This window comes from Vibrio algarum (assembly GCF_028204155.1).
Classification (GTDB): domain Bacteria; phylum Pseudomonadota; class Gammaproteobacteria; order Enterobacterales; family Vibrionaceae; genus Vibrio; species Vibrio algarum.
The window spans coordinates 173,015-288,357 of the sequence record NZ_JAQLOI010000003.1 but is presented as its reverse complement, the minus strand read 5'-3'; the positions used below and the strand labels follow the sequence as shown (position 1 = coordinate 288,357).

Here is a 115,343-nt window from a genome sequence, read left to right as displayed (position 1 = left end):
TAATTACCAGGAAAAATATAGAGAAGGCTTGGTAGATATCTCTGATTTGATTTCTGTTCAAACCAATGGGTTTGATGTTAAAGCGAACCTTACTCAAGTTATTTATAACCGTTTAGTAAACCGAATTGATTTAGGCCTAGCATTGGGCTTAGGAGTATCCTCATGAAACTTAAACCATTACCGATTCTTGTCACGCTAGTTTCTATCGCATGTTTAGGCAGTACCATTGCGTATACGGGGTCTCAACTCGCTGACAAAAAAGGTCCACCGTCACAAAATGCTCATCGCTCTTCTAATGTGCCGAAAGCGGTTCAAGAAGAGATGATAGCGGCAAGTGCACCGAGCGTCGTTGTACTCGAAGTCAAAGCCGATACGTATAAGGCATTAGTGAAAGGTTACGGTGAAGCATCTGCCCATTATGCTATTACCTATAGTGCAGAAGTGAGTGGCAGGGTTGAAAAGCTTATGCCTCGTTTCGAAACGGGTAAGTTAGTTAAAAAAGGTGATGTTTTAGCAACACTTGAAAATACCACCTATTTGCAGGCTGTTGCGGCCGCTAAATCCGATTTAGCTCAAGCTGAACTTGATTTGTTAGAAGAAGAAAGAACAGGAGAACAAGCGCGATTAGAATGGAAACGTTCAGGTATGACTGGAGAACCTAATTCCCCTTTAGTGTTAAGAGAACCTCAACTTGCGGCACAAATAGCAGTAGTAGAAAATGCCAAATATAGTCTAAAGAAAGCCCAGCAAGATTTGGCGAAAACGGTAATCAAGGCCCCATTTGATGCGTTGGTGGTTGAAAGAAACATTCAACCAGGTAGTTACGCACAAGTGGGTACATCAGTAGCAGAACTATACAGTACAGATTTGGTTGAAATTGAAATCCCATTATCAATGAAACAGTGGCAATCACTGCCAAAATTAACGAACAGCGATATCTCCAACAAAGATAATGCAAAATGGCCAGTTACTTTGTATAGCTCAGATGGTGAGAATAGCTGGCAAGGGTATGTTACTCGTGTTGAGCAGCATGTAGATGTAGCGTCTCGTCAACGATCATTGGTTATTGCCGTTGATAAGCCTTTCGAGCAAGACGTAGGTCTGTTCCCAGGAACGTTTGTTCAGGCACATATCGAAGGCGCAATATTAGACAATACATGGGAGTTACCAGCGTCGGCAATTTCACAGCAAGGTGATATCTGGTATTTAACGGAAGATAATCTGCTTAATAAGGTGCCAGCTAAAAAGGTATTTGAAAAATCAGGTTCTGTTTATGTGTCACCAATTGAAGATATCAGTTCGGCTCAAATCATTAAAAGACCATTAAGTAATTACGTCGTTGGTATGCTTATGACTCCTAAGCTTGAAGGGTAATCGACATGCAAAACTCTACCTCAAGTTACAGTGAAGGAATTATAGGTTGGTTCGCTCGCAATTCAGTGGCAGCAAATCTTCTTCTTATTGGCACTATTGTGATGGGTATTTTTTCTTTAAGTGAGATTCGTAAAGAAGCCTTTCCTAGTCTTGCACCCGATAGAGTAACCATATCGGTTACTTATGACAGTGGTGATCCTAATCAGGCAGAAGAAGGGATCGCCATTAAAATAGAAGAAGCGTTAGAAAGCGTAGCCGGTATTGATGCGATTACTTCAACATCGAATGCCAACGGTAGTCAGGTGGTGGTTGAAAAAAACAGTGACTACCCATTGGATACCCTTTTTACGGATATCAAAACCAAGGTTGATGCGATTAATGATTTTCCTTCGGACGCTGATAATCCAGTGATTGAAAAAGCCACTAGGCAAGATCACGCCATTTGGGTTCAACTTTATGGTGATGCTGACAGAGCGACATTTCAAGATCTTGCAGAGAAGCTAAAATCTGACTTATTAACACAACCGGCTATCCGTGATTTGGATATCAAAGCCACAGCCGACCCTATGATAGCAGTCGAGTTAGACGAAGCTAAATTGCAGGCGTACGGGCTAACATTATCTGATGTTTCGGATGCTATTAATGCTGAATCTTCTAGTGCCATCACTACTAGCCTTAGAAATAACGAGAAGGTGGTGAGATTAAAGGTGTCTGAACAGGCTTATGAGCAACAAGAGTTTGCCAATATACGTCTTCTTACCTTATCTGATGGAACCCATATCTACTTGGGAGATATTGCTAACGTAACAGAAACGTTTGAAGACGATACTTTTACATTGTCACGCTATAACCAACAAAGCGGTATGGCAATCGAGATTGTCATGGATGAGTATGGCGATATTACCAAAATTGTCGATCAGGCGAATCAGGTGGTAGATAAATGGAATACTTCTAATTATCTTCCTCAGGATGTGCAGCTGACTACTTGGTATGATTCGAGCACTATCATCAAAGATCGTCTAAGCCTGTTGGTAAAAAATGCGCTATCCGGTATCGCGTTAGTTTTTATTATTTTGGCTGTCTTTTTAAACTTGAGAGTCGCCTTTTGGGTGGCGGCAGGTTTGCCATTTGTCTTCTTCGGTACGTTATATTTCATGACGGACAATTTTACGGGCCTAACCATCAATGAGATGACCACTTTCGGGTTCATCATGGCCCTTGGTATTGTCGTCGATGACGCTGTAGTGGTCGGGGAGAGTATCTACACCACACGGCGAGAAGATGGAGATAGTATAGAAAGTACCGTGAGAGGTACCTTGAAAGTCGCGGTGCCGACTATTTTCGGGGTATTAACGACGGTAGCGGCGTTTATTGCTATAGCCAATGTAGAAGGGCGAATGGGTGAAATCTATGCCCAATTCGGTACGGTCGTCATGATTTGTCTGCTGCTATCCGTAGTGGAATCAAAACTCATACTGCCTTCTCATTTAGCACACTTAAACACACATCGAGCGGCAGGAAAGGGTATTTGGTCAAGAATTCAACATGGTGCGGATGCGGGACTTCAATGGTTTAGTCTTCATATTTACCGCAGAGCAATTGGTGTTGCACTTCAATATCGGTATGCCGTCATCGTTTTATTTCTCTCTCTTTTTGTACTGGTGGTTGGTTTGCCTGTGACTGGCAAAGTTCGAGTTTCTTTTTCCCTGACATTGCAGGCGATACGATACGTGGGGAGATCTCTATGTATGACGACGCGAGCTATGGTCAGACCCAAGCCAGTTTGTTGCAGCTAGAAAGTACCGTAATAGCGGCCGATGCAAAGCTTATCGACAAGTATGGTACGCAAGAGAGCGAAATACTTAACCTACAAGTTACGGCTGAGAATGATGATAGCGGCTCGGTCATCGTTGAAATTGATAGCAACAGTGTTTATGAGCCTACCGAGTTAATAAAGGAATGGAAAACGTTAGTCGGCAATCCGGAAGGTGTTAAAAAGCTCAGTATTGAATCCAAAAAATCGATGGGAGATACGTTTAAGGTCGAACTTAAAGCCTGGGATAGCGATACAGTTTTCGCTGCGGGTGCGGAAATGAAAGCGAAGCTCGAAAGTATAAAAGGCGTGAGCGGAATTGACGACAACATGAGTCCAGGAGAGCCACAATATCGATTTGAGCTAACAGAGCAAGGGCGATCACTTGGCCTTGATACGTCAAGCCTTTCTTCACAAATACTTCGTTCGTTCGGAGGGGCAACAGTTCAAAAATTCCAGAGAGATAGCGATGAAGTCAAGGTTAAGGTTCGCTACCCCGAAGAACAGAGACAGACACTCGCTGACATTATGGAGGCTCATATAAGGACAACAGATGGTACCGTGGTGCCATTAAGTACAGTGGCCAAGGTTTATACTGAATATCAGCAAACAGAGATCACTCGAATTGACAGTTTACGGGCTGTGTTCATTACTGCGAGCGTCGATAAACAGGTAATAGCATCGAATGAATTAGTACAGCAGATCAAATCTGAACTTGTACCACAATTGTTAGCTCAATATTCAGGACTATCGATTGATTTCGCAGGTGAAGCCGAACACCAAGCAGAAACGACGAGCTCTATGAGCAGCATGTTTGTAGTGGCACTTATTGCGATCTATGCCTTGCTTGCTATTCCGTTGAAGTCTTATGTTCAGCCGCTTCTTATTATGATGGCGATTCCGTTTGGTATTGTCGGTGCGATTCTTGGTCACGTAATGAATGATCTGACTATCAGTATACTGTCCTTAAACGGTGTTCTAGCACTGAGTGGTGTGGTGGTAAATGATAGTTTGCTACTCGTGTCTCGATTCAATACCTTGGTACGAGAAAAGAACATGGCGGTTAAAGAGGCGATATTTGAGGCTTGTACTGGCCGATTAAGAGCGGTACTTCTGACTTCTTTTACCACTTTTGCGGGCCTAGCGCCATTGCTTGGGGAAACATCCGTTCAGGCGCAATTTCTTATACCAGCCGCGGCTGCGCTCGGTTATGGGATCCTCTTTGCAACACTAATCACACTGGTGCTCATTCCATCTTTATTGCTGATCAATCATGAAATTAGTACGATGTGTGGTAAGTTAATGGACAGAGTTTCCCCTTCAAAAGGCGTGATAAACGAGTGTTGAACTTACTATTAGTCGAAGACGATATTGATCTCGCGACAGCCGTGATTGACTACCTTGAGCTTGAGGGGATTCAGTGTGATCACGGTGCAAATGGTGTAGTTGGCCTAAATTTAATCGAAAAGAACGATTACCACGCTATTATTCTTGATCTCAACCTGCCTCAAATGCACGGCCTCGCCGTGTGTGAGGCAATGAGAGCGAAAGGTAACGACACGCCTGTTTTAATGCTGACCGCTATGGATGCTTTGGATGACAAATTAAAGGGATTTGCTAAAGGTGCAGACGATTATTTAGTCAAACCTTTTGCAATGGAAGAATTGATCGTCCGCGTTAGGGCTTTAGCTCGTCGTCGCAGTGGTCAAGTGACTCTGCTGACGGTTGCTGGCGTTTCTCTTGATTTGGAAAAAAGATAGCATGTAGAAATGGACAGGACTTGAAGCTTTCACCAACGGCAATAAAAATCTTGGAATTGCTATTAAGGAATAGCCCCAACCCAGTGTCTAGAGCAACAATAACGCAGGCTATATGGGGCGATGATCAGCCAGAAAGTAACAGTTTAAAGGTTCACATCTTCAACCTGAGGAAACAATTGGATTCTGCTGGAGATAAACCTTTGCTTCACACTATTCCCGGATTTGGGTTCTCTATTGAAAATAACGAGAAGTAAATGAAGATAAGACCAAGCCTTAAAATTCGTTTTATTGTCAGTATGATTTTGCTTGCCTCAGCCGTGGCGATTTTCTTTTCTGTGTTAACTCTCGACTCTTTTTTTCAGGGTATGGATAGGGGACAAGCGCAGACAATGCGTGCATTTGCTGATGTGGAAGGTGTCGAAGATGGTCAACCCCTTGATGTAATGGGCTACCATATTTCAGAACGTTGGCAAGACATACCGCTGGAAGTGAAAGAAGCCTTTGATAATCGGCCGGTAAAAGACTTCAGGGTAGAAAAAAGTGATGTTGGAGGAGGGTGGTTTTCTCCTCCAGAAAAAGTCTACTTCGTCATGAAGACAATGAACAAAAACGGAGAAGTTCGGTATATTTCCAAATCGTTAGTTATGATCGATGGGTTTGACGGGAAACAAATTGGCAGACGTATGCAACACCTTTTCGCGGTCGCTATTGTTGCCGTTGGCGTTATTGCCGTTTTTACGTCGATTTTGTTTCTTCTAATAAAAAGGGTCGCGGGCCCCGTAGAATTGTTAAGAGACTGGGCTAAATCGTTAGATGAAGATAGCTTAAAGAATCCTGTCCCAGATTTTCAGTATGCAGAACTAAATACATTAGCGGAGATTATTAAAGGTAGTCTTGGTTCTGTTCAAGAAAGTGTAGAAAGAGAGCACCAGTTTTTAGCCCACGCGAGTCATGAGTTAAGAACGCCAATATCTGTGATCAGAGCGAACACAGAATTATTGGTTAAGTTATATGAAAAAGAACAGGGTACAAAGAAACAGTTTGAGGTTGTGGAGAGAATAGACCGTGCTGGACGAACCATGACTAACCTCACCGAAACACTATTGTGGTTAAGTCGAGACGACTCTAACTTACCTGTAAGCGGAAGAGTGAACCTGAAGCAGATGATAGATGAGCTGGTTGAGGAACTGGCATATTTATTGAAAAATAAGCCAGTGAAACTAGAAGTAATTACGACCGAACACTCTCTTCTTGTCGCGGAGATACCCTGTCGAATTGTCCTGGCCAACCTTATTCGTAATGCTTTCCAGCACACAGTTGATGGAAAGGTCACATTAACCCAACATGAAAACACAGTGTCTGTTATTAATTCAAGTTCATTTATTTCTGCCGAAAGTGCCAGTTTGGGATTTGGTCTAGGCTTGAGTCTCACTAAAAAATTGGCGAACAGGTACGGATGGCAATATTCAGATAGTTCTGATGAAACAAGCTATAAAGTTCTGATTGTTTTATGATGGCCTTTGCGAAGCGAACAAGGAGGCCTAGAGCGGCCTGTGCAAATTGAGTTTCTATTGACTGTGGCCATATCCGCTGGCTCAAACAAGGAAAAATAACGATGAAAAAGAGCTTATTACTATTATTTTCAATAATTCTTACAGGCTGTTTAGGCATGCCGGAGAACGTGCAGCCTGTCGAGAACTTTGATGTTCAGCAGTATATGGGAAAATGGTATGAGGTAGCGCGATTAGACCACAGCTTTGAGAGAGGGCTGAGCGAAGTTACTGCGGAATACAGCATTCAAAATAATGGAAAAGTGACGGTGATAAATCGTGGGTATTCTGCTTCGGAGAGTGAATGGAAACAAGCAGAAGGCAAAGCGTATTTTGTTAATACAAGTGACCAAGGTTACTTAAAAGTCTCCTTTTTTGGTCCTTTCTATGGCTCATATGTGGTGTTTGAACTCGGTGAAAATTATCAATATGCCTTCGTATCTGGTCCTGACAACGACTACTTGTGGTTGTTATCTCGAACTCCAGAGATTGATGAGGGAATAAAAGAGAAATTTACATCCATGTCTAATGCCCGAGGTTTTGATACAAAAAATCTTATCTGGGTCTCTCACAATCAATAGCGATATAGAGTGATGGCCGATGTGAGCGATACCATCGGCCTACTTGTTAGAACGAACAACAGACAAGACCAATCAATTGCTCCAGTTCGCCTTAATTTGTATTCATCAAAGTAAAGATCTAACGTTTAACCACTTAATTTATTACTGCATATTATTATTTCTTTACTTGGCTAAGCTCCTGTAAAAGGTTATTCCCAACGTCAGCAAAAATCAGCGTGAAACAGATCATGACAAAAGCAATAATCAACAGTTCTTTTAATTTTGAATCTTTTTGACGGGACGAACTTTTAGCCATACGTCTTTCCTCCAAGTATTAATAAGTTTTATAAAGGACTCTATTGGGTGGAGAGGACAAAGATACCGACACCATGGTCGATGGATGAGCGTGGATACGACCAAAACCAGTCCAAGTAAGAAAAACTGAGGAATATTACCTTCAAAACTAAACAAGGTTCCGAATACTTCGTAGCTTGATATTCCCGGATTGCGGTATATTAGGGCGATAACAATAGCCGTTAACGCAACTGCGCGTTGCAGCCATTTCAATTGGGATTGAAAACGACGGATAGGGTGGGCTTTTGCTCCCCCAATTTTCCCCATGCATTCTTGAACTGCGCCAAATGGACAGATCCATTCGCAATAGGCGTTTTTATCTAGCACTGTTAATGAGAATACGATCCCAAATATCAGAATGTACCAATAAAGGTGTGTGTGCCAGTCGGGCCAAAAACCTAGTAACATTTTGTTAAAAAGAGAAATGGTCATAGGGTTGGTATAGATGAAGCCAAGAACGACCATCCCGGTTAACATACTGAACCAACGCAGTTTCTTTGTGTGTGTCCCAGATATTTTTCGTCCAAGGGTACCAAGTAAAAACAGTGCAACCAGTGTTATTTCTGGCACACCAAATTCCACCTTGGCCGGTGCTCGTGGAGCAACGGCGATATTCAGTTCAGTTTTAGCAATACGCTGGCTTGCGTTTAAAACAGCATTTGCAATCCCTTGAGAAGTGTACGTAGCACCACTTACACCATCGACATCAACGTCTAAATTAAAGGCATCATTGTAACTTTTACCCATTAAGCGCAAAATCAGTCCGTTTTTGTCTACTTTATAGAAAAAGCTTGGTGTTTCTAGGTGACGAACAACAATAATGTTGGTTATTAGGCCTTCTATATCGGTGGCAACGGCCATTCGAATAGGCCCTCCATAACCGCTTGCGACACCAATAGAAATGTATCCAATCAGCTGCTCTTTATTATAGGCGGCATAGTTTCCATTGGTCGAGGGTTCGATCCGTTCTGCTTCGGGTATTGCTTGATGAAGATAGGGGCCAATGTCTGTATTTTCTCGATAACTTCCAATGAACCAAGCGACCATGATCAACAAAATAGACGCAACTGCAATGGCTCTGTCTTTGAATTTCTTGTTACTAGATCTTGGTTTTCTTTTCTTGTTAGGTTTAGCCTTTTGGAGATTCTGACATCCTTGGCATCCTGCTGGACGACTGGATTCTTCTTGCTTTTCTTTATTAAATTTAAGTTCAAATGCCATAGGTTTTCAACACAGTTTTAATGGTGACAACGACAATTTAACGGATTCTCCCAAGCGCGATAGCGCAAGGAAGAGCCCGTAGTCATTATGTTTAGGAGCTTAAGTTTGAAGATACCCTTCTAAGGAATGAGCGTGTAACGCTTAGGGTTATAATAACGACCGGTAGTCCCACAAAAACAATCGTGAGCCAAGCGGCACGTGATTCTCCCTCATTGAAGGATGCAATAACGGTTTGCGCCATTAACACAACGGTGATAAAGATGAATACCGTTGCAAATAGTTCGTACCATTTTAATTTAGCACTTTGTACCTTGAGATAGGCGTGAAGGTAAGCTGCTCCGCCACCAAGAATGAAGCCTACCACTACGTAGTAAAGCCAATCATAGTTAACTAACCGCATGTTATTCTCCTTACCTTATGAGCGTGACTTATCTAGTCCGAATAGAGGAATATCCATAGGATCGACATCCCAAGGCGATGTACTTCCGGATGGTTCGTTACCATAGCCAAACACATCATCTAGCTTTCTAATGGTATTGTTGAGTCCGGGTGTTTTAGCTATGGACATGCGAACTAAGTCATGCACGACTGCTTCATCAAATTTGGTAAACGGACAGACAGCCTGACAGCGGCTACAATCGGGATCTTCACCAAGCATATAGGAATAGCATTTTTTAGCATCTTGGTACCAACCCTTGTAACCTTTGGCTTGCCAAGGTTTTTCTCCCCCACCACGGCTCATCTGCAGTTGGTATCGCACCAGACGGGCACATTTCTGCACATTTTTTACAGGTTTTACAAAACTCTAGAATACCGGCATCGATAGGCTTGGTTTCTGCTAATGGCATATCAGTCACCGTTAGATGTACCGTTCGAATATTGGTACCCCACTGAGGGCTAACTAAAATTCCGGCACGACCATATTCACCCATTCCTGACATGATGCCAAAGCCAACACTACGGCCGATAGCTGCAGTACCGCCTCCGTAGAACTGGTAGCCAAGACCACGTAAGAAAACATTGATACGGTTAGAGTATATGTTGGCTCGTGAATAGGCCGCGGTATTGGCGGCAGCCCAACTCATGCGATCAGTGTGCTGTGCCATCCATAGACTTTGAGGAATTACCGCACATACAACCCAGAGGTCTTTGTCTGGTAAAACAAAAGTACCATCTTTGGGATCGTATCCTCGCTCAACATTTTCGAACCGAAGGTTGCCATAGAGAAGTTTTTTGGTTCTTTCGTCAAGTTTAACAAACCCCATATCCGCAGCACCGAGAACGCGCCCAGCGACTCGCAGCATGCGCGAGTTTTCTTCTGGGGTCCCTTTGTGGGCAGGGACACCGAAATCTTTCGGTGTATAAAACATGGTAGGGTGTTCCCAGTCAGGGTTCGCCTGCACATCGGGACCAGTCCACGATGGTTGCAGCGCCGTATTGGTTCCCCAACCCCAGCAATTCGCGTCTGCAAGAGCACGATCTCGAAGGGAATATCCTGGTTCATTGTTTCTTACCTTTTCCGTGGTTGAAGCAATGTTATTGTCTCGAATATCCATCCAGTCTTGAGGGTTTTCCCAACTCATTGGATTAAATAGGGTTTTATGTGGTCCAGGAAATACTTCCATATTATCCCAGTCAATTTCTATAGTGGGTTCATCGACCTCTTTTACCCACCAAGGGAGATTACGCTCTGCGTAGGGCGAATCCATCATCTCATCCAAATCCGCAAAAGCTTTTGTTGCTCCACCAAGCGTAGCCGCGCCGGCCGCCCCCATTCCCAACATCTTCATAAAATCCCGCCGACCCACTGTCGAATGGTATTTAGTCATAAATATATTCCCTTTCATTTTTTGGATTATTTGGACGATTAAAATTGGCCTATTAACCCACGTTTTATTATCTACTGGGGTGAATAGCGCTTCTCATAGGTCTCTAAATTGCAAGTGTCATACCATTATTATTAATAGGGTTTTTATGAGGTAGGTCTCGGTTATTGGGCCGATTTACTGATTAAATTCCGAAAATAGGAATTTCATTTCTGAAAATAAGAATTTGTTTGGAGCGCCATGAAAGTCGAAGAATTATTTCTTAACAGTTTACTCAGTCAATCCAATAAGGATGCGTCGGTGCACTTCATGCAACAGCGAGTGCTTATTTTAGATGCACTTGCACTTGGCTTATTGCGAAAAGAGTTAATTGATACTCTCGGTTATCACAAAGCCCGAAAAATCTTGACTCGGTTTGGTTTTGCCCACGGTTGGCGTACCGCGAAAATGATTGAAGAAGATTTTCCAGAAGTATTGTTTGATGGCCATGGTGGAGAGCACTTGCATCGTCTGTTTGGGTTGGTCAATACCACCAATAGGGTGGAAAGAAACGAAGAGGGTGGAGGGTTACTCATCCGGACAAAAATGGAGAATTCCTATGAGGCAGAGCAGCACCTTAATCTATTAGGCACCGCTGAAGAAGGGAGTTGCTGGACCTTAACGGGTTTCGCTAGTGGTTATGAAACCTATAAACGGGGCCGGGAAATGTTCTTTATCGAAACCAAATGCATTTCTAAAGGCGATCCTTATTGCCAAATGGAGGGCCGTTTTAAAGAGTGTTGGGACCACCGCCTTGACGATCATTTACCTTATTTTGAGATGGAAAGCATTAGTAAAACTCTCAAAGAGCAAGAACAGCAGATTCAACTATTAGAACAGCGTTTAGCGGCTCACAGCAAAGAACGGGAAATGCTTGAGAACCCCATCGATCCTATTCAAGGCTTTATTGCTCGTAGCCCTTTAATGATCAAGCTTATTAGCATTGCCAGAAGAGCGGCTCAAGTTGACTCCACTGTATTAGTGAGTGGTGGTAGTGGCGTTGGTAAAGAACACATTAGTCGTTACGTACACCAAGTCTCTTCTCGGGCTGACGGGCCGTTTATCCCGGTTAACTGTGGGGCTTTAAGCGAAAGTTTGCTCGAAGCCGAATTATTTGGCCACGCTAAAGGTGCTTTTACTGGGGCGGACAGGGCTCGTATGGGCTTATTCGAAGAAGCTAATGGTGGCACCATATTTCTAGATGAGATAGGTGAAACCAGTGCAAATATGCAGGTTAAATTACTGAGAGTTCTGCAAGAAAAAGAGATAAAACGTATTGGCGAAAATATAACCCGAAAGTTAGATGTCCGAATTATTGTCGCTACCAATCGCAATCTTAGTGAAGAGGTTCAAAAAGGAACGTTTAGACAAGATCTTTTTTATCGATTGCGGGTAATAGAGTTAACGATTCCAAATCTCGACCAACGCCGCGAAGATATCCTGCCCATCGCCAATCTGTTTTTGTACAAATTTAGTGTCAGTATGCACCGTAACGTCATTGGTCTATCTCGGGCAGCAGTTAAGCGCCTGATGGATCATAGCTGGCCGGGTAATGTTCGTGAGTTGGCTAATGCTATGGAGTACGCCGTCGCACTCTGTAGTGGAGAATGGGTAGAAGAAGATGATTTACCACCAGAGTTAATCACAAGTGACGAGCCACAGCTTGGCTTCAATCCATTAATGCCAATGGAAGCGGTTGAAAAAAAGCACATTTTAGCGGTTCTGGATTACCATCACGGAGACAAACGGGCCACTGCAGAAAGCCTAGGTATGGTACTGTCAACTTTGTATCGTAAGTTATCGCTCTATCGAATTTAGTGATGTTGTACCGTTACTCAAAGCCAGTTAACTTAAGCTGTTGGTGTAATGATGTTGAATTGTATTGCCTCGATAACATAAATAAGTCTGAAGTTGTTGTACAGAACTTAAACATGGGGTTAAAAATTATGACTAATATCAAAACTATCATTAAATGACGAAATGTATCCGTGTTGTGGCTAGATGTATCTTTAGGCAAGGATCGATTAGGTTATCCTATAAGTTGGTCGTATATGTATTAGTCAGAGATAAGTAGTGATTATGATAAGTAATATTCAATTCGACAATGATAGTTATCTACTCGGTATTACAGCAGATTCGATGAAGGATCTTGTCTCTCGCAGGGGAACTTCAGAGCTTACAAAACCGCATAGGGTAGAATTTTATGCGTTAATTTTGGTTACTGAAGGTAATGGTTATCACTATATAGATAACAAGTTATACCATTGCCGACCTGGTACGCTACTCGTTTTAAGCCCACTCCAGATACATTATTTTGATTCTCTTTTTCAGTGGGAAGGCTACGTTATTTCATTCCAAGACTCTGAGGTGTTTTCAGTTGATAATCTCTCGGCTAACTATGCAATTACCAAAGCTATCCGAAGCGTCGATATCATGGATGATTTGCTAGATTTGGTTGGAAGGGAATTTAACATGCTTTATGAAGAGTGCCATGCCCGTCAGGATCTAGTGAGTGGTAGTCTACAAAGAAATTTGCTGCAAAGTATTCTATATAAGATATTTTTTAGAAACAGTTATCGCAAACAAGAAATTTGCCGTAGTAAGGAGTTTTCTTGTTTTCAAGTGTTTAGTGATGAAGTAGAGAAGAATTATAGTCTTAGACATAATGTGAGTGACTATACCGATGACTTGAGGGTTTCTGTTAAGCGACTTAATACTGTTTGCAAAAAAGTTAAAGGAATGTCGGCCAAACAAGTTATTGATGCGCGGCTAATATTGGAAGCGAAGCGACTGATTGGTTACACCTCAACCCCTATCTCTGAGATTGCTTATAGTTTAGGCTTTAATGAACCGACCAACTTGGCGAAGTTTTTTAAAAGGCATACCGATATCTCTCCAACAGAATTTAGGAACATGTCGAAATTTTTCTCAGATAAAAAATAACTTCTTTGCGGTTTCAATTGTATTTTTGGCGCAAAGTGACCTATATCAAATTCTACCTGTTGTTTATATTACTCCTACACAACACAGGAGCTAGAATTATGAAACTTTCAACAGTTGCTATGGCAGTAACCTCTATAGCGGTAGGTAATTATGCTGTAGCCAACGAAAATCAAAACCCAGTTGAAGCGGCATTAAGCGCAGAAGGTGCTCAAGTAACCCTACCCGTAGAGGCTGCAAAACAACCATTCTCAAATGAATTTGTCGATGCGGCTCGCGCTGGGTTCAATAACTTTCATTGGCAGATGGGTGGTGACCACTCGTTTTACTACAATATGCACATGAGTGAATTCATGCCTACAGCAGTAGCTTCACCAAGTGAAAACTACAAACCCCTTGTTAAAAATATCCAACCCGAACTTGCTAAATTAAAAGTACAAACGGAAAGCAAGGGCGAAATGACAATGGAAGATTACCTAGCAGATCCGCAGTTTCGTACTCAAGGATTTATGCTCATTCACGAAGGTAAAATCGTATATGAAGCCTATCCAGGGTTGATGATATTTACAGTGCAGTAGAGAAATGCTTAATTAGCTCTAGTAACTATGACTTCAGGCTATCAATAGCCAAGAAGTTTTATGGATATTCTGATGAAAATAAAAAGGAAATGTATACAGTTATTGTTGAGTCTATAAAAAATGACATTCAAGTTTTAAAAAGTCTAGTGATGACATTGTAAAATACGCACATAAAATAAAAGGGTCAGCTAGCATGATTGGCAACAGTAAGATGGTGACTATTGCTAGTAATCTTCAAGATGAGCGAGATTCAGATAAAACGGTACTTTTAAAGAACGTTTTGATAAACGAATTGCATAAAACATTGGATGTTGTTAATGGTCTTCTAATGGAGATTGTTTATGAAGAGTAAAACCTTGATATCCAACAGAGTAAACGAATAATGCAAAGAAAAGGCTTTTTACTTCTGGATCAATATGGACATTTAATTGACCAATTAGCACTCCCATCAATAATGTACCAGCAACACTAGCAAAAGCAAAACGGCCAATAGTAATTTTGCCCACTAGATAACCCAATGACAAAGTAATAAATAGAGCAATGTAAGGTAAAATATTTAATAAGTGCTGAATGGTATTCATGTGGGTTTCGCTTATCAATTTTATTGATTTGGTCTGATAAATATTTGAAAAATAAGTAAATCCTGTTCGGTTTTATCTAATATTATTGTCGAAATTAGTTTTTAATAAAAAGTTAATCGATATTCGAATATTATAAAGTATGTCCATAGTAAGAGAAAAACCAACTACGCCATACTCTCATTTGAAGGGTTAAATCCTCACTTCAGTACCGTGTGGCACATCTGTGTCTTGTCGAGGTTGTTTTGTTATTTCTGTTGAGCCCGACTATAACGTTGCTATTGACGGTGAAATGCCCATTAATGTTGTGGTCACACCGAAAGCAAAAAATATCGTTCAAGTGGGTGCTGGTGTTGTATCAGATATTGGTTTAAGAGCTTCGCTCCGTTGGCTTTTGATGAAACACTTCACTTTGGCACTAAAACATCGGGTGTGTTTGGCATGCAGCAAGTTCAATTTCGTATCGCAAAAACACCATTAATGTTGGGTGTAAAACAGATCTTAGCAAAAACGTCGGTTGAATATGAAACGGGTATTAGTATTCCTCTCGTAGACATCGCGCTTGATCCATATTTAAATAAGTATCTTGGAAAAGATTCGATAACTTCTGGCCTTGGACTCTTGGCAGAATATGATACTCGAAATAACATGTTTTACCCAAGTAACGGCTATTTTGTTAGTGCTGAATACATGGTGTACGACGAAAAAATTGGCAGTGATTCGAATTACCAAAACTTGAATATTGACGCGGAAGTTTATATCCCCGTAGCGGATAAATGGACACTTGCTTTTGCTGGTAATTATCAAAATTTTAACACTGAAGACACCTATGTTTCTCCAACGTCACGTCCTTATGTCGGACTTCGCGGTGTTTCTTCATATCGCTATCAAGGTGATGAAGTGGGTACCGTACAATCTCAGGTGACGTATGCAATCGACAATCGTTGGAAGGTCTCTGCGTTCTATGGGATCGGAGTAACGAAAGACGAAAGCAGTATAAGCAATGACGAAACTGTGGATGCATATGGCGTAGGGTTTCGTTATCAGATAGCTCGTCGATATGGATTATTCTTAGGGGCAGACGTTGCATTTAGTGATGACGATAACGCGATTTACTTTTCAGTGGGTAGCGGCTTTTAGTTACTCTAGAAGCACTAACCGCTTAAGATTTATCCTCATCGGTTTCCGATGAGGATGTTTGGTTATTCTATCGTTTGACGTAGTTGAATTGTCGCTATTTAGTGGGATTATGGTTTAGTAGGGCTAAAGCTTCGGTAGAAAAATGAGTAAACCATAATCTGACCTGCAACGATGGAACAAAACATCAATAGTGCAGACATGGCGATATTAGGAATGGGCAAAATTGCAGTGGCAAAAAATGATTCACTGGCTCCTACAATAATCCTACTACCGGGAACTAAAATAATAATGCCTTGGATAATGTAAACTAGAGGTGGGATTTGGCGTATTTTTCCTGCGGCAAGACCATATAAAGTAATCAGTATTGTACTAATCCAAGTGCCAACAACCCAATCAGAGGTAAACCAGTGCGGCCCCCACATACCAATTGCGGTGGCTGGTAAGCCAATAATAATATCTTTCATACTGGCGTTAAATACAATACCGATAGCCACGGATATACCAATGAGCGCCAGTATATGCAAAAACAACGGAATTTCGTTAACAAACTCTACCGCTGCTGTATTGTGAGTGATTAAGCTAGATAAACTGAGCCCCAATACGATACCGATGAATATCTTGATGACGACAAGTGTGCTCTGTGCGAGCAATTCAATGCCGGACCGGAAGTCGTTAAGCGCTAAACTACCTAGTGCATTGGTTACAGTTAGCCCGGGGATAAAAAGCACAATAGATGAGATACACAATGCTAAAGTAGGTAATTCAGGGTATTGAGCTGCTAATATTCCAACAAAAAAACTAGCGATAAGAGCAACAAAAAACTCCACCAAAAGCGCTTTTTCTCCTTGGAGTGTCACTTGTGCAAGCCATGCAATCAAACCTAAAATCACTGAAATACCTACAGCAAAATAGGTGCTCCCTACTAACATTAAATAGCAGGGAGGCAGCAAGACATTAGCTAAACATAACATCCGATTTGAGTACTTTTCTGCCGGTTTGAATGTCGCTTTTGTTGAAAAAGCGTCTAATGTCGCGACTAAATTTCGCAGGTTAACAGAAGGTGGTTTTTTGGTCTCAATAACCACGTTTTGAACGGGTTTCTGAAAAACGGTGATGACTTTAGTCGGTGTTACGTCGATAGAAATATCCACATTACGATTTTGAGCATACAACTTGGTATATTCTGAGACAGAATATGGAGCACAACCAGACTGGTGCAATCTATCTGAAAACCCAAGTATTTCTTCATGGGTTTGTTCTATGTCTCTATTACTCATCGTTTTTAATTTCTCGTTTGGTATTTCATGCTGTATTAGACAGAATTAGCTTTGAATGCTATTTATCGTCGGTCCAATTATACTTACTCTCGTCAATACCATCTTTTGCTTCTTTAATTCGTTCACGCTTGTATCGTTCTTCATTCCGAGCGGCATCAATTTCTTGCATTATTATGGCAATGTCTGCTTCGGTATCAATTTGGGAAAACGTGCCAGTTAACTCACTCTCAGGTGTTAAATCACCTTTCTCATACAGGGCCCAAATTTCTTTGGCGTAATCGGTGGTCAGTAATTCCGGTGCGTATTGCCCGTAATATTCACGTATGTTGTTAACGTCACGCTCTAACATCCATTCTGCATTGTTATTAGCCGACGCGTCTACGGCTTGAGGTAAATCGATGATGACAGGACCATATTCATCAACCAGCACGTTAAATTCAGACAGGTCCCCGTGAATGATTCCCACACAGAGCATTTTAACCACGTAAGACATCATCACTAGATGATCTTCAATCGCTTGCTCAGCAGACATAGTGACATCGTTTAGCCTTGGAGCAACGTAACCTTCTTCATCGGTGACCAACTCCATAAGCAATACGCCATCAACGCAGCCATAAGGTTCAGGCACTCTAACGCCAGCAGCGGCCAATTTATACAAAGCATCTACTTCGGCACTTTGCCATACTTTTTCTTGCTGTTCGCGACCAAAACCTGAGCCTTTTTCCATGGCCCGAGCTCGACGACTATTACGCACTTTACGGCCTTCTCGGTACGAGACGGCTTGTTTGAAACTGCGTTGGCTTGCTTCTTTGTAAACCTTCGCGCAGCGAATCGATTCGCCACAGCGTACAACGTACACTGAAGCCTCTTTGCCACTCATTAATTGGCTCTTAACCTCGTCGACCAAACCGTCATCGACTAAAGGCTGTATTCTTTTTGGTATTTTCATAGGCACGTTATACCTTAGTTAGCCAACGGATGTAATATTAAGCTGATAAACAAAGCGATTTTATTAATATAATTGACTATTTCGACCAGGTATTGAAGTTGTGGATTTGATTGACTTGGTAAAATTATCTAGCAAAGTACAATTCTTCAGCAAAGTACATTTATCTAGCAAAGTACATGACAATGTTATCTCTTAACCCGTTAGTTTAGCTTTGACCTCTTAATCAGGTTATCTCGTTGGGCCAAATTGAGAATGACGGCACCAATGAAAATCGCTGTTGCAATAGAAATTAGACGCATTAATTCAGCAGAGAATGAGTCAGCGGCTTGATGCTTAATTATTTGGTAGGTGAGCACCGTGAAATTAGTAAATAGTAACTGGTAAATGCTCAACCGACATTGACGTCTAATGGCAAAACAGGCGAGTTGAATACCACAAAATATCGCTATCCCCATTACTACCCAAGTGGGAAGATTAAAGGTAAATGACAACATGACAGGAACGGTAAATAATATACCGATAGTTGTTGTCACAAGCCGGTTTTGGCTGAAGGTTTTGTGTTGATGCGGCATTGGTGCTTTTATCATACTGCTAATGGTCATCGCAATTAGCATCGACTGTGAAGTACCTGTACCGATTAACATCGCTAAGGCTAAACTCATTGCCGTTGCTTTAAAAGCAATCAGACCGATATGCACCATTGCTTCATCATTACTTTTATCGTCCGGCAAGATGTCTTGCTCATCACCGGGAAAGAGTAAAAAGCTTAGATAAGTGACGGCTAAAGCAATTATAAATCCTTCAAACATTAGCCAAGGTAAACCACTAATAGAGACACTCATTTGTTTCGTCATAATTGCCATAATAATCACAACGATAAGAGTCAATGTGGCTAAAATATCTTTAGGGTTACGGTGGCTACGATAATAGCTCCAAAACAGTAATGACCAGCAAAACAAAGCAAAGCCGCTAGGCGAATCAATTAACGTTTCTGCAAGAAAAACCACACCGAAGCTAACGAAAAATAAAATTAGAAGGATTTTTAGTAACATGCTCACTGGGGGTATTGAGGGCATGAGAGTCAAGAAAATCACCACAAACATCGGTGCTAAAATTGGCAAAGCTGCGCCGTTGCACTGTAAATAAAATAGTAACAATATCGGGGCAAAGACTAATCTAATAATTGGATTTGCGGCACTACGAAACATAAGTCCATATACTCACAATACGTATCCATATTCCTGCTAACCATTCCCCAAAACTACTTTGCTCAGTGAAGATAGCAACGGTAGCTTGTGAGCCATAGCGAATATTGAGTGGCACCTCGTTGTTTTCAAAAACGATGTTAATTGGGTAACGTTGCGCACTCAAAGAGCTTGAATCAGCAGTTATAAAGCCAGTGGTTTGATCGATATTATTGCTACCACCTGTACCCCAACCGATACTATCGACTTTGCCTAGTAATACACGGCCAGGTAACGCATCTAGAGCGATTTTGACGGTTTGACCAACACGTATATGTTCTATTGAATTTTCTCGTACTAGCGCCGAAATCCAAACTTCTCTTGGGTCAATAAAGGTTAACATCGGTGACCCGACAGTTGCTTTTTGTCCAACAGTAAGTTGAAGGTTAGTAACAATACCATTGGACGGTGCGGTCACTTCCGTACGTTGTAAATCCAGTTGAGCCTTTTCGAGGTTCGCCATTGCTGACAAAATCTGTGGGTTGTTGTTACCTTCAGGGCCTAAATTTTGTTTTGCTTGCAATAAGGATGCTTCTGCGGCTTCGAGAGAAGCTTGAGTTCGCTGGCGAGATTCTATGGCATTATCTAAATCAGATTTACTCAATACGCCTTTACTCGCCAATTCGGTAATTCGAGCCGTTTGTTCTTTCGCGTTGTCACGGGCGGCCAATGCGTCCACAACTTTTGCTTGTGCGACTTCAACAGCAGCCGTACTCGCGCCAATGCTTTGCCCCGCTAATGCCAAATTAGCTTTAGCGACTTTTAAGCTAATCTCATAGTTTCTAGGGTCAATTTTAAACAGAGGATCTCCCGCATTAACCACCTGATTGTTTTTTACCGTGACTTCAGTGACATTTCCTGCTACTTCTGGCGCAATACGTACTAAATAAGAGTGAATTCTGGCGGTTCCCGTCATAGGCGTAACGCGATCAGCCCATAGGCTATAGATCCAGATGGAGAAGATTAACCCTATGATATAGTAGCTTAATTTTTTTGAGGTTTTTTCAGCCGCAGACATGCTCTAGACTCATTTATAATTGAAGTTTGTATGTTAAGTGCGTAGAGCTGATGTTTCAAGTGCCGATATAAGATAGGTCAATATAGTGGCGCCGAATCATAACTACAAAGCATAGAAATCTTTTATGCCCAATAAAAGACTATTCGTTGCAACTGCTGCCAAAATTAGCCCCATAACGCGACTTATAATGGCTGGTCCCACATTACCCAGCACATTCTGTATTTTGGTTGCTATCAATAGTAGCAATAGCGTCAAAACTAAAATGGCCAACATAACTGCTGCGGTTATGCTTTGATCAATAAGGGCATAGCGATGATTATCGGTCAACATTACTACTGCCATCATTGCCCCAGGAGAAGCGATTGATGGAATGGCTAATGGATATACGGCAAGATCAGCGAGATGTGACTTGCTCATTTCTTCAGAGAGTTTGGTTTCCACATCAGGCTTACTTTCTCCAAAGATCATCGACAAAGCAAACAGCAGCAGGACTAACCCTCCAGCGGCTTGAAAAGCGGGAAGAGGTATCTGCATCGCTTCTAGTAAGAACTGCCCAGCGATGAGAAAGAAAAGTAATACTCCAGCCGCTATAGCGACGGCTTTTAACGCAACCAACCGTCGATGTTCAGCATTTAAATGCTGAGTTCTCGACAGGTATACTGGCACCGATCCAATAGGGTCAATAACGGCCCAAAGAACAACAAATTGAGTAATCAGTATACTTAGCAAGTGGAGCTCCCTCGATAAAGAAAAATGCCCTATACCAGAGGGCAAATTAGTTCGAGTATTATAGCAAAGCATTCGCCTTTAGTGTCAGTAGCATGCAAACTATCATTCAGATTTTCTTGGTATTTTATTATCTACACGCATGAAATTAGATGCGCTAAAAATAGCTGCCAAAATTCATTGAGGTTAGTTACCTTTAATTTAGAGTATATGCTCTTTCGATGCACTTTCACTGTTGCTACCGATATTTGCAGTTGTACAGCGATATCATTATTCGAAAGCCCTTGCACCATTAGCATGATGACTTCTTGTTCTCTTGTTGTTAGTACATCGGTTGCAAAAGTGGCTAAAGCTTGATGGACGCTTAGCGCATGAGACGATTCTTTTTCGTCTAAAGGTAACCAATTATTCTCTGGGTTGAATTGTAGACATTGCTCCTTTATATCGTTGTATCTACGAAAGACGAGCTGTTTTTGCTCCTCAGTAAAACCATCATTTGCCTCTTGTCTACCTAAGAAAATAGCAATTGATCGTGTATCGTCAATCCTCGCCATAAGGGCTAACTCATCTTCTCTTTTAATATTGTAATAAAACTGTTTACGGTAATTCTGGCATTCCCAATCATCAATAAGAATGTCATTTATATTGAATATCCCTTCAACTCCTTCTTTCATTATTTGACAGTAAAAAGGGTCATAAGTGAAGGAACTGGTTAAATAGCGTTGAAATAGCAAGTCTTTGCGAGTGTTAATCGAGTCGTAGAGATACACGGGCTTTTGGTTATCGTGATAACCAAGAATAACGACGGTATCAAAAGAAATTATTGATGTTAAAAAATGGACTAAATAATCAGTATTAATGTCATCGAGACTGCTTGCGTCTATATGACGGTCGTTGGGTACGAGTTGGGGGGTTGTAGTCATCATAATATTCGTTTCTTATCGATGGGGGTGATCTAAAGGTTTGTCTGTTTAGCTTGTTACTTAACTCTTTATATAATACTGACGTTACTTTAAGGGGAGAAGGTAGATAGTCTCTGATTATAGGTAGATATATTCTTAGGATGAAAATCTTATGAGGAACGATGGAAAAATATGGTAAGAACGTGCTCAATTTATAATAGTTCAGATCTCCGACAAGGCTACTTTGGTGACTCTCCGGCGATTTAACCTTTGTTGCTGAATTGAAGCATTGGGGGGTAGGTAACGATCTACCCCATTTAAGGCTGCATTATTTCATCGATTTAAGGTTGCTCGCCATTATGTCTGCCACTCGCTTAAACTCTGCGAGTTCTTGCGAAGTCAGGTTTTCTTCTATTTTGGTGTGTACCTTAGTTTGAGTGGCAGAGATTAACTCAGCAAGGTCTTTACCATTTTCCGTTAATGACAATAGTTGACTTCTTTTGTCTTCCGGATTGGCGGTTTTTTGAATCCAATCTTTATCTATCATCTCTTTGATCAATCGAGCAATTTGCGCTTTATCTCTTGAGAAAAAACGAACGATATCATTTGCAGTACAAACCTCTGTTCTTTCTATATAGGTTAAACATTTAACATGCATAGAGTGTAAGCCAATCTCATGGGCCTTGAGTGCTGAACGCATTGCTAATCGGTATAACTGAATAAAATTAAAAACGGTGTCAGTGGTAGAGGTAGTGTTCATCTATTAACCCTTGCTATGTAGTTGACAAAGTCAACCTATATGACTTATAGTAGACTTTATCAACTTATCTGCTGCAGTTCAAGTGTAAGAGGAAAATCAAATGAAACCAAAAAAACCAAATCTACGCCAAACACATGTATCTAAAATTATTGACCTCTCAGCACATTTGCGTCGCATTGTCGTGACAGGAGATAGCTTGGTTGGCTTCCCCGTGGGTATGGAAGGTTCTTATGTGAAGGTGGTTTTGCAACCTGACAGTGCCACCGAAAGGAAAATGCGTTCTTACACCATTCGCTATTTTAACCCTGAAACGAATGAACTAGCGCTCGACTTTGTTGTTAATCGCCATAGTGGTCCTGCAACCAATTGGGCGAGGGATGCTAAAGTGGGAGACAGTGTGACCATTGCTGGACCTGGGCCGTTAAAAATGACTAATTTTGAACACCATAGCTATCTTCTGGTAGGCGATATTACTTCTGTAAATGCAGTCAACGGCTATGTTCCAAGGTTTAACGAAAACGCTGACGTGAGAGCGGTTATCGCTGTCCCGACTCGTGCGGATATTATTGAGTTAGATTATGACGACTCTAAAAATACAGAATGGTTTGTTGAAGACGAAGCCACTTCTACTCTAGAAGAAAAGGTACTTGAAGTAGCGGCAGATATGGAAAAAGATACACATGTATTCTTGGGGCTTGAGGCTAGCAGTATCCGTGCACTGCGCCCAGTATTGCAAGAAGAGATTGGTTTTGATCGATTGAATCTATCTGCGGTAGGTTATTGGAAACAAGGCGTGGATGCTGATCGCTTTGGTGCCCAGAAGAAGATGAACCCAGTGTGAGGGTTCATCTTTAGGGTCATCTAATTTTCCCTGCTTAAATGTTATTTTGGTAGGGCTAAGCCTTATTTTTTAAAGCTGAAAAATACTCGTCCCAACTCTGATGTTCTCGCCCAGCGGCATTAGAAAAGTCGCTAGGGTTATCGCAAGCACCCTCTCGAATGCCTTGATAGATGCCCGCTATAATAGTTCCCATAAACTCACCAAGCTCACCTATTCGTTCTGCTCGGTATTCCTCTACTTCCATAGGTTCGTAGCTGAGTGTCGTGCGGAATGTATGGTTTAAGTGATCTGTGAGCTGGTATTGGGTTAGGGCTTCACCATGTAGATTGTAGGTTTGACCGTTATGTTTATCTTCCGTAAGCATGTGAGCGTAGGCATGTGCTAACTCTTGACGGCTAGCGTAGCCACATTTCCCATCTCCGGCACAGTTGGTGATTTTTCCAATGGTTTTATAATTTTCTATGTATTCGACATCCGGCTCAATATAAATGCCGTTGCGGCCGATGACCCATTCTAGGCCACACTCTCTAATATCTTGTTCCGTTTGGCGGTTACTTTGGATGACTGGGGAGAACGCGGTATTTTCTTCCGCACCTTGTACGCTAGTATAAACCACCTTTTTCACTCCCGCTTTTTTAGCCGCATGAATAACATTACGGTGCTGGGGAATACGTTTATCTGGAGCGATATTGCCCGATACAATAAGTAATACGTCGATGCCTTGTAGGGATAGTTCCAATGTTTCAAGATCATCGTAATCGCCAGGTCTTACTTCGACACCGAGATGTAATGCCTTTTCCGGTGTTCTAGCAAGGGCGACAACATCATCGTTGGAAAGCAGTTCAACCGTTGCTTTAACGATTTCTGCACCCAGTTGTCCACTGGCGGCGGTAACGGCTATTTTCATTCTTTATCCTCGGATTCGTTATTTTGATTAAAGCATAGATGTTTTTAGTAGACTCACCCAAGCTTCTACCCGGGCAGGAGTCATGTCTGCTTGTCTTTCCATATCGATGGCAAGTCCGATAAACTTACCATCGTTCTCTGCTCTTGAATCTTCGTGCTTATATCCTTCAGTAGACCATTGACCAATGATATTTGCACCTGCATCCGCACAGACCTCAGCAAGATCGGCCATACCATCGACAAAGGTGTCGGAGTATTCAATTTGATCACCAAGGCCAAAAATTGCGACTTTAGTTTCTGCTAGATTAAGGTCTTCAATATCGTCTAGGACATAATCCCAGTCAGACTGAATTTCGCCTTTGTTTACTGTGGGTGTTCCTAGAACAATGAGGTCATATTGTTCAAAATCTTCCACGTCAATGTCTGCGATGTCATAGCAATCGACATCGAGTTGTTGAGCGATAAGTGCAGCGACCTTTTTTGTGGATCCAGAGTCACTACCATAAATTACGGCGACATTTTCCATTGTTATTCTCTCTGTTATCTACTGATTATTTCCACTCAGCGAGAAGGCTAAGCAGTGACTGTTTATGTTCAACTTGAGATTGCAATGAAGCGATCCCGAGCTGATAGCTTTCGTTATCTCTTGTTGAAAGTTGGCTAAACCTATTTTGAAGTTCTACAAAGCGTTCTACGCTTTCTTTGGCTGGACGAGAATCTAGCTGAAGGGCTGCTTTGCCTTTTGCAATCCGTCTCGGATCAAATCGGTAGAGTGGCCACAACCCACTTTCGATTAATTGCTGTTGCTGCTCGATACCTTCGGACATGTTGATACCATGGGTTATGCAGGATGCATAAGCGATGATTAGAGATGGCCCAGGATAAGACTCGGCTTCTTGAATCGCTTTCAGGGTTTGATTCATGTTGGCACCGATAGCTACCGTCGCTACATAAGCATTGCCGTTCATCATTGTAGGCATACCGAGGTCTTTGCCAGCATTTTCCTTACCTTCACTGGCAAATTTAGCGATAGCACCTGTTGGTGTGGCTTTAGACTGTTGGCCACCAGTGTTGGCGTAAACTTGATTGTTTAGCACCATAATGTTGATGTTTTTATCACTTGCCAGGACATGATCGAGCCCGCCATAGCCGATATCAAACGCCCAACCATCACCACCAAGGATCCATACCGTTTTTGCTACCAGTGAATCTGCGTATTGAATCATGGGATGTTGAGAAGCGATCAGCTGTTTTAACTGCGCAACATTTTCACGTTGTTTTGTGATTCCTTTAGTCGATGAGTCGTTTATTAATGAAACGATATTTTCAAACAATGCTTCAGGAATAGAGTCTTTCAGCGAGTTGAGTGTCATCAGTGCAATATTTTGTTCGCTTTCGATGGCCATGCGCATACCTAGACCAAATTCAGCATTGTCTTCAAACAGTGAGTTAGCCCATGCAGGCCCTTGCCCTTGTCTATTCTGAGTGTATGGGGTGGTTGGCAAGTTGCCCCCATATATGGAAGAACAACCAGTCGCATTGGCGATAAGCATATGATCCCCGTATAGCTGGGTAAGTAGCTTAATGTAAGGCGTCTCTCCGCAACCAGAACAAGCACCTGAAAATTCTAACAAGGGTTCAAGAAGTTGGCTGCTTCGCGCATCGATTCGTTTAATATCGATGGGTTGAAGCTCAGGTAACTGGGTGAAGTATTCGAAGTTGTCGTTCTGTTCGTCTGATACAGATTCACGCGCCACCATTTGTAACGCTTTAATTTCTTCATGAGCTGCAGGGCACATTTCTACGCATAGTTGGCATCCTGTGCAGTCTTGTGGGGAGACTTGTAGAGTGTATTTTTGACCATGAAAATCGCGTAGTTTGTAGTCGGTGGTTTTGAACGAGCGAGGAGCGTCTTGTAATGACAGCTTACTATCGATTACTTTTACCCGAATGGCTGAATGAGGACAAACTAGGCTGCAAATATTACATTGGGTACAGCTTTCTGAGTCCCACTGTGGGACAAAGCTTGCGATATCTCGTTTTTCCCATTTACTAGTGGCTGTAGGCCATTGGCCATCGGACGGAAAAACACTAACAGGTAATTGGTCACCTTTATTTTGTAGCAGTTCCGCAGTTACCTTTTTGACAAAATCAGGTGCATGCTGCGCCACAACGGGTTGGGTTGTGGGTTCATTTAATGACGCTTCAACGGGCTGTACCTTAAATAATAACGCCTCGGTTTGTTCTACCGCAGCTATGTTGGCGTTTACTAATTTCTCACCTTTTCGCTGATAGGTTTTGGTAATGGCTTCTTTCTGTCGTTGAAGCGCATTCTCTGGCGTCATCAGATCGCTCAATAAAAAGAACGCCCGCTGCATAATATTATTAATACGACCTCGAATACCGCATTGGTTCGCTAGTGTGGTCGCGTCTATGGTATAGACCTGCAAATTCTTATTTAAGATGTGTTTCTGCTCGCGATAATTAAGTTGCTTCCATAACTCACGCGCGGAATAAACAGAATTAAATAGAACCGTCGCGCCTTGCCCTGTGTGCGCTAAAATATCGTTGTTTTTTAGTAAGCTAAATTGATGACAACCAAGGAAGTCTGCCTCATCAATAAGGTAAGGCGAATCAATGGGGAGGAATTGAATCGCAAGTGAGATGTTGTCATCCCACCAGACTTCTTGGAGTCATATACAAAATAACCTTGAGTAAACCAAGGGCTATCAGCGCCTACAATTTTTATGGTGTTTTTATTTGCACCCACGGTGCCATCTGAGCCCAAGCCATAAAAAAGCGCCCTTAATTTAGTGTCATCATATTTGAGGTTATCGTGGATTAATGGCAGAGACAGGTTGGTGACATCATCGGTGATACCGATGGTGAAATCATGGAAGATAGTGCCTAGTTCTAATGCAGTAAACACAGAAACGACGTGTCGAGGAGCAAATTCTTTAGAAGAAAGCCCATATCGACCACCAAATATTGTTGGTTGTGGAGTCGAATGATGGGTCTTCCAATTGCGAGCAATAGCGGAAGTAATGTCTAAATAAAGAGGTTCGCCAACTGCGCCAGGTTCTTTTGTTCTATCAAGCACCGCGATATTTTGTACGGTTGATGGCATGGCATTTAAACAATGTTTTACCGAGAAAGGGCGAAACAGATGAACGCACAATACACCGACTTTCCTGTTTTGTTTTAGTAGGCTGGCCACGGTTTGTTTTACTGTACTAACGGCAGAGCCCATAATCACGATAATATCAGTGGCTTTATCGTCACCAAAATAGACGAATGGTTTGTAGTGACGTTGAGTAAGTTCACCGAATTTATCCATCATATCGGCCACGATATCGGGACAACCATCATAATACTGGTTTACCGCTTCTCTTGCCTGAAAGTAGGTGTCAGGATTTTGCGAAGAGCCTCTAAGCGTTGGAGCATCGGGTGTTAATCGACGTTGGAAGTTTTGAACAACCGCGTTTGTTTCAAGCATCTCGGCAATAACGTTATCGTGTATATATTGGACGTGGTTTAATTCATGAGAGGTCCTAAATCCGTCAAAAAAGTGCACAAAAGGAATGCGACTTTTTAATGTTGCAGCGTGAGCAATTAAAGCAAAATCGTGTGCTTGTTGACAGTTATCGCTTGAGAGCATAGCAAACCCGGTTTGCCGTACTGCCATAACATCAGAGTGATCACCAAAAATGGAAAGGGCATGGGTTGCCACGGTTCTTGCTGCAACATGCAAAACAAACGAGGTCAGCTCACCTGCTATTTTATACATATTTGGGATCATTAAGAGCAATCCCTGAGACGAAGTGAACGAAGTAGCTAGTGACCCGGCCGTTAATGCACCGTGCACTAGCCCCGCAGCGCCAGCTTCCGATTGCATCTCGTAAATGCTGGGAATCGTCCCTCTAAAGTTTTTGATTTTTAGATTGGTCCACTCTTCACAATATTCAGACATGGCTGAAGAAGGGGTGATTGGATAGATGCCGATAACATCGGTACATCGATAAGCAACAGAAGCCGCGGCTTCGTTGCCGTCCATAATTCTGATATCCATCTCTTGTTTCTCGGTGAGAGAACCCACCTTATTATTTGCGTTCATTCTCGACCTTACTCGTACTTGCTTTTGCTGTCAGGATCGTAGCCTTGTGCCCATTGAAGAATAATTTTCATATCTTCTTGTTGGCGTGTTTCAGCATTGTCATTTGATGGTTGGGTAAATACGTATTGTGGCTCTGTAGAGCTGGTGGTTCGTCGAATCATATTAAAATCTTGATTTAACGCTAACAGGATGAATACGCTAGTTACTGCATAAAACAGATATAAAAAATTCTTTCTCATGGTAGTTACTCCGCAACCTTGACAGGGATTGGTTGCTCGTTAAGCGGGCGTTTACTCACTGCTTTTTTAGCTGTGGTTTTGCGTGGCTTATCCATTCGATTCTTGTTTCGTTTTTTAGCCTTGGTTGTTTGCTTATACCAGTCCTTAAAAAACAACAAATAGTCGGTCATCGCGTTAATAGGGCAAAGCGTTTTACACCACGGGCGGTGTACAAAGAGTGAAGTAATCAATAGTAAAATAGTAGGAATAAACAGATAGATGGATCCAACCATGCCAAACATAATGCCAAAGGGTTCAAAGGTGAACGCGGCTGGGTTTCTGAAATATAAGCCGCAGCTTAATGCGACTAACAGAATAACTCGCGGGAACCAACTCAAGGCTTTATGTTTTAGGGTAAAGGATTTCGCACTAGTGAGTTTAGACAGACACTGTTGAGTCGTCCCCATAGGACAGATCATTTGACAATAGATATTCTTGTTAAACAGTAAAATGTACCCAATAGTCAGTATTAAAAGGATGATAGCGGTATAGTTACCCAGACCTGAGGACCAAGATCCTGAAATGAGAATTCCCATAGTGGAAGAGGAGATAAGCGCAGCGGAGTAAAAGCCGAATATCACCAGAGATGCAAGCATTAGTGTCCACTGCATCTTATTTTTATGAATGCTAGTCGAACGGCTGATATATATAGCCAGCATGAAGAACAGTACTGCAAGTCCGTCAAGAAAACTAACCGTATCAAAGGGACTAGAACGCTCTAGTAGTCGGTAGCCAAATATTTGTTCTCGAATAGGGTCAATGGCGCTACTCGTAGCGTGAATAATTCCGTTTGAGGTTAACGTTGCACCGCTGACTGCATCGACGTCGATACGCCCTTTCGTCAAGGAGCCGAGAAAAGAATTCATCAGTCCATATTCAATGACTTTAGTAACGTAAGATGAGGTGTCCTTTATTGAAAGAATACTGGTTTGTTCAACCTTGCCTTCTAAATCCATACGAACAGCAATATTTACCTCGCCACCGTAACCGACACCAGAGCCTACGGCTAACCATGCCTTCTGTTCGTTGTTTTCAACAATCTGATAAATATCTTTATCGAACCGGACAAGTTGTTGATTTTCCTCTGTCAGTGAATCCAGCATGGTTATCTGACGTTGAGATATTTCTGCACCGCCAAACCACCACGCTGCAATAAGTAATATGAGAGAACCAATAGCGGAGAACTTCTCAACCAGTTGATTTGATTTTTTTAGATCTTCGAGCCATGACCTACCTACTAAGACGGTATAAAAGCGATTATTTTTGCTAATGTTATCGCTAAGTCAGTTGGTATAAAGGTAGATATCAACCCATTTCAGATACATCGAGTCCAATATTAAATAAGGTTGATATTTATCAATCATGATTCATTTTTAGGTGATTTTTATAAAATTGATTTTAATCAAAGTTAATTCTAACGGACGATTTATATCCATCACCTTGCTATTTCTACCTTTAGACCTCAGCGCAATTCTATAACCTACTTAATATAAGGTTTTATGGGGTCGTAAATTAATGAATAGTAATAATGTTGGCTGGGTAGAAGAGCTATTTCTTATCTTAGATATTGATGCAACAAAAGAAGAGTGGCAAGCCAAATATGAAGAAGCTATGCATTCATTAAAGAATGAAGTGCAGTTCATGGTATCAACGCTAAATAATAATGAACAACAACTTGTACAAGAAGCACAAAAGCGAGTAACGAGTTTTTATATTAATGGTTCAAGAAGTAAATTGAACATGGATATAAAAGTAATAGCCAGTGAAATATTATTGCGTAATCAACAGCCAGAACTAGCTCTTACGGTGTTACAGCCTATTGAAATGGATGCGAGCGCGGATTACTTTATTAATTTTGGCCGCGCTCTGATGCAGATTGGTATTCTCGATCAAGCTAAACATTGCTTTATCAATGCTTGTGAAAAAAGCCCAGACTCTGCTGAGCCCCTTTTCCATTTGGGGTTTTGTGCAGGCATTAGCGGTGAAGCCAAAGCGTCCGCTAGCTTTTACAAAGAGAGCCTAGAAAAAGACCCAAAACATATTGGTAGTTTATTAAACCTTGCTTATCTCAATTATCAACTTGAACAGTTTGATACTGCTATTGAATATTCTAAACAAGTTATCGATATAGATAAAAAAGTTATTGGCGGTTATCTCACGATTTGTGCTTGTCTTAACGCTACCAAAGAGTTTTCTAAAAGTTCTGAATATATTAAAAAAGCGAGAGCATTATTTGGAAACGATGTACTAGAACTCGATGAAGTTGAGAGTGTTGTTTGCTTTGAGCTTAAAGAATATAAAAAGGTGATTGAACTCGTTACTCGCTACTTAATAACGCACCCTAAAGCGGTTGATTTACGTTATATCCGAGGGAACTCTAATATTCACCTTGAAAACTGGAATGAAGCCTTGGTCGATATTAATGAATTGCTCTCTTTAGAGCCATTTGACACCCAAAATCTTGAAATGAAATTTAACGTTCTTTACTGGGCTAAACGCTGGGAAGAAGCAGAGATAGCTTACATTAAGCTCCTAGAAAATGCCCCGCAACTGCGAATTAAATATACGCAGGAATATACAGATATCAGGAAGAATTTAGCAATTGTTATTGGGTAATTCACAGATTTACCCGAACTTTAAGGAAGCAATGTAATGAAAGAAGAAGAAAAGGCTCCGAATGAGGGCCGCCGTAATTTCCTGAAATTAGGAGGTGCGACCGCCGCAGTAGCCACCGTTGGAGTTGGTGCGGCTACGGGCTTTGTACTCGGAAGGGAACCAGACCAAGATACTGGTTGGGGTAGAACGGCTGCTGGTAAGGATATGTTCTTTGATCGAGAACCTTTCCAAGTAGACTGGGCTCCGACGTTAATTAAGGTAGGTAAGACTGAGCGTCCTGATCGTGAAGATTTCCTATTCTGGCGCTTGGACATGATTGGAAAGGCGATTCACGGAGGTTGGGATCCTAGCTTGGGGCCTAAGACCTGTCCAGATGAGCGCGTTGTCCGTTATTATTCTAAATGGCCGGAGCGTTGGCCTGAAATGATGGAAGCGTTTAAACAACGAGCAATCTCTGGTCAGATGCAACATAAATATCTTGATCGTTTCCTCATTTCGCATGCTTATGACCATGCTAACCATGCTTCAATGTATGGCGAAAATGGCGTGTCGGTTAATTGGCCACTCCCTCCAGAAGGTGACCCGTCAATCGCTGATTATAAAAGTATTTATGATGATCAGTATGGCGACCCCTCTTCAGGTGGCGCAACAATTAGTACCGATTCTGCTTCAGACGGAAAAGAGGCCAATAAGAACCGACCTATTGTTAAGAAACGCGAATTCAAAACCCCTGCTCATGCAACAAAATTGATTAAGAAAGTAGCCAACCAAATGGGCTGTAGCTTTGTTGGTATCACAAAAGTTGATCCGGATTTTGTGTTTAAAAATATCATGCGAGGTATGGAAGGCGGCGGCGAACATTGGGGCGATAAAATCCCCGATCACTGGAAGTCCGTTATTGTGCTAGGTGTACCAATGAGTTGGGATGGTATGTATGCCGCTCCAGGATACGGCACATCTTATGAAGCATACAGTGTGGTACGTTTTGCGGCCGGTAAGCTAGAAGTCTTCTTAAACCGTTTAGGCTGGGCTGGTCGTGCAATGGTTCCCGGTGGTGATTATGAAATGACACTGCCACCATTAGCTGTAAAAGCGGGTTTAGGAGAATCATCACGGAACGGCAGTTTGATTACACCAGAAGTAGGGCCGAACATTCGCCTTGCGTGTGTCGTAACGGATCTAGAGTTTGAATACGACAAGCCTATCGATATTGGCGTACGAGATTTTTGTAACGAATGTAAGATCTGTGCAACTTCTTGCCCAAGTGGTTCTATTAGCATGGCTGATGAACCCGATATTGTGCAGCGAGGTTATAAGATTTTTGAGTTTAATCAGGATAGCTGCTTCCGTTTCTGGTCATCGTTACCATCTGATGGTCAGCAAGGGTGTCGTGTTTGTATTGCCGTATGTCCTTACACTCGCAGAAATAACTGGATACACGCACTGGTGAAAGAAGCGGATCCAAGAGACCCAACCGGTATAACACGAAAAGCGCTGCTCGCGATGCAGCACAACTTTTTCTACTACCCAGACGCAGAAGCCTACGCCGCACCGCACAATGGTGGCCGTTTAGCGAACTACCACCAACCACCAGAATGGTTGCGTTCAGAAGAGTTCTTTAAAGGTATTAATAAAGACTGGGATTACGACGGCAACTGGGAGGGATTCTAATGTTTCCACAATCAACGGTTTTAGACCCGATTTTTTGGATGGTACTTGGTGCCGCTCAAATGTTTATTTATCAATCAGCAAAGCTTTGGGCGCAAGACTATGGCCTTAATATGAATTGGTGGAAATGGACGTTAACAATGGGCTGGTGGTTCTCTTTAATTTTGACCATCGCAGGGGCATTTACTCTGCTAGGTGAGAATGAAGGGAACGCAGGTTGGTATTTCCTCGGCTTTGTAGGAACCGCCATTATAATCGGTGGTGCTATCTTGTTAAAAGTATTACTTATTTTGAGTGACAAGCAAAAAACGATAGCTTAATCAATCATTCCTGTAGGTTCGCCTGCGGGAATGTATTTGGCGAATAAATGATTAATGTCAATTTTGTCATTAAAGGCGGAAATGTATCGGTTATGGTGTTGATTGTATCTTTAGGCAAGGCTGAATCTGGTTATTCTATAAGTAGTAATCTATTGAGAAGCCAGAGATAAATAACAATTATGATCAGCAATATTCGATTTGATAATGACAGCTACCTTTTAGGTATCACGGCTGATTCGGTCAAGGATTTAATCTATCGCCGAGGGAAAGTCGAGATAACCCAGCCCCATCGCGTCGATTTTTATGTATTGATTTTAATAACAGAAGGGAATGGTTACCACTACATCGATAATAAATTGTTCCATTGTCGACCTGGTACGTTGCTCGTTCTGAGCCCATTACAGGTCCATTACTTTGATTCTAATTTTCATTGGGACGGATACATAATTACCTTTCAAGATTCAGAAATCTTCCCTGTAGATAACCTCTCAGCTAATCACGCGGTTACTAAAGCGATTCGAAGCGTCGATATCATGGATGGTTTGTTGGATTTAGTAGGACGTGAATTCAATATGCTGTACGAAGAATGTCACTCACACCAAGATATGGTCAGTGGCAGCCTACAAAGAAACTTGCTGCAAAGCATTTTGTACAAAATATTTTTTAGAAACAGTTACACCAAACAAGATGTTTATCGAAGCAAAGAGTTTAGATGTTTTCAAATCTTTAGTGATCAAATAGAGAAGTCATTCAATCAACGACATAACGTGAGTGATTACACTGAAGATTTAAGGGTGTCTGTTAAGCGACTCAACTCGGTATGTAAAAAAGTTAAGGGTATGTCAGCTAAACAGGTAATAGATGCAAGATTACTATTAGAAGCAAAACGATTGATTGGGTATACCTCTGCACCAATTTCAGAAATCGCTTTTAGTCTGGGATTTAATGAACCCACAAATTTAGCAAAATTTTTTAAAAGGCATACTGATATTTCCCCAACAGAATTTCGAAATATGTCTCAGTTTTTCTCAGACAACAAATAGCATCAAATAGGTGTGAAAAATATCTGCATATTGGCCTACATTCATACATAGTTTGGTACCCGCAATGAAACAACTGGTTAACTTAAATCTAGACATTAAACAAAGTGGCATGTTTCAAAGTGAAGATTCGTTAATACTATTTGCTAAGCAGAATGGCTTAGATGGTTTAGAAGGTAACCTATATGCATTGTCAACCAATACAGAAAAGGTAAAGCCACATACAGTTGGACTTCATCTTCCGTTTCATCCCTATTTCCATTTACTGCTTGGAAGTAAAAAAGACCTACTCGATTACTGTGAAAATTGGCGAACCGTAGAACAACTTTTTGGCGTTACGAGCTACGAAGATCTAGTTGCGGTGTATAGTCAGTATTTCAATTTGGCCGAACAACTCGATGTTGAATACGTGGTTTTTCATCCTGTTATTTGCGATCAGAAAGGTATTTATACTCAACGTTTTCCTTGGTCACTTCAATATTCATTAGATTTGTGCGCCAGTTTGCTCAATCAGGCATTAGCAGCAAGTTCATTCTCAAAAAAACTGCTTTTTGAGAACCTTTGGTGGAAGAAAAGCTTTACGTTAGAATCTCGCCACGAGTATGACTATCTGCGCTCGCGCGTTGATTACGATAACTGTGGCATTTGTTTAGATACAGGCCACATGATGGCAACCAATCCAAACTTGTCTTCACAACATTCGGCAATAGATTGGCTCGAAAAGCGAATTCATCATCTCGATATCTCCGACGAGGTCTATACCATGCATCTAAATGCGAGCTTAGGTGGCGCATACTTAGAGCAGGTTAGCCAAACGAGGAAAGTCGTAAAAGACAGCGAATTTTGGCATCAGTTTGGGCATGATCTTAAGCATATTTCAGTCGTCGATCCGCATTTACCTTTTTATACTCCGCAAGCACATCGCTTACTAGATATTGTCAGGCCTAATAATTTGGTCCATGAACTGAGACAAGATTCGTTTGAACAGTGGCAGCGATATTTAAACATTCAACAAGACGCGATTTCAACCACGATAATGCAGGCTGCATCATAAAATCAAAGGGTAGTCGCGGGGAAAGTTATTCTAAATACCTAAGCGATGAGTGCTCCATGATTTGTTGATAGCCATGACCTATCAGTGCATCCACTTGATCTCGCTCTAATTTAAAATCTGTTGGAATTGCGTTCATAGAACTGACGTCGACGGAGTTATTTAGATTTATATCGATAAAATGCGTCGTTCGTTCCGCACTTTCTCGCTCCCACTGTGTTAGCTTTTCGATGATTAAATGTTTAGACATATCATTGTATCGGTGCAGTTGAATATCGGTTACCGCATTGATAGTACTTGCCGTTGAAGGAGGTTCAATTGTGCTATCTATGCTTGTTTTTGGCTGTGTTGATGCATCTACGGCAATGATGACAACGGTGTCGATATTGTTAGACAGTCTATTGAAGAAAGAGAGGTTACTCTGCGTGATGTCGTAAAAGGCCAAAAGTCCAAGGTTGTCAGTAATACCACCATCGACTAAATGTACGTAAGGGCGTTCCTTTTTGTTTGCATAACTGTCTAAGCCTTTTAAAGTGCTTTTCACATGAGGAGAGCTCTGAACATTCTCGCTGTAAAAAGATCGGCTTTCACATTGGTCGAAGTTTCTTAGCGCAACAGGTTCAAAAATTATCGGTACCGCTGAAGAAGCCGTGACCGCGTCTGAAACCGAGTATTGAAGGATATCCGAACAAAGTAAGTCAAAATACTCTTGTAAAAAGGAAAAACGGACTCCGCCACCTAAGTCACTCGCATTAATAATGATGAGGGGTCCATCTTCTCGCATGTCTGCGAAGGTTTGATCTTTAAATAGGGACTCGTTGTAGAAATTAGCGGCGGCTGTGGTGCGAGTTTGATTAGAAAAAACATACTTAGGACTAATTAACATATCTAACAACCCACGGGAAACATCACGATACAGAAAATCTTGTTCAAAGCGCTCGAATACTTGTTCACCGTATAGGCCGTAATAGGCCGCAGTAAAACTTCCTCCTGAAACAGAGCTAATAGCCATCACTTGATCGAGCAAACTGGATTCTTCTTGAAGGGAATTGTAGTTGATTTCGTTAAGTCCCTTTAGAACACCATACGAAAGAGCGGCCGCACGCGTCCCTCCTCCTGAAAAGGTTAATAATACTGCCGTAGTCGAGTGTTGCTGGCGTGATGTCTCTGAAAGCGAGTAAGATGATTTCTGAGTGGGTTGTATGGATTGATTGCTGGTTGTACCTTTGGAACTGCATCCAGCAATAGATACTAAGGTAAAAAGAAGGATGGAAATTGATCTCATGAGACTTGCCATTAAAGGTGACTTAACCAGCGTTGATTTTACTATTGAAGTACGATTCAGTAACCCTTTAGAACAAAGATTCACTGTTCTATAAATTGAGACAATAAGAGCATGTTGTCGCTTGAAGGTTTGATCGAATAGTGAATGATGAGAGACGCGTTAACCAGTATTACGAGTTGTTAAAGCCGTACTCGTATTACGATGGTGAAGGCGATATCAGTACTGTTATCCATGTTTCTAACATTTTCAGTCATAAATGCCTCCACAGCAGTATTTGACTGGCGGTAGCGATAGCCCAGCAATACTTCATTCGATGGTTCTGCAAAGGTTGTATTGGAGGTTGCCCACCCCTTGTAGTTATGAGATTCAACTAGAAGGCTATGAACATTATTAAAATCATATTGATACCCAACAGAAACAAAGCCGGCAGAATCTACCAACACAGTTTCAGATACATCGCTGTTACGGTGTACCAACCCAAGCGAAGAGTAGAGATGGTAGACACTGGCAGAATAGCGAGTATTTAGTTGTATGCCTTGTTCAAAACTGGTTCGTGCGAATGGACCGTCGTGGACATCGTTATAATAAAGCGTAGCGCCTGCTGATATTGATAGTGGGTTACTCTGGTACAGACTTAACTCATTATATGAGGAAATCGACCTCGTTAGGGTTTCACCTTTAAAGTCACTGATTTCGATACTCTCATTTGGGATAGATAAATAAAACCGATCTTGTGGAACTTCATCCCGACCGTTGTGCCCGATACCAAACAGGTCATGGAAGTTTTTCGTCAGTTCATCTAACCCATTATCTTTTGCTTTGATTCGTTTGAATGCAACCTCAGATTTCCAAATAGTATTTACTTGATAAGAGAGCGCTAAATCCACGCTGTTTTGATAGTAGTCAAACATAAACTCATTGGTTTCGGCCCAAATACTTGCTTGAGTGTAAGCTGTTTTTAGTTCGAACGACCCAATGGGTTGTGGGTTAGCATCACGTAACTGGAGTGATAATACGTTCGAATGAAGAGGCGATTGTGCGTAGGAATATAGTGGCTGGTTAGCGTAAGCGTTAAAGCATGCAACGACAATCAATGTTAGTAAGAGCTTATTCACGATGTTACCTTTTGGGCGACGAGAGATGATCTTATCTATTTTGCGCTGCAGCATAAACCGTAAGTATGGAGATTCTCTGTTACACAAAATGTGACAATTGGTTACGAATTTCTACTTGTTGTTCTAGAAGCGTATTGTGGTGGTTTATATATTATTACTAGGCGACAATAGCGATTGTCAGTAATATTAAATGTAAGGTTTGTAATTGGATGGAGAGCAACTGTTGAAGGTTAGTGATTTAAAACTGTTTATTAAGGTAGTCGAGTTAGGCAGTTTTACTGCAGCGGCTAATGCACTTGATTTACCCAGAGCAAATGTGAGTCGCCGTATTAATGATTTAGAAAGCACATTACGTACGCCACTTTTCCACCGTACAACGCGAAGCTTGTCATTAACCAATCAAGGTGAGTCCTATTATCTTGATTTGCTCAAAGCGGTTGAGATGATTGATTCTGCTAATCAAGCCTTGATACATAATGCAGACACCATAAAAGGCAAGGTGAAGCTGGGTCTTGTCTCAGAAACCCATGATATTCTTCAACCAATTCTATTTAGTTTTCTTGATCGCTATCCTGATGTTGAGCTTGATGTTCGGGTGATAAGTAACGGCTTTATTGATATGCACAACCAGGGTTTGGATATCTCTTTTCATGGTGGTGAGCTTATCGATTCAGACTTGGTTGCTCGTAAGCTTATACAGCTCGACCGATGTTTGGTTACTTCGCAGAGTTATATTGACAAATTCGGTCAGCCTTCTTGTGTTGAGGAGCTAACGAATCATCATGCTATATGTCTGCGATGGCCAACGGGTGAAGTCGATAAACGGTGGCATTTCGAGCATACTAGCATTACCGTTAATTCAAAGTTGGTCTCTAACAGTGTTGCGTTTTTGAAAAGTGCGACTATTTCAGGTAGAGGAATTGCGTTTTTACCTAAAATTTTGGTTGCAGATGAAATAGCTGATGGCAGGTTAGTGCAAATATTGAGTCAATCATCTGTGATAGAAGAGCACGGTTACATACTCTATAACCAGCCTAAGACACTTAATCTAGCAACGAAAACTCTTATCGATTATCTATTGGAAGAAGTACCTAAAAACTATTAGAACAAGTGCCTAAATACACTCAATTGTCTCAATAAACGTGACAGTAAGACTTGCAGATGAAGGATTATCCATAATTGATTAGTGATTAGAATAGCTCGCAACTAAAGGAGCTATTTTATGAACAAGTTATCCCATTTAATTATTTGCTCGGTCAGCGCTGTATCGCTTATTGGTTGCAATCAAGCGCAAGTGACCGCCAACAACGCCCCTGAATACCGGACCCTGCAAGTTGTCCAACTTCAAAACCCTAACGCATTAATGACGAAAACCTTCAACGGTACAGTTTACTCTCATGAGCAGGCTGGATTGGCTTTTCGTGTCCCGGGAACAATAGATCAAATATTGGTAAAAACGGGGCAAGAAGTCGTAAAAGGTCAGTTAATCGCTCGTCTAGACCCGCATGATTATCAAGTGACTTTAGAAGAGTTACAGGCGAGAAAGTTAGAAGCTCTGTCGGCGCATAAATTAGCAAATTCAGAGCTAAGACGAGTAAAGCAAGCGACGAAAGATGATGCTATTGCTAGCGTTAATCTCGACCGAGCAATCAGTGGATACGAGCGTTCTTTGTCCGCAATAAAAGTCGTGGATAAAAATATTCAACGAGCGAATGACATGCTCAAATACACAGAGCTTCGGGCTGCTTTTGATGGCGTGGTTGCCAGCATAGAGTTTGAACAATATGAGCAAGCACTCCCTGGCATTCCAGTTATAACACTGCAAGACAATAAACAATTAGAAGTTGAAGTAGATGTACCCGAAAATCTGATTGAGTTATTCAAAATAGGTCAACATGGCTCAGTATCTTGGTATGACTCGAGTGAATTTCTCGATGCACGCGTGATTGAAATTTCCCCAATGCCACACCTAATAAAACAAACTTATGCAGTGACGTATGCACTTGATTACCAGAATGAGTCGGTATTTCCCGGAAAATCAGTGACGGTGAGAACCCAGAACGGCGATTCTGATGCCTCATATTGCGTACCTTATTCCGCCATTGTTGGGCAAAAAGAGACCATGTTCGTCAACCTAGTAAGAGAGGAAAAAGTGGCCCAAATACCCGTAGAGCTTACTTCGTTGGATGCTTATCAAGCCTGTATCACTGGAGCGATGAACAGTGGTGATTATGTGGTGGTAAGTGGTTCAAACTACCTTCGTGACGGTGACAGTGCCAGCAAGCTAACCATAAGAAATCAATAAGGAAAAACCATGTTCAATCTAGCTGAGTTTGCGATTCGTCAGCGAACGTTTGTGCTGATCTTTACCGTGATAAGTATCGTTGCAGGTATATACTCTTACTTTGATTTAGGTAAGCTCGAAGATCCAAGCTTTACGGTAAAAACTGCCGTCGTTGTGACACTTTATCCAGGTGCTTCCGCTCAAGAAGTGGAAGCGCAAGTTACCGACACTATAGAGACCAAGCTCCAGGAAATGGGTGAATTGAACCGCTTACGTTCGTTATCCAGACCGGGTATGTCTATGGTATTTGTCGATATTAAAGAGAGCCTTAATTCGAAAGAGTTGCCACAACAGTGGGATCTGTTACGTCGCAAAGTTGAAGACGTTAAGCTGACGCTACCAAGTACGGCGCAGATTAGCATTGTTCAAGATGAATTTTCAGAAGTCTATGGGATGCTTTTTGCCATTCATAGCCATGACGCTAAGCCTGAAGAGTTACGTGAATACGGCGAAGAACTTCAACGTCAAATCAAAAGCGTAACTGGGATTAAAAAAGTCGAGTTACATGGTGTTCAACCAAGAACCGTTTATATCGATATGCCAGATGAGCGACTTTCGCAGTATGGTCTATCTCTCGCTCAAGTTTGGAGTCAACTGAATAGTCAAAATATGACGTTCGAAGCAGGAAAGTTTGATGTTGGGACTGAGCGAATTCGAGTTAATCAAAGTAGTGAGTTCCAATCGCTGGAAGATATCCGAAATTTAGTGATTAAAGGGGGAGTGAGTAACTTTGGTTCTTCAATCATCCGTTTAGGTGATATCGCGGACGTTACTATGGGTTACAAAACACCAGCGTTAGTAGAAAACCGCTTTAATGGTGTGCCTTCAGTAACGCTTGCGGTAAGTCCTGGTCAAGGGATTAATGTCGTATCTTTAGGCGATACGATCACCACAATTATTGATACTTATCAAGCAAGTTTACCGCTAGGTGTTGAGATTACCAAAGTGGCTTTTCAGCCAGAAGAAGTACAGAAATCGATAGATAATTTCGTCGGAAATCTTCTCGAAAGCGTTGGGATCGTCTTTATCGTGCTGTTGATATTCATGGGCTTTAAGAGTGCTGCAATTGTTGGAGGGAGCTTGCTTCTGACCATTTTGCTTACGCTCATTTATATGAACGTTGTCGACATATCTTTGCATCGTGTTTCATTAGGTACCTTTATCCTTGCGTTGGGTATGTTGGTGGATAACGCGATTGTGGTTACTGATATGATCATAGCGAAGTTAAATAAGGGATTAGAGAGAACGCAGGCCGCAATTGAGGCCGTTAAAGAAACCGCAACGCCACTGCTAGGTGCGACGATTATAGCCATTATGGGTGCGAGTCCGGTGCTGTTTTCTAAAACAGATGCCGCTGAATTCGCAGGTTCGGTATTTTACATTATTGCTTCGTCATTATTGTTGTCGTGGTTGGTTGCGGTGACCTTTACGGCGCTGATGTGTTGGATATTCATCAAGCCGAGTAAGCAAACATCTTCAAACAAAAGCAGTCTTTACAAAAAATGGATAAGTTGGACCGTTGATCACCCGGTGAAAGCACTGAGTGCTTTAATACCACTCATAGCGGTGACTGCGATAGCAGTACCGTCAGTAGCGATTAACTTTATCCCTCAGTCTGATCGCCCGATCGTGTTTTTAGACTATTGGCTACCAAATGGCGCGAAGATTGAACAAACGTCGAGCGATATGAAGAAAATTGAGGAATGGCTATTGGAACAGCCAGAGGTTGAGAGTATTTCATCCTCTATAGGCGCTAGTGTGCCAAGGTTTTCTGTAACGGTAGAACCTGAACCACTCGATACGGCTTACGGCCAAGTTCTAATAAATGTACAAAATTATCATGCCATTTCTACTCTTGTAGAGCGTGGTGATAAATGGCTTTCCGAGCAGTTTTCAGATGCTGAACCACGCTTTAGAGGACTTAAGTTAGCGACATCGGACAAATATTCTGTAGAAGCACGGTTCTCCGGTCCAGATGTGAATGTTCTACACGACTTGGCGGACCAAGCAAAAGCGATCATGGCGACAGATCCCGGTTCTAAATATGTGAGAGATGATTGGCGTCAACAAAGTAAAGTCATTAAGCCTCTTGTTAACCAAGAAAAGGCGCGTCGAGCAGGTATCAACCGAGCGGATATTGCGTTTGCAATGAAGAGAGCATCCAATGGCATGCCGCTAGGGCAGATGAACCTAAATGACGAGTTGATACCTATTCAATTAAGATCTTCAGATCAATCTATGTCTTCTCTTGAAACACTACCGGTTAAGTCTCTACTTGGTTTGCATACGGTTCCACTTGGGCAGGTTGTTGATGGATTTGAGTTAAGTACCGAAGAGACTATGATCTGGCGTCGCGATCGAGTAAAAACCATAACGGCTCAAGCCGGCGTCGATCGTTCAACAACACCTGCAAACGTGCGCAATGCAGTGCTTGAACAGATTGAAGCGATAGAATTGCCACCGGGTTATAGCATGGAGTGGGGTGGTGAATACTATGACGAATATAAAGCCGTCTCTGACATCATGAACCAATTACCAAAAGCGTTGTTAATCATGGTCGTTATTCTGGTTTATATGTTTAATGGCTTTAAGCAGCCGGTCATTATTCTTGCGACCATACCATTGGCAGCAACAGGTGCGACGTTTGCCTTACTGGGCTTTAGTAAGCCATTTGGCTTTATGGCACTGATTGGCGCGATCACTTTGATGGGGATGATTATTAAAAACGGCATCGTGTTAATTGATCAAATCGAACTTGAAAGAGCCAACGGAAAATCGTTATCAGAGGCAATTAAAGAAGCAACAATAAACCGTACATTAGCAATATCCATGGGGGCTTTGACGACAGCCTTTGGCATGATCCCACTACTGAGTGATCTTCTTTTCGATCAGATGGCAGCAACCATTATTGGTGGTTTGGCTGCTGCGACGGTGTTATCTCTGTTTGTAATGCCTGCATTTTATAAATTGGCTTATAAAGAAAAGGCGGCTGACCCCGATAGTCAGGCTCGTGAATCATCTGTTCCAGAAACACAGCAAGTGTAGGAGAAATACAATGAAATCTTTTCAATCTTGTCGCAATAAAACGCTAAGGTTAGCTCCTATTGCACTCGCTGTTCTGTTGTCTGGCTGTGCGGTCGGTCCTGAATATAACGAGCCAACCATTTCGATGGCAGAGAGTTACCTATATTCGGATACCCATTTGTATGCAGAAAACAGCTCGGTAAAAAAAGAGCATGTCAGTCTTCAGAGTCGTTATTGGTGGAATCAGTTCAATGATTTAACCTTGAATACACTTGTTGCCGACGTACAAAAGCAAAACGTGCCAATAAAAATGGCGGCCCAACGTATTAAAATGGCGAATAGTTACAAATCGATTGTTGAATCTTTTAAGGTACCAACCATCAATGTTGGTGCTGGTTATTACAATTATCAGTTAAGCAAGAATGACTCATTGATGGGGCCAGCACTCTCGCCATTAAGTGAAACTACCAGCGCCTTACCAGCACAATTGGGTAGCACGACGTTGTTGGACAATCAGCACGATGGTGGTTTTTTGGGCGCAAGCATTACCTGGGAACTCGACATTTTGGGACGTATCGATCATCAATCGAATGCTACCGAAATCAGGGTAGAACAAGCAAGTTTATACGCTGATGGACTAACAACACTGATCACCGCCGACTTAGTGCATAACTATTTACAGTACCAAGGAGCACAAGAGCGCATCCGCCTTGCTGAATTGAATATTGAAGATCAGAAGAAAAGCCTAAACCTTATCGAAAAAGTAGTAAGTAATGGCTACGGTTCAGATCTTGATTTGGTTCAAGCGAAAGCGTCGTTAGCCGCGATGGAATCGATCATTCCACAATTAGAGATCGCTCAACAAGTCCATAAAAGACGCATTGCCACTTTATTGGGTGAGCCTTTATCTCGTGTTGATATTAGATTAGCAGGGAGTGATGAATTACCCGAATTGGATGGGTTAATTCCTATTGGGTTACCTTCAGACCTACTTCAACGACGCCCTGATATCAGAATGGCAGAACGTGAAATGGCCGCGATCAATGAGGAAGTAGCTGCCAGTATCGCCAATCGTTATCCCAAATTTTTCTTAACGGGAGCGCCTGGTGTTTCAGCCAGTAGTTTTGACGACTTATTCAGCGGCGATTCTGTAGGTTGGGTGGGTGCTGCAGGCGTGAGTTGGAATGTGTTTGATGGTGGACGAGGTGCTGCCATGGTTGAACTAAACGAAGCACGATTCGAAGCTGCGGTCTTAGGGTATGAGCATGCGGTTGATTCAGCTATCACAGAGGTTGACTCGATGTTATTTGCTTATGGACGAAGCCAAGAAAACGAAAACAGAATTGATCAAGCACTAGAGGCATCTGAGAAAGCGGTCAGTAAAGCAGTTTCTCTCTATAATGCGGGTCTAATCGACCACCTGTCAGTACTTGATGCTCAGAGACAGAAGCGTCTCATTGAAGACAGGCAAATTGCCGCTCGGTTACAAGTAGCACAAGTTACCGTTGGTGTGTATAAAGCATTGGGAGGGGATTGGGAGATAGATGCCGACACAGTGTTACAGTAATTGATTGTTATCAATCACAAACGTAACGCTGATATCGTGTTCTCGAATATCTAAATAAATACCTCAACAGCGCCTCTCAATTTGGGAGGCGTTTTTTATTATCGGGATAGTTAGTGATTAACCTCATAGAGCGGCCTATTTACCTGATGTCGATGCCAAAAAATAATCCCGAGCATGAAAGGAATTTGTATCACAAAGAACACTGCGGCAAAAACGACGTATTCTCCATTATTAAATATGTTAATCGCAATCGTGGCGACCAAAGCAAGGTTTCGCACCGGACATTAGGTAGACAGCAACATTGATTGGACCCATTTATAAAAATCAAGTTATTCAATCGTCAATATTCATAATAAAGCGCTACTAGAACTTATCAAATTGTGGACATAGAATATATAACCCACCTAAAGAAGATACATTTCTGCCATGCAGCGGACCATTTAAAAAAGTAGTAAATAAACCAAATTAATAATCTGCTACGTGAGTTAGTTTATTAATAATTGTTTCGAATTTTAAGGCGTTAATATAGGCCAATATTGATTTTAAACAAATAATCGGGGTCTAACTTATGTATGATGATCGTTCCGATAGGTGAGAGTTTATTTTATATACTCTTTAAAAGGGAACCAAGTAGAAGCTTGGGCTGTACCCGCAACTGTAATTGGTGAGTTGATAGCGATAGACCACTGGAGAGATCTGGGAAGGTGCTACTCAATGGAGAACCATAAGCCAGGATACCTGCCTATAGGAACAAGAAAGCAAGCGAGCGGGTGTCTCGACGTTTATTCGTTATTCTCAAAATAACCAATTCTCACGATCCCCCCTCTGCTGCTAATTTAATGTTCAGGTCTTTTTATATATTTGCATTTTTTCAATATATATAAATTATACGACCGATATATATATGCCGGGGAGTGGATATATTATGGTTTTAAGGTTTAAATTTAAGTCAGTGCCAAAAGTGGTACTGCAACTGGTTATTTTAGTGTTAACTAGTTTCTCTTTATCGGCTAATGAAGGACAAGATAAAACCGAAAAATCAGCGATTGTTTTAGCTGCGTTTGGTACAACCTATAATAGCGCCATAGGTGCGTTGATCGATATTAAAACTGAAATGGAAAATGCGTATCCTGATACGCCGGTACGTTTCGCTTTCACCTCAAACTTCATTCGTAAAAAATGGCATTCCAGACAAAATGATCAGGAATACCGACTCGCCCATCCGGAAGTTCCTGAAAATTTCTATCAAGTAAAAAACGTACTTGGCACCATGGCCGATTTTCAAAACGAGGGATACAAGAATATTGTTGTACAGACCACGCTATTAACCCATGGTGAAGAATTTATCGACCTGAGGGCTTATGTCGAGGCGCTGGCTTCTATCAATACGGTTAAAGAGAAATGGAAACCCTTTAATAAGATTGCTCTTGGACGTCCATTAATGGGGACTTGGGGCACGACATTTGAGTACCGTACAGACTTACAAATCCTAGCGGATGCGTTAAAAGCCGATATTGAATTGGCGAAAAAGAACAAAACGGCGTTGGTTTATATGGGGCACGGAAACGACCATTTATCTACCGGACTTTATTATGAGCTTGGCGAACTTCTAAACGAAACCTATCCAGAAGTGAAGAGTTACGTTGGGCTGGTCGAAGGCCACCCAAGTTTCGATACCATTCTAAAAAAGATGAAAGCGGATGGTGTTACGCAAGTCACTGTCAAACCTCTAATGGTGGTTGCAGGCGACCATGCTACCAATGACATGGCAAGTGATGAGGAAGATTCATGGAAAGTGATGCTGACAAACGCGGGAATTAAGGCAACCCCTATTCTTGAAGGGCTGGGAAGCAGCGACGCAATTCAAAAAATATTTCTACGTCACTTGGCTGATGCGGCAGAAGAAGCGGGTATCGAACTCAACTAGTTAGTTTCTATAGGGCGCGAGTTTTCGTGCCCTCAGAAAAAATAAACAATAGGCTTTTAAGTGGAATCAATAAATAGTCAATCGTCAGAAAGTAACGTGCTTATCGATATCAAAGGGCTTTCACGATCGTTTGGAAAAACTAAAGCGGTCGATGACGTTAGTTTTACTATCAATCGAGGGGATATTTGTGCGTTTCTTGGTCCTAATGGCGCAGGAAAAACCACCATCATAAAAATAATGACAGGGCTATTGGAACCTACTTCAGGTGAAATTTTGTATGAAGGTGAGGCGTATAACCCGAACCGTTTAAGCCTAAAAAGAATGATTGGCGTGGTTCCTCAGCACAACAATATAGATAAAGAATTAACATTGCGTGAGAACCTACATGTGCACGGACTTCTGTACAAAATGCGCGGTGAAACGTTAAAAAACGCCATCGATAAAAGCTTGGAATTTGCAGGCTTGCTGGAACACAAAGATAAACCTTCAGGAAAATTGTCCGGTGGCATGAAACGTAAGCTAGTTATTGCAAGGGCGCTAATGCATGAACCGAAAATACTCTTCTTAGATGAGCCAACGGTAGGGCTAGACCCATTGGCTAGGCGCAATATGCTCGCCTTTCTCTCCAAGATAAACCGAGAGCGAGACTGCACCATCTTTTTGACGACTCATTATATTGAAGAGGCGGAAAAACTCGCTGAAAAAGTCATTTTTATCGATAACGGAAATATTATCACTCAGGGCACCAGTGAAAGTTTGAAGCAGCATATCGGACAATTTGTGTTGGACATCGGTGATGAAGAATTACAACAAGAATTCTTCGCCGAGCGCGCACAAGCACTGTCTAGATTAGGGTCGCTAGAAGGGGAGCCCGTTAGCATAAGAGAAACCACGTTAGAGGATGTCTTTCTTTACTTCACTGGAACAAGGTTAACTAAGCATGCTTGATGGTGTAACGGGAATTTATTACCGAGAAGTAACGGTACTGAAGAAAAAAATAGTGCGCATATTGTTGGCGGCGGCGGTTCCTCCATTTCTCTATCTGATGGCGTTTGGTTTTGGTGTGGGTAAAGGAACCACAGTAGACGGTATTGATTATCTAACCTTTTTGCTGCCGGGCTTACTTGCCATGTCGAGCATGAATTACAGTTATAATATTGCGTCAGAAATTAATATCAGTCGCTTCTATCTCAAGATATTTGAAGAGTACCTATTGGCCCCTAATCAACGTTGGCAGATTATTGTCGGTGAGGTGCTGTACGGTATGACCAAAGGGATGATTCCGGTGCTTATTGTGGCTATTTATAGTCTGGCTTGTGGTATCTCTCTTCACTTTTCCATATTTTTTGTTTTGGCTCTATTTCTTCATCTTATCGCGTTTGCATTGATCGGTCTGATTGTGGCACTTAAGATGAAAAACCACCGTGACCAAGCCACAATGAACGCCTTTATTATCACGCCAATGATGTTTCTTTCTGGCACCTTTTTCCCTGTTGATCAAATGCCGTTCATTATTCAGGCGGTTGCGGCGATTTCCCCACTGACTTACAGCGCCGATTTAATACGTTCTTCTTTACTAGATACAGGCACGTTTAGCTTTATGTCTCTGGCTATACTTGTTTGTTTAAATGTTGTTCTCGTGTTGATTGCCAACCGTATTGTGCAGAGGGTAGAAACATGAAACGTTGGCTAATTGTTATATTCATACTCTCGTTATTTATATCTATGCTCATCGGTCCCCATTGGATCAACCCTCTCGATATGTCAAAAATTGAGCACAGTATCCTGACTGAGTTGCGTTTACCAAGAGTACTTTTTTCTGCGGTAATTGGCGCGATGTTAGGGCTTAGCGGTAGCATTTATCAGCTCACCTTAAAGAATCCGCTAGCAGACAGTTTCACAACGGGTGCCGCATCGTCATCTGCTTTGGGCGCGGTATTGGCCATCTCATTAGGTGTGCCTGTTCAGTTTATCTCTGTATTTGCATTTGTTACCGGGCTGACAGGGTTAATGATGGTTTACCGAATGTCGTTAACCGGTGGTCGAATTAATCCTATTACGATGATACTTGCTGGTGTTGTGATGAACATTATCGCGTCTGCGATTATCAGTTTCTCTAAGTACTATTTTGAAGATTCATTGAATTCCATTGTGTATTGGTTAATGGGTGGCATTTTCATGGTGACATGGGGTCGGTTGTTCACCTGCGTAGCCCTATTTGGATTGGTTTATCTATACCTGAAAAGAAACGCGACGAAGTTAAATGTGTTAGCGCTAGATGAACATTCAGCTCAAAGCCTAGGCATTAATGTCCATCAGATGCGAACATTGATCTTCGTTATGTCTACACTGCTCGTCTCTGTTGCTGTTAGCTTTTCAGGCATCATCGGCTTTGTTGGCTTAATCGTACCTCATATTTCACGTAGCCTATTTGGCAGTGATATGAAAAACAACATCTTCTATTCAAGCTTGTTCGGTGCTTTTCTACTTATGGCTTCGGACACCCTTTCAAGAGTCATAATACCCGGTGGAGCAGAGTTACCTGTTGGCATCTTAACCGCCATTTTCGGCGGTCTGTTTTTCTTCTATTTACTCAAACATCGTAGAGAGCATTTTTGGAATGGCTAGTATCAACATAAAAAATCTCTGCTACAACAGAGGCGAATTCTCCCTAACTATACCGTCACTGACTATCGGTGACGGTGAAAAAGTAGCGCTGATGGGAGAAAACGGATGTGGAAAAAGCACGCTTATAAATTTACTCGCAGGTCTCATAGAGCCAAATAAAGCGTCCGTTCATTATCAAAATGAGCCTTTGGAATCTATCCCGCACTATAAACGTGCTCGTCTGTTTTCTGTGTTGCCGCAGTTCTCTGATATTTCGTTTCCGTTCACGGTTTTTGAGGTGGCGTTGTTAGGAAGATTTGTACATATGACAGGGTCGGAATACCAACAAGAAGACAAAGATAAGACGATGCATTTATTGGATTTGCTCGACATTTCCAAATATAAGGATCGAAGTTATGCAGAATTGTCCGGCGGTGAAAAACGCAGAGTCATGATCGCAAGGGTTCTTAATCAAGAAGCGCCAATTGTGTTTCTAGATGAGCCCAATTCTAGCCTTGATGTACGCCATACACTGGAGATATTCAGCCATCTTCAACAGTTGTCTCAGACAGTGGTTACGTCTGTTCATGACGTTAACCTGGCGGCTCGTTATTTTGATCGTTTTCTATTTTTTAAAAATGGTGAGCTTATTTTTGATGTGTTGAGGAACGAAGTGACCACTCAACTGCTTTCGGAGGTTTACGATGTATCGGTATCTACTGACACTACTAGTTTTAGCTTTGGTTCCTAGCGCACACGCCTATGAAAGATTGGTGCTGCTAGCACCAGCAGCAGGCGATATTGTGTCGAAGCTAGGTGCAGAAAACAAAGTCGTTGGAGTGACCAGAAGCAACCATGACTTTCCCGATGCATTGCAAATTGGTTCTCATATCAAACCAAATGTTGAACTGATTAAAGGGTTAGAACCTGACTTGCTTATTATCAGCTCCAATCGTTTCTTTTCCGATCAACTTGCTGCTCAGGTCAGTGCCGATGTCATTAAATATGATCCAACTAACCTAGATGGCGTGCTTTCTGAAATAGCAAAGCTTGGTGATGTCTTGGATAAGCAAGTTGAGGCGGCTGCGCTTGTACAGGAAATGAAATCAATAAGGGACCAAATTAAGCCACTAAGTGAGCAAAAAAGCGTGGTGTTTGAGGTGACACAAAGTCCATTCATGATCGCCGGTCAGCGCAGTATTGTGAACGGGATTGTCACCGCAGCGGGCGGGCGATTGATTGCGCCAGAAGAGAGAAAGATAGCCAAGTTCAATGTAGAAAGCGTGTTAATCCAAAGCCCAGATTACTACATATATCAAGTAGGCCCGATGAACAAAAACCCAACTCCGCCAACGGATAGGGCCAACTATCAGATGATGGAAAGTGAGGTGATTAAAGTGGATCAGCTCGATTTCTCAAGAGCAAACACACGATCATTTTCTCTGGCTTTGGAACTGAATAAAAGGTTTCTTCAATGATGCCTATTAAGAGCACCAGCAATCGTAAGGGAATATCTCGTGGGTAAGTTAAAGCGCTCCACGAAAAAAAGTGATCTGCGTTGGGGGTTTACCACAGGCGCATGTGCCGCTGCCGCAGCAAGAGCAGCCGTAAGAATGCTGATCACACAGAAGCCGTTCACAGATATTGAAATAACCCTACCAAATAAAGACAGCGCGAGGTTTGTTCTTGAACGTTTGGAGGGAACGGGGCCCGTCCTCGCTGGCGTGATTAAAGATGCAGGTGACGACCCAGATTGTACACATGGGTTAGAGATCCAGTGCAGTGCGCAATGGTCAAATGAGAACGGTATTAAGTTGATCGGTGGTAAAGGCGTTGCTCAAGTTACCTTGCCAGGGTTAGAGCTAGAAGTCGGTGAACCGGCTATCAACCCTGTACCGCGAGCAAATATTACAGCGATGGTTTTGTTGGAACTGGCTCAAATAGAGCCCCAATACCGGATAGGTAAAGGAGTAGAGCTGACGTTTATTGTTCCAAAAGGTGAAGAAGCGGCGAAAGAGACAACCAGTGAAAGGTTAGGTTTGATTGGTGGGATCTCTATTTTAGGCACCAGAGGCACAGTTAAGCCTTACTCAACCTCAGCTTACGCGGCTTCAGTAACACAAAGCTGCCAGATAGCCTCAGCCAACGGGGTAGATCATGTCGTGCTGTCCACGGGCACACGTTCGGAAAAAGCGGGAATGGTTCTGCTTCCTGAATTGAATGAGCTGGCCTTTATTCAAGCTGGCGATTTTATGGGTATAGGTCTTAGGGCGGCTAAACGCTACCAGATTCAGAAAGCGACCATGGTGGTGATGATTGGCAAAATGGGCAAGTTGGTATCCGGCAGAATGATGACCCATGTTTCTGGTCATGCCGTTCGATTTGATTTTTTGAGTCAACTGGCAAAAGAAGAAGGCCTAACAGAAAAGGTATACGCTGATATTGCCAGTGCGAACACAGGGCGACACGTTCTGCAGCTTATTCAGAAAGAAAACAGTAAACAAAAATTCCTAAATCGCTTGTGTGAAGAAACCTTTAACCAAGCACACCACTATGTGAAACAAGCGCTAGATATAGAGGTTTTACTTATCGATTTTAATGGGGCATTGCTTGCGAGCTTCCCCGTTAAAGAGGAAAAAATCATGCAAAACATTGACCAGAAGGCGAATTGAAAATGGAAAAAATGAAGCAAATGACCCGTGATGGTCAAGCAATCGAAAACGGTTCTTTTTCAATTATCGACCAAGAGATAGAGCAATTTCATGGTGGTCATCAATTTACTGACCAACAGTGGCAAGTTGTGAGACGCGCTATCCATACTACTGGCGATTTTGAATTCGCCTCGCTGTTTCGGTTTAGTGAAGGAGCCGTAACAAAGGGTATTGAAGCGCTTAAAAAAGGGTGTCCAATAATTAGTGACGTTACCATGATTACTAGCGGCCTCAGCGCGCAACGTCTTTCTGTTTATGGCAACAAAACACACTGTTTTATTAGTGACGAAGATGTCATCGCCACAGCAAAAGAGCATGGAGAAACGCGCGCTATCTGGTCGATGCGAAAGGCGAGGATCTTGGTCTATTAGACGGTGCGATTGTCGGTATAGGCAACGCACCAACAGCACTTTATGAAGTGTTAAGAATGGTAGAAGGGGGAGAAGCGACCCCCGCGTTGATCATTGGCATTCCGGTTGGTTTTGTTAAGGCGGTTGAATCTAAACAGGCTCTTCTTGAGCAAGATAAAGTGCCAACAATTGCCAGTATTGGCCGAAAAGGTGGTAGCCCCATTGTCGTGTCATCTATTCATGCACTTTTTTATCAAACGGTGTAACGCATTATGGTTAGGATTACAGTGGTCGGCGTACCAGAAGATGGGTGTCTTAGTTTAACCAGTCGAGCGGTCAATGCCGTATCTAAAGCTCGAGTAGTGGCGGGTCATCCTAGGCATCTTGAATGGTTTCCTCAGTTTAAAGGGACTTTTCTTGATATGACGACAGGCTTTGCTCAATGGATGAGCCAGGTTATCGACGAGAGTGAAGAGGGTGATGTGGTTGTGCTCGCCTCAGGTGACCCTTTATTTTTTGGAATCGGAACGACGTTGCTTAAAAAAATGCCTGCGGAAGAGTTGAATTTCATCGCGACGCTTAGCTCTGCGCAACTTGCTTTTTCACGCCTTGGTCTACCATGGAATGAGGCTCGTTTTCTTTCCTGTCATGGGCGAAGTCTGCAAGGTCTTACAAGCCAAATGCAGCAAGGTGATCTGTACGCTTTCCTTACCGACTATAAAAATACACCTCAAGTACTGGCGCAACATTTGTCTGCTTTTTCTGAAACTAATTGGACACTGGCTGTTTGTGAGCAGCTTGGTGGACCCGGTGAAAGTATTCGTCGATATAGCGTAGACGAGCTTGCAGCAGAGAATAGTGAATTCGATAAGCTCAATGTTGTCGTTGCCCAGAGAAAATCAAAAGACCTTTGGGGTGGAAACGGTCAGTTTTCTAGTGATGCGAGTTTCTTTAAACGGCTGCCTCAAAAGGGGTTAATTACCAAGCAATCGGTTCGTAATCTTGTTTTAACCACGCTAAGAGTACAACCAGACAGTGTTGTTTGGGATATCGGTGCGGGTTCAGGCTCTGTCGCTATTGAGTCGGCAAAACTTTGTTGGAAAGGACGGGTATTTGCAGTTGAGTGCAATGAAGCGTGTTTTGAAAGTATCCAAGAAAATATTTACGCCCACGGGACAGACAACGTCACTTTAATAAAAGCCAAAGCCCCAGAAGGGTTGGATGAACTCTCAAGGCCTGATGCGGTATTTGTCGGTGGAAGTCGCGGACAGATGGACGACATTCTATTAACCGCATGGCAAAGCTTAAACGCTGGCGGTCGTCTTGTCGTTTCTGCTGTCACTATTGATACGGTGTCAGAAGTGTACCAATGGGCGAAACAGAACCAAATTCATCTCGATACTCAGGTTATCAATATCTCACAAACTCAACCCTTAGCGCACTACCAGCGCTATCAGGCTGAAAATCCAATTCATTTATTTTCAATGATTAAAACAGCGTAGGAGCAATAATCATGAGCAACAATCAACTAGGTCAGCTATACGCAGTAGGCATTGGAACAGGAGACAGTGAACTGTTAACCCTCAAGGCAGTTCGCCTTATACAGGAAGCGGATGTGTTGGCCATTCCTGAAAAAACGAAGGGTAAAGCAGATTCGTTTGCGTGGGAAATAGTAACCGGTGCGGTTAAAGAAGAAGACATTTCAGCAGAGCGTTGTTTTTTGCATTTTCCTATGACGCGTGATGCTTCGATTAATGTCCCTGCGTGGCGATGTGCGGCTCAAACCATTCTCGATCGCCTAGAGCAGGGTAAATCTGTGGTATTTGTCACCGAAGGCGACCCTTCTGTATTCAGCACGTGGGCGTATATCCAAGAAGAGCTAACAGAAATAGCACCGCATGTTGTCCCTACTATTGTTCCCGGAGTGACCTCTATTACTGCTGTTCCTGCGGCGACGAAGATTCCACTGGCTGATGGAAAAGAGCGTTTTTGCGTTGTCCCAGCCACCTACGGAATTGAATGTCTCGAATCATTAGTGAAAGATTTCGATACCATTATGCTAATTAAAGCTGGGCGGATGATCCCTCAGCTCTCAGAAAAACTGAAAAACTTGGGACTGGAACACACCGCTACGTATGTCTCTTATGCAAGTACAGATAAGCAAGAGATCTACACCAATTTGGATGATGTTCCCGAAGAGCACCGATATTTCTCTATGGTGCAGTTGTCTATTCGTTCTCGTAAAGGTGTGCTTCGTGGCACCTTGTCTGCGGCTTAATCAGAGAGCGTGACAATGAAATTAGCGATATACGCCATCACAGTAAACGGAGCTAAACAGGGCAGACGGTTGAAACAATCATTGCCATTTGCCGATCTGTTTGTTGCCAAGGTGGCTATTGATGATACCCCAGAGGCTGAATTGCTCTCTTATCCGTTAGCGGGATTTGTAGCGGATACATTCTCGAAATACGACGGGCATATCTTCATCTGTGCCAGTGGCATTGTCACTCGAATGATCAGCCCATTAATAAAAGACAAAAGGATTGATCCTGCGGTTATTTGTTTGGATGAACAAGCGAGATTTGTTATCTCCATGCTTTCTGGTCATCGAGGTGGGGCAAATGAGCTGACAGAGCGTGTTGCTCATATTGTCAAAGCAACCCCTGTGATTACGACCGCTTCAGACACATCAGAAACTGTCTCTGCGGATATGTTTGGCGCGCCTTTTGGTTGGTCACTTGACCCAGTCTCAGAACCATCGATTACTTCTGTCTCGGCGGCGATTGTGAACGACCAGCCTGTTGCCATTGTGCAGCAATCAGGGGAGAAAAAGTGGTGGAAATACGACAAGCGAATGCCAACAAATATCGTTACTCATACCGACCTTGCGGATATAGACCCGGTACAGTTTAGTGGGTTGCTGCTAGTTAGTGACGTTAAAGACCCCGGTATTTCCCAGTGGGATAACCGCGTTGTGCTTTGGCGACCAAAGTCGCTGGTACTTGGTATTGGCTGCGATAGAAACACACCGCTTTCAGTGTTGAAAGCAGGAATAAAAGCTTTTAGCCAAGAAAAGAACCTCTCGTTGGATACTATTCACTCACTATCCAGTATCGACTTAAAAAAGGATGAAGTTGGCATTCTTGAGTTATCCGCAGAAAAACAGTGGCCCTTCATCACTTTTTCATCGGAAGAACTCGACGGTATCGAGGGCATTGAAAATCCATCTGAGTATGTAAAAAAAGTGACGGGAAGCAACTCGGTTGCGGAAGCTGCTGCATTAAAACAGAGCGATACAAAAAGACTTGTCGAACCGAAATGGGTGTTTAAGCAAGACGGTTACAACATGACGGTTGCGTGCTGCAGAAAAGAATTTACGGAATCACTCGTTCAACACAAACGAAAAAACTGGTTTGGTCAGAAAAAACACGGCAGCGAAGAGCGGCACGGTTTGAACACCGCCGAGCAGATTGAAGTGAAGACGAACGCCCACGGCAGTGAAGTGGTGGAAGGCTTCCAATGTAAACCTAAGCATGTGGATTTAGATAGACCGATGCTTTTCCACCGTCACCATATTCTGCTTTGTGAAGGTAAACGTTGTGCAAAAACAGGCACGAAAAATCTAGCACATGATCTGAGAAACATGCTTAAAGAAATGGGGCTAGCAAGCGGAAATAAGCGAATAAAAATCAGTCGAACCATGTGTGCCGGAGCGTGCCGAAATCGGTCTACGCTCGTGGTTTACGAACGGGTTCAAAATGATCGTGCATCAAAAAATAACGCACAGTGGTTGAGAAACGTAGAAGACTTATCAGAACACCAATGGCGTGAACTGTTTCAAGCTCTCTCGGAAAACAGACCCCTAACAGACGTAATAGATAAACACTATTTTGCAGCGGTAGAAGACGCTGACAAGGAGAATAATTGTGGCTAAATTGTCATTGGTTGGGTTGGGCCCCGGCAGCCTAGAAATGATGTCCATCAAAGCTCAGGAAGTGGTAAAAAAAGCCGATGCTATTGTAGGATACGCGCCCTATGTGAAGATGGTCGCATCGCTAATTAAAAGCCAGACCATCGTTAAAACAGGCATGACCAAAGAGTGGCAACGAGCCGATTCTGCCATTCAGATGGTACAAGAAGGGAAGAACGTAGCATTAGTCTGTTCTGGTGATGCGGGTATGTACGCCATGGCTCCGTTAATTTTTGAAATGCTTACAGATGGCGGGGTTCCTATTGAGGTAGAAACGATTCCGGGCATCACTGCAGCCAATGCATGTGCTTCATTAGTAGGTGCGCCTTTAGGGCATGACAGTTGTACTATCTCACTTTCGGATCTGCTTACGCCGTGGCACATCATTACAAAGCGTATTGAAGCAGCAGCGAGCGCAGATTTTGCCATCACTTTTTATAATCCACGTTCAAAGAAACGCCAGAATCATATTCTTGAAGCTCAACAAATTTTATTAAAGCATCGCAATCCACAAACCCCAGTGGCGGTGGTCAATGCCGCTTATCGAGATGAACAGTCGGTACAGCTTTCAACCTTGGACAGCTTTACTGAACTCAACTTTGGAATGAATGCGGCGGTCATTGTTGGTAACAACAGCAGCTATCGTTTTGAAGATTGGATAGTGACACCGCGTGGTTACAAAAACAAATACACATTGGACGATGGAGAGACCAGAGAAGGTCAAACACCCGGCCGTTCGCTCATACAGAATACAGAAAAGAATGAGGTTTCAGCATGACAGTCTATTTTATCGGAGCAGGACCCGGAGACCCGGATTTGATCACCGTTAAAGGTGCAAAATTGGTTGAGACCTGCCCTGTTATTTTATATGCAGGAAGTTTGGTTCCCAAAGCGGTAATTGAACGTGCTAGCCCAGATGCACAAGTGTTTAATTCTGCCAGCATGGATCTCGATGAGATAACCAAGGTTTATACAGATGCCTTTGCAAACGGGCAGGATGTTGCTCGGGTTCAAACCGGTGATCTTTCTATCTACTCTTCTTTAGCAGAGCAGTCTCGTCGGTTGAATGAACTTGGTATTGATTGGCAGGTTGTTCCTGGTGTTTCGTCATTTCAGGCGTCTGCTGCGGCACTTGGCCAAGAGCTTACGTTACCAGAAGAGTGTCAAACCATCATTCTTTCTCGCGCTTCAGGCCGAACGCCGGTACCGGAAAAAGAGAACCTTAAGGCGTTGGCGTCTCACGAGGCGACCCTTTGTCTGTTTTTGAGTGCCACCCTGATTCGAAAAGTCGTTAGAGAGTTAAGTGATGTGTACCCGCAAAACTGGCCTGTTTGTGTGGTAGAAAAAGCATCTCACCCAGAACAGAGAATAATTCGCGGCACATTGGCTGACATAGCGGACAAAATGCACGAAGCGAACATTCGTTCTACTGCCATGATTATCGTAAGCAAGGTGTTTGCCATCGACGATTTTGTAGATTCTAAGCTATACGACCCAACGTTTTCACATGCCTGTCGTAAAGCAAAAGTGGTAGAAACCTCAGATAAGGAGATGGCAAATGACTAATCACAATACAACCTGTGGAAAGGTTTATCTTATTGGTTCCGGCCCTGGTGATCCCGGTCTACTTACCTGCCGAGCAAAGCAGCTTTTAAGCGAATGTGATGTTGTCTGCTATGACAAACTGGTTGCGCCAGCGATTCTCGCCACCATACCGTGCCATGTGCAGTTGCATCAGGTTGGTTACCGAGGTTATCAAGGGGGGCACATTAATTATGATATGCATCCGGACGTTTTAGAGTTCGCTTTGGCGGGTAAAAGTGTCGCGCGTCTTAAGTCTGGTGATCCTTGTATATTTGGACGCACAACAGAAGAGTGTCGAGACCTGAAATCCCACGATATTCCTTACGAAATAGTACCCGGAATTACAGCCGCTCTTGGCGCTGCAGCGTACTCGGGCTTTCCTTTGACGAGCGCAGGTGTGGCATCCAGTGTGACCTTTGTTAGCGGCCATGAACATTCGAAAACCATAGCGTCGTGGGGTGAATTAGGGCGTTCAGGTGGAACCCTTGTGCTGTATATGGGCGCAAAAAAACTGGCCGCTCATGCGACCAACTTAATTGAGAATGGTAGAAATCCAACCACACCGATAGCGTTAATTAGCTCTGCTACTCGTGCAGACCATGTTTGTTTAATCGCGACATTAGAAACCATTGGTGAAAAGCTAAAAACATGCGAAATTACGGGGCCAGCATTAACGATTATCGGTGAAGTAGTGGCTCAGAGCAGTGAAATGGATTGGCGAAATAGTCTGCCATTAACAGGCGTACGTTTTATGGTTGCGGGTCAATACAGTTGTTCTCGGTTATTGAAAGAGCAAGGAGGAGAGGTGATATCCATACCTGAGCTCTCGAATGAGTCATTACTGGATAAAGAAGATCTTGAATATCTTTCCAATCAAAATGAGCTTGCCTTTTCTGATCTCACTTCATTCAATACGTGGATGAAAGCACTGAAAGAATATAGTTATGATATTCGCAAGTTCGCTATGCCTTTAGGTAGTACGAGCGCAGTGGTACGTGAAGCGATGCAAGATATAGGTATTACTCCTCAAAATCTCGCGACGACAGCATTAACATTAACGGTCGATGAAGCAAAGGCTTTCGGTGATAAATCGCACTTTTACTTAGTTGGTAGGCTAACCAATGAACCTCTCGGTTATTCGCTGCCAGAGACACAATGGTTACTGGTTGATGACGTAGTTATCGCTCAGTACCTTCTTCAATATCAACCAGAACTTGCCGACGGATTAAAGATTGTACCTTTAAATGATCAAGCCAAAGAGTGGGCGTTAGAAAAAGGATTGATCGTTAACGGCGAAGAGACACCAGAATTTATAGATACGGCAGAGTTATCCGATTCTTATGCGTGCTCTTATGTGGCCTAGTATGGATTTCTCTACCGGACAAACGCTATTAACCGGTGCACTGGTGCTGGTTGCTGCGTTATGGGTAGATAAATTGCTTGGTGAGCCGACTAGGTTCCACCCATTGGTAGGATTTGGTCGATTCGCGAATTGGGTAGAAAAGCGCTGCCGCTGCTTGGCTTTTTTAACTGAAAGGCAGCAAGGTATCTTGGCGTGGTGTCTTTCGGTTCTGCCACCCACATTGCTTAGTACGTGGTTAGTGACCTTGTTGGCGCAGTTTTCCTTGGTTGGATTTTTCTTGTTCAATACGCTGATTTTGTATCTAACCATCGGCGGCAAAAGCCTCATTGAACACGCCAACAATATCTATCTACCGTTAAAATCCGCTGATATCGAAGAAGCGCGTTTTCAAGTGTCGATGATAGTGAGTCGAAACACAGAGAAAATGGAAGAAAAAGAGATCACATCGTCTGCAATTGAATCGGTATTGGAAAATGGCAATGACGCTGTTATCGCCCCGATGTTCTGGTTTATTGTATTGGGCGTGCCCGGTGCAGTGCTATTTCGTTTAGCGAATACGTTGGATGCGATGTGGGGATATAAGAATGAACGTTATCTCGATTTTGGCCGGTTTACAGCAAAGACCGATGATGTTTTAGGCTGGGCGCCAGCAAAAATAACGGCTCTTCTTTATGCGTTACAAGGTAACTTTTCAGGGGCTATTTTTTGTTGGCGAACACAGGCGAAAGAATGCAGTAGCCCCAATGGCGGTGTTGTAATGACAGCCGGTGCAGGAGCTTTGAACGTTACGATAGGTGGACCAACGTACTATCATGGCGTTCTTCACGATAAAAAATCGATGGGAACGGGCCGTATTGCCACGTGGGAAACCATCCCCTTAGCTAATCAACTGGTATCAAGAGGGAGCTTAGCATTAAGTTATCTCTGGTTGGTTACGGTATTAGTAGGAGTCAGTTAATGGTCATTAAACACGGTGGAAATCTTTTACAGATTGCCAATCGATATGAGTCGGATGTAAAGGATTGGCTAGATTTGTCTACTGGCGTAAGCCCTTTTACTTACCCCATAGGCGAGATACCAAATCATGTTTGGAATCAACTGCCACAGACGAATGATGGCTTAGAAGCCGCTGCCAAAATTTACTACAACGCCCCGAATGAACCGGTTGCCGTTGCAGGTTCTCAGGCGGCAATCATGTTGTTGCCTCGTGTTTTGATGAGCTATCAAAAGAGTGAAAGGTGTGTGGTCGCTTTGCCAAGAGTCGGTTACAAAGAGCACGAACATGCATGGCGTACTTTTGAGCAAAATAATTCACATTGGCAGGTATTATTATACGAAGAGTTTCCTACTAGTGAACAGGTCGAACGCAGTGACGTGGTGTTGGTGATCAATCCTAACAATCCTAGTGGGCAGAAATTTTCTAGCGCTTATTTGAAGCAGTTACATCAATCGTTACAACAAAGGAACAAGGCGTTAATCGTCGACGAGGCGTTTGCTGATATTCCATCCGAACAGAGTATGTTGACCCCTGATACCGATATGGATAATTTGATTGTGCTACGGTCGGTGGGTAAGTTTTTCGGTTTAGCTGGCGCTAGAGTCGGGTTTGTATTTGCAAATACTGCGATTAAACAACAGATTGAGGAGCTAATGGGACCATGGACAGTTACCGGGCCTAGTCGTTGGGTAATGAAACAAGCATTGCTAGATTCCAAGTGGCAATCCAGGGTAACAAAACGTATTCAGCAAGCGTCTGAAAGATTAAATCAATTATTAGATAATACGCTCTCTTTCCCCCGCGCTGGGACTGATCTTTTTACAACCGTCTATACAGACGATGCCATACATCTTCATGATCAATTATGCCGACTCAATATACTCGTTAGACTTTGCGATGAGAAGAATGCGCTTCGTTTTGGTCTTCCGGAAAACGAGTTTCAGTGGCAGAAATTAGAGCGTGCTTTGCTGGAATTAAAGCAAAAAATAGGAGCTTCTCAATGAGTACAAAAAAAGGGGCTGTTGAGCTTGTTATCGGTGGTGCTCGGTCAGGTAAAAGCAGCTATGCCGAACAGGTAGCAAAAGAGTCGGGTAAAGCGGTTATCTATGTGGCGACATCTGAAGTTCGTGATAATGAAATGGCAAAGCGTGTTGAATTACATAAAGCACAAAGGCCAGCGCATTGGCGTGTTGTAGAAGAACCTTTTGCGCTTTCTAAAGTATTGCGTGAACAGAGCAAAGAAGACAACTGTATTCTTGTTGACTGCTTAACGCTTTGGCTGAGTAATTGTCTGTTTGGAGAGACAGATATGGAATGGTCAGAGGTCAAATCAGAGTTATTAGATACCTTAGAACAATTGCCTGGACAGGTGATTATGGTGACCAACGAAGTTGGTTGCGGCATTGTTCCAATGGGTGAGATGAGTCGAAAATATGTCGATGAGGCTGGATGGCTACATCAAGCCATTGCTGCTCGAGTAGCTAAAGTGACATTAGTGACTGCGGGCTTACCTATGCACCTAAAAGATCAATAATGGAGCTAGAAAATTATGTGCTGGCTTAACTTTATTACCTTAAATTCAGTCGCTCCAATTAAAAACCTTCACCAGATAAGCGACGCAGGTGCAGGTAAAGGGCTTATGCAGCTTCATCCAACTAGAGACACGGAACTTATTGTTTGCGGAATGGCGAATACTTTGCTCGAAGGGAAGGCTTTTCCATCTCCTGTTTTGAGTAATGGCTCTGTTACGCCTGCTATTCTTGTTCACGGTATATTTAAAGCCTTGCGAGAACAAGGTCATAAAATTCGATTGCACTGTTATCAATTAGGGTTGGACTCCGTACCTGACTTTCATGGTTGTGAACTCGATGAGGTCATTACGCATTATTGTAAGGTAGGCGAGGAAGCCGAGTTGGTAGAGCAGACTTTGATCCCAGAATTGCGTCGTCAGCAATTGAACGGTGAAGAGCACTTGATAGCCGAATCTGGTATTGGCGGGACAACATTTGCAACCTTGTGGTTGCAGCGTTGGATAGACAACAACCTGTGGTTTGCAGGGAGTACTAAAGATAAAAAGAAACTGGCGTTAAAACGTGCAGCGATTAATGAGTTGCTAGAAAAAACAGAACATTTACCGCTTGAAGCAAACGCCTATACAGACAATACCGAGTATTCCGATCCGGTTCAAAGAGCCTGCTGTGCTTTGCTAGAAAGTGATCTTGATAAGGTCAACTTTGCTGGTGGGGCAATGATATTTGCGCCCATTATCGCAATGCAAAAAACAACAAGAGTGAAAGAAGTGTCCGTTGCGACAACGCGATGGGTGCTAGATGCTGAGGATTCAAAAACAGTCGCCAAGGCTTTGCCAGACAACTGTGAACTGCGGATCCCAAAAGTAAAGTTTCATCAGTCTGATTTCCACGCGATTCGAATGTATGAAGATGGCTATGTCGTTGAAGGGTGTGGTTTAGGAGCCTGTCTAGAGTTTGCTGAACGACACGGGCTTCAAGATAGTGATCTGGTTGCCAGTTTGGATAAAGCTGTCGCCCCTTGGTATGAAAAGAAAAACGAGTGTAACGAGAACCACCAATACGAATCGCTTTAATATTGTAGTTAAATGAATTGGAAAGAATTATGCAATCTTGTTCAAAAGCATTAATGGTTCAGGGAACCACGTCTGACGCAGGTAAAAGCGTTCTTGCTGCGGGTTTATGCCGAGTACTGGCAAGAAAAAACGTCAAAGTTGCGCCATTTAAGTCGCAAAATATGGCACTTAATAGTGCCGTAACTGCCGATGGTGGCGAAATAGGTCGAGCGCAAGCGGTACAAGCTTATGCCTGTTATCTGGAGCCTACGACTGACATGAATCCGGTATTATTGAAGCCAAATACTGATACTGGTGCGCAGATTATCGTACAGGGCAAAGTATTAACTGATATGGACGCTAAGGGTTATCACAACTATAAACCCAACATGATGCCTTATGTGATGGAGTCTTTCGAAAGGCTACAAAACAAATTTGATAGCGTCATTATCGAAGGCGCAGGTAGCCCAGCTGAGATAAACCTACGTGATCACGATATTGCCAATATGGGCTTTGCAGAAGAAGCCGACATTCCTGTAATTATTGTAGCGGATATCGATAGAGGCGGTGTATTCGCCCACCTTTATGGCACGTTAGCGCTGTTAAGTGAAAGCGAGCAGAACCGAGTGGTTGGGTTTGTTATCAATCGCTTTCGCGGTGATATTGCTCTGCTACAAAATGGTCTTGATTGGTTAGAAGAGAAGACAGGTAAGCCAGTTATTGGGGTATTGCCGTATTTACATGGCTTGATGTTAGAGGCTGAAGATGCCATCAATGTCAGTCAATTAAGTAACGATGAACCTAAATTGACGGTTGTTGTTCCTGTATTACAGCGTATCAGCAACCATACGGATTTTGACCCTCTGCGCATGCACCCAAATGTAGACCTACAGTTTGTCGGAAAGAACCAACGCATGCCTGCTGCCGATCTTATTATTTTGCCGGGCTCCAAAAGTGTACGATCCGATCTTGAATTTTTACGCAGTCAGGGCTGGGATGAACAGATTGAACGACACCTTCGCTTTGGTGGCAAAGTGATGGGTATTTGTGGTGGTTATCAGATGCTTGGGGAATTGATTTCAGACCCGCTTGGTATCGAAGGGCCAAGTGGGGAAACTAACGGGTTAGGCTACTTGGCTTTGCAAACTGAGTTGCGTAAAAACAAACAACTCAAACAGAGTAAAGGCTCCCTTACCTTACCGGGGCAAGAAACGGTAGACGTATTTGGATATGAGATCCATGCGGGGGTAACAAAAGGGGCTACTGAATCAGCGCCATTAGAACTTAAAGACGGTAAAGACGGTGCGGTTGGCATGGATAATCAGGTATTTGGCAGTTATTTGCACGGCATTTTTGAATCACCTGACGCGTGTGGCGCTATTCTTTGTTGGGCTGGTTTGCAAGAGGCGCAAGGATGTGACTTTGCTCAAATGCGTGAAGATGGTATCAATCGTGTCGCTGATACTATCGAAGAATATTTAGACCTGAAACGTTTGTGGCCGGATTTAAATTTGTGGGAGAAGTAAGCAATGAGTAAAACGGTAAGTTGTCCCGCATTGGTTGTTGTTGCCCCTAGTTCTGGGAGCGGAAAAACCACCGTTGTGGCGGCTATTGCTCGATACTTTAGTAAACAGGGCAAAAAGGTACGCGTGTTTAAGACTGGCCCTGATTTTATCGACCCTAATTTTCTTGCTTTCGCGTCAGGCAATCCAGTGTATCAGCTCGATTTTTGGATGTGCGGAGAAGACCACTGTAAACAACTTGTCGCGCAGGCTGCCCAAGACGCCGACCTGATTTTAATAGAAGGCGTGATGGGCATGTTTGATGGGCAGTGTTCAAGTGCCGACATTGCTGCAACCCTTGGTATTCCGGTTATGGCCGTTATAGATGCTGGTGCTATGGCTCAAACCTTTGGGGCGATTGCTTACGGACTCGCAAATTTTCGAAATGATATTGAGATGTTCGGTGTGTTTGCTAATCGTCTCGGCTCGGCAGGACATGGAGAAATGCTAAAAGAAGCCTTGCCAGAGTCACTAGAATTTTGTGGATACTTACCTAAAAATAGCGGATTAACACTACCTGAACGGCATTTAGGCTTGGTTCAGGCACAGGAATTAGACGACTTAGATGAGAAGTTAAATCTTGCTGCCGATTTGATTGCTCAAACGGGCGAGATCCCTATGCCACCTGTCGTAAATTTCACTTTAAACGCCGAGGTTACACCTAAGCCGTATTTGAAAAACACAACCATCGCCATTGCTAGCGATACAGCCTTCAGTTTTATCTATCAGGCGAATATTGATCTACTAGAGCAGTGTGGCGCTACACTGTGCCTATTTTCGCCTATTAATGGTGAAACTCTACCCGAGTGCGATGCCTTGTATTTGCCGGGTGGGTATCCAGAGCTATACCTCGAAACGCTGTCATCACACCTTGCATTAAAATCTCAAATTATTGAGCATGTTGAAGCGGATAAACCCGTAATCGCAGAATGCGGAGGTATGCTTTATCTGAATCAAACATTAGAAGATGTGAATGGTAAATCGGCTGAGATGTGTGGTGTACTCGATGCGCATTCACAAATGCAATCGTCGTTGGCCGCCCTTGGGTTAGTAGAAGGTGAACTTGCCAAAAACGAAACATTACGAGGACATACCTTTCATTACTCCAAGACAGAATCCCAGCAACCAGAACTGTGTTTGCCCGTTTCCCAACGGGGCAGAAAACTAGACCCTGTCTGGGTGCATAAAAAGGTGGTGGCTTCTTATATCCATTGGTACTTTCCCTATAACCCTAAGTTGGTTGCAAAGATATTCAAAGGCGAACTATCTAGAGGTGAGCAGGTGGGAGTTAAACAGTGAGGTTTATTCTTATCCGTCACGGGCAAACCGAGTGGAATCTTAAAGGACGAATTCAAGGTTGGCTTGATAGCAAGTTAACCAAAGACGCGGTTGTTGGCCTTAAAACAACCGACCTTCCTAAACTTTATAACCCAATTCTTTTTAGTAGTGATTTAGGCCGAGCTAACCAGTCTGGTGAAATTATTGCAAACAGGATTGGAACACATGTTATATCCGATTCTCGTTTACGCGAGCGCAGGCTTGGTGAACTAGAAGGAAAAATAGCCGATAAAGACCACCATTTACATGCCCATTGGCGCACGTATCAGAACCGTTACACTAAGCAGATTGGTAACGCGTTTGGTATCGAATCTGAACAGGATTTTGAAAAGCGTATTCGCTCATTTATGGCTTCGGTTAACGAACAGTCTTCAGAATCAGACATCGTTATTGTCTCTCACGGTGAATGGATACGAGCCTTCATTAATATCTTGGAAGGCATTCCTTCATGGCATAGTGGCTCGGGTATCCCAGACAATGGACGCGCTATTTTATTATCAGCGTGATATTTTTTTATCTTAGTTCCGTATTATTTTATCTTAGTTCCAGTATTATTTTATCTTAGTTCGAGTATTAATAGAGAACACGCAATGACAACGACCAAAATAGAGTTACTTAGACATGGTTTGCCAGAAGGGGACGACTGTTTTCGTGGGCATACTGATTTCCTACTGACGAATACTGGGATGGACCAGATGAACGCGTCAGTGGCTAACAGTGTGGTGCCCGATTTAGTGCTTTCTTCTCCGTTATTACGTTGTCGTGATTTTGCCGAACAATATGCCCAAAAGTATAAATTACCCGTGATTATTAAACAGGAATTCAAAGAAATTGATTTTGGGGATTGGGATGGGCATAAAAAACAGGCGGTTTGGGATAATGAACAAGAACAACTAACCAAATTTTGGGCGGACCCGTGGAATATGACGCCGCCGAATGGTGAAAGCCTGAAAGACTATGACAAGCGCATTGTACTAGCGTGGCAAAATATGCTGCAAGAATACAAAGGTAAGCGACTTCTGTTAGTGACCCATGGCGGTGTGATTAAGCAGATCATGCGTATATTGCTAGAGATGCCACGGACAAATACCTATTTACAGCGTATGAATATCCCGTACGCCGCAAAGGTTGAAATAAGCGTGTATCACGATGAAAACGGACAACTTTGGCCAGAGATTCACTGGCCAGTATCTTGAGAAGACACAATGAAAGATAAACTAATACGAGAGCTGCAAGTATTCTTGTTAGCCATATCCATATTCACCCGAATTCCCGTCTCTGCTTCTGTACCCTACAGTGAAGCGCGTAAAAACGAGTCATACAAATACGGTGGTTTGGTTGGCCTTGTCATTGGCGGGTTAACGGCTCTGGTTTATATGATTGCTGCTTCAATTTGGCCGACAGAAGTCGCGGTGGTTATTTCTATGGCTTTTAGTGTTTATGCGACAGGCGCATTTCATGAAGATGGCTTTGCTGATACCTGCGATGGTTTTGGTGGTGGTTTCACGCCGGAGCGTAAACTAGAAATAATGAAAGACTCTAGGGTAGGGGCGTATGCACTATTAGCGGTTGTTTTGATTTTATTGCTCAAATATACCACTCTAGTCTCGTTAGAACAGATCCCTTTAGCCCTTGTCATTGCACATGTTCTTAGCCGTTCTATGGCGATTAGTTTCATCTATACCCACGGTTACGTGCGCCAAACTGAGCAATCAAAACTAAAAATCGCTAAAAGCCCGAGCAGCAAATACGATTTTTTAACCATGATAATAATTGCTGGCTTGATGACGCTTTTCATCCCTACCTTTAAGTTGGCCTTTGTACTTATTGCAACGCTTTTGTTGGCACGAATCTGGTTTTCTAGATGGATGATTAAACAAGTGGGCGGTTATACCGGCGACGCTCTAGGCGCAATACAACAAATTTCTGAAGTGCTCTGTTACCTGGTGTTTCTTGCGGTTTAAGAGATGACTATTTCTCGTCCCTTATTATTTCCATAAAATCACGGGCATTTCCATGAAGCCCTGTGTTATCTCCACGAAAGTGGAGATCTAAATTCAACCAGATTTCCATTTTCACCGGTATGACTTCGAAAAAGTATCAAGTAACTGAACTTCTAGTAATCCCGTCCCACTTCCAAAGGCAAGCAGACTTTTGGTTGAAGAGAAGTTTACCTCTTTGATTTTTTAGCGATAGCTTCAGCTCTTATCACTTTGTCAGGGTCACTGTCCCATGTGTTGGCCAAAGTATCAAAATAGTTAGTCAAATGTCTCTCCATGATTTACAAACGGTGTTTGGTAGTGAAGTATACTGATTATTGAACTGCACCAACTAAACTGATAGGCCCTACAACACACGCACCACCTCCTCACATACCTAATCTAAGTTTATATAGCTTTGTAACATGTTGGAAATCACTAGTAGGTAAGTGTCGAACCGAATCAACCAATAACACCCAGTACATTTCAGCATGATAACGCTATTTTGCAGTGTGTTAGTTGTTCCAGTAACAATGGGGACGGCAACAATGAGCGTATTTTTGGAGACCGTACTTTTTAATCTCCGCTGTCTTTGGAGGTTGGTTAATCACAAAAACACCTAAAAGCCCTAAAGATAAGTGAGTTAGTATAAGGGCTTAAGAGTGAATAGCCCTGTATTGTAGTAGCATTGGCTAAGTCATTTTGGGTAGCAAACAATGTTTTGGAAAGTGGTTATTTCTGTAATAGCAGCATATCCATGAGGTTGGTCACTGAAAAATCGAATACAGTCCCCTGTATTCAAATGGTGCCATTTATTGTCAAAAAAGACGTTTAACTGCCCAACGGTAACAACAACATGTTCGATAATTCCTGCACTATGTGGAGATGACATCTGTTGATGATGATCCGTTAAAGTGATTTCAAACATTTCCATCCTAGAGTCAGCCATATATGGAAACAGAGTATTTACTTTCATTTTAGAATCATCAGGAAAAGCCCGTTCAGCAGAGTATAGGACGGGATCGCCTGCAAAAAAACCAGAAAACGACGTACCTAATCCGCTGGCAATCTTCCATAAGGTAGAGATAGTAGGGCTGGATTCTTCTCTTTCTATCTGTCCTAACATCGCTTTAGAGACGCCTGTTAACTTAGATGTGGCGTCCAAACTAAGCCCATTTTTTTCTCTCTGATTTTAAACGGTTAGCTATTTCAGTTTTAAATATTGAATTTTTCATAATGCAGCTTCTTGTTGTGCGTTATAGCGCACAGTGGTATCTTCGACTTCGTGCGCTATTGCGCACAAAAGATGTTATCACAGAACAAGGAAAAACAAAGGATGAAAAAGCTATTCAATCTAAGTCACCTTACTGCGGGATTTACCGCTGTATTGGTTGGTTATACAAGTTCAGTAGTGATTATCATCCAAGCTGCAACAACGGCTGGTGCTACACCAGTACAAATTGAAAGCTGGCTTCTTGCTTTAGGTATATCCATGGGAATCACGTCCGCTGTTTACTCGTGGTTTTACAAAACTCCAATTTTAACAGCGTGGTCAACTCCCGGTGCAGCGATGCTAGTGAGTTCTGTAGGCCAATATGAACTCAATGTAGTAATAGGAGCATTCGTTGTTACAGGACTGCTCATATTTCTGACGGGTTTAATTACGCCTCTTAGCAAGATGCTGGAACGAATACCTCCGCAGCTAGGTACGGCTATGTTGGGGGCTATTTTACTTCCTATTTGCCTTAAGGGGCTTGAAACAGTTACTAATACACCAATGATATTTCTGCTTATGTTCGCAGGGTTCTTACTGGCAAAGAACTATATTCCCAAATATGTGATGCTTGTTCTGCTGATTATTGGTGTTATGTGTGCTGTCGTCTTCGGTAATTCTGACTTGAGCACAGTAAAGCTCTCGCTAGCGGAACCGATATGGATCACACCTGATTTTGACATCTCAGCAGTACTTAATCTCTCCGTTCCGTTATATCTGATTACTATGCTTTCTCAGAATTTACCCGGTGTAGCGATGATGAAAAGCTACCAGTATAATCCCCCTGTTAAATCGTTACTTTTAGGTACAGGAATCACCAATATTCTGTTCGCTCCTTTTGGTGGCTTTAGCGTCAACCTCGCCGCTATTTCGGCTGCAATATGCATGACACCAGACGTTGATTCTGACAAAACACAACGCTATCGGGCTGTGCTATGGGCTGGTTTGTTTTATGTCCTTGCTGGAATATTTGCCACAACGGTTGTAACCATCTTTTTATCACTACCGCAGGAGATCACCGAAATTTTAGCGGGATTTGCGTTACTGGGAACATTGCTAATGTGTTTGCATACGGCTTTCAAAGACGAGGTATACAGAGAACCCGCTTTATTTACCTTTCTTATAACGTTTTCTGGGATCAGTTTTTTAGGATTGAGTTCCACCCTTTGGGGGTTAATTGTAGGGTTGCTTTATCTACGAATTAATATTTCCAGATGAACAGAGAAGTTGACTCTAGCCATCTGTAAAATTGTATTCGACGAAATCATAAATGCTCCATTTACAGCGACATTTTCAGACGCATTTGCAGGTATAACTCGACTAATATTGGCTAATGAAGGTTCAGCAAAAGCCAATATTATAAAGTTTCTTGAGAAGCTATCCGAGTTGAATATTGCCAATTCAGATATAGCGCTAATTACTAAGTAATCTAAAACTTAGTGGCAGATCGTACCACTAAGTTAAACGGCTCAAAGATGAGAGAGTTTCGGAGTGCTACTGATAGTTGATGGTTATATTGGTATATTCAGAACCGCCAGCATTTGAATAAAGTGTGGCCAGGACATTCATCGCGGTATCACTCCATAAACCGAAGTAGTCATCAAGGTGGTCAAACATACCCATTGTATGCGCTGTCTCATGCATAACCATTTCGTAGCCCCAATCACATTGACCGTTACCCATATTCACCCAAAGTACCGCATTGCTCGCATACAAACTGGTATTGGGATCAATACTTATTGTTAGACCACCATCATAGGGTGCAGATGCAGCATTAGCACACATATTTTGCGGGTCATCCGAATATTCACTTGAGTAATACGCCGTCCCTTCAGAAATGATTAATCCAGAAGTAACACCATATGTTGAATTAAATGTACTCGCATCAAAAGTACCATTTCCACGGTTTTCATTAGAGTAGCTTGTGTCTCTGTAAACAGATAAATCGGCTGTAATTACGGTAATATCAGTGAAGATATCGCCTAGTCGATCTTCAAGATTAGAAAACCCAGTAATAATACTATCTGGTGCTGAACTGCCATCAGAGGACACATAATAAAGGGGGATTTGAGCTGTCGTATCAAACCGAACAATTCCTGTCTGGTTAAAGGTACTCAGTGTATTGCTATCCGTTAAAGTAGTGGCCGATGGAGTGTAGTTTGTTGCTTCGACTAATGATGCTATCTCTGATTCAGATGCTTTACTAATAGAGTTTGAACTAGAACTGCTGTCATCATCACACCCAGAGATAAGTAAGCCTGTGATTAATGCCAATAGAGTTTTTTTCATTTTTTGCCAACCATTTTGTTATTAGAAATGAGACACTAATGTCATATTCAAATAAAGCACTTGATATTCATCAAGAAAATATTAAAACCAAGCCTATTCATAATCTAAATGGTTAAATTGTCAGCACTGATGTCAATTTTTTAAAGGGAAATGTCTTGAGATAGGGCAAGCCAGGCATTCGTTCAAATGATTTTTTATCTAATGGATTGTTAGTTTTTTTCACGTAACAAAACCTGTAACTACTATCGATGAGGTATGTAGTGGCTCTAATTATTGTAAGCAAAAAGCAATAACTGACCTCGCGAATCTTCTTCAGGCTTATATATTCGGAATATGTTGGTTTAGAAAGTCCATCAACACTCGAATTTTTTTATTGTGCTGCACATCTCGGTGACACACTAAATACATAGGCAGTTTCGGTAGTTCTTTTTCCAGTTTTATCTCGGTGAGGCCTAAATCAATACAAAGGCGTTTATGACTAGCAACAATACCACCGTGATGGCGAGCAAGCTCGAGATGCATTGGCATAAAATCTGTTCGTATTAAAAATTGTTCATTTTTAATGTACAAACCCATTTCGTGACCACCTTTTTCAAACTGTCGATCACGGTCAAAGCCAATTATTCGATGACAAAATAACTCTTTTGCGGTTCTCGGTGTTCCTCTTTTATCGAGATATTCAGAACTGGCATAAAAGCCTAACGGAATATCTAAAATTCTTCGGCAGATTAAGTCCAATTGGGTTGGTTCAAACATACGAACTGCAACATCTGCATCACGCTTATCAAGGTTACTTGCTTGATTGCTGACGACTACCTCGATAGATACTTCAGGGTAAGTATCCATAAATAAAGGTAAGATCTTAGGTAAATAATAGTGCGCAATTAATTCATTAGCAGTTAAGCGAACACGGCCCGATAAAGAAGAGACTTGACCTGCTGCTAAACGCTCAAGGCGATCGGCGATAATCTGCATTTGCGTGCTGTCTTCGAGTAAATTTTCACCAAAAGCTGTCAACGTTAAGCCTTGAGTACTGCGATCAAAAAGTGGTTGACCGAGTTTATTTTCCATTGATTGCAACTGCCTGCTCAACGTTGGCTGAGATACCCTTAAGGTGTTTGAGGCTTGGCTTAAACTGCCATGCTCTGCAATAGCTAGAAAGTACTTCCACCACTGCCAATTATTGCTATTCATAATTGAATATCCATTAGTAAATGTTGGTCATTCTCTATGTTATTTTAAATAGTAGAATATCTTTATCAAATGGAGGAAACAAGATGAAAACAGCACTCATTTTAGGTATTACGGGAAATTTTGGCTCACAGATGGCAAAAGCGTTGGCAAATGTGGGGTGGAATGTTCGCGCTTTGGTTCGAGAAGAAGCTAAAGCACCAACTTGGCTGTCATCTGACGATATTTGGGTTGGGGATGTACACAATGGAGCCCTTATAGAGAGGGCTGCCTTAGGGGTAGAACTCATCGTTTACGCAATTAATCCTGCCTATCATCGCTGGGAGAGTGAGGCCATGGATCTAATGGAACCAACCGTTAGGGTAGCAGAGAAATTAAAGAGTCGAATTCTTTTTCCAGGCAATGTGTACAACTTCGCCCCACTTAACCGTCCCATTTCTGAAGACTCTCCGATGGAGGCTGTTTCGGAAAAAGGTGCCATTCGAATAAGAATGGAGCATAGACTTCATCAAGCGAGTCAACAAGGGGCAAACATTACTATTGTAAGAGCTGGCGATTTTATCGGCCCAGATACGCACTTCACCTGGCTAGATGTGATCTTAAAACAGACGAGTAGTCACGCAAAAATGAGGTTGCCTCATGATGAAAGCCATGTCCATTTTTGGTCATTTTTACCTGATCTATGTGCCAATACCGCTTTGCTTATGTCTAAGCCTCAATCGTCTTATGAAATATGGCACGATGAAGGTTTAAAGCTCGGTCTAAATGATTGGAAAAAGGCATTTCTAGAAAACGGTAAGAATTTGAATGTAGGTAAGTTTCCATGGTGGGTGTTTAAGCTCATATCGCCACTAACACCTCTAGTTAGAGAGGTGGTAAAGATGCAGTACCTATGGCAGCAACCCGTTCTATTAGATGGCAATAAAATGAAGCAAGCGCTTCAAAGCCAATATCAAGCGACATCATTAGCAAACATTTTACCTCTGCTCGTCAAAAAATAAAATAACACCTCCAATTGTGGAAAGGCTATTTGGAATGATCGCTGGATGACTAAAATGGCCACAGACACGAAGCTAAAAAAATAGGGTAGGAGAGAAGCAATTTAGAGGTTAGATATGCGCGTATGCTCTCAGTCTAGAGACGCTTTACGAGCGAACTAATCCACTACTGCAAAGCATAGCAAGCGGGGCACTCTTCGAGAGCATATCGTTTATTTCCTCTCAAGTTTGCTAGGTGCTCAGCCCCGGCATTAATGCCCATTTGATAGCCTGACTCTAATACATCACGTTGACGAGATAGGCGCTTAACGGGAAAGTCTTGTGGTGGAGCAATAACCCGTACTTTGGCATCATTTGGTGGGAAGCGAATGAAATCAAGGGCTTGATTGTATCGATTTGCTCTAGTTTTCAGTGTATCGGCAACGACTGGGTTGTCTGACAACAATCGTTTCATTAGCCAGTGGCTATTTGATTTAGGCATTGTGTAGCTAAGTGGATGAGACAAAATCACAGTGATGTCACGCGCGCCACGTCTATATGCTTCCTTTACAGGTATTGAGTCGGCTACAGCACCATCAGTAAAACAGCTACCTGAAAAGCAAGGTGTCTCTCTATAGGCGATAGGTAATGCTGTAGTGGCTTCCATGACATTTAGTAGGTTGTCTTTTGTCACTTTAAAGTAATTGGCAACACCAGTGTTAATATCGGTAGTGGCAGCATACAATGGGATGTTACTGAGTAACTCATCTAGCTGCAGTGGATATTGCTGCAATGACGTTTCGCTCAGCCATTTTACATCAGTTAAGTGCCCACCTTTCACGAATCGAGCAGGATTGTAGAAGTTTTTGGATGTGCCAAGGTCGGTTATTATTTGATAGCTGCGCTTTGGTTGTTTTGCCAAATAACCAAGCAAATTGGACGCACCTGCAGAAGCTCCGATTGTAAATTGAAAAGGGTTATATTCCTCTTGTAGAAAAGAATCCAAAACACCGGCTGCAAAAATACCGCGCATTGCGCCACCTTCAACTACTAATGCTTTCTTGCTCATCACACATACCTGCTTAAATCTAAGAAAATAAATTGTATTCAAAAAATCAAAATTGTTGAAATCAATCATCCTTATCAATTTGATAGCTAATTCCTATGGGAGGGGTATTTTTAGTCGCTCTAGAAATTTAGGACGCGGTCAGGTTGCATCATATGATTAGCCGTAAAACCATAGGTAATCATTCTTGTTGTCACTTAAAAGTATCCTTTTAAGAGTTTGCGCAATAAGTCGCTATTCATTTTAACTAGTAACTTGTTAGGCTCAATTTAAGCCAGCACAGATAAACCAACTAAAGTTCGCTCCTGCCTTTTTTCAATGCAACGTTGATTATTCTGGCGTTGTTCAACGATATAAAATGCATTACTACATAAAAAGCCATTTTCAAAATGGTATATACACCAAGAATTGCCCAGCCTTTACCAGCAAATTGTTCTCCACCTGGTGTAAATTTAATCAGTAGAGTTATTAACGTAATATCGGCCAAAACTGAACTGATAAAATAGTTAATGCTCATTGAACGCTCATCCAACTTGTGAAAATTAATAAATGATTCAAACCTGAAGCCAACGGCACCAGCTAAAAGCGCAAGTGTCCATACGGATTCAAGTGTCACGGTTGTAGAGCCACTGAATTGCTGAACTGTTACCATAGCGAACACCATAACGCCAAACAGCATCATAAGTTCCAATAGTACTTTCCAATAATGATTTATTAATAACATGTCCAATTCTCCTTTATAGGCCTAATTTTTTTCAAGATAGGTACATATTTACGTGAGATATAGACCGATTCACCATTTATTAAGTTGGCTTCAAACCTTCCGTCAAATAATGGCTTAACCGATTTAATCTTTTCGATATTGAGAATAAGTGATTTGGAAGCACGAAAAAATGAGTAACATTCTAGCTCTTGTTCTAGTTCATAGAGACGTTTTGAGCTTTGGTAACAATCCGTTTCACCATAAATAAATATTTCATTGTGGAAGCTTTCTATGTAGAAGATTTTATCTCGATCCAGAATGTATAGTTCTTTATTAACCTTCCCAAAAAGATCTTTGTCAGACTTTTTAAGATAATTAATTAAGTCATCTATTTCTTTATTCATCGACAGGTATTGGATTATCACTTGGCTTTCTATTATATCCGACATCTGTTTAAGAACGACTTTCATAGCCACACCTCATGCTTTTCTTCAATTGTAAAACAGTATGTTCAGTAATCAATTGAATTGTCTTAAGGTGCTGAAATCTTGGTTCAAGATGCAGGTTTGAACATTCAATTACCTCTACTTATCTATCTTTACCTATTTCTCAGATGAAATGAGATTGTAACGGAGATATTTCTGCCCTTGGCGACCTAGCAAATTTTTTGCGATTTGTTTGGTTCTACCTGGCTTCAATTTAACCGGAAATTATTTTTCTAGAGGTTATTATTGGAATTTTTATAAGCGAGTAGGCTTAGTGAGATTGGCGACGATATTAAGCGTTTGCCACACTTTAATGCACTAAGAACATAGCCTAGTTATTAAACTAGGCCTTTTTATTATGATGCTTAAACGAAAAGTTTAAGACATGAATTGACCACCATTAACATGTAGAATCTGCCCAGTGACATAACCGGACATAAGATGAGAGGCAAGATATGCAAATGTGGGAGCCATCTCATCTGATGTGCCTAGCCGTCCCATGGGAATGCCCTTACTCATTCTCGCCTTCGCTTCTTCGTTTTTGTCTGCGTGGAATGCCGTATCAACAGTACCGGGAGCAATAACATTAAACCTAATGTTATCGGTAGCATGATTCTTTGCCCATGAACGGTTAATCGTGTGTAACCATGCTTTAGATGCGGCATACAGGGAAGCTCCTGGACCACCGCCGGAATATGCGGCAATAGAACCCACACTGATGACGGAAGCCGACCAGTTGTTCTGCTTTGCTGACTCCTTGAGATAAGGCAAACATAATCTCACCATTGTATGCGCAGATCGCATATTAAGATAAGCGACATTATCAAATAGTTCTGCATCTATCTCTTCTGTCTGTCTTCTTTCTACGAGTCCACCTACATTGTTAACGAGTACATCTATGCCACCGCGCTCACGAACAAAATCTTCAACAAACGTTTCACAAGCTTCATCGTTACAAAAATCCACCTGATGAAAACTGGCAGAACCTCCGAGGTTATTTATGGTCTCAATAGTTTCAGCAATCTCTTCGTGGTGACGATACGACGTTAGTGAGACGTGCGCTCCGCTAGATGCCAAGAATTTTGCAGCTGATAAGCCGATACCACTGGTCGAACCGGTTATCAGGATATTCCTATTTTTTAGATCGTTAAACAATTGCTCATCTCCAATAGTACTTTAATCTTGGATTTACTATATACGAAATGACTATGCAAATAAATTGAAACAATGGTTTACAAAGCTTAATGTGTCGATTGAGTGATGTTTTAAGTCAAAGGTATTGCCTTTGTTGGTCAAACCTTACGGCTATTTAATCCATGATTAATGAGTTAGGGAGGTGGGAGGTCTTCGCAAAAAGGTTTAACAGACAAGAACTGCTTCAATTATGTTTAAATTCAGACTTGCTACAAAGGATGCAACATTCTGAAATAGAAACGAGGTTACATGAGTTTGATACTATTACCGGTGCTTACTCTACTTTCGGCCTGTTTGAGTAGAATGTGACTTGCGAAACTCAGTGGGAGTCATACCCGTTTCCTTTTTAAACACTTTATAGAAAGACGAACGCGCATTGAAACCAACTTCTAGGGCGATGTTTAACACGGTATCTTCATTAGCAATTAATTTTGGTTTGGCCGATTCGATTCGCCATTTATTTACATAGTCGAAAAAGTTTGTTTCCATAGTTTCGTTTAGTGTTTGGGATATATAGTTCGGGGAGATAGCGATATGCTGTGCAAGCTTATGTAACGATAGACTTGAATCTAAGTGCAGTTGTTCTTTCGCCATAGTCGCATTAATTTTATCTGCAATTCGCAGAGCCTGATCTTTATTAAGAGCAGAGCGCTCATATTTTTTATCCACGACGGGACCTGAGCTTGTGACTGCTGATTTAACTGATTTATCATTTATATAGCGCCCTTCAAATCCCGGTTTTTGTCGTAACCCCCAATAGGCCAAAGTCCACACCAGAATCAACAACATTGTGAAACCATATCTATACCCAAACAGCGTGTTGTTTTGTATTAATGTTGACATTAAGTTTGCAAAGGAAAAGGACCAAGTGCCTGCGATAATTAATAGTAGCCAACTCAACCAACCTAGTTCGCGCTGTTCGTTACTAGCGAACAAGTCCTTCAGTTGCTTCCTGTATCTAGATAGACGAATAATTATCCGAATAACATAATACGCACTCTGCAAAGCCCAAAGCATCATTGCTAGAAACATACTTATGATCACGACAAGTGGAAATCCGGAATTAACATCCGTTTCATTGCCAAAAATAACCTGACGCATTTCCAGCGGTAAACTAATAATTAATCCGGCGACAATTAGTCCATAGATAAAAGGGATGAGCTGTATAGCGTGTTTAGGTTGCATTCGCCATGGTGAGTCTGATGTAAGCCCCTCTACATATAACCAAAATGAAGGGCCAAGAAGAAGCCAAGCCGGAAATATTAAAGCGATGCAAATCGTTTTCCATGCTGGAACTAAAGAAAATACTGCGGGCCCTGATGCAATGACAGCGTTGGCAAAGAAGAACATCGCTAAAGGGAAATAGGTTTGAGTATGCAATGAGCGTAATAGGAATTGAGGTAGACAAAATCCTATCTGTCCTACTGTCATCATTGCTATTGCAAGCACTACAAGATCTTCCAAGACCACCGCCTTTCATTAAAAATTTTGTTCGTGGGATAAAGTGAAATAATTGTACTGTCTCTTGTTTGATTAAAATACAAAAAAGTGTCCGGCCTTATAGTCTCGGACGACTTAAGCGCCCATAACAAGGACAATTAGGCCCACACGTTGGAGAGTTACAACGGCAAAACAAAACAAGTTAAGGGACGTTCGAATAAGGCAACAGCGGTTCTTGGTGATCATGTTGATTATGAGGGCTCCACAGTATAAGGAGAATTTTTAGTGATTAATCTTCAGAAATTAGGTGGCATCGCAGCACTTTTAGAGGCGATTCTCTACATGTCGGCTTTCGTTTTTTTGGGTTTTTTTGGGACTTTCCTTCGGATGCCGGTGTTGTAATAAAACTGGTTTTCCTGAAGGAAAATCAATCGGCCTTAGCTATCGTGAATCTTTTAATGTATGTAGTATTTGGCATTATTTTAGCCGTGTTAGTGCTGGCGCTCCATGAGCGTTTGAAAGGCAATGCGGCGGCCCTTTCACAAACCGCATCCATTTTTGGTTTAATATGGGTGGGCCTGGTAATTGCTTGTGGAATGATCTCAAATATAGGACTAAGAAGCGTTATTGAACTCTCAGGAAAAGAGCCAGAGCAAGCTAGGTCAGTCTGGTTAGCAATTGACTCTGTAACCGAAGGGATCGGAGGTGGAAACGAGATAGTTGGCGGTCTATGGGTTTTATTGTTAAGTATTGCCGCTTTAAAAAGTAATGCTTTTTGTAAAAAGCTCAACTATTTAGGTTTATTTGTTGGAGTAGCCGGAATTTTTACGGTTTATCCTGCTGATATACTGACCGAAATATTTGGTCTAAGTCAGATCATTTGGTTTTCATGGTTGGGATACATAATGTTGGTAGAGTCTTCGTAACTGTAATCAGGTTGTTACTCCCAAGCTAGTTATTTTTCGCTACACTTTCTATATCTCTCTCATTTTCCTGCTCTATTGGATTGGTATTATTTCTGTATATATCACGAAATTTATCAATTCTATTAATAACAATGTGTTTAGCTGAGTTATAGGCACTTACAGCAGAGTTTTAATGAATTTATTAATGTTGTAGCTGATGAAGTGAGTTTTGACGTGCATGTTATTGATGCGCTTCATCACTAAGTTGTCTACTGATATGAACACAAATTCTACAAAAGCATTTGAATCATAAAACAATGTAGTTACTATCTAAAAAAGAGTTTTCACTAGAATAGGGATTTAGAGTGAATCATAAAACAGAACTGCTTGCAGGTGACTTGGCGGTAGATCATTTTAATAATGGATTACTGTGCGCAGAAAGCGTTCTAACTACACTTGCTCATGTCCAAGGTATAGAAAGTCAATATCTACCAAAAATCGCCACCGCTTTTTGTAGTGGTATGGCAAGGAGTTGTGGCACTTGTGGTGCTTTAACAGGAGCGATGATGGGCTTGAGTTTACATTTAGGTCGCTCAGACACGAGCCAGTCAGTTCAGTCTACTTATGAGGCTACTCAAAAGTTGATTTCCGAATTCGAAGGTGAGTTTGGTGCAAAAGATTGCCATATGTTGTTGGGGTGCGACATTGGCACCGAAGAAGGAATGGCTCAGTTCAAGGAACTCCAATTGATAAAGCAATGTAAGCAATACACACGCCGAGCAACTGAAATAGCGGCAACCATTATTGTTGAGAAAACCCCCAATAAAAACTATTATTATGCGTATTTTTCTGGGTAAGTTATCGTCAGCAACATGCATGAAATGTGCGTTAAATATGCAGCATCCCTCTTCAGCTACAAGGACCTAAGCGATAGTATTAGAAAATTCAAAGCGACTTGAGTTTCATTCGTTTGTTCGTCCAAATCATTGGTAAAGGACTATCTTTTGGCTAAAAGTTTTTTTAATAAGAAAAGTAATGTGATAAGCAATATAACGAAATATAGGGTGGTAAATCCACTTTTGGCTACAGTAAATAGGCTGGTCGTTCTTACTAGTTCTTCAGAAACTGTCGGATAATCATTCAGCATGGCGATAATACCAAAATTTTCCAAGTAGTCTGAAAGTCCAGCTAACACGGGGAAAAGTGTCAGTAAATACAACTTTGAATCTACGGGTAGGCACCGTTTAAAAAACCATACGAGCAATAATGTATATGAAACGGCGAACATGGCTGGATACACAAAGTCCAACGGAATCTGAATTGTTAAGTAAGCGTATCGACCTTCTGCTCCCAAAGATTCTAATAATTGGATTGCTTGGTCGTAACTATAACCAGTTGGAGACATATCAAACAATATTGAATCAGGGGAAAAACTTAAGACTAGGGGTATTGTATATCCTAATATAGCGCCATATACCAAGTTGGTCAGAATGAAAAAGCCAAATACCATTTTTCCACTCGATGAGTTTTGTAAAAAAGATCTTATTTTGTGCATCGTTAGGGTGGACTCCGTGTTATAACTTGATACAGATCAATAACTATATCACATCAAATTCACTTCTATATATCAACTTAAACGGCATTAATGCGGCAAAAATACGACCTAACAGGATTGACTGTCAGTTGCGAGAGCTTTATGTCTAGATAAATAAGCCTTATTTTTTACTAAGTGGTGCTACGTTATCGTAACTTGGAAAAGTCCAGAGACTCCCCCACATTTTAAGCTAATAGTCTAACTATGAATTTTGATATCAATACATTGAAACACCACCAACTGTGTGTATGTTTTGGCTTACTAGATCAACGATTCCATCCTGTTTGTATCGATTTGCCCACTTTCGCAATATTGGCCTAGAAATCTCGTAACGACGATATACGAAGTCTTCATCACCAGATTCGTCATACATCTTTACCCACTGTAGTCATTATTGCATATCTCTTTCCATAGACATCAGTATAGTCGAAAGGATGTCTATGAATCACACAACTTAACCTATCGTTTTCTTCCGATAACGCCTTTCCGGCCGTCCAATTTTTCCATGGTTGATCTCGGCTTGTAGATAACCAGACATAGCACAGTAATCTAGGTAACGACGTGCGGTTGTCTTACTAATGTCTGTTACTTCCAGAAGAGAGTCAGCTGTATGGGTAACTGTTTCATCAAAGAATGCATCTCTTATTTTGTTCAACGTGAGTTCATCAATACCTGTTGGAAGATTATTTCTAGATTCGTCGAAGTTTGCTTGAAAGTTTAACATTTGATCTACATGCCTTTGGCTTACAAGTTCTCTGGATTCAAGTGTCCCCATATATTTCAGGAACCGCTCTATTGAGTCGCTTAACCGGTCATATGAGATTGGTTTAAGCAAATAATCAAACGCTCCGGCTCTTATAGCATTTCGCACCGTTTCCATATCACTTGCCGCCGTAACAAAAATAACATTTGGTGGGTTTTCTTTTCTGCTAAGTTCTTTCATCAGGTCGATTCCCTTACCATCTGGCAGATAGTTATCCATTATTACCAAATCTGGCTTCAGGATAGCAATCATACTTCTGGCTTCCTTAATATTACGTGCAATGCCAACAGGGCTCAACCTAGGTGTGCGGTGGAAAAACGTACTATGAAAATCAGCAATATTAGGCTCATCTTCAACAATTAAAATGTTAAATACCTTCATCTATCGTACCTTTTTGTAGGGATTCAGTTTCTTGTAGTATTTTTGGAATATATATAGAAAAAGTAGCGCCTTGAGGTTCAGATTCTTCCATCATTAATGTACCTCCCGCTTTTTTAACGTACTGATTTACCAAATGTAATCCAATACCATGGCCTTTTTCTGTTTTTGATGTCATTCCTCTTCGTAATAAATTTAAAGGATCGTTGTTACCAAACCCAGTACCGTTGTCGCTGACTACAACGATCAATTCACTTCCTATATCATTTATCAGGAGCGAAATAATTTTGTTGCTTTGAGTATTAAGTATTGTGGATTCAAATGCATTGTCTAGCAGGTTTCCTATCATGGTCGAAAGTTCTTCTTCATTGATCGGCCAGTTATCTCCAACTAACGCTGACATGGGGTCAAGCTCTAACTTCAAATCCAATTCTTCCGCTCGGCTGATTTTTCCAAGTAGAAGTCCCGCGATAACTCTGGATTTAATCGCATTTGTTACTGAATCGATGATCGCTTGTTGCTTACTATGTGTATTTTCTAATATTTGGAGCGCTTTATCGTATGCTCCAATCTGCAATAATCCACAAAGTGTTGATAGCTTGTTGTCGTGCTCGTGGCGGATAACACGTAAATTGTCCAGATAATGTTGAGCTTGTGCTAGTTGTGTTGTGAGTGTTGTAATGTCATCCTGTCGCCGCAGACTAACTACTGAACCCATTATCTCGTCGTTATTAGTCATTTTTACCCGCGTTGCAATAAAATTTTCGCCGTTGCAGGTAATAATCTCGTCGGCTACATCCTGAACTGCCTCTACTTTCTTGCTGGATAAAAAGAATGTTGCAGGTGTAACAAACTCCTGAATCGACCTACCTTTTAATTCTTCCTGTGATTTAGCGATACCCAACATCTTTAAAGCGGACTTGTTAATACTCAAAACTGTCCCATCTCGGGTTGTGGCTATGAGCCCTTCATACATAGATTGCATTACACTTTTCTTAATCTGTAATGTTTGCGCTATCTCCTGAGGTTCCATATTAAACATTTGACTCTTTATATGAGCAGAGAAAATAGCAGCCCCGATAAAAGCCAATATGATTGCCAGCACAACAACACCAAAGATAGGTAGTGCATAGTAGCGTATTCGATCAGACAGCTTTTCGATTAAATAACCTACTGATATTACTCCAACAATCTTTCCTTCCGGAGTTATTATCGGTGCTTTTCCCCGGATTGATAGGCCAGATTCACCAACTCGTTTTGAAACATAGCTTTTGCCATTAACTAATGCGTTATGATTATCCTTGCTGTTAATTTTTTTATTTATATGAGCGGGATTTGGGTGGTAGAGGCGGATCTCTTGCAAGTCGGCAATTACAATGTAGTCGGCATCGCTCAGTTGGTTTAACCGCTGAAATATGAAAGCGATCTTATCGTTTTCGCCATTCTCCATGTTTACTATAACTTCAGGAGTTGACGCTATGGTTTGTGCTTGGATTAGTGCTTTTGAGCCCACTTGGTTGAGAATAGTCTTCTCAAAAATATGAAAAAACAGGCTACTCTGAAATCCAATCAGCGCTAAAAAAAGACAGATAGCAGTAAGCCTACTCTTGTTCTAAATCTTAACTTATGGAGTAACTTACTGATCATAAAAGTGCTCTTTGCTGTGTGCTAGAAAGCCATTAGCCATAGCTTGCCAATATTGATAGTAGTGTAAGTATTGATTTTCAGTATAGATCTATGCCAAAGATGGTGAAGTTAATTAGTTAAAATATTTCCGTGGTTTTAATGGCGTAAAGGATTTTAAGAGCAGTGAGTTGGTGTTTATGGGATTAAACCAGAGGAGAATCCATGCTGTTATCGCAGGAACGGTGGAGGACAGCATGGAATTTGTTAACTGGCTAAAATGCTAATTCAGTGGCCTACCTCCAGTTGAGCGGTTTTCGAATACTCTGCCATAGTATCAAAGTTCAGGTATCGATAGATATCACTATGATTTTCTTTGATAGGGTATGTCATTTCTAGATACTCTTCTGGAGAAGGTAACCTACCCAGAATCGCTGTAACAGTAGCCAATTCCGCCGACCCCAGATACACGTGGGTACCTCTCCCAAGTCTATTTGGGAAGTTACGGGTGGAGGTTGAAACCGCTGTTGAGTTTTCAGCAATTTGTGCCTGATTTCCCATACACAGTGAGCAGCCCGGCATCTCAATTCTCACACCTCGCCGGGCAAAAACGTTGTAGATGCCTTCATTTCTAAGCTGAACATCATCCATCTTAGTCGGAGGAGCAATCCACATTTTGCTTTGGATTACACAATCACTTTGCTCTAGGATTTTACCCGCAGCTCTAAAGTGAGCGATGTTGGTCATACAAGAACCAACAAACACTTCATCAATTGGTGTTTGAGCGATTTCAGATAAGGGTTTCACATCGTCGGGATCATTTGGGCAGCAAAGTAAAGGTTCGGTGATTTCTTCGATGTCAATTTCCAACACTTCTGCATAACGAGCATCGCTGTCCGCTTTCAATAATACCGGATTGTTCAACCAGTTTTGCATCTCTACGATTCGTTTTTCCAAAGTCTCTTTGTTTTCGTAACCTTGGCTAAGCATCCATTTTAGGAGAGTAATATTTGATCTTAGATAAATTGCTACACTTTCCTGCGCCAGATCCACTGTACAACCCGAGGCTGAACGCTCAGCGGTAGCATCAGCTAGCTCAAACGCCTGTTCAACGGTAAGGTTTGGCAGACCTTCAATTTCAATAACCTTACCGGAAAAAATATTTTTCTTGTTTGATTTCTCTACTGTTAATAGAGCTGCCTTACGCGCAAAATAGGGTATTGCGTGTACAAGATCTCGTAACGTGATGCCTTGTTTCATAGTCCCTTTGAAACGTACCAGTACCGATTCAGGCATATCCAGAGGCATTATTCCTGTTGCTGCAGCAAAGGCTACAAGCCCTGAGCCTGCGGGGAAAGATATGCCCATAGGAAAACGTGTGTGTGAATCGCCACCCGTTCCGACTGTATCCGGCATTATCATACGGTTTAACCAAGAGTGGATGACTCCGTCACCCGGTTTGATTGCTACACCACCACGCGATTCAAAAAATTTCGGCATAGTTTTGTGGTTCTCTGAGTCAATTTTTCGTGGATATGGTGCGGTATGACAGAAAGTCTGTAGTACAAAATCGGCAGAAAACTTCAGACAAGCCAGATCCTTGATCTCATCACGCGTCATAGGGCCAGTCGTATCTTGAGAACCTACGGAACTAACCTTTGGCTGGCAATACTGCCCTGGATATACCCCCCTCAGGCCACATGCCTTGCCCACAATCTTTTGCGCGAGCGTGTAACCACCTTCGGCCTCGACCTTTTTTGGGCGAACAAAAAGTTCGCTCTGATTTAGTCCTAAAATCGCTCTGCTATCGTCGGTTAGTTGACGGCCAAGAATCAGTGAAATTCGCCCGCCAGCACGGATGCTATCCAGCAACATATCGGATTTTATCTCGAACTGACTCAGTAACTCTCGAGTCGCTTTATCTCGAATTTCTCCACGGAAAGGATAGATTTCTATAACTTGTCCTGTTTCTAACTTACTAACGTCTGCTTCAATTGGAAGTGCACCAGCATCTTCTAGTGTGTTATAAAAAATTGGTGCAATGCTATTACCAATAACCACACCACCAGCACGCTTATTTGGAACATAAGAGATATTTTGACCAATATGCCAAATTACAGAGTTTGCCGCTGACTTACGTGATGATCCCGTCCCAATAACATCACCAACAAAAGCAACTGGATATCCAGCCCGCTTTAGTTGGGAGATTCTTGTTAATGAATTATCCGGCATCCCTTCCCTTGGCATTTTTAACATGGCTTCTGCATGTAACGGGATATCTGGCCGTGACCAAGCGTCCTGAGCTGGAGACAAATCATCGGTATTGATCTCTCCTGGCACCTTAAATACAGTAACGGTGATTTTCTTCTCAACGTTTGCGCGGGATGTAAACCAGCAAGCTTCTGCCCAGTTGCGAAGCACACTCTTTGCTGCATCATTGCCTTGCTTAGCCAGCGCTGCAATCTCTGAAAACGCGTCATATACAAGTACAGTATATTTAAAGGCCCGAACTGAGTTGGGAGCCAGCTCCGGATGGCTAAGTAGGTCAATCAGTGGCGCTATGTTGTATCCACCTTGCATCGTACCTAACAGGTATACGGCTTCTACCGGTGTAATTGCCTCCGATTTGGCTTCACCGAATGCTAGTTTCTGTAAGAAATCGGCCTTAACTTTGGCTGCGTCGTCTACTCCAGATGGAACACGGTAAGTTAGCAGACATTTCAGCTCTTCTTGCTTTTCTATGTCTGTCTGGCGTTTTTGTAACTCATGGACTATCTCTTCGACATCACTTGCACTGAGCGGTTTTGGATAAATACCTTGCGCTTCACGAGATTGTTTCATCGCGTAATAACTGTCTAGCATGTTTTTTTCCTATTAAGAACTAAAACGAAGACCGACCAATGGAATAGTAGGTCTTCTGATACTTAAACTGATGTTGTCGCTGAAGATTTAGTTGCGCGCTTGGATAGAGCTCCAGTAATTTTCGAGCCAAACAGCGATAGCAATAGTAGAAACAGAATCAACATGGTGATTGGGCGTTCAAACAGGTAGCTGAATTCTCCGCCGCTAATTTGGTAGGTATGCAGTAAGTGACTCTCTGCCATTCCTCCCAACAGAATGCCAATGACTGCCGCTGGCACCGAGTAGTTCAGTCGACTGAATATCCAACCAACAATGGAAAACGCAAGTACTGTAACAGGGCCTGAGATATTTCCGGTCAAACCAAATGAGCCGAATACGGCCATGGACAATACTGACGGTATCAGAATGTTCATTGGTACCTTAACGACGTTAGCCAAAATAGGAATGAAGATCAGACCTAGGCCAATAAGTAGGAATACCTGAACAAAGTTACCCATAATGATCGCGTATACAATATCCGTTTGTTCTCGGATGAACTGTGGGCCACCAGTGATATTATGCATTGCAAATGCTGCTAGCATCACGGCTGTTGCTCCACCACCAGGGATGCCCAGGGCAAGTAGTGTTGCCATAGATCCTGCTTCAGAAGTTGAGTTTGCTGACTCTGCTGCGATTACACCTTTTGGATTACCCTGACCAAAGCTATCTGGATTTTTGTCACCACGTTTCGTTTCTACATAAGACAACAGGTTAGATACAGATGACCCAACACCAGGAACTGCGCCAACAAAGACACCGATCAAGCTGCCACGAATAAGTACTTTAGGGTGTGTGAATGAGTATTTGAAACCAGAAAGAATTTCAGTGATACTTACTTTTCGTGCTGATTCATCTGCAACAAGATAGTTTGTGTTTGCCAGTTTGAATAACTCGGAAGCTGCAAACATACCCATCATTGCAGGAATTACTGGAACACCATCTAAAAGATATTCATTTCCCATTGTACCTCGTGCCACACCAGCTTCACTGTACCCGATTGTACCAACAAGCAGACCGACGAAGCCGGAAAGCAACCCTTTAAGCATATAGTCGCCCTTGAGGCTTGCAATCAGTGTCATGCCCCAAAGGATAACGAAGAACATCTCAGATGGCCCTAGCTTTAGTACCATCGACGAAATTGGCTGAATAAGCATGAACAAAATTATATAGCCAAAAATCGCACCAAAACATGATGCACCCAATGCAACGCCCAAAGCTTTGTTGTGTTCACCTTTTTTTGCCATAGGATAACCATCAAATGCAGTTGCAATTGCAGAAGATGTCCCCGGTATATTCATTAATATAGCAGGGATGCCACTACCAAATGATCCACCTGTAAATATGGCTGTCAGGAAAATCATAGCTTCCAGGAAGTTCATATAAAGCGTGGCTGGCAAGAAAATCGCCATCGCCATGGAAATTTGGAGTCCTGGGATTGCACCGAATACCAATCCGATAACCATACCTGGTACAACATATAGCCAGGGGCCAATAGAGGACAATAGTAGTTCGCCACCGGCTAGTATTGCTGAAAGATCTAACATAGTTTTTCCTTAGTATTCAGTTGGTAGCAATGACATTGGCATTGGATAAGGGAGCATTTGGGCAAAGAAAACCGACATTATCAGACCGAATACAACGCTATAACCAATTAACCATACTAGACGGCGTTCTTTTTGATACCAAAGGAACGCGGCAACAAAAAGCGTTGTAGCAACGTCAAAGCCAATTGTTTCAAGAGACATCACATACACGGTAAACAGACCAATAATTGGTAACACAGTAAATACAGAGTCTTTTTCCTCTGTGTTCTCAACACTAATATCAGTGGCGTTGCGTCGAATTTGTTGAATTATTTCACCAACAGTAAGCACAAGAGCAATGGCAGCTATCGGCACAATTAGAATCATATTTTCGACTGTTGATGACGTTTGCCAGGCTGACCACGCATACCAACATATAAAGAGAGCTAAAATACTGACAACTACAAAATCAGCGGTCTTAAGATTGAAAATCTTCATAAATCCTCACGTCAGGGAGATTAATAGCTGCCCGAAACGAGCAGCTATAGTTGCATCAATCCAGTAGATTACTGTATTGCTTAAAGGTGTTGTAATTCTGGCTCATTAATCCAGATGAATGTTCTGGACCTACCCAGTCACCACCTATATCACTTGCTTTTAGGAACTTCTGAACGTCTTTACGTGCCAAAGACTTTTGGATTGCGAGTGCAAGTTTTTCGTAACGCTGTGGGAATTTTTCCTTAAACTCTTTTGTTACCGCGAAACCACGCATCGAGCCTGTCAGTACTGGTACTTCGGTATTTAGAGGTTTGAGTGCTTCGTTTACGGCCGGTGCATTCCAATGATCACTTCTCTTATCACTTACTACAGCAAGTGGGTGCAGGAACTCGCGAATACCTTCACTACCCTGAGCACTAATAATAATGAAATCTACCTGACCTCCAGCAACTGCAGAACGGGCTTTACCACCGCTACTGAAAGTAACAAGATTGAGGTTCTCTTGTGGAATACCGTTTTTATCAAGAAGCAACTTTGCCATCAGGTGTCCGCCCGACCCCTGAACCACCGCAGCTTTTACCGACTTTGGTTTCTCTTTGATTGCAGTAATAAGTGAAGCCAAGTCTTTGTATGGAGTGTCTTTGTTTGCTGCAATTAGCTCTTGGTCGAACCACTGGAAGTTTATATAAGAAAAATCGTCAACTGCGTACTTCGCACCACCTTTAAGAATTGTGTTTGATAAATATGGCGCAAAAGTAGATGCATATACGGTATAACCATCATCAGGCCTTGCAAGTACATAGTTTGCTGAGATCTGCGTACCTGCACCTTTTTTATTGATTACCTTGATTGGCTGCCCAAGTTCTTCGGAGATAAAACCAGCCATAGAGCGGGTCATGCGGTCAGCGCTACCACCTACACCAAAGCCAACAACGAAGTTGATTGGTTTGTTAGGATAATTGTCTGCAACGGCTATTGAAGGGGCTAGAGCCGAAAATATAATTGCTGCTACAGTGGATACCTTTCCTACAGCTTTCACTATTTTTTTCATATTTATACCTTTTGTTCTATTAGGATTAAAGTTTGCTTATTGAACGCGTTTATTGTCCCGCTGATACCTTGCCGTTGGTGTGAGGTAATTCAATCCTGGCTAATGTTTAAAAGGCAGCTAGAGTTTTAATGGCATTAACCAATGGTGTACTTTCAAGTTAACCATCGGTATTGGAGCGATAAGCTTGGTCGTATTTATAGCAACCATCTGAAAAATAACGGGACGGGAAAGCGACAAAGCGCTTATTAAGGCATTATGGGAAATGGATAGTGGCTGAGAAGATAAGTCAGACGGGATTGATCTGCTCCAGTTAGACTGGACACCGCATTAAGCGACATATTGTTTTTCAAAGTTAACTGGGCTTAGATACCCAAGAGCACAGTGCCTCTTGTACGATTATAATCAACCTCGATATATTCAAAGAGTGCTTGGCGCATCTCTTCTCGTGTCATTATCGGCTCATATTGAACGGCTTCTACTTTCATTGAGTGGAAAAAGCTTTCAACACAAGCGTTATCCCAGCAATTCCCCTTCCTACTCATACTTTGTTTTAGATTATGGGCTTAGATTGAGTCTCTGTAGTCTTTTGAACAATATTGTCTACCTCTATCACTATGGATAATCACCCCTTCGGACATTCCTCTACGGAACAATGCCATTGATAGCGCATCACAGACCAGAGTCGCGGTCATTACCCAAACAAGGGGCGCAAATGGGTCGCACATAAGTATTTTCTGAACTTGTAAGGTCAATGGACTTTCCATGGCTGGTTCAAAAAGGCAGGAAAGTATGGCGTGATTAGACTGTTTGATATCGCTAAGGTGCCAATTAAGCGACATGTAAAAATCATGAGACTGGTGAATCCGTTTGATCCTTTTTGGGAAGGTTTTCTCAATGAACGTAAGGTGAAAAACACAGGTCGTAACTCATGCTTTGACCCTGTTGTCACTGCTTTGTGAGTTGCTGGGCTACACACTAACGCTTTAGTGGAGGTTGAGCTGAATGCAGTGAAAGTTGCACGTACGGTTCTCAGGAGGGCGGTATCGGGTAACAGGTGTCGCCTATCCGACATAGACGAGTTGTATGGGAAGTATACGGCTAAGTGCAACTTGTTCCTGTCAAAAGACGAATTGATACCACCGGTAATTTTTAGCTAGAAAATACGTCTTTTTTTTAACTAGAACAGTCAATAATGAGGGGTTAGTAGCTTCATAGTTTTTGTTTCCTATAATGAACGCACTGTTTTTTTAATGATTCTGAGACTAAATATACTTAGTTTGTTTATTAGATATTTATAGGCAAATTTTGAGTTTGGATATAGATTCATTGTCATTGCTGTGTGCTCACCTAATAATCTTGATTGTCCAGGTACGCTGTTTCCTATAGGAAACTTTTCTATTGATCGTCATATGCCAGATAAGTATAGTGAAGAAAAGTTAACCCCCTGTATATTGAGATAAGGATAATTAGAAATGGAATATTCGTATAATAGTTATGACCTGCAGGCTTTTTTTACTGCAAATTTAGAAAACACTGATGGTGTAGTATTTTCAGCAGTTGATTCCGAGTTAAAGCGTCAAAACCAACAGATTGAACTGATAGCTTCTGAAAATATTGTTTCTAAAGCAGTGATGCAAGCACAGGGGTCCTGCTTAACTAATAAGTACGCGGAAGGCTATCCAAGTAGACGTTACTATGGAGGCTGTGTAAACGTGGATGCAGTGGAGCAGGTTGCTATTGAAAGAGCAAAACAGCTATTTCGTTGTGAGTACGTTAATGTTCAGCCTCACTCTGGCGCACAGGCAAATGCTGCGGTAATGTTCGCATTGCTGGAACCAGGAGATACTATTCTTGGCATGTCTTTGGCTGCGGGAGGGCACTTAACACATGGCGCTAGTCCGGCTATGTCCGGTAAATGGTTCGATGCAGTGCAGTATGGTGTAAAGCCAGACACTTATGACATTGATTATGAGCAAGTTCGTGAACTAGCGCGAAAACATAAACCAAAGATGATCATTGCTGGTGGCTCTGCCATACCACGCCAGATAGACTTTGCTCGTTTTCGCCAGATTGCCGACGAAGTCGATGCGCTGCTAATGGTTGATATGGCACATATTGCTGGTTTGGTTGTTGCCGGTGAACACCCAAGCCCAATCCCTTTTGCCGATGTGGTCACTACGACGACACATAAAACACTGCGTGGGCCGCGAGGTGGTATGACAATGACCAATGATGTGGCTACCCACAAAAAAATCAATTCAGCGGTATTCCCTGGTCTGCAAGGTGGGCCTCTAATGCATGTTATTGCAAGTAAAGCGGTCGCACTGGGTGAAGCATTAGAGCCCGACTTTACTGTCTATATAAGAAAGGTCATAAATAATGCCAAAATCCTTGCTGAGGTTTTGCAAACTAGAGGCTGCAACATTATCACTGGAGGAACCGATACTCATTTAATGTTGGTTGATCTAAGACCAAAAGGACTGAAAGGTAATGAGGTAGAGCAAGCACTAGAACGAGCGGGTATTACTTGTAACAAAAATGGCATACCGTTTGATTCAGAAAAGCCGATGGTGACTTCAGGGATACGTTTGGGTACACCAGCGGGTACTAGTCGCGGCTTTGGAGCTGAAGAGTTTCAGCAGATTGGTGAGTGGATAGGCGATGTGATAGATGCGCTGGCATCTGATCAAAAAGACTCTGGTATGGTTGAGCAACAGATAAAGTTGCAGGTTCAGAAACTGTGCTGTCGTTTTCCTCTGTACTGCTAACATTTAACCACCTTTATAGCCACGACTTATAAAGATAATTTGAGAAGTCAACTAGTGAGAAACCGTTTAGAGTTTATACAGAGTCATAGTGTAATAGGGAAAGTTAATGAAAGAAAATATCAATGTTGATGTAGCCGTTCTCGGTGGAGGCCCTGGCGGTTACACAGCGGCATTTCGTGCTGCAGATTTAGGTTTGTCAGTTTGCCTTATTGAGCGTCTCAGTACACTGGGTGGGGTTTGTGTTAATGTCGGGTGCATCCCTTCAAAGACTCTTTTGCATGGGGCGGCGATACTTGAAGAAGCCAAAGAATCGGCCACAATGGGAATCTGTTTTACGCAACCGAATGTTGATCTGGAAAAATTGCGTGACCATAAAGGTAGTATTATTAGAAATATGACCAATGGCTTGGACAGTTTATGTAAAGCGCGAAAGATTATTAGAGTGAGCGGCCGCGGTTTTTTCCAAGATAGCAATAACCTTAGAATCGAAGACGCGGATGGGCAACTGGTTACCTTTAAACATGCGATTATTGCCACCGGATCTCGGCCTATTGCTTTGCCAATAGCCCCGGATGATCATCGGATCTGGAATTCAACGGATGCACTTGCGCTTAATAGTGTACCCAAAAAGTTGTTGATAGTTGGCGGTGGGATTATCGGGTTGGAGATGGCTCAAGTTTATTCTTCGTTGGGTTCAGAGATAACTCTTGTCGAGGCTCTGGATCAGATTATTCCATCTGCGGATAAGGATGTGGTTCAACCACTGTTAAGAAAGCTGAAAAAACAGTACCGCATTTTTACCAAAACTTGTGTAACTGAGATAACTTCGTTGAAAGAGGGTATTCAGGTGGCGATGGAAGGCACTAAGGTGCCTGAGCGTGAAGTCTATGATGCCGTGTTGATAGCGGTTGGTCGTAAGCCTAACACTATAGAGATTGGTCTAGAAGAGCTGGGCATAGACGTTGATGAACACGGATTAATCTTGGTAAATGAGCAGATGCAGACTCAGATCCCGCATATATATGCAATCGGAGACGTCGTTAGTGGTCCTATGCTGGCTCACAAAGCTAGTCATGAAGCAAAAATAGTGGCTGAGGCTGTATGTGGGCACCAAGGTTCCCTTGCTCAAGCAGTGATTCCATCGGTTGCGTATACTAGCCCAGAGGTAGCTTGGGTAGGTCTAACGGAGAAAGAGGCGAAGGAAAATGGTTCTGATTATTCTATCGGCAAAGTGCCTTGGATCGTGAGCGGGAGAGCCCAGAGCGCTGGTGCAGAAAATGGTATGACTAAGCTGCTGTTTGATAAAGTTTCGGGAAAGATACTGGGTGCTGGTATCTGTGGAGCCAATGCTGGTGAATTGATCCATGAGGTAGCGGTAGCAATTAAGATGGAAGCCACGGCAAAAGACCTTGCCAACACAGTTCATGCTCATCCGACCTTAGCAGAGACGGTTGTCTTTGGTGCTGAATTGGTAGAAGGATCGATTACTGATATGCTGCAGCAGCGTCGAAGGTAAGCGTTTCTGTATTTATTTAGGTGTTTCGCGACACGGTCTTCGAACTCGATGACAAACCGACTCATCGCCTGAAGCCAGTTTTGAATGGGCATCGTTCATTTCTTACTGGCATCTTTGATTGTTATTATCGATTCCGCAGACATTATTGACTGTCTCTGCAAGGCTTTCTAGTGGAAATTTGTCGAAAACTGAACGTCTAGGGGGTACGCACTTTTGACTGTGATTATACACAGCTCCAATATTTCTAAAGCTGCTGTTGTCAAAACGGTCTACAATATTTAAACACTAATTATTTATGAAACTAAAAGTAGTCGAAAAGTTCAAGATAGAGCATGAACAGACTGGCGGTTTTGCGCTAGATCACACTTTCTGTGATAGAAAATGTGCTCATTGAATGGGATAGGAAGTACGTGCTTCCTACATAGCGTTATGTTGCTAGGATGGTTTGTGCAAGAATCTGGTTCTCGGGTATGTTAATTACAGCAGTTATCGGCCAAAAGCTGATGATCGGAAAATTAAACGCAGACACTCTTCGCATATTGTATGGATAATGTGAACCAGATTGCGTATTTATCTGACTTCTGGACATGATTTGTACACCAAGAGAGTAGTTATAACCTAAGGTGCTGCTTCATCGGTTTACCTATTATCCGACTAAATAATTATACGGGGAGAATTTTAATGTACAAAGTTGCAAAAATCATTGGTCTAACAGTATTGCTTTCGAGCGTAGCTATGGCGGATAACGTTGAGGTGTACGTTATTGATTTACTTGATAACACCCAAAATGGGTATTGTCTGGACATTGCGAAAGGTAAAGGCGCGGATGCCAACCCCGCAGATGGTATGCAAGCGCATACATGTTATAGCCCGTTAGGTGAAGTTTTAGTTGATCAGGCATTTGATCCAGCCAAATTCGCAGAAGGCGTCTTGTATATGCCAGAGTTCGATGTTTGTATGCAAGTCTCGTCGATCGAAACAGGCGCATCACCTGAGTTAACGACTTGCGATGGCTCAGAAGCACAGAGTTGGGTGTTTGATGGTGAAGGTACAATCGCGCCAGCAGCTGCCCCTGAAATGTGTCTGACGTTAACAGGAGATACGCGCACTGGGAGAAGTGACGAAAATCAAATGAAGGCTATGACTTTAGTAGCTTGTTCTGATGACTTGGCATCTGTTCAGACGTGGTCCAATAGAACTGCCGATTGATCTGGACCTCTGCATCGAATGTGGTACCTTACACGTTAAGAGGCCATTCACCATTTCGCTAAATTCCCACAATGGATGTTTCAAAGCAGCGGTCAAGTGGCCGCTGTGGGCACAAAGCGGTCATCGGTAGGGAAATTTAGGTATCTCGCGTAGCGAACATAACAATAAGCTGCAACGGACAAATTGACCAAGCCATGGAACGTGATGCCACCTCAACCCATGTTTTTGTAAACTAGCCGTTGAGCTGAGCGTAACTCTACTTCTTCCATACTTTCCGCTAATCCGAAACACATTTGACAAATGTGACTACCCAAACACGCTAATAAGATGGTACGCCCCACCCACACGCTAAACTTAACATTGTTAGGTTCAGTTAAATAAAGGTGACCATCATGACTACTATTCGCGTTATCGGCATCGATTTAGGAAAAAATACATTTCACCTTATCGGCCATGATTATTCAGGCAGAGAAGTCTTCAGGAAGAAGCTTAACAGACAAAAATTACTTCAATTATTATCCGTTCATGAGCCCGTTATTGTTGCGATGGAAGCTTGTGGTGGTGCTCATTGGTTGGCGAGACGGTGCGAGTCTTATGGGCATCAAGTTAAGTTGGTTCCTGCTCAGTATGTTAAACCTTACGTAAAAACAAACAAAAATGATTTCATTGATGCTGACGCAATTGCAGAAGCGTCAATGCGTCCAAATATGCGTTTTGTTTCTCCAAAAAGCGAATTAGCACAAGTGTGTACTGTTGTTCGTAAAATCAGAGCAGGTTATATCAAGGAAAGAACAGCATGCATGAATAGGATAGGTTCAATTCTTCTGGAGTTTGGAATAAGTTTTCCGAGAGGGCATCACAACATGAAGAACCTATTTCAGTATCTAGCCGACAATAAAGAACCCGTTCCACCAATGTTAGTTTTGGAGCTTAGAGATCAGTTAGATCATTACAATCAGTTGAATACATGGATTAAAGAGCAGGAAAAGAAATTAGAAAACTTGCTGAAAGATGATGAATTGTTATCTCTTTTACAAAGTGTTCCAGGAGTTGGGCCAATGACCGCATCTTGTTGTTTGTCAGCGGTTGTGAACCCTCACGATTTTGCTAATGGTCGTAATTTTGCCGCTTGGATTGGTTTAACCCCGCATCAATATTCTACTGGTGGTAAATCAAGAATGCTTGGGATATCCAAACGAGGAAACAAAGAGCTCAGAGAATTATTTGTCCATGCAGCTAGAGCTGTTATCTGGAGGGATGGGACGGCGGAACGTAACTTTGGCTCTTGGCTCATTGATCTGAAGCAACGCAAGCCATTCAATGTTGCACTTGTAGCTTTAGCAAACAAATTAGCTCGGATAGCATGGTCAGTAATGGTTACCCATAAAGCTTTTGAAGTAAGAGTTTAAATCAGATTTGCAGATGATATATAAAGATGACAAAACGGTTAGACCACCAGATTGAAGACCTGATGGACAGAACAGCAACATAGAATGCTTTCACGCTTTTGAGGACAATCTGGCGCGGATCTCATCGTGGAGCTGGGGCTAAAGAAAAAGTCTCAATTAGACTCCGAATACATTAGCGCAAACCAGCTCCGTTATTTTTGATTTATCATTTGCAAAAACGGGGCGTACCATACATTTTGTCCAGAAATGATGTTAAAGATGTTTGATAGCATCAGCCGAACGGCTAACAAACTTCATGTCCAAAAATGAGTTGAAGGGACAAATTGTGTCTTTCCAAAATAGGTTCGACTAACCATTTTGTTGTTGATAAGGGGGAGTCCATATAAGTTGATAGATAGTACCGTTTCCAATAAATAAATATGACTAGCCTTATGATTTAGAGTGGTTAATCTCTTCATCTACCCATTTTAATAACTGCTTCATAGCCGTCGATAGAACTTGATTTTGCCTTACCACGTACCCCAAACTTGTTGATGAAAAGTCGGGTAATAATGTTATTTCAGATTTCAGATAGGGCTTAGTTGATATAGCAAATTCAGGAATGATCGCGACACCAAAACCCGCCTCTGCCCAATCAATTTGTGCATCAACGCTACCCACTTCCATAACCCTATAATTAGGAAGTTGAAGTTGAGGTAACCCCTCATCAATAAGTTCTCTTGTTCTAGTATCATGTCCAAGCAAAACTAAAGTGAGTTCATCATTCTGTTTATGATTCTGTTTTATCTTCAAATGGAAATCGTTGCCGAGTGCACACCAGGACACTTTTTGTAGTTTAGTAAAATGAAGAGGCTGGCTCTGTTTCTGAGAAATAACAAACCCAAGATCCGCTTCCGCACTTTTTACCAGTTCAGACGCTTGCGAAGAAGTAGTATTGAGAAGAATAAAGTCGATTCCCGGATATTGAGCCTTAAATTTCTGAAAAGGTTTAATAAGCAAAGCCCGAGAAATGATATCACTTACTGCAATTGTTAAGGTGCCTCGGCCAAGTTCGTTAAACGCATTGAGATCCGCTTGGCATACTTTGAGTTCCAACAATGTTCGTTCGCTGCTCTCTAGCAACCGTAAACCAGCCTGCGTCAACCGAAACGGGCTCCTTTCGACGAGCTTTACTTTGGTAGCACGTTCAAGCTGTTTTATTTGAAGACTTACATTAGGCTGTGTCATATGTAGTGCATTGGCAGTCTTCCCAAAATGCTTAAACCTTGCAAGCGTGACAAACGTTTTTAACCAATGGATATCTAACATAACTACGAAACCTCTTAATGTCATCATATGATATTTTTATCAAGGTGATAATTATAATTAATTTCTCTTATCTGGTCGATAGGACTAGCATGACCTCTTAATCAATGAGGAGAAAATTTATGCCATCTATTGTTGTTGTTGGAGCCAATTGGGGTGATGAAGGTAAAGGCCGTATCGTCGATTTTTTAGCTGCTGATGCGTCTGCAAGTATTCGCTTTCAAGGTGGTAACAACGCTGGTCATACTGTCGTTAACGATATGGGAACGTTTAAGTTACATCAGCTGCCAAGTGGTATTTTTAATCCCGATTGTATTGCAGTACTTGGCCCTGGAATGGTTATCAGCCCTGAAGCCCTTAGCCAAGAGATAGCAGAAGTTAAAGAAGCAGGTATGGAAGTTAAACTGTCAATTTCAGACCGTGCGACACTATGCTTACCATTACATGCACTTGAGGATACCTTGGAAGAGCAGCGATTAGGTGATGCGGCCTACGGTTCGACTCGTCAAGGTATCGCACCAGCATACGGCGATCGAGTAATGAAAAAGGGCATACTTGTAGGTTGGTTAAATCAGCCTGAGGTGTTAGAGCAACGCATTCAGTTTATGCTCGATTGGAAAATGCCACAACTCAAAGCGCTTTATCCCGAATGCAATTTTACACAAACTGCCGCAGAAATGACTCAGTGGTTGTTAAACGTGACAGAAGTTTGGCGTCCGTTTATCTGCAATGTAACTTTACCGCTGAAAGCCCTACAGAAAGAAAATGCGAACTTATTATTTGAAGCTCAATTGGGCGCTGGACGTGATCTTGTTTATGGAGAGTATCCTTGGACAACATCTTCGAATGTAACCGCAGCGTATGCAGGAATAGGAAGCGGCTTACCTACTCTTCACCCAGAGCGCGTTATTGCTGTTGCAAAATCATTCAGTTCATCAGTAGGGACAGGTACGCTTGTTACTGCAATGGAAGAACAAGATAATTTTCGTGAAAGCGCAAATGAATATGGTGCAACGACTGGTCGTCCACGTGACATGGGTTATTTTGATGCTGTTGCTACTCGCAATGGTGTGGAACTACAAGGCGCAACGGAAATTGCTCTAACTAAAATTGATTGTCTATCCGGTCTATCTGAACTAAAAATTTGTGTCGCTTACGCGGGAGAACATAGCGAAAACCCTATTTGGCCACAAACCGAAGAACTAAAACCTGTCTACGAAGAGATGACGAGTTGGGAAGAAGACATAACAGGTTGTCGCACATTTGATAGTTTACCTCAAGCGGCTCAAGACTACGTCACTCGCATTGAAGAGCTTATGGGTGTGCCTGTGGGAATGGTCTCTGTAGGTCCAGAACGTGATCAGATGATTATTCGAAATTAGTTAACAAGCTAATTATTTTATGTTTTTTCCGTTAAAAGTAAGGTAGAAGATAAAGTAGGTCTGTTTGTAATGAGCTTCACAAATGGAGAAGTGCCAGACGTGAAGAACATTCTCCATTGTGAAGTAGCTTATTTCGTTGTAACTTAATTACTGATTACATTCAATTTTGGCTTATTGAGGAGAATTTCGACTTAATACAAATGTGTATTGACCATTCGCATTTACGTGCAGCTCTCCGTACGTACCTTTTATGACTTCAGGTATAAAGTTGATGGGTAAAGCGTGGGTCGTAGGCGACTTCGAATGAGTCGGCTGGCCGCTACTTCCTGTAGAGAAAATCGGCATTGATACCGAAGGAATGTAATGGACTTGCGGGTGGGAAAACGTCGACAAATGATGAGAAGGGACCAAGTTAGAGCCATGGGGAGCATGGTTTGCACTTAAAGTCGAGTTTACGTTGCTTTCACTCGTTTGAGTCCCTTGATGAATAACTGCTGGTGAGCCCGTTTTGTCATGGTCTTCGGTGACGTCTTTTTCTGTCCCACTATTTCCCGTAGCTCGATTGCCTTCATCGTTCGTACTGTTCATACCCTCGGCAGTGGCGTGTTTAGCCAATGACGGCAATATCATCATGAGTGATTGAAACAGAGGGATATTAACCTTTAGGTGTGAATGCAGTCTGATCTTTTTTTGGGGTTTCCGTGTCTTTTTTCTAGCTCGTTACTATTCTTGCTTTTTACTTCTGTATTCTTTTTGTTTGTTTCGACGTGTTTTTTGTTAGCCATTTTTCTCATCCGTGAATCGTGGTGCACTATTTTAAGTAAAATACACAGATAGAGGTTTCGCTAGCTAATAAGATAATTTTTAAAGAAAAAAACGGTAATTGGGACGGTTCTCCGTTTTAGGCATCAAAGTACCCAATTAAATGACTAACAACTATATGTATGAACATACTAATCAGGATTTAATTGACATGCTAAACATGTCTCGCTATTTAGGAAGTAGGTAACGAGTACTACGCCCAGCACCAGATTTCATTAAACAACTTTGCTCTACTAATGCCGCTAAATGTCGAGTCGCTGTTGGTTTACTGACTTTCGCAGCCTTGTGATATTGCGATGTGTTAATCCCATCAGCAAATTCTCCGTTCAGCATTCGATTAAGCACTTTTACCTGCTCTTTAACTAATGTAGTTTGGTCAACATGACGCCAAAAGTTCGTTTTGAGGACCGTCTGATCGATCTCCTTTAATGCCTCGGCAAAAGTCTCGTTCAAAGTGTCAAAAAACCAAACTAACCAGTCGGTGATATTCAAATCTCCTTTCTGGGTTCGTTCGAGGATCTCGTAGTAGCTCTTTCGATTCGCTAATATCCCTACAGACATCGCGTAAAAGCGGACAGATTGCTGTTCAGCTTGAGCCAAGGCCAAGTCAGTTAATAAGCGAGTGATTCGACCGTTACCATCATCTAGCGGATGTAACGTAACAAACCACAAATGAGTGACTGCTGCTCTAAGCAAGGGATCGATTGAAGTATCATCTTTAGAGGCGTTAAACCACAAGATAAACTTGTCTAGCTCTTCATCAAGGAGCTGACGCCCTGGAGCTTCAAAATGCACAACTGGTCTATCAATTCGACCCGAGACAACCTGCATCGGAGCATCACCTCGCAGTTGGCCACCGATGACAGGGTTAAACATCGTGTAACCTTCTGGAAATAAGCGATCATGCCAATGTAAGATTCGATCAAGCGTGAGAGGGGTGACTAGGTTATCAACAGCATCCACCATGATTTCGGCAAAGCCATCGGTTTGGTCCGTTGTCGGAAAAGGCCTCTCTTCAGACAAACCCAACCTACTGGCCAACGACGAGCGTACAGAGAAAGCATTTAGTTTCTCTCCTTCTATCGCACTGGAGTGAACGATATTAGCCAATAAAGTATCTAGCATACTTTCTTTTTCGCCTTGAGAGTGACTCAACATTTTGCCCAATAAGATCCCTTGGTTTAGACGAGTCTCCCTCACCAACGGCTCGATCACCGTCTTATCCCAGTAAAAGTTAGCCCAATCAGTCTGTTGCCAAATCCACATCATGGCTCCTTGATTTGAAAAATAGTTTAATCAAATCATATTGTGATTAGTAAATGGCAATAAATCAAATCATTGTTTGATTTTATTATCGGTGTAATCAAATCAATAAGGCGGTATTATTTGGATGTCGTGCTACCTTAAACACATGAGATAAATTGATATCAGCTGGCTTGCCCACAAAAAGAGGGGATGTTCAGGCAGAAATTGGCCATCCATAAACGCGGCTAAACAACAATCTTACATAGCGAAAATAGAAGGTTTAGCCTTAGCTAGAAACTCATTCAATTTTTGTCGGCTTAAAGGTCTATTGGTAAGTTGTAATGGTCCAATAACAGTGGATTGTTGAAGTATTCTATTTTTGGTAAAGCCTAAGTGATAGGATATTTATCTCTTTAGGACGTATTTTCTATCCGGATCGTTTAATGAAATTAAAAGCGCTAATGTTTATCACTTGCACATCACTTCTTATTGGGTGCTCTTCAACACTTCCACAACTTGGCTTAGTTGATGGAATGCTTATTTCCTGCCCTGATTCACCGAACTGCGTAAACAGTCAGATAAGCACGAATGACGACAGTAATATCGAACCAATCATGTTTGATGGCACTGTTGATAATGCTCAAGCCCGTATTTTGGAAGTGCTGAATTCCGAAGGTAAATCGAAAGTCATAGAAGTTAAAAGTAATTATGTTTATGCAGAATACATTTCTTCAGTTTTCAGGTTTGTTGATGATATTGAATTTTATATTTTAGAAGGGGGATCAGGACGCACTGTTATTCATGTTCGCTCAGCTTCTCGTACTGGCCGCTCGGACTTTGGCGTTAACAGAGATCGTGTAGAGCGCATTAGAGTTAAACTATCTCAACAGCCTAGATGAGTCGAAAGGTGGTTTGAGGGTAAACTCGCCTAACTTGCCTTTGCTCAAATGTATTTAGAGTCAGCAGTTTGTCTAACAAAATTCTGTCTAGAGACGTTATAGTTGGCGTTTTCTAAATCGAAAATGCACTTTTTAAACTGAGCATACTCGATTAGATGTCATTCATTACTGTATTTGCATTAGCTTTTTATGCTTAAAATGCCTTATGGTACATACGATAAATTAATATATACGGCGGTCTTTGCCACAGAGACTCCCCCACATTTTAAGCTAATAGACTAACTATGAATTTTGATATCAATACACTGAAACACCACCAACTGATAGAAGATGGCCAACTAGAAGGATGTTACATTCATCAGCCTGCACAGGGCAGTCAACAAGGCGATAAAGCGGTTTTATCAGAGCGTCACGCGCTGGAAAAGATGGGGCATAAGGTTTTACAGGTTCAAGCTAAAGGGGGGACAACAACGTTTTCCGAGGCTATGCAAAAGCTTGCAAAGAAGACAGGTCACCAGCTCAAGGAGTAAGCGAATGCTTTTCTTATTGAAGCTAGTATCCGGCTCCATTCAACTCGCACCTTGTCAATAAACGAAACGCTTGCGGATGAAAGGCTAGGGATGCCAATTCACCGATTTCAATTTACAGAATAATCTTCAGGCCATTCGGGTAATAAACGTTTGGTCGTCATCTACAAAAGCCACAAAACCGCCGTGATAGATAAACACTCGACCGCGCCCCTCAACTAGGCAGGCAAGCTGTGGGTTCAAATCTTCTTCGTTATCTTGGCTTTGAAATGTACCGGTATCGGTTATTACACCGCTGAGTGTAGGCAAATATCCATAAGTGCGCTTGGCTTGATCAATTAGGCTCAATTCGCTGGAGGTAGAGAAGCAAGAGGGGATCGCACCGGCTTCTTCAATAAATAGAGTTTTCAGTTCTTCAAAAGCTGTAATCACAAGCCAGTCGATGTCGTTAACATGATGAATAAACATTTTTATAAATACCTAGTTTCTCGGTAATTCTGAAGCGGAGATTTTATCACTATCAGGAGAGAACGTAGTAGATATTTTGTTGGCAAAGGCGACAACTCTGTGCTGTTTCCGGACATTCATTAGGCCGACTTGAAATACGAAAGAGCCCCATTGTCATTTTGAATAAAAGCTCAATTGGTAATTCGTTAATATGAATTTCACATGCGTTGACTAATACCTATGCCCCACCTAAATGCATAAGGAGTTCTCTATGCGTAGCGTTGCCCCAAGAAGAAAGAACTAAATGTTTTGTAAAAATACCTCCCCGCTTACTTGTTGGCTGAACATAGTACAAGCAAAAGCTATAAGTTAAAGGTTAGAAATGATTGACAACTGATATATCAGTTGGAATACTAGGCCCACAAGTTGGACTTCTTCAAAGTGATAGCGTGAAACCAGCACTGATAAGCAATATTCAACGGTTCTCTCTTGATGATGGGCCTGGAATTAGGACAACCGTTTTTTTTAAGGGATGCAATTTACGTTGTGCCTGGTGTCATAACCCGGAAACAATAGGTTCTCTACCTGTACTTCAGTATATTGCCAGTAATTGCACTTCTTGCGGAAACTGCTCGCCTGTATGTACTCAGAAAGCTCACAAAACAGAAGGACATGTGCACTCATTCGACCATAAAAAGTGCATCGGCTGTGGTGATTGTGTTGAATCCTGTGCACAGGATGCTCTGGAACTCATAGGGAAAAGCTATAGCCCCAGCAAACTGTTCACCGAAATAGTTAAGGATCGACACTATTACTCAACATCAGGTGGTGGTGTGACATTCTCGGGCGGAGAGGCCGCACTGCAAGTCGATTTCATTCTAGAGGTAGCAAAGCTCTGCAAAGCAGAAGGTATATCTATGGTTTTAGATACAGCTGGCAATGTACCGTTTAAAAGCATAGAAAAACTACTTCCATACATTTCACTTTTTCTTTACGACTTAAAATGCATCGATTCAGAGCAGCATAAACGATGGACGACGGTGGATAACCGGCGAATCATCAAAAACCTACAGTTAATCGACCAAAGTAAAGCGAAATATATCGTTCGTATTCCGGTTATTCCTAATTTTAATACCAGTGTTGAAGAACATAGACACATCGCCCAATTTGTCGCAACTCTATCTAATCCAAACCAGGTCCAACTGCTCCCTTACCATAGCTATGGAGCAGGAAAATACGAAACGATAGGGTTAGTCAACACAACTAAAGGGTATGCTCCACCAACTGAGGTTTTTTTGCAAAAAGCATTAAAGTGTTACCACGACTTGGGGTTAAGTGCAGAAATAGGATAATAAAAATAAAACTCAACAGAAAGTAAAATCAGACTTACAAAATTATTCAAGGAAGAAAGCAATGACAGCACCAACCGTTACCATCAGCAAACGCGTCAAATACATATTTGACCGCCGTCATCACTACTATGACCGGAAAGAAATACCTAGAAGGGCTCCTCATTATCATACGGCTTTTTCTAAGCATGAGCATGATTCGAAAAGTATCCAGATTGCCATGGGCTTTAAAAATTTTCTGCGTGAGAAGAAAATTCTTGTTTGTGAGCATGATATCCTGGCCGGATTTGCCTATCGCTATACTTATAAACCGTCATCCCCTTTTAACCTTCCGGAAGATTATGATCCGTTATATCGACCGCCGGCAGGTATCGATACCTTTGAGGAAGCTGAGGCTGGGATTCTCGCAAACAACTTTGCTAGCGATTCCCAGGAAGCAGAAGAAATGCGGACATTCGCGCAGTGTGTATCAAAGTGGTTATATAAACACTGGGAATCAGGACACATAATTCCCGGCTTTGAAAGCCTTATACAAGACGGGATCGGCGGAAGAATTCAGCAAATAGAAGCGGCTTTGGAGCAGGCTAATAGCTCTGAAATAGACGATCTGCAAGCAATGTTAATTTGTCAGCAGGCCGCATCCGAATATATTACTCGTTATGCTGACCACACTGCTCTTCTATCCAAACAGACCGACGATATTAATTTTAAGTCACACATGGATATGATGGAACAGTCATTACGCAATATATCTCACAAACCGGCACAGACGTTTTTCGAAGCGGTTCAACTTGTCTGGCTGACTCACGAAATGTTGTATGCAGAGAACTTCCCGCTTCTTTTTCATTTGGTCGTATGGATGAATATCTGTTTCCATTTTACGAGAAGGACCTCAAAAATGGTGTAATGACTAAGGAGCAAGCGGTTGATATAATTGATGCCCTTTGGCTCAAGTTCGGCATTACTCTCCACGGCTATCAGAATATCACTCTGGGCGGTTTGGACAAGAATAACAATTATGTAGCCAACGATCTCACGGTAATGATGCTGCGAGCAAGCCGTAAAACTCGCTTCGACCAACCTCTGCTTTGTCTTCGCTATCATGAATCTATGCCAGAACACATTTGGGAAGAAAGCATTGCACTACTACAGACTGGGATAGGTTTGCCCGCTATCTTTATCGATGACTTTTGTATCGAGACAAAGATACGAATGGGGCAAAGCAAAGAAGATGCTCTGAATTACGGCTTGGTGGGATGCGTCGAAATGGCTTGTCCGGGTAAAGAGTATTCAAAAACAGAGGCGTTACGTATTAACTTAGGAAAAATTCTTGAGATTATGTTCTTTGATGGAAACAGCAATAGCACAACAGCAGGAGGTATTATTGGTAACTCTTCGATTGCGAGTATTGCGGTGAGCAAAGAAAGCATTCAAGACTATAAGTTTCCGCTGTTCAGTGGCTATAGATTTGATCAAATAGCCAGTTTTGAAGAACTGTTCGACTGGTATAAGTCTGAGTTGTCAGAGCAACTCAAGTTTTCGATGACAGCCATAAATCGACTAGACTCTGCGCTTCCTAAATGCTATCCGACGCCTTTCTTGTCTGCATTTATGGATGGGTGTATCGAGAATGGTAAAGATGTGACAGCAGGAGGAGCCATATACAATAACTCAGCAGTCAATCTATGCGGGATGGCGAATGTTGTTGACTCACTCTGTGCTATCAGAACACTAGTTTTTGAAGAGAAACAATATTCTCTACAAGATTTTAAACAAGCACTGAAGGCGAACTACGAAGGTTACGAAGATTTGCATCTGGCGATACAACGCAAATGTACGAAATTTGGCAACGATATAGATAAAGTCGATAGCCTGATGAAAGAACTTGTTGCATCGGCAAACAGTGTGGTTGAATCGTTTACAAACCCTCGCGGCGGACGTTGGCAAATGGGACTGTACTCTGTAGAAGATCACGTAAAGATGGGTATCAATACCGGTGCTCTTCCTGATGGAAGACGGAATGGCGAAGCAATGGCCAGTGCTATCTCGCCCGTTCAGGGAAAGGATGTCAATGGGCCAACAGCAGCAATCAACTCACTATTAAAGACAGACCTAAGTGTAGCCACAAATGGTATGGTTTTAGATATTAAATTTAGCCCGACTTTCTTTGATAAAAAGAGCCACCATCAGGCGCTAAGAATGCTGGTACAGGCATACGCTGAGCAAGGTGGTGGGGAGATTCAGTTCAATGTCATGGATAGAGATACCTTGTTGGATGCCCAGACTAATCCTGAACAATATAAAGATTTGGTCGTAAGGGTTTCCGGTTTCAGCGCATACTTCACCAGCCTGGTAAAAGAGACACAAGATGAAATCATCTTGCGGACTGAGCACCTAGGTGTGTGATTAAAAAAGAAATAGATATCAAACATAACCGGATTTTCGCGGTGAACAGCTGCGCGAAAGCCGGTTGTTTTTTGGCTATAAAACACCCAGCTTGCGGTCAATAATATCGATATAAACTCGTATGTGGTTCTCTGCAATAGTTTTACTCAAGCTTCCATCTTTCTTCTCAATCGCTTCAAGTAACTGGTGATGACTTTTGAACTGTTCAAACATTTGCTCGGGTGAGAACACAAGGTAATGCCAAAATCTGGCTCCAAGACTTTGGTAGCTTCGCAGCAACTTCTCGAGTTGAGGATTGCCAGTGGAGGAGTAGATGATATTGTGAAACTCAGACTCTAGCTGAATCAAAGCTCTATCATTTACTTGTCCCCCTTTCTCAAAGTGTTCTACTTCTTCAAGAATACTTTTTAGGCTCGCAAGCTGTTTTTCTGTGATCCTTGATGCAGTTAGCTCGGCAGCTACACCTTCTATACCGATTCTAACCTCAGTAATTTGCTTGAGAAAGTTAAAATCCATGGGGGCGACCCATGTTCCGGAGCGGGGAACCCGATTTATCAGCCCTTCACTTTGTAGTTCAAGAAACACGTCACGAAGCGGTGTTCGACCGATACCGTATTGCTCCATGATTTCTTTGTCTTTCAGCAAATCGCCGGGGGCAAGTTGTTGCGTAATTATACGATATTTAAGATCTTCATAAGTTTTTTGCTTAGTGGAGGTCATACCCATCTCTATTTTTTACTACTGGCTAACCAGTGGAAGTATATTCAGATTAATTCATCTTTACCAAGTAAAGTTGTGCATGAACTATAAAAACGATTCATGAAAACATACCTGTAAACCAATTTATCACACAATATAACATTAAGTTAACTTATTGAATAATATGTCTTTGTGTGTATTTTTGGTGCAGGGTGACCTTTTGTAGTGCATTTCGCTGATAAAGCATTGCCTTTTACTTCGAAAAGTTGGATTTAGCACAAATCATGGGTGTCAAAATACAAAGATGCTCCCTCTCTGCATTTACTTTATTCAACTGGTATACCTGCTGATATATCAGTTGGTTGGCGCAAAAAACACTATTCAATGATTGAAAGTCTAATGGCTAAAAAGTTTAGTTACCGCTGTCTTTATTGAATAACCTTAAGGCTGGCATGGTTACTGCAAATCTATAAGCAGTTTACTAAAAACTCTTTTTATATTATTGAGTTGTTAAGTTTTATATACATGACATACACAAGGATGAACCATGAAACTGAACAGAAATAAGGCTGTGAAGACCATGCTCTGGATAGCCAGCCTGGCTCTTTTTACCGTTCCTGGGCTTCAAGCAAAAACGATGAATCTAAAGTTTGCGCATCAGAACAATGTTTACGATGCTGACCAACTTTTGGCCGAAACCTTTAAGAAATTGGTAGAAGAAAAAACGGATGGGGCTTTGGACATTAACATCTATCCTGGCACTCTTACCGGCTCTGAAGAAGAAGCACTCGAATTTGCAACCATGGGAACGGTCGACTTCTCGGCAAACAGTGCTGGTCATATCGCCGGTTACTACGATGACATTCAGTTCCTTCAACTACCTTATCTTTTTAAAAGCCAAGAACACTACAACGTAGCCAGACGTTCTGGTGTGGTAAAGGAAATCTTGGAAGGGGTAAGTAAAGCAACTGGAATGATAGCTCTAGGAATTTATTCCGACTGTAACGGTTTTGCTATTGCGAGTAAGAAAGCCATCAACAATATCAAAGATGCTAAGGGGATGAAGCTGAGATGTATGCAGAACCCTCTGTTTATTGATACTTACGAGGCGTTTGGCTTTACGGCCACTCCTACTGACTGGGGTGAGCTATATACATCGCTTCAAACAGGCATGGTTGAAGCAGATGACTTAGGTGTGTATTGCAATAGCATCTTCAAGATGAGTGAGGTAGTCGAAAGCTATGCCATCTTGAATCAAATGTGGACGCAGAAAATCTTGTTCATTTCCCCTATTACCTGGGCCAAGTTAAACGATGAACAGAAAGCAATTGTGCAAAGCGTTGCGGACGAAGCGATTGAACTGACTGACGCCTGGCAGTATGCCCGCGAAGCTCAATATATCGAAAAAGTGAAAGCTGCGGGCCAGACTGTCACCTACCCAGATACGGCTGAGTTTAAAACAGCGGCTGAATCTGTTTATACCAAGTGGTTTAAAAATAAACCTAACTGGGCATCTTGGTATGATCAAATCCAATATCTAGACCCGAATGCTCGTCTACCTGAAGCCTATCAATAACTAAATCCTGGTACTGGTGCTTTCAAACACGCTGAATGTGAGTTTGAACACCAGTCCTATTTAATAAATAAAGGTAATAAGATGTCTACAACACCAAAAGTTAGTGCAATCATAAGCATAGACAAGGTTATGAATAGGCTACAAGCTGTATGCAGGCATACCATATTTTTGTTGATGGCTGGTCTGATTGTTCTGCTTGGAGCGAATATCCTATTAAGATATAGCTTTAATGCCCCCATCTCGTGGTCTAATACAGTATCCAGATATTCCTACATTTATATCGTACTTATCGGGAGCGCGATAGCTTATCTTCAGGATGGACACGCGAGGGTTGACTTTTTCTACGATAAAGCAAGTGCCAGAGTAAAAAAACTATTTGATTTTATTCACTGTCTAATAATGATGTCAGTCTGCGTCATTTTTATAGTAATGGGCAGCCAACATGCTATCTCTATGTGGGCAGTTCATGCTCCTATCATACCGTGGTTACCTGTAGGACTAGTTTACCTTTCTATCCCAATATTTGCCTCACTGGTTTTTCTTTATCTGCTGAAAAAGCTGATTTCTCTTTTCTAATATCAGGTATAATTCATGACTTATGTTGTATTGATGATTATTTGCTTTCTGTTGCTAATGGCAATCAGAATTCCTATTCCTTTTGCCCTGATAGCATCAACGTTGATATATTTTATTGGTGCTGATATTCCCTTTAACATTTTAAATGTAAGGCTTTTACGATCCTTTGATTCCTTTATTCTTCTAGCAATACCATTTTTTATTCTGGCAGGAAAAATCATGTCAGAAGCGGGAATTAGTGACAGAATTATAAGGCTGGCAGACTTAATGGTAGGAAGAGTTAAGGGAAACCTTGCCTATGTAAATATTGTCGTAAGTATGTTCTTTGGTGGTATTACCGGAACTGCAATCTCCGATACAACGGCTATTGGTTCTGTCATGATACCATCGATGACAAAAAAAGGTTATACAAAGGCTTTTAGTGCTGCAGTAACAGCCGTATCCTCGACTATGGGGCCTATTATCCCACCTAGCATAATGTTTATTATTTATGGCTCGATCGCGCAGGTGTCGATTCAGGACATGTTTTTAGCAGGCGCGCTTCCAGGCGTAATGGTTGGTGTCGCTCAGATGGTAGTGGTATGGCTATACGGTCGGAAAGTCGAACTTCCACGGCGAGAAGAACGTATATCTACTAAAGAAGGCTTGGGAATCATCGGCGATGCATTTTTTGCTATTTTACTCCCAGTAATTATTTTGGGTGGAATTATATTTGGAATTGTGAGCCCGACAGAGGCTGCGGTAATAGCCACTTTTTACGCTATATTTATTTCAATGTTTATTTACCGCTCTTTGAGCTGGAAAAAATTGTTGGAAGTTATCCGAGAATCAACGGTTGAAACTGGTAGTGTCTCCATAATCATCGCTTCAGCAGCTCTTTTTGGTTGGGCACTCTCGAATGAACAGTTACCAATGCTATTTGCACAATATCTTATGGAGAATATTCAATCTCCTTGGATGATTTTACTGTTAGTCAATATTCTTCTCTTCTTCTTGGGGATGTTTATGGACTCTATACCAGCTTTAATGATTGTCACTCCGGTGTTCCTTCCATTATTTAAAATGTTAGGTATAGATCCACTTCACGCTGGAATATTTATGAGCGTAAATTTGATCACCGGCCTGGCTACACCCCCTGTTGGTTGCTGTCTTTTTGCTGCATCCATAATTTCGGGTGAAAGTATGGAAAAAATAAGTAAAGCTATTATGCCATTTATTTTGGCCAATGTGTTTATTGTACTACTCATTACATACATTCCTGGTTTTACACTTTTTATTCCATCTTTATTTAAGTAGCCAAAAAAATATAAATTAACCAAACCCTCAGAATTACTTATCAGGCAATTGAGGCTGCAATGTCTGCTTAACCAGCACCGAAAATGGTTCGTGGCTTGTTCTCCAAGTCACGAACCGAATCTCCCGTTTCCTATCACGGTACTAAACCACTCGTATCTGTTTATTCTCAGATTCTACCTGCGCACTCTTTTCGCAGTTGCCAGCAACATTTAATGTGTTAGGTGAGTATCTACTCCAGGAAATAGGGGTGGGGATACTGCCGGCAACCCCCTATAGTCACAGTTTCGTTGATACAAGCTCTGGGTTAAAAGCTATGGAGACGCTAAATATGGACGGTTCTTATCTCGCGTACAGTTCAAAGTAACCTGTTGGTCTAGGTAGGTACATTTCAGCTATTCCTGCATACCTTCTATGCGGACAACGTTTCAGCACCATGTGTGGTATCTAGGTAACTGGGTTGCACTTAATGTATTATACTATTGAACAGTAATCTCCAGCAGGTTTTGAAAAGGTAGTTTATGCTTTCAATCCCTATTTGCAGCGTTTTTCACACGCATTTAGAGAAGTTATCAAAATTAGTGACTCCAGTCGTGTTAGTAGTCTTAATGACTATCTCATCACGTTCGGCTGCATCTGAAGAAAATGATCGATCCCCCTCACAGTTTATTCTGGCTGAACTCAACGTCATTAAGCAGTTGATTAAAGAAAATAACTTCAATGATGTAAGCACCCGTTTTTCGTCATTAGAAGCGTATGCGAAAGCCCAGAGTTCGTCTTACGACATTGGCTTGGTCTTGCATAGTCGGGGCAATAGTTTATATAAACACAAACAGTACGAAGAGGCTATCCCTGAATACCTTGCCGCGGCGGGATACTTAACAGAGGCGCAAGACGAGACTCGCAAGCTATTGTTATTAGCTAACTGCTATCATCAAATCGGACAGTCTTATAAACACCTAAAAAATGTAAACAAATCGGTTGAATACTATCAGCTCGCTGTCGACATCCACACGCTTATAGGTGATCAAGTTTCAATAGGGAGAGCACTAAAAAATCTCGCTATGAGTGAAAATAAACAAGGTGACTACCTCAAAGCCTTGGATCACGCATTGCAAAGTATAGAAATACAAAAGCGCTATAGTTCTCCTTCTCAGTATGCACAAATTTTGCTCCATACCGGTATTATTTATCGAAATATAGGTAACTACGAGAAATCATTAGTCTATATAAAACAAGCAGAAGCGCTTTACCGGGAAGAAGGGGACATCCCTCATTTAGCGGAGGTAGAAAATCAAACTGGATTGATTTATTCGCAATTAAATCAATATGATAATGCACGTTCGTTTTACAATGAAACGATCGAATTACCGAAAGACAAAGTTAAAGCGGAAACCCGAGCTGCAGCATTTCGCGAACTTGCTAGAATCGAACTTGAGACAGGGAATTTAGTTCGCGCTGGCACTTTCATGGACAATGCTATTTCTATTTACCGAGCGATGGATTCTGTTGAAAAATTAGCGCTGAGTTATTTAATAAAAGGTAAGGTAGAAGTCGCCAGGGGCTATAAGGATCTCGGGATACAATCGTTTCAACAATCATTTAAACTAGCTGTTCAAGTTGGCAGCCTGCCATTGCAGACTCAGTCGCTGACTCAGTTAGCGTCACTTTCACTGCCAGGGGATCCCAAACAATCGGAAACACTATTTACTGAAGCACTAACCCTATCAAAGCAATATTCGTCAAACACCGAGCAGCTCGCCATTTACAAAGGGCTAAAAACAGCAGCAAAAATCACTAATAATTTGCAGGATGCCTTTGAATATTCGGAGGAAGTTAATCGAATTTCTGAAGCTATTTATGCCGAACATGAAGCAAAAAAATTGGCAAAGGAAAAGGCGATCCTTGAATCCTATAAGCTTGAGCAAGAACTGACTGACCTGCAAGAAAAGGTGAAGTTAGAGCAGTTAAAAGTTATACAAAAAAATAGTGAAATAAAAATTATCAAACAAGCCCATAGAATTTCTGATCTGGAGCTAAGTAAAAAGCAAACTCTCAATATATTCTTGTCCGTGTTTCTTTGTGTGATGGTACTTCTCGCATTTCTGTTTTACCGCAGCGTTGTGGTACTGCGTAAGAAAAACTATGAGCTTGATTATTTAGCCATGCATGACTCACTCACTGGCTGTTATAATCGGCGCGCTTTTTTTAGTTATTTACAAAAACAATTTGAAGCCGGGCAGTTAGGACAGCCATGCACTATTATCCTTGCCGATCTTGACTCCTTCAAAAAAGTCAATGATCAATTTGGTCACGGTGTTGGCGATGCAGTTTTATGCGGTGTCGCCGATATTTTAGAACGCAATTTTACCGAACAAGATTGTATTGCCAGAATTGGAGGAGAAGAGTTTTGTATTATCTTGCCTAACACGAACGCAACCCTAGCGATGTCAATGGCAGAGGGCATACGAAAACAAATTGCCGCCAAAACGATTAGCAACGTAAGTGTCACTTGCAGTTTAGGTATTGCCTCTTTAAATGCCTCCGTAGAAACCCCGGACGAGCTTCTTGAGTGTGCTGACAAAGCGCTTTACCAATCAAAAAATGACGGCAGAAACCGCGTTACACTTTGGACATAAATGCTCATCGGATTTAGTGGTACAATTTGCCAGTCGGTAATTACGTCGAGACACCTTGAAAACAAAAGCGTTTTAAAAGTTAGTCATACTTTTCATATTCCAAGACAAAATTTACATAAAGTGCAAGCACATTTTAATCATGTAGTGGAAGCTAATGTCCAAAATCTTTCAGGTTCGGCATTATCTGAAGTGATGCAGTTCGTAAAGTACGGTTCGGGTTTTACGAACTAAGAAGCTTATGTCCAGTAATAAGCTGAACGAGATTTCCAGCAAACTCGCCTTTGCCCCAAACCTCGTTAGTTCATTTGTTCGATGTCGTGGAGTTATAGATGAAATTTGAGATTAGTCGGTTAAATACATCCATCGGTATCTTCAAGTTATCTGGTGAGTTTTCAGATAGTTCCGATATCATTATGGTTAACTACTCTAGTGCTGAGTTTATGGGCAGTGATGGTTGGGTTGCTATTAACATTGATTCTCAGGCAGGATTATTACTACTCAATAAAATCCCAACTGATGTAATCAAACATTTAACGGCATAAAGTCCACCCAGTTAATTAGCAATTTAACGCAATATATAAATAGCTTAAATAAATTCAATTTCACTAAATTAGTAATCAATCGTAAACAAAGTATCCATATATAATTTCATTATTTTAAGCTGATATTATAGGCGACATAATACATTATATTAAGTATCATTCCGCTAGATTAAAGTCGGTATAAATATCAGGTTAGAAATATGAAACATGTTTCATTTTTGGTTCTATCTTTAATAATGTCAGCCAATGCTATTGCTGAAACGTACTTATTTGTAGGAACCTCTTTTCCAAATATATTGGAGGAAAAGCAGGATGGTGAGAGTTATGGTCTAGGCTATGACATCGCAGAGAAAATCGCCCATAGATTAGGACATGAGATCAAAGTTGAAATGTATCCCTTTAAAAGAGCGTTAAAAATGATTGAGCTTGGTGATGCAGATGGGTTGATAGGTCCTTAAAAATCAGCTGATAGAGAACTATTTATGCAGTACAGTAAGCATGCTTTCTATCAAGATCCTATGGTGTTTTATGCCAGAGTGAACAGCTCTTTTACTTGGAACAACAATTATGATTTGCTTAAGGGAATGCATATAGGGGTGACGCGTGGGTGGAGCTACGGTCAGAGATTTGACCAAAATAAACCGAATTTAAGTCTCGAACCTGTTGGTACTGTTAAAGCTAATTTTCAGAAATTAGTAACTGGTAGAATTGATTTGCTTGCTAGTCACCCAAGAAGCGCGGCAAGGGTCATGGAAGAAATGCAAATTGAAGATGATATTAAAATGCTCTTACCACCTATTACTATTAATAAAGGATATTTTGGATTTTCAAGAAAAAAGAATTTGGATGACTTTATATTTCGATTTGATCAGGAATTTGAAAAAATGGTTGAGAGTAAGGAAATAATACAGTTGTCAAAAAAATATAACCTTGACTATACAAATATTCATCAATAATTAGCTCGAATTAGTGAACGAAGTGATAATTTAGTAAAAACGATAGTTTATTTATATTCTCGTTCATTTAGATACCATACTCTAATTTTTGATCAGAACATTTGATTCGAAACTTTGAATGCAACATAGTGTATCAGCTAGTGTTCCACTACAGATTGCTCTTTGTATGACAGA

100 protein-coding genes, 9 pseudogenes and 1 riboswitch (1 of these 110 cut by a window edge) are annotated in these 115,343 nt (G+C 41.9%); of the genes and pseudogenes, 68 read left to right on the top strand and 41 right to left on the bottom strand.

Features of this window, described 5'->3' with window-relative positions; translation table 11 throughout:
- From PGX00_RS16655 to PGX00_RS16630, 6 genes and pseudogenes are all read left to right on the top strand, one after another.
- Positions 1–166, top strand: partial view of a TolC family protein gene (locus tag PGX00_RS16655; protein ID WP_272138651.1) — the final stretch only. The gene continues 1,202 nt to the left of window position 1, outside the view; only the last 166 of its 1,368 coding nucleotides appear in the window; its start codon lies beyond the left edge, outside the window; the stop codon is at positions 164–166.
- Complete coding sequence (locus tag PGX00_RS16650) at positions 163–1,374, top strand: efflux RND transporter periplasmic adaptor subunit (protein ID WP_272138649.1); 1,212 nt, start codon at positions 163–165, stop codon at positions 1,372–1,374. The genes PGX00_RS16655 and PGX00_RS16650 overlap by 4 nt, the downstream gene beginning before the upstream one ends.
- Before the next feature lie 5 nt (positions 1,375–1,379).
- A pseudogene (locus PGX00_RS16645) lies at positions 1,380–4,534 on the top strand (efflux RND transporter permease subunit).
- Positions 4,528–5,201: pseudogene (locus PGX00_RS16640) on the top strand (response regulator transcription factor). The pseudogenes PGX00_RS16645 and PGX00_RS16640 overlap by 7 nt, the downstream one beginning before the upstream one ends.
- Positions 5,202–6,461 (top strand): sensor histidine kinase, encoded by a 1,260-nt coding sequence (locus PGX00_RS16635; protein WP_272138647.1) that lies wholly within the window; start codon positions 5,202–5,204, stop codon positions 6,459–6,461.
- 101 nt (positions 6,462–6,562) lie between these two features.
- Positions 6,563–7,078, top strand: a complete 516-nt coding sequence (locus PGX00_RS16630; RefSeq protein ID WP_272138645.1) for a lipocalin family protein — start codon at positions 6,563–6,565, stop codon at positions 7,076–7,078.
- 255 nt (positions 7,079–7,333) lie between these two features.
- Here the strand turns inward: PGX00_RS16630 and PGX00_RS16625 are convergent, their stop codons facing one another.
- The 4 genes from PGX00_RS16625 to PGX00_RS16610 form a co-directional block, all read right to left on the bottom strand.
- Positions 7,334–8,632, bottom strand: coding sequence for an FMN-binding protein (locus tag PGX00_RS16625; protein ID WP_272138643.1), 1,299 nt, complete (start codon positions 8,630–8,632; stop codon positions 7,334–7,336).
- A gap of 91 nt (positions 8,633–8,723) precedes the next feature.
- Positions 8,724–9,032: a hypothetical protein gene (locus PGX00_RS16620; protein ID WP_272138641.1), complete on the bottom strand. Its 309-nt coding sequence runs from the start codon at positions 9,030–9,032 to the stop codon at positions 8,724–8,726.
- A 15-nt stretch (positions 9,033–9,047) separates the two neighbouring features.
- Entirely contained in the window at positions 9,048–9,290 is a 243-nt protein-coding gene (locus PGX00_RS16615) for a hypothetical protein (RefSeq protein WP_272138639.1), read from the bottom strand.
- 16 nt (positions 9,291–9,306) lie between these two features.
- Positions 9,307–10,461, bottom strand: a complete 1,155-nt coding sequence (locus tag PGX00_RS16610; protein ID WP_272138636.1) for a reductive dehalogenase — start codon at positions 10,459–10,461, stop codon at positions 9,307–9,309.
- A gap of 237 nt (positions 10,462–10,698) precedes the next feature.
- Here PGX00_RS16610 and PGX00_RS16605 point away from each other — a divergent pair, with 237 nt between their 5' ends.
- The 4 genes and pseudogenes from PGX00_RS16605 (at position 10,699) to PGX00_RS22985 (ending at position 14,367) form a co-directional block, all read left to right on the top strand.
- Entirely contained in the window at positions 10,699–12,315 is a 1,617-nt protein-coding gene (locus PGX00_RS16605; RefSeq protein WP_272138634.1) for a sigma-54-dependent Fis family transcriptional regulator, read from the top strand.
- 261 nt (positions 12,316–12,576) lie between these two features.
- Positions 12,577–13,440, top strand: coding sequence for an AraC family transcriptional regulator (locus PGX00_RS16600; protein ID WP_272138632.1), 864 nt, complete (start codon positions 12,577–12,579; stop codon positions 13,438–13,440).
- A gap of 98 nt (positions 13,441–13,538) precedes the next feature.
- Positions 13,539–13,994: pseudogene (locus tag PGX00_RS16595) on the top strand (serine hydrolase domain-containing protein); the annotation flags it as partial.
- Positions 13,995–14,169: 175 nt separating this feature from the next.
- On the top strand, positions 14,170–14,367 hold the full coding sequence (locus PGX00_RS22985) for an Hpt domain-containing protein (RefSeq protein ID WP_407702411.1): 198 nt from the start codon (positions 14,170–14,172) through the stop codon (positions 14,365–14,367).
- A 1-nt stretch (position 14,368) separates the two neighbouring features.
- Here PGX00_RS22985 and PGX00_RS16590 read toward each other — a convergent pair.
- A pseudogene (locus PGX00_RS16590) lies at positions 14,369–14,596 on the bottom strand (aspartate-alanine antiporter-like transporter); the annotation flags it as partial.
- Positions 14,597–14,819: 223 nt separating this feature from the next.
- Here PGX00_RS16590 and PGX00_RS16585 point away from each other — a divergent pair.
- Together PGX00_RS16585 and PGX00_RS16580 are read left to right on the top strand one after the other, a co-directional pair.
- On the top strand, positions 14,820–15,074 hold the full coding sequence (locus PGX00_RS16585; protein ID WP_272138630.1) for a hypothetical protein: 255 nt from the start codon (positions 14,820–14,822) through the stop codon (positions 15,072–15,074).
- A pseudogene (locus PGX00_RS16580) lies at positions 14,999–15,733 on the top strand (BamA/TamA family outer membrane protein); the annotation flags it as partial. The gene PGX00_RS16585 and the pseudogene PGX00_RS16580, both read left to right, overlap by 76 nt.
- 107 nt (positions 15,734–15,840) lie before the next feature.
- On the opposite strand, the gene PGX00_RS16575 reads toward PGX00_RS16580, so the two are convergent.
- The 7 genes from PGX00_RS16575 to PGX00_RS16545 form a co-directional block, all read right to left on the bottom strand.
- Positions 15,841–17,010, bottom strand: a complete 1,170-nt coding sequence (locus PGX00_RS16575; protein ID WP_272138628.1) for a threonine/serine exporter family protein — start codon at positions 17,008–17,010, stop codon at positions 15,841–15,843.
- Positions 17,011–17,068: 58 nt separating this feature from the next.
- On the bottom strand, positions 17,069–17,959 hold the full coding sequence (locus PGX00_RS16570; protein WP_272138626.1) for a PA4780 family RIO1-like protein kinase: 891 nt from the start codon (positions 17,957–17,959) through the stop codon (positions 17,069–17,071).
- Between the two features lie 200 nt (positions 17,960–18,159).
- Entirely contained in the window at positions 18,160–19,167 is a 1,008-nt protein-coding gene (locus PGX00_RS16565; protein ID WP_272138625.1) for a DUF2955 domain-containing protein, read from the bottom strand.
- Positions 19,157–20,221: an HlyD family secretion protein gene (locus tag PGX00_RS16560; protein WP_272138623.1), complete on the bottom strand. Its 1,065-nt coding sequence runs from the start codon at positions 20,219–20,221 to the stop codon at positions 19,157–19,159. Before PGX00_RS16560 ends, PGX00_RS16565 begins: the two co-directional genes overlap by 11 nt.
- Before the next feature lie 102 nt (positions 20,222–20,323).
- The gene (locus PGX00_RS16555; RefSeq protein ID WP_272138621.1) at positions 20,324–20,950 is read right to left on the bottom strand and encodes a MarC family protein; all 627 of its coding nucleotides are present in this window, start codon (positions 20,948–20,950) and stop codon (positions 20,324–20,326) included.
- Between the two features lie 131 nt (positions 20,951–21,081).
- The gene (locus PGX00_RS16550; protein WP_272138619.1) at positions 21,082–21,873 is read right to left on the bottom strand and encodes a response regulator transcription factor; all 792 of its coding nucleotides are present in this window, start codon (positions 21,871–21,873) and stop codon (positions 21,082–21,084) included.
- Positions 21,874–22,177: 304 nt separating this feature from the next.
- Positions 22,178–22,609, bottom strand: a complete 432-nt coding sequence (locus PGX00_RS16545) for a MarR family winged helix-turn-helix transcriptional regulator (protein WP_272138617.1) — start codon at positions 22,607–22,609, stop codon at positions 22,178–22,180.
- A 100-nt stretch (positions 22,610–22,709) separates the two neighbouring features.
- On the opposite strand from PGX00_RS16545, the gene PGX00_RS16540 reads away from it, so the two are divergent.
- Positions 22,710–23,450, top strand: coding sequence for a siderophore-interacting protein (locus PGX00_RS16540; RefSeq protein WP_272138615.1), 741 nt, complete (start codon positions 22,710–22,712; stop codon positions 23,448–23,450).
- Between the two features lie 55 nt (positions 23,451–23,505).
- On the opposite strand, the gene PGX00_RS16535 is transcribed toward PGX00_RS16540, so the two are convergent.
- The 5 genes and pseudogenes from PGX00_RS16535 to PGX00_RS16510 all read right to left on the bottom strand — a co-directional run bounded on the left by PGX00_RS16535 (position 23,506) and on the right by PGX00_RS16510 (position 29,851).
- Positions 23,506–24,357 (bottom strand): SDR family oxidoreductase, encoded by an 852-nt coding sequence (locus tag PGX00_RS16535; RefSeq protein WP_272138613.1) that lies wholly within the window; start codon positions 24,355–24,357, stop codon positions 23,506–23,508.
- Positions 24,358–24,384: 27 nt separating this feature from the next.
- Positions 24,385–24,882 (bottom strand): flavodoxin, encoded by a 498-nt coding sequence (locus PGX00_RS16530; RefSeq protein ID WP_272138611.1) that lies wholly within the window; start codon positions 24,880–24,882, stop codon positions 24,385–24,387.
- A gap of 28 nt (positions 24,883–24,910) precedes the next feature.
- Positions 24,911–28,326, bottom strand: a pseudogene (locus tag PGX00_RS22980) (2-oxoacid:acceptor oxidoreductase family protein); the annotation flags it as partial.
- Positions 28,327–28,478: 152 nt separating this feature from the next.
- On the bottom strand, positions 28,479–28,709 hold the full coding sequence (locus PGX00_RS16515) for a hypothetical protein (RefSeq protein WP_272138607.1): 231 nt from the start codon (positions 28,707–28,709) through the stop codon (positions 28,479–28,481).
- Positions 28,710–28,714: 5 nt separating this feature from the next.
- Entirely contained in the window at positions 28,715–29,851 is a 1,137-nt protein-coding gene (locus tag PGX00_RS16510; protein WP_272138605.1) for a 4Fe-4S binding protein, read from the bottom strand.
- 412 nt (positions 29,852–30,263) lie between these two features.
- Here PGX00_RS16510 and PGX00_RS16505 point away from each other — a divergent pair, with 412 nt between their 5' ends.
- From PGX00_RS16505 to PGX00_RS16485, 5 genes are all read left to right on the top strand, one after another.
- Complete coding sequence (locus tag PGX00_RS16505; RefSeq protein ID WP_272138603.1) at positions 30,264–31,364, top strand: tetratricopeptide repeat protein; 1,101 nt, start codon at positions 30,264–30,266, stop codon at positions 31,362–31,364.
- A gap of 36 nt (positions 31,365–31,400) precedes the next feature.
- On the top strand, positions 31,401–33,035 hold the full coding sequence (locus tag PGX00_RS16500) for a 4Fe-4S dicluster domain-containing protein (protein WP_272138601.1): 1,635 nt from the start codon (positions 31,401–31,403) through the stop codon (positions 33,033–33,035).
- Positions 33,035–33,352, top strand: a complete 318-nt coding sequence (locus PGX00_RS16495) for a hypothetical protein (protein ID WP_272138599.1) — start codon at positions 33,035–33,037, stop codon at positions 33,350–33,352. The genes PGX00_RS16500 and PGX00_RS16495 overlap by 1 nt, the downstream gene beginning before the upstream one ends.
- Positions 33,353–33,531: 179 nt before the next feature.
- Entirely contained in the window at positions 33,532–34,395 is an 864-nt protein-coding gene (locus PGX00_RS16490; protein ID WP_272138597.1) for an AraC family transcriptional regulator, read from the top strand.
- Positions 34,396–34,459: 64 nt separating this feature from the next.
- Complete coding sequence (locus tag PGX00_RS16485) at positions 34,460–35,446, top strand: TIM barrel protein (protein ID WP_272138595.1); 987 nt, start codon at positions 34,460–34,462, stop codon at positions 35,444–35,446.
- A gap of 25 nt (positions 35,447–35,471) precedes the next feature.
- Here PGX00_RS16485 and PGX00_RS16480 read toward each other — a convergent pair whose 3' ends face one another.
- Positions 35,472–36,728: a patatin-like phospholipase family protein gene (locus tag PGX00_RS16480; protein WP_272138593.1), complete on the bottom strand. Its 1,257-nt coding sequence runs from the start codon at positions 36,726–36,728 to the stop codon at positions 35,472–35,474.
- Between the two features lie 179 nt (positions 36,729–36,907).
- Positions 36,908–37,843, bottom strand: a complete 936-nt coding sequence (locus PGX00_RS16475) for a DUF3187 family protein (RefSeq protein ID WP_272138591.1) — start codon at positions 37,841–37,843, stop codon at positions 36,908–36,910.
- Positions 37,844–38,066: 223 nt separating this feature from the next.
- On the opposite strand from PGX00_RS16475, the gene PGX00_RS16470 reads away from it, so the two are divergent.
- The 28 genes from PGX00_RS16470 to PGX00_RS16335 all read left to right on the top strand — a co-directional run bounded on the left by PGX00_RS16470 (position 38,067) and on the right by PGX00_RS16335 (position 67,735).
- Positions 38,067–38,948, top strand: a complete 882-nt coding sequence (locus PGX00_RS16470; RefSeq protein ID WP_272140877.1) for a LysR family transcriptional regulator — start codon at positions 38,067–38,069, stop codon at positions 38,946–38,948.
- 117 nt (positions 38,949–39,065) lie between these two features.
- Positions 39,066–40,148 carry an efflux RND transporter periplasmic adaptor subunit gene (locus PGX00_RS16465; RefSeq protein ID WP_272138589.1) on the top strand — a complete coding sequence of 361 codons (1,083 nt, stop codon included), beginning with the start codon at positions 39,066–39,068 and terminating at the stop codon, positions 40,146–40,148.
- Positions 40,149–40,157: 9 nt separating this feature from the next.
- Positions 40,158–43,232: an efflux RND transporter permease subunit gene (locus tag PGX00_RS16460; protein ID WP_272138587.1), complete on the top strand. Its 3,075-nt coding sequence runs from the start codon at positions 40,158–40,160 to the stop codon at positions 43,230–43,232.
- A gap of 10 nt (positions 43,233–43,242) precedes the next feature.
- The gene (locus tag PGX00_RS16455; RefSeq protein ID WP_272138585.1) at positions 43,243–44,778 is read left to right on the top strand and encodes an efflux transporter outer membrane subunit; all 1,536 of its coding nucleotides are present in this window, start codon (positions 43,243–43,245) and stop codon (positions 44,776–44,778) included.
- Positions 44,779–45,350: 572 nt separating this feature from the next.
- Positions 45,351–45,538, top strand: a riboswitch (cobalamin riboswitch).
- Positions 45,539–45,703: 165 nt separating this feature from the next.
- Positions 45,704–46,705: a sirohydrochlorin cobaltochelatase gene (locus tag PGX00_RS16450; protein ID WP_272138583.1), complete on the top strand. Its 1,002-nt coding sequence runs from the start codon at positions 45,704–45,706 to the stop codon at positions 46,703–46,705.
- 60 nt (positions 46,706–46,765) lie between these two features.
- A complete protein-coding gene (locus PGX00_RS16445; protein ID WP_272138581.1) occupies positions 46,766–47,653 on the top strand; it encodes an ABC transporter ATP-binding protein in 888 nt (295 codons plus the stop codon).
- The gene (locus tag PGX00_RS16440; RefSeq protein ID WP_272138579.1) at positions 47,646–48,386 is read left to right on the top strand and encodes an ABC transporter permease; all 741 of its coding nucleotides are present in this window, start codon (positions 47,646–47,648) and stop codon (positions 48,384–48,386) included. Before PGX00_RS16445 ends, PGX00_RS16440 begins: the two co-directional genes overlap by 8 nt.
- Positions 48,383–49,333 carry a FecCD family ABC transporter permease gene (locus PGX00_RS16435; RefSeq protein WP_272138577.1) on the top strand — a complete coding sequence of 317 codons (951 nt, stop codon included), beginning with the start codon at positions 48,383–48,385 and terminating at the stop codon, positions 49,331–49,333. The genes PGX00_RS16440 and PGX00_RS16435 overlap by 4 nt, the downstream gene beginning before the upstream one ends.
- A complete protein-coding gene (locus PGX00_RS16430; RefSeq protein WP_272138575.1) occupies positions 49,326–50,063 on the top strand; it encodes an ABC transporter ATP-binding protein in 738 nt (245 codons plus the stop codon). The genes PGX00_RS16435 and PGX00_RS16430 overlap by 8 nt, the downstream gene beginning before the upstream one ends.
- Positions 50,017–50,790, top strand: a complete 774-nt coding sequence (locus PGX00_RS16425) for an ABC transporter substrate-binding protein (RefSeq protein ID WP_272138573.1) — start codon at positions 50,017–50,019, stop codon at positions 50,788–50,790. Before PGX00_RS16430 ends, PGX00_RS16425 begins: the two co-directional genes overlap by 47 nt.
- Positions 50,791–50,829: 39 nt before the next feature.
- Positions 50,830–51,984 carry a cobalt-precorrin-5B (C(1))-methyltransferase gene (locus PGX00_RS16420; protein WP_272138571.1) on the top strand — a complete coding sequence of 385 codons (1,155 nt, stop codon included), beginning with the start codon at positions 50,830–50,832 and terminating at the stop codon, positions 51,982–51,984.
- Positions 51,985–51,986: 2 nt separating this feature from the next.
- Positions 51,987–52,394, top strand: coding sequence for a precorrin-8X methylmutase (locus PGX00_RS16415; RefSeq protein WP_272138569.1), 408 nt, complete (start codon positions 51,987–51,989; stop codon positions 52,392–52,394).
- 47 nt (positions 52,395–52,441) lie between these two features.
- Positions 52,442–52,639 carry a precorrin-8X methylmutase gene (locus tag PGX00_RS16410; RefSeq protein ID WP_272138567.1) on the top strand — a complete coding sequence of 66 codons (198 nt, stop codon included), beginning with the start codon at positions 52,442–52,444 and terminating at the stop codon, positions 52,637–52,639.
- A gap of 6 nt (positions 52,640–52,645) precedes the next feature.
- On the top strand, positions 52,646–53,875 hold the full coding sequence (cbiE, locus tag PGX00_RS16405) for a precorrin-6y C5,15-methyltransferase (decarboxylating) subunit CbiE (RefSeq protein ID WP_272138565.1): 1,230 nt from the start codon (positions 52,646–52,648) through the stop codon (positions 53,873–53,875).
- An 11-nt stretch (positions 53,876–53,886) separates the two neighbouring features.
- Positions 53,887–54,651 (top strand): precorrin-2 C(20)-methyltransferase, encoded by a 765-nt coding sequence (cobI, locus tag PGX00_RS16400; protein ID WP_272138563.1) that lies wholly within the window; start codon positions 53,887–53,889, stop codon positions 54,649–54,651.
- Positions 54,652–54,666: 15 nt separating this feature from the next.
- Positions 54,667–56,307, top strand: coding sequence for a cobalamin biosynthesis protein (locus PGX00_RS16395; protein WP_272138561.1), 1,641 nt, complete (start codon positions 54,667–54,669; stop codon positions 56,305–56,307).
- Positions 56,300–57,121: a precorrin-3B C(17)-methyltransferase gene (gene cobJ, locus PGX00_RS16390; protein WP_272138559.1), complete on the top strand. Its 822-nt coding sequence runs from the start codon at positions 56,300–56,302 to the stop codon at positions 57,119–57,121. Before PGX00_RS16395 ends, cobJ begins: the two co-directional genes overlap by 8 nt.
- Positions 57,118–57,909: a precorrin-4 C(11)-methyltransferase gene (gene cobM / locus PGX00_RS16385; RefSeq protein WP_272138557.1), complete on the top strand. Its 792-nt coding sequence runs from the start codon at positions 57,118–57,120 to the stop codon at positions 57,907–57,909. Before cobJ ends, cobM begins: the two co-directional genes overlap by 4 nt.
- Positions 57,902–59,290: a uroporphyrinogen-III C-methyltransferase gene (gene cobA, locus PGX00_RS16380; protein ID WP_272138555.1), complete on the top strand. Its 1,389-nt coding sequence runs from the start codon at positions 57,902–57,904 to the stop codon at positions 59,288–59,290. The genes cobM and cobA overlap by 8 nt, the downstream gene beginning before the upstream one ends.
- Positions 59,280–60,248, top strand: coding sequence for an adenosylcobinamide-phosphate synthase CbiB (gene cbiB, locus PGX00_RS16375; RefSeq protein ID WP_272138553.1), 969 nt, complete (start codon positions 59,280–59,282; stop codon positions 60,246–60,248). The genes cobA and cbiB overlap by 11 nt, the downstream gene beginning before the upstream one ends.
- A complete protein-coding gene (cobD, locus tag PGX00_RS16370; protein ID WP_272138551.1) occupies positions 60,248–61,291 on the top strand; it encodes a threonine-phosphate decarboxylase CobD in 1,044 nt (347 codons plus the stop codon). Before cbiB ends, cobD begins: the two co-directional genes overlap by 1 nt.
- A complete protein-coding gene (gene cobU, locus PGX00_RS16365) occupies positions 61,288–61,821 on the top strand; it encodes a bifunctional adenosylcobinamide kinase/adenosylcobinamide-phosphate guanylyltransferase (protein WP_272138549.1) in 534 nt (177 codons plus the stop codon). Before cobD ends, cobU begins: the two co-directional genes overlap by 4 nt.
- A gap of 15 nt (positions 61,822–61,836) precedes the next feature.
- Positions 61,837–62,892: a nicotinate-nucleotide--dimethylbenzimidazole phosphoribosyltransferase family protein gene (locus PGX00_RS16360; RefSeq protein WP_272138547.1), complete on the top strand. Its 1,056-nt coding sequence runs from the start codon at positions 61,837–61,839 to the stop codon at positions 62,890–62,892.
- Between the two features lie 29 nt (positions 62,893–62,921).
- A complete protein-coding gene (locus PGX00_RS16355; protein ID WP_272138545.1) occupies positions 62,922–64,397 on the top strand; it encodes a cobyric acid synthase in 1,476 nt (491 codons plus the stop codon).
- A gap of 3 nt (positions 64,398–64,400) precedes the next feature.
- Entirely contained in the window at positions 64,401–65,732 is a 1,332-nt protein-coding gene (locus PGX00_RS16350) for a cobyrinate a,c-diamide synthase (RefSeq protein ID WP_272138543.1), read from the top strand.
- On the top strand, positions 65,729–66,277 hold the full coding sequence (locus tag PGX00_RS16345; RefSeq protein WP_272138542.1) for a histidine phosphatase family protein: 549 nt from the start codon (positions 65,729–65,731) through the stop codon (positions 66,275–66,277). Before PGX00_RS16350 ends, PGX00_RS16345 begins: the two co-directional genes overlap by 4 nt.
- Positions 66,278–66,361: 84 nt before the next feature.
- Positions 66,362–66,967, top strand: a complete 606-nt coding sequence (locus PGX00_RS16340) for a histidine phosphatase family protein (protein WP_272138540.1) — start codon at positions 66,362–66,364, stop codon at positions 66,965–66,967.
- Between the two features lie 9 nt (positions 66,968–66,976).
- Positions 66,977–67,735 (top strand): adenosylcobinamide-GDP ribazoletransferase, encoded by a 759-nt coding sequence (locus PGX00_RS16335; RefSeq protein WP_272138538.1) that lies wholly within the window; start codon positions 66,977–66,979, stop codon positions 67,733–67,735.
- A gap of 712 nt (positions 67,736–68,447) precedes the next feature.
- On the opposite strand, the pseudogene PGX00_RS16330 reads toward PGX00_RS16335, so the two are convergent.
- Positions 68,448–68,985, bottom strand: a pseudogene (locus PGX00_RS16330) (helix-turn-helix domain-containing protein).
- A gap of 101 nt (positions 68,986–69,086) precedes the next feature.
- Here PGX00_RS16330 and PGX00_RS16325 point away from each other — a divergent pair.
- Positions 69,087–70,241, top strand: a complete 1,155-nt coding sequence (locus PGX00_RS16325; RefSeq protein ID WP_272138536.1) for a benzoate/H(+) symporter BenE family transporter — start codon at positions 69,087–69,089, stop codon at positions 70,239–70,241.
- A 276-nt stretch (positions 70,242–70,517) separates the two neighbouring features.
- On the opposite strand, the gene PGX00_RS16320 is transcribed toward PGX00_RS16325, so the two are convergent.
- On the bottom strand, positions 70,518–71,312 hold the full coding sequence (locus PGX00_RS16320) for a hypothetical protein (protein ID WP_272138534.1): 795 nt from the start codon (positions 71,310–71,312) through the stop codon (positions 70,518–70,520).
- Positions 71,313–71,630: 318 nt separating this feature from the next.
- Entirely contained in the window at positions 71,631–72,506 is an 876-nt protein-coding gene (locus PGX00_RS16315; RefSeq protein ID WP_272138531.1) for a LysR family transcriptional regulator, read from the bottom strand.
- An 83-nt stretch (positions 72,507–72,589) separates the two neighbouring features.
- Between PGX00_RS16315 and PGX00_RS16310 the strand changes: the two genes are divergently transcribed.
- Complete coding sequence (locus PGX00_RS16310; RefSeq protein ID WP_272138530.1) at positions 72,590–73,504, top strand: NAD-dependent epimerase/dehydratase family protein; 915 nt, start codon at positions 72,590–72,592, stop codon at positions 73,502–73,504.
- A 163-nt stretch (positions 73,505–73,667) separates the two neighbouring features.
- On the opposite strand, the gene PGX00_RS16305 is transcribed toward PGX00_RS16310, so the two are convergent.
- The 5 genes from PGX00_RS16305 to PGX00_RS16285 all read right to left on the bottom strand — a co-directional run bounded on the left by PGX00_RS16305 (position 73,668) and on the right by PGX00_RS16285 (position 78,392).
- Positions 73,668–74,549 (bottom strand): patatin-like phospholipase family protein, encoded by an 882-nt coding sequence (locus PGX00_RS16305; protein WP_272138528.1) that lies wholly within the window; start codon positions 74,547–74,549, stop codon positions 73,668–73,670.
- Between the two features lie 289 nt (positions 74,550–74,838).
- Positions 74,839–75,270 (bottom strand): hypothetical protein, encoded by a 432-nt coding sequence (locus tag PGX00_RS16300; protein WP_272138526.1) that lies wholly within the window; start codon positions 75,268–75,270, stop codon positions 74,839–74,841.
- The gene (locus tag PGX00_RS16295) at positions 75,261–75,719 is read right to left on the bottom strand and encodes a LytTR family DNA-binding domain-containing protein (protein WP_272138524.1); all 459 of its coding nucleotides are present in this window, start codon (positions 75,717–75,719) and stop codon (positions 75,261–75,263) included. Before PGX00_RS16295 ends, PGX00_RS16300 begins: the two co-directional genes overlap by 10 nt.
- Positions 75,720–76,112: 393 nt before the next feature.
- Positions 76,113–76,889 carry an SDR family NAD(P)-dependent oxidoreductase gene (locus PGX00_RS16290; RefSeq protein ID WP_272138522.1) on the bottom strand — a complete coding sequence of 259 codons (777 nt, stop codon included), beginning with the start codon at positions 76,887–76,889 and terminating at the stop codon, positions 76,113–76,115.
- Positions 76,890–77,207: 318 nt separating this feature from the next.
- Positions 77,208–78,392: a helix-turn-helix domain-containing protein gene (locus tag PGX00_RS16285; protein ID WP_272138520.1), complete on the bottom strand. Its 1,185-nt coding sequence runs from the start codon at positions 78,390–78,392 to the stop codon at positions 77,208–77,210.
- Between the two features lie 434 nt (positions 78,393–78,826).
- Between PGX00_RS16285 and PGX00_RS16280 the strand changes: the two genes are divergently transcribed.
- Positions 78,827–79,294, top strand: coding sequence for a hypothetical protein (locus PGX00_RS16280; protein WP_272138518.1), 468 nt, complete (start codon positions 78,827–78,829; stop codon positions 79,292–79,294).
- 344 nt (positions 79,295–79,638) lie between these two features.
- Positions 79,639–80,130 (top strand): C-GCAxxG-C-C family protein, encoded by a 492-nt coding sequence (locus tag PGX00_RS16275; RefSeq protein ID WP_272138516.1) that lies wholly within the window; start codon positions 79,639–79,641, stop codon positions 80,128–80,130.
- Positions 80,131–80,270: 140 nt separating this feature from the next.
- On the opposite strand, the gene PGX00_RS16270 is transcribed toward PGX00_RS16275, so the two are convergent.
- From PGX00_RS16270 to PGX00_RS16230, 9 genes and pseudogenes are all read right to left on the bottom strand, one after another.
- Positions 80,271–80,828, bottom strand: coding sequence for a hypothetical protein (locus PGX00_RS16270; RefSeq protein ID WP_272138514.1), 558 nt, complete (start codon positions 80,826–80,828; stop codon positions 80,271–80,273).
- A 256-nt stretch (positions 80,829–81,084) separates the two neighbouring features.
- The gene (locus PGX00_RS16265; RefSeq protein WP_407702425.1) at positions 81,085–81,240 is read right to left on the bottom strand and encodes a hypothetical protein; all 156 of its coding nucleotides are present in this window, start codon (positions 81,238–81,240) and stop codon (positions 81,085–81,087) included.
- 81 nt (positions 81,241–81,321) lie between these two features.
- Positions 81,322–82,011, bottom strand: a complete 690-nt coding sequence (locus PGX00_RS16260; protein ID WP_272138512.1) for a response regulator — start codon at positions 82,009–82,011, stop codon at positions 81,322–81,324.
- The gene (locus tag PGX00_RS16255) at positions 81,998–83,533 is read right to left on the bottom strand and encodes an ATP-binding protein (protein ID WP_272140875.1); all 1,536 of its coding nucleotides are present in this window, start codon (positions 83,531–83,533) and stop codon (positions 81,998–82,000) included. Before PGX00_RS16255 ends, PGX00_RS16260 begins: the two co-directional genes overlap by 14 nt.
- Before the next feature lie 386 nt (positions 83,534–83,919).
- Positions 83,920–86,493, bottom strand: coding sequence for a bifunctional aconitate hydratase 2/2-methylisocitrate dehydratase (locus tag PGX00_RS16250; protein WP_272138510.1), 2,574 nt, complete (start codon positions 86,491–86,493; stop codon positions 83,920–83,922).
- A gap of 62 nt (positions 86,494–86,555) precedes the next feature.
- Positions 86,556–88,076 (bottom strand): tripartite tricarboxylate transporter permease, encoded by a 1,521-nt coding sequence (locus PGX00_RS16245; protein ID WP_272138508.1) that lies wholly within the window; start codon positions 88,074–88,076, stop codon positions 86,556–86,558.
- Positions 88,077–88,085: 9 nt separating this feature from the next.
- Complete coding sequence (locus tag PGX00_RS16240; RefSeq protein WP_272138506.1) at positions 88,086–88,553, bottom strand: tripartite tricarboxylate transporter TctB family protein; 468 nt, start codon at positions 88,551–88,553, stop codon at positions 88,086–88,088.
- 55 nt (positions 88,554–88,608) lie between these two features.
- Entirely contained in the window at positions 88,609–89,604 is a 996-nt protein-coding gene (locus PGX00_RS16235; RefSeq protein WP_272138504.1) for a Bug family tripartite tricarboxylate transporter substrate binding protein, read from the bottom strand.
- Between the two features lie 327 nt (positions 89,605–89,931).
- Positions 89,932–90,296: pseudogene (locus PGX00_RS16230) on the bottom strand (IS3 family transposase); the annotation flags it as partial.
- 102 nt (positions 90,297–90,398) lie between these two features.
- Here PGX00_RS16230 and PGX00_RS16225 point away from each other — a divergent pair.
- From PGX00_RS16225 to PGX00_RS16205, 5 genes are all read left to right on the top strand, one after another.
- Positions 90,399–90,563, top strand: a complete 165-nt coding sequence (locus PGX00_RS16225) for a hypothetical protein (protein ID WP_272138502.1) — start codon at positions 90,399–90,401, stop codon at positions 90,561–90,563.
- 513 nt (positions 90,564–91,076) lie between these two features.
- Positions 91,077–92,372: a serine hydroxymethyltransferase gene (locus tag PGX00_RS16220; protein WP_272138499.1), complete on the top strand. Its 1,296-nt coding sequence runs from the start codon at positions 91,077–91,079 to the stop codon at positions 92,370–92,372.
- A gap of 106 nt (positions 92,373–92,478) precedes the next feature.
- Complete coding sequence (lpdA, locus tag PGX00_RS16215; RefSeq protein ID WP_272138497.1) at positions 92,479–93,888, top strand: dihydrolipoyl dehydrogenase; 1,410 nt, start codon at positions 92,479–92,481, stop codon at positions 93,886–93,888.
- 681 nt (positions 93,889–94,569) lie between these two features.
- A complete protein-coding gene (locus PGX00_RS16210) occupies positions 94,570–95,097 on the top strand; it encodes an RICIN domain-containing protein (protein ID WP_272138495.1) in 528 nt (175 codons plus the stop codon).
- 392 nt (positions 95,098–95,489) lie between these two features.
- The gene (locus PGX00_RS16205) at positions 95,490–96,506 is read left to right on the top strand and encodes an IS110 family RNA-guided transposase (protein ID WP_272133953.1); all 1,017 of its coding nucleotides are present in this window, start codon (positions 95,490–95,492) and stop codon (positions 96,504–96,506) included.
- Between the two features lie 429 nt (positions 96,507–96,935).
- On the opposite strand, the gene PGX00_RS16200 is transcribed toward PGX00_RS16205, so the two are convergent.
- Entirely contained in the window at positions 96,936–97,814 is an 879-nt protein-coding gene (locus tag PGX00_RS16200) for a LysR family transcriptional regulator (RefSeq protein ID WP_272138493.1), read from the bottom strand.
- Positions 97,815–97,933: 119 nt separating this feature from the next.
- Between PGX00_RS16200 and PGX00_RS16195 the strand changes: the two genes are divergently transcribed.
- A complete protein-coding gene (locus tag PGX00_RS16195) occupies positions 97,934–99,193 on the top strand; it encodes an adenylosuccinate synthase (protein WP_272138492.1) in 1,260 nt (419 codons plus the stop codon).
- A gap of 171 nt (positions 99,194–99,364) precedes the next feature.
- Here PGX00_RS16195 and PGX00_RS16190 read toward each other — a convergent pair whose 3' ends face one another.
- Both PGX00_RS16190 and PGX00_RS16185 read right to left on the bottom strand, forming a co-directional pair.
- The gene (locus PGX00_RS16190; protein ID WP_272138490.1) at positions 99,365–99,781 is read right to left on the bottom strand and encodes a hypothetical protein; all 417 of its coding nucleotides are present in this window, start codon (positions 99,779–99,781) and stop codon (positions 99,365–99,367) included.
- Between the two features lie 402 nt (positions 99,782–100,183).
- A complete protein-coding gene (locus PGX00_RS16185) occupies positions 100,184–101,281 on the bottom strand; it encodes a Fic family protein (protein WP_272138488.1) in 1,098 nt (365 codons plus the stop codon).
- A gap of 422 nt (positions 101,282–101,703) precedes the next feature.
- On the opposite strand from PGX00_RS16185, the gene PGX00_RS16180 reads away from it, so the two are divergent.
- A complete protein-coding gene (locus PGX00_RS16180) occupies positions 101,704–102,159 on the top strand; it encodes a DUF1499 domain-containing protein (protein ID WP_272138486.1) in 456 nt (151 codons plus the stop codon).
- 284 nt (positions 102,160–102,443) lie between these two features.
- Positions 102,444–102,689, top strand: coding sequence for a hypothetical protein (locus PGX00_RS16175; protein ID WP_272138484.1), 246 nt, complete (start codon positions 102,444–102,446; stop codon positions 102,687–102,689).
- A gap of 126 nt (positions 102,690–102,815) precedes the next feature.
- On the opposite strand, the gene PGX00_RS16170 is transcribed toward PGX00_RS16175, so the two are convergent.
- On the bottom strand, positions 102,816–103,154 hold the full coding sequence (locus PGX00_RS16170) for a cytosolic protein (RefSeq protein ID WP_272138482.1): 339 nt from the start codon (positions 103,152–103,154) through the stop codon (positions 102,816–102,818).
- Positions 103,155–103,519: 365 nt separating this feature from the next.
- Here PGX00_RS16170 and PGX00_RS16165 point away from each other — a divergent pair, with 365 nt between their 5' ends.
- The 3 genes and pseudogenes from PGX00_RS16165 (at position 103,520) to PGX00_RS16155 (ending at position 106,888) form a co-directional block, all read left to right on the top strand.
- Positions 103,520–104,485 carry a glycyl-radical enzyme activating protein gene (locus PGX00_RS16165; protein ID WP_272138481.1) on the top strand — a complete coding sequence of 322 codons (966 nt, stop codon included), beginning with the start codon at positions 103,520–103,522 and terminating at the stop codon, positions 104,483–104,485.
- A 61-nt stretch (positions 104,486–104,546) separates the two neighbouring features.
- Positions 104,547–106,408: pseudogene (locus PGX00_RS16160) on the top strand (pyruvate formate lyase family protein); the annotation flags it as partial.
- 21 nt (positions 106,409–106,429) lie between these two features.
- Entirely contained in the window at positions 106,430–106,888 is a 459-nt protein-coding gene (locus tag PGX00_RS16155; RefSeq protein WP_322107894.1) for a glycine radical domain-containing protein, read from the top strand.
- A 75-nt stretch (positions 106,889–106,963) separates the two neighbouring features.
- Here the strand turns inward: PGX00_RS16155 and PGX00_RS16150 are convergent, their stop codons facing one another.
- Complete coding sequence (locus PGX00_RS16150; protein WP_272138479.1) at positions 106,964–107,608, bottom strand: GntR family transcriptional regulator; 645 nt, start codon at positions 107,606–107,608, stop codon at positions 106,964–106,966.
- 526 nt (positions 107,609–108,134) lie between these two features.
- On the opposite strand from PGX00_RS16150, the gene PGX00_RS16145 reads away from it, so the two are divergent.
- The 7 genes from PGX00_RS16145 to PGX00_RS16115 all read left to right on the top strand — a co-directional run bounded on the left by PGX00_RS16145 (position 108,135) and on the right by PGX00_RS16115 (position 115,169).
- A complete protein-coding gene (locus PGX00_RS16145) occupies positions 108,135–109,163 on the top strand; it encodes a TRAP transporter substrate-binding protein (RefSeq protein ID WP_272138477.1) in 1,029 nt (342 codons plus the stop codon).
- Between the two features lie 81 nt (positions 109,164–109,244).
- A complete protein-coding gene (locus tag PGX00_RS16140; protein WP_272138475.1) occupies positions 109,245–109,739 on the top strand; it encodes a TRAP transporter small permease in 495 nt (164 codons plus the stop codon).
- Between the two features lie 15 nt (positions 109,740–109,754).
- Complete coding sequence (locus PGX00_RS16135) at positions 109,755–111,035, top strand: TRAP transporter large permease (RefSeq protein WP_272138473.1); 1,281 nt, start codon at positions 109,755–109,757, stop codon at positions 111,033–111,035.
- A 605-nt stretch (positions 111,036–111,640) separates the two neighbouring features.
- Complete coding sequence (locus PGX00_RS16130; protein ID WP_272138471.1) at positions 111,641–113,671, top strand: tetratricopeptide repeat-containing diguanylate cyclase; 2,031 nt, start codon at positions 111,641–111,643, stop codon at positions 113,669–113,671.
- A 329-nt stretch (positions 113,672–114,000) separates the two neighbouring features.
- Positions 114,001–114,213 carry a hypothetical protein gene (locus PGX00_RS16125; RefSeq protein ID WP_272138469.1) on the top strand — a complete coding sequence of 71 codons (213 nt, stop codon included), beginning with the start codon at positions 114,001–114,003 and terminating at the stop codon, positions 114,211–114,213.
- Positions 114,214–114,413: 200 nt separating this feature from the next.
- Positions 114,414–114,671, top strand: coding sequence for a type 2 periplasmic-binding domain-containing protein (locus tag PGX00_RS16120; RefSeq protein WP_272138467.1), 258 nt, complete (start codon positions 114,414–114,416; stop codon positions 114,669–114,671).
- A 24-nt stretch (positions 114,672–114,695) separates the two neighbouring features.
- Positions 114,696–115,169: a substrate-binding periplasmic protein gene (locus PGX00_RS16115; RefSeq protein WP_407702392.1), complete on the top strand. Its 474-nt coding sequence runs from the start codon at positions 114,696–114,698 to the stop codon at positions 115,167–115,169.
- The last annotated feature ends 174 nt before the right edge of the window (positions 115,170–115,343 follow it).

Excerpts from the sequence above, each read along its gene's own strand:
- cobA (WP_272138555.1), top strand. The coding sequence starts at position 57,902 with ATGACTAATCACAATACAACCTGTGGAAAGGTTTATCTTATTGGTTCC.
- PGX00_RS16505 (WP_272138603.1), top strand. The coding sequence starts at position 30,264 with ATGAATAGTAATAATGTTGGCTGGGTAGAAGAGCTATTTCTTATCTTA.
- PGX00_RS16280 (WP_272138518.1), top strand. The coding sequence starts at position 78,827 with ATGTATGTAGTATTTGGCATTATTTTAGCCGTGTTAGTGCTGGCGCTC.
- PGX00_RS16635 (WP_272138647.1), top strand. The coding sequence starts at position 5,202 with ATGAAGATAAGACCAAGCCTTAAAATTCGTTTTATTGTCAGTATGATT.
- PGX00_RS16605 (WP_272138634.1), top strand. The coding sequence starts at position 10,699 with ATGAAAGTCGAAGAATTATTTCTTAACAGTTTACTCAGTCAATCCAAT.
- cbiB (WP_272138553.1), top strand. The coding sequence starts at position 59,280 with ATGTGGCCTAGTATGGATTTCTCTACCGGACAAACGCTATTAACCGGT.
- PGX00_RS16265 (WP_407702425.1), bottom strand. The coding sequence starts at position 81,240 with ATGTATGACGAATCTGGTGATGAAGACTTCGTATATCGTCGTTACGAG.
- PGX00_RS16310 (WP_272138530.1), top strand. The coding sequence starts at position 72,590 with ATGAAAACAGCACTCATTTTAGGTATTACGGGAAATTTTGGCTCACAG.
- PGX00_RS16500 (WP_272138601.1), top strand. The coding sequence starts at position 31,401 with ATGAAAGAAGAAGAAAAGGCTCCGAATGAGGGCCGCCGTAATTTCCTG.
- PGX00_RS16120 (WP_272138467.1), top strand. The coding sequence starts at position 114,414 with ATGAAACATGTTTCATTTTTGGTTCTATCTTTAATAATGTCAGCCAAT.
- PGX00_RS16340 (WP_272138540.1), top strand. The coding sequence starts at position 66,362 with ATGACAACGACCAAAATAGAGTTACTTAGACATGGTTTGCCAGAAGGG.
- PGX00_RS16355 (WP_272138545.1), top strand. The coding sequence starts at position 62,922 with ATGCAATCTTGTTCAAAAGCATTAATGGTTCAGGGAACCACGTCTGAC.
- PGX00_RS16620 (WP_272138641.1), bottom strand. The coding sequence starts at position 9,032 with ATGCGGTTAGTTAACTATGATTGGCTTTACTACGTAGTGGTAGGCTTC.
- PGX00_RS16185 (WP_272138488.1), bottom strand. The coding sequence starts at position 101,281 with ATGTGGATTTGGCAACAGACTGATTGGGCTAACTTTTACTGGGATAAG.
- PGX00_RS16630 (WP_272138645.1), top strand. The coding sequence starts at position 6,563 with ATGAAAAAGAGCTTATTACTATTATTTTCAATAATTCTTACAGGCTGT.
- PGX00_RS16460 (WP_272138587.1), top strand. The coding sequence starts at position 40,158 with ATGTTCAATCTAGCTGAGTTTGCGATTCGTCAGCGAACGTTTGTGCTG.
- PGX00_RS16615 (WP_272138639.1), bottom strand. The coding sequence starts at position 9,290 with ATGCTTGGTGAAGATCCCGATTGTAGCCGCTGTCAGGCTGTCTGTCCG.
- PGX00_RS16125 (WP_272138469.1), top strand. The coding sequence starts at position 114,001 with ATGAAATTTGAGATTAGTCGGTTAAATACATCCATCGGTATCTTCAAG.
- cobM (WP_272138557.1), top strand. The coding sequence starts at position 57,118 with ATGACAGTCTATTTTATCGGAGCAGGACCCGGAGACCCGGATTTGATC.
- cobD (WP_272138551.1), top strand. The coding sequence starts at position 60,248 with ATGGTCATTAAACACGGTGGAAATCTTTTACAGATTGCCAATCGATAT.
- PGX00_RS16200 (WP_272138493.1), bottom strand. The coding sequence starts at position 97,814 with ATGTTAGATATCCATTGGTTAAAAACGTTTGTCACGCTTGCAAGGTTT.
- PGX00_RS16545 (WP_272138617.1), bottom strand. The coding sequence starts at position 22,609 with ATGAACACTACCTCTACCACTGACACCGTTTTTAATTTTATTCAGTTA.
- PGX00_RS16610 (WP_272138636.1), bottom strand. The coding sequence starts at position 10,461 with ATGACTAAATACCATTCGACAGTGGGTCGGCGGGATTTTATGAAGATG.
- PGX00_RS16220 (WP_272138499.1), top strand. The coding sequence starts at position 91,077 with ATGGAATATTCGTATAATAGTTATGACCTGCAGGCTTTTTTTACTGCA.
- PGX00_RS16315 (WP_272138531.1), bottom strand. The coding sequence starts at position 72,506 with ATGAATAGCAATAATTGGCAGTGGTGGAAGTACTTTCTAGCTATTGCA.
- PGX00_RS16305 (WP_272138528.1), bottom strand. The coding sequence starts at position 74,549 with ATGAGCAAGAAAGCATTAGTAGTTGAAGGTGGCGCAATGCGCGGTATT.
- PGX00_RS16235 (WP_272138504.1), bottom strand. The coding sequence starts at position 89,604 with ATGAAAAAAATAGTGAAAGCTGTAGGAAAGGTATCCACTGTAGCAGCA.
- cbiE (WP_272138565.1), top strand. The coding sequence starts at position 52,646 with ATGGTTAGGATTACAGTGGTCGGCGTACCAGAAGATGGGTGTCTTAGT.
- PGX00_RS16465 (WP_272138589.1), top strand. The coding sequence starts at position 39,066 with ATGAACAAGTTATCCCATTTAATTATTTGCTCGGTCAGCGCTGTATCG.
- PGX00_RS16435 (WP_272138577.1), top strand. The coding sequence starts at position 48,383 with ATGAAACGTTGGCTAATTGTTATATTCATACTCTCGTTATTTATATCT.
- PGX00_RS16210 (WP_272138495.1), top strand. The coding sequence starts at position 94,570 with ATGTACAAAGTTGCAAAAATCATTGGTCTAACAGTATTGCTTTCGAGC.
- PGX00_RS16175 (WP_272138484.1), top strand. The coding sequence starts at position 102,444 with ATGAATTTTGATATCAATACACTGAAACACCACCAACTGATAGAAGAT.
- PGX00_RS16320 (WP_272138534.1), bottom strand. The coding sequence starts at position 71,312 with ATGAAAAAAACTCTATTGGCATTAATCACAGGCTTACTTATCTCTGGG.
- PGX00_RS16565 (WP_272138625.1), bottom strand. The coding sequence starts at position 19,167 with ATGTTTCGTAGTGCCGCAAATCCAATTATTAGATTAGTCTTTGCCCCG.
- PGX00_RS16295 (WP_272138524.1), bottom strand. The coding sequence starts at position 75,719 with ATGAAAGTCGTTCTTAAACAGATGTCGGATATAATAGAAAGCCAAGTG.
- PGX00_RS16570 (WP_272138626.1), bottom strand. The coding sequence starts at position 17,959 with ATGAAAATACCAAAAAGAATACAGCCTTTAGTCGATGACGGTTTGGTC.
- PGX00_RS16205 (WP_272133953.1), top strand. The coding sequence starts at position 95,490 with ATGACTACTATTCGCGTTATCGGCATCGATTTAGGAAAAAATACATTT.
- PGX00_RS16490 (WP_272138597.1), top strand. The coding sequence starts at position 33,532 with ATGATCAGCAATATTCGATTTGATAATGACAGCTACCTTTTAGGTATC.
- cobU (WP_272138549.1), top strand. The coding sequence starts at position 61,288 with ATGAGTACAAAAAAAGGGGCTGTTGAGCTTGTTATCGGTGGTGCTCGG.
- PGX00_RS16360 (WP_272138547.1), top strand. The coding sequence starts at position 61,837 with ATGTGCTGGCTTAACTTTATTACCTTAAATTCAGTCGCTCCAATTAAA.
- PGX00_RS16150 (WP_272138479.1), bottom strand. The coding sequence starts at position 107,608 with ATGACCTCCACTAAGCAAAAAACTTATGAAGATCTTAAATATCGTATA.
- PGX00_RS16240 (WP_272138506.1), bottom strand. The coding sequence starts at position 88,553 with ATGAAGATTTTCAATCTTAAGACCGCTGATTTTGTAGTTGTCAGTATT.
- PGX00_RS16535 (WP_272138613.1), bottom strand. The coding sequence starts at position 24,357 with ATGAAAATAGCCGTTACCGCCGCCAGTGGACAACTGGGTGCAGAAATC.
- PGX00_RS16190 (WP_272138490.1), bottom strand. The coding sequence starts at position 99,781 with ATGAACAGTACGAACGATGAAGGCAATCGAGCTACGGGAAATAGTGGG.
- PGX00_RS16510 (WP_272138605.1), bottom strand. The coding sequence starts at position 29,851 with ATGCTGGATTCACTGACAGAGGAAAATCAACAACTTGTCCGGTTCGAT.
- PGX00_RS16560 (WP_272138623.1), bottom strand. The coding sequence starts at position 20,221 with ATGTCTGCGGCTGAAAAAACCTCAAAAAAATTAAGCTACTATATCATA.
- PGX00_RS16530 (WP_272138611.1), bottom strand. The coding sequence starts at position 24,882 with ATGGAAAATGTCGCCGTAATTTATGGTAGTGACTCTGGATCCACAAAA.
- PGX00_RS16650 (WP_272138649.1), top strand. The coding sequence starts at position 163 with ATGAAACTTAAACCATTACCGATTCTTGTCACGCTAGTTTCTATCGCA.
- PGX00_RS16575 (WP_272138628.1), bottom strand. The coding sequence starts at position 17,010 with ATGAGTAATAGAGACATAGAACAAACCCATGAAGAAATACTTGGGTTT.
- PGX00_RS16170 (WP_272138482.1), bottom strand. The coding sequence starts at position 103,154 with ATGTTTATTCATCATGTTAACGACATCGACTGGCTTGTGATTACAGCT.
- PGX00_RS16115 (WP_407702392.1), top strand. The coding sequence starts at position 114,696 with ATGCAGTACAGTAAGCATGCTTTCTATCAAGATCCTATGGTGTTTTAT.
- PGX00_RS16450 (WP_272138583.1), top strand. The coding sequence starts at position 45,704 with ATGGTTTTAAGGTTTAAATTTAAGTCAGTGCCAAAAGTGGTACTGCAA.
- PGX00_RS16180 (WP_272138486.1), top strand. The coding sequence starts at position 101,704 with ATGAAATTAAAAGCGCTAATGTTTATCACTTGCACATCACTTCTTATT.
- PGX00_RS16455 (WP_272138585.1), top strand. The coding sequence starts at position 43,243 with ATGAAATCTTTTCAATCTTGTCGCAATAAAACGCTAAGGTTAGCTCCT.
- PGX00_RS16480 (WP_272138593.1), bottom strand. The coding sequence starts at position 36,728 with ATGAGATCAATTTCCATCCTTCTTTTTACCTTAGTATCTATTGCTGGA.
- PGX00_RS16430 (WP_272138575.1), top strand. The coding sequence starts at position 49,326 with ATGGCTAGTATCAACATAAAAAATCTCTGCTACAACAGAGGCGAATTC.
- PGX00_RS16270 (WP_272138514.1), bottom strand. The coding sequence starts at position 80,828 with ATGCACAAAATAAGATCTTTTTTACAAAACTCATCGAGTGGAAAAATG.
- PGX00_RS16145 (WP_272138477.1), top strand. The coding sequence starts at position 108,135 with ATGAAACTGAACAGAAATAAGGCTGTGAAGACCATGCTCTGGATAGCC.
- lpdA (WP_272138497.1), top strand. The coding sequence starts at position 92,479 with ATGAAAGAAAATATCAATGTTGATGTAGCCGTTCTCGGTGGAGGCCCT.
- PGX00_RS16350 (WP_272138543.1), top strand. The coding sequence starts at position 64,401 with ATGAGTAAAACGGTAAGTTGTCCCGCATTGGTTGTTGTTGCCCCTAGT.
- PGX00_RS16140 (WP_272138475.1), top strand. The coding sequence starts at position 109,245 with ATGTCTACAACACCAAAAGTTAGTGCAATCATAAGCATAGACAAGGTT.
- PGX00_RS16260 (WP_272138512.1), bottom strand. The coding sequence starts at position 82,011 with ATGAAGGTATTTAACATTTTAATTGTTGAAGATGAGCCTAATATTGCT.
- PGX00_RS16250 (WP_272138510.1), bottom strand. The coding sequence starts at position 86,493 with ATGCTAGACAGTTATTACGCGATGAAACAATCTCGTGAAGCGCAAGGT.
- PGX00_RS16625 (WP_272138643.1), bottom strand. The coding sequence starts at position 8,632 with ATGGCATTTGAACTTAAATTTAATAAAGAAAAGCAAGAAGAATCCAGT.
- PGX00_RS16600 (WP_272138632.1), top strand. The coding sequence starts at position 12,577 with ATGATAAGTAATATTCAATTCGACAATGATAGTTATCTACTCGGTATT.
- PGX00_RS16325 (WP_272138536.1), top strand. The coding sequence starts at position 69,087 with ATGAAAAAGCTATTCAATCTAAGTCACCTTACTGCGGGATTTACCGCT.
- PGX00_RS16195 (WP_272138492.1), top strand. The coding sequence starts at position 97,934 with ATGCCATCTATTGTTGTTGTTGGAGCCAATTGGGGTGATGAAGGTAAA.
- PGX00_RS16495 (WP_272138599.1), top strand. The coding sequence starts at position 33,035 with ATGTTTCCACAATCAACGGTTTTAGACCCGATTTTTTGGATGGTACTT.
- PGX00_RS16550 (WP_272138619.1), bottom strand. The coding sequence starts at position 21,873 with ATGATGACTACAACCCCCCAACTCGTACCCAACGACCGTCATATAGAC.
- cobI (WP_272138563.1), top strand. The coding sequence starts at position 53,887 with ATGAGCAACAATCAACTAGGTCAGCTATACGCAGTAGGCATTGGAACA.
- PGX00_RS16245 (WP_272138508.1), bottom strand. The coding sequence starts at position 88,076 with ATGTTAGATCTTTCAGCAATACTAGCCGGTGGCGAACTACTATTGTCC.
- PGX00_RS16415 (WP_272138569.1), top strand. The coding sequence starts at position 51,987 with ATGGAAAAAATGAAGCAAATGACCCGTGATGGTCAAGCAATCGAAAAC.
- PGX00_RS16335 (WP_272138538.1), top strand. The coding sequence starts at position 66,977 with ATGAAAGATAAACTAATACGAGAGCTGCAAGTATTCTTGTTAGCCATA.
- PGX00_RS16515 (WP_272138607.1), bottom strand. The coding sequence starts at position 28,709 with ATGAGAAAGAATTTTTTATATCTGTTTTATGCAGTAACTAGCGTATTC.
- PGX00_RS16395 (WP_272138561.1), top strand. The coding sequence starts at position 54,667 with ATGAAATTAGCGATATACGCCATCACAGTAAACGGAGCTAAACAGGGC.
- PGX00_RS16485 (WP_272138595.1), top strand. The coding sequence starts at position 34,460 with ATGAAACAACTGGTTAACTTAAATCTAGACATTAAACAAAGTGGCATG.
- PGX00_RS16440 (WP_272138579.1), top strand. The coding sequence starts at position 47,646 with ATGCTTGATGGTGTAACGGGAATTTATTACCGAGAAGTAACGGTACTG.
- PGX00_RS16540 (WP_272138615.1), top strand. The coding sequence starts at position 22,710 with ATGAAACCAAAAAAACCAAATCTACGCCAAACACATGTATCTAAAATT.
- PGX00_RS16135 (WP_272138473.1), top strand. The coding sequence starts at position 109,755 with ATGACTTATGTTGTATTGATGATTATTTGCTTTCTGTTGCTAATGGCA.
- PGX00_RS16130 (WP_272138471.1), top strand. The coding sequence starts at position 111,641 with ATGACTATCTCATCACGTTCGGCTGCATCTGAAGAAAATGATCGATCC.
- PGX00_RS16425 (WP_272138573.1), top strand. The coding sequence starts at position 50,017 with ATGTATCGGTATCTACTGACACTACTAGTTTTAGCTTTGGTTCCTAGC.
- PGX00_RS16300 (WP_272138526.1), bottom strand. The coding sequence starts at position 75,270 with ATGTTATTAATAAATCATTATTGGAAAGTACTATTGGAACTTATGATG.
- PGX00_RS16155 (WP_322107894.1), top strand. The coding sequence starts at position 106,430 with ATGGGACTGTACTCTGTAGAAGATCACGTAAAGATGGGTATCAATACC.